This is a genomic window from Rufibacter radiotolerans, assembly GCF_001078055.1.
Taxonomy (GTDB): Bacteria; Bacteroidota; Bacteroidia; order Cytophagales; family Hymenobacteraceae; genus Nibribacter; species Nibribacter radiotolerans.
Window position 1 is genome coordinate 1,670,178 of record NZ_CP010777.1, and the last position, 115,343, is coordinate 1,785,520.

General features: G+C 50.1%; 98 protein-coding genes (2 of these 98 cut by a window edge). 58 read left to right on the plus strand and 40 right to left on the minus strand.

Annotated elements, in window-relative coordinates; all coding sequences use genetic code 11:
• Positions 1–38, plus strand: partial view of a lmo0937 family membrane protein gene (locus TH63_RS20275; protein WP_156180455.1) — the final stretch only. The gene continues 115 nt to the left of window position 1, outside the view; 38 of the gene's 153 nt are visible here — the last part of the coding sequence; its start codon lies off the left edge, out of view; it ends in the stop codon at positions 36–38.
• Between the two features lie 51 nt (positions 39–89).
• Positions 90–239, plus strand: coding sequence for a lmo0937 family membrane protein (locus TH63_RS20280; RefSeq protein WP_156180457.1), 150 nt, complete (start codon positions 90–92; stop codon positions 237–239).
• A gap of 95 nt (positions 240–334) precedes the next feature.
• Here the strand turns inward: TH63_RS20280 and TH63_RS06960 are convergent, their stop codons facing one another.
• A complete protein-coding gene (locus tag TH63_RS06960) occupies positions 335–1,963 on the minus strand; it encodes an ABC-F family ATP-binding cassette domain-containing protein (RefSeq protein WP_048920315.1) in 1,629 nt (542 codons plus the stop codon).
• Between the two features lie 318 nt (positions 1,964–2,281).
• Here TH63_RS06960 and TH63_RS06965 point away from each other — a divergent pair, with 318 nt between their 5' ends.
• The 3 genes from TH63_RS06965 to TH63_RS06970 all read left to right on the plus strand — a co-directional run bounded on the left by TH63_RS06965 (position 2,282) and on the right by TH63_RS06970 (position 3,929).
• Positions 2,282–2,746 carry a DUF4199 domain-containing protein gene (locus tag TH63_RS06965; RefSeq protein ID WP_082161583.1) on the plus strand — a complete coding sequence of 155 codons (465 nt, stop codon included), beginning with the start codon at positions 2,282–2,284 and terminating at the stop codon, positions 2,744–2,746.
• Positions 2,747–2,881: 135 nt separating this feature from the next.
• On the plus strand, positions 2,882–3,055 hold the full coding sequence (locus tag TH63_RS20285) for a hypothetical protein (RefSeq protein ID WP_156180459.1): 174 nt from the start codon (positions 2,882–2,884) through the stop codon (positions 3,053–3,055).
• A 181-nt stretch (positions 3,056–3,236) separates the two neighbouring features.
• Positions 3,237–3,929, plus strand: coding sequence for a hypothetical protein (locus TH63_RS06970; RefSeq protein ID WP_048920317.1), 693 nt, complete (start codon positions 3,237–3,239; stop codon positions 3,927–3,929).
• A gap of 62 nt (positions 3,930–3,991) precedes the next feature.
• Here TH63_RS06970 and TH63_RS06975 read toward each other — a convergent pair whose 3' ends face one another.
• Positions 3,992–4,330, minus strand: coding sequence for a hypothetical protein (locus tag TH63_RS06975; RefSeq protein WP_048920318.1), 339 nt, complete (start codon positions 4,328–4,330; stop codon positions 3,992–3,994).
• A 217-nt stretch (positions 4,331–4,547) separates the two neighbouring features.
• Between TH63_RS06975 and TH63_RS06980 the strand changes: the two genes are divergently transcribed.
• Positions 4,548–5,345 carry a murein L,D-transpeptidase catalytic domain family protein gene (locus TH63_RS06980; protein WP_076606425.1) on the plus strand — a complete coding sequence of 266 codons (798 nt, stop codon included), beginning with the start codon at positions 4,548–4,550 and terminating at the stop codon, positions 5,343–5,345.
• An 84-nt stretch (positions 5,346–5,429) separates the two neighbouring features.
• Here TH63_RS06980 and TH63_RS06985 read toward each other — a convergent pair whose 3' ends face one another.
• On the minus strand, positions 5,430–5,636 hold the full coding sequence (locus TH63_RS06985) for a hypothetical protein (protein ID WP_048920319.1): 207 nt from the start codon (positions 5,634–5,636) through the stop codon (positions 5,430–5,432).
• Positions 5,637–5,863: 227 nt separating this feature from the next.
• On the opposite strand from TH63_RS06985, the gene TH63_RS06990 reads away from it, so the two are divergent.
• Positions 5,864–6,673 carry a M48 family metalloprotease gene (locus TH63_RS06990; RefSeq protein ID WP_048920320.1) on the plus strand — a complete coding sequence of 270 codons (810 nt, stop codon included), beginning with the start codon at positions 5,864–5,866 and terminating at the stop codon, positions 6,671–6,673.
• Positions 6,674–6,744: 71 nt separating this feature from the next.
• Positions 6,745–7,632, plus strand: coding sequence for a diacylglycerol/lipid kinase family protein (locus tag TH63_RS06995; RefSeq protein ID WP_048920321.1), 888 nt, complete (start codon positions 6,745–6,747; stop codon positions 7,630–7,632).
• On the opposite strand, the gene TH63_RS07000 is transcribed toward TH63_RS06995, so the two are convergent.
• Together TH63_RS07000 and TH63_RS07005 are read right to left on the minus strand one after the other, a co-directional pair.
• Positions 7,616–8,833, minus strand: a complete 1,218-nt coding sequence (locus TH63_RS07000; RefSeq protein ID WP_048922645.1) for a metallophosphoesterase — start codon at positions 8,831–8,833, stop codon at positions 7,616–7,618. The two genes, TH63_RS06995 and TH63_RS07000, sit on opposite strands and share 17 nt — an antisense overlap.
• A 49-nt stretch (positions 8,834–8,882) precedes the next feature.
• Complete coding sequence (locus TH63_RS07005; protein ID WP_048920322.1) at positions 8,883–9,518, minus strand: LON peptidase substrate-binding domain-containing protein; 636 nt, start codon at positions 9,516–9,518, stop codon at positions 8,883–8,885.
• Between the two features lie 120 nt (positions 9,519–9,638).
• On the opposite strand from TH63_RS07005, the gene mtgA reads away from it, so the two are divergent.
• Together mtgA and TH63_RS07015 are read left to right on the plus strand one after the other, a co-directional pair.
• Entirely contained in the window at positions 9,639–10,370 is a 732-nt protein-coding gene (gene mtgA / locus TH63_RS07010; protein WP_076606612.1) for a monofunctional biosynthetic peptidoglycan transglycosylase, read from the plus strand.
• A 9-nt stretch (positions 10,371–10,379) separates the two neighbouring features.
• The gene (locus TH63_RS07015) at positions 10,380–10,832 is read left to right on the plus strand and encodes a YybH family protein (protein WP_053093751.1); all 453 of its coding nucleotides are present in this window, start codon (positions 10,380–10,382) and stop codon (positions 10,830–10,832) included.
• Positions 10,833–10,867: 35 nt separating this feature from the next.
• On the opposite strand, the gene TH63_RS07020 is transcribed toward TH63_RS07015, so the two are convergent.
• The 3 genes from TH63_RS07020 to TH63_RS07030 form a co-directional block, all read right to left on the minus strand.
• The gene (locus TH63_RS07020) at positions 10,868–11,986 is read right to left on the minus strand and encodes a sensor histidine kinase (protein WP_048920324.1); all 1,119 of its coding nucleotides are present in this window, start codon (positions 11,984–11,986) and stop codon (positions 10,868–10,870) included.
• Positions 11,987–12,283: 297 nt separating this feature from the next.
• Positions 12,284–13,480 carry an App1 family protein gene (locus TH63_RS07025; RefSeq protein ID WP_076606426.1) on the minus strand — a complete coding sequence of 399 codons (1,197 nt, stop codon included), beginning with the start codon at positions 13,478–13,480 and terminating at the stop codon, positions 12,284–12,286.
• Between the two features lie 57 nt (positions 13,481–13,537).
• Complete coding sequence (locus tag TH63_RS07030; protein ID WP_076606427.1) at positions 13,538–14,404, minus strand: M48 family metalloprotease; 867 nt, start codon at positions 14,402–14,404, stop codon at positions 13,538–13,540.
• A 205-nt stretch (positions 14,405–14,609) separates the two neighbouring features.
• Between TH63_RS07030 and TH63_RS07035 the strand changes: the two genes are divergently transcribed.
• Together TH63_RS07035 and TH63_RS07040 are read left to right on the plus strand one after the other, a co-directional pair.
• On the plus strand, positions 14,610–15,677 hold the full coding sequence (locus tag TH63_RS07035; RefSeq protein WP_048920325.1) for a DNA topoisomerase IB: 1,068 nt from the start codon (positions 14,610–14,612) through the stop codon (positions 15,675–15,677).
• A gap of 57 nt (positions 15,678–15,734) precedes the next feature.
• Positions 15,735–16,250 carry a GNAT family N-acetyltransferase gene (locus tag TH63_RS07040; protein WP_048920326.1) on the plus strand — a complete coding sequence of 172 codons (516 nt, stop codon included), beginning with the start codon at positions 15,735–15,737 and terminating at the stop codon, positions 16,248–16,250.
• Positions 16,251–16,337: 87 nt separating this feature from the next.
• Here TH63_RS07040 and TH63_RS07045 read toward each other — a convergent pair whose 3' ends face one another.
• Positions 16,338–17,954, minus strand: a complete 1,617-nt coding sequence (locus tag TH63_RS07045; RefSeq protein ID WP_048920327.1) for a hypothetical protein — start codon at positions 17,952–17,954, stop codon at positions 16,338–16,340.
• Between the two features lie 251 nt (positions 17,955–18,205).
• On the opposite strand from TH63_RS07045, the gene TH63_RS07050 reads away from it, so the two are divergent.
• A complete protein-coding gene (locus tag TH63_RS07050; RefSeq protein ID WP_197088652.1) occupies positions 18,206–19,672 on the plus strand; it encodes a hypothetical protein in 1,467 nt (488 codons plus the stop codon).
• A 46-nt stretch (positions 19,673–19,718) separates the two neighbouring features.
• On the opposite strand, the gene TH63_RS07055 is transcribed toward TH63_RS07050, so the two are convergent.
• From TH63_RS07055 to TH63_RS07065, 3 genes are all read right to left on the minus strand, one after another.
• A complete protein-coding gene (locus TH63_RS07055) occupies positions 19,719–21,125 on the minus strand; it encodes an exonuclease domain-containing protein (protein WP_048920329.1) in 1,407 nt (468 codons plus the stop codon).
• 351 nt (positions 21,126–21,476) lie between these two features.
• Positions 21,477–21,944, minus strand: coding sequence for a ferritin-like domain-containing protein (locus TH63_RS07060; protein WP_048920330.1), 468 nt, complete (start codon positions 21,942–21,944; stop codon positions 21,477–21,479).
• Between the two features lie 163 nt (positions 21,945–22,107).
• Positions 22,108–23,208, minus strand: coding sequence for an AI-2E family transporter (locus tag TH63_RS07065; RefSeq protein ID WP_048920331.1), 1,101 nt, complete (start codon positions 23,206–23,208; stop codon positions 22,108–22,110).
• A gap of 323 nt (positions 23,209–23,531) precedes the next feature.
• Between TH63_RS07065 and TH63_RS07070 the strand changes: the two genes are divergently transcribed.
• From TH63_RS07070 to TH63_RS07155, 17 genes are all read left to right on the plus strand, one after another.
• Complete coding sequence (locus TH63_RS07070) at positions 23,532–25,403, plus strand: DNA topoisomerase IV subunit B (protein WP_048920332.1); 1,872 nt, start codon at positions 23,532–23,534, stop codon at positions 25,401–25,403.
• A complete protein-coding gene (locus TH63_RS07075; RefSeq protein ID WP_082161584.1) occupies positions 25,396–28,143 on the plus strand; it encodes a DNA gyrase/topoisomerase IV subunit A in 2,748 nt (915 codons plus the stop codon). The genes TH63_RS07070 and TH63_RS07075 overlap by 8 nt, the downstream gene beginning before the upstream one ends.
• A gap of 122 nt (positions 28,144–28,265) precedes the next feature.
• Positions 28,266–28,997 carry a tetratricopeptide repeat protein gene (locus TH63_RS07080; protein ID WP_048920333.1) on the plus strand — a complete coding sequence of 244 codons (732 nt, stop codon included), beginning with the start codon at positions 28,266–28,268 and terminating at the stop codon, positions 28,995–28,997.
• A 437-nt stretch (positions 28,998–29,434) separates the two neighbouring features.
• Positions 29,435–31,903 carry a DUF5686 family protein gene (locus TH63_RS07085; protein ID WP_156180461.1) on the plus strand — a complete coding sequence of 823 codons (2,469 nt, stop codon included), beginning with the start codon at positions 29,435–29,437 and terminating at the stop codon, positions 31,901–31,903.
• Positions 31,904–32,005: 102 nt separating this feature from the next.
• The gene (locus tag TH63_RS07090; RefSeq protein ID WP_048920335.1) at positions 32,006–33,076 is read left to right on the plus strand and encodes a tetratricopeptide repeat protein; all 1,071 of its coding nucleotides are present in this window, start codon (positions 32,006–32,008) and stop codon (positions 33,074–33,076) included.
• 49 nt (positions 33,077–33,125) lie between these two features.
• Positions 33,126–35,063 (plus strand): threonine--tRNA ligase, encoded by a 1,938-nt coding sequence (gene thrS, locus TH63_RS07095; RefSeq protein WP_048920336.1) that lies wholly within the window; start codon positions 33,126–33,128, stop codon positions 35,061–35,063.
• Between the two features lie 112 nt (positions 35,064–35,175).
• Positions 35,176–35,706, plus strand: coding sequence for a translation initiation factor IF-3 (infC, locus tag TH63_RS07100; protein WP_225840869.1), 531 nt, complete (start codon positions 35,176–35,178; stop codon positions 35,704–35,706).
• Between the two features lie 23 nt (positions 35,707–35,729).
• Entirely contained in the window at positions 35,730–35,924 is a 195-nt protein-coding gene (gene rpmI, locus TH63_RS07105; RefSeq protein WP_048920338.1) for a 50S ribosomal protein L35, read from the plus strand.
• Between the two features lie 82 nt (positions 35,925–36,006).
• The gene (gene rplT / locus TH63_RS07110; RefSeq protein ID WP_048920339.1) at positions 36,007–36,351 is read left to right on the plus strand and encodes a 50S ribosomal protein L20; all 345 of its coding nucleotides are present in this window, start codon (positions 36,007–36,009) and stop codon (positions 36,349–36,351) included.
• 242 nt (positions 36,352–36,593) lie between these two features.
• Positions 36,594–37,421, plus strand: a complete 828-nt coding sequence (locus tag TH63_RS07115) for a DUF5602 domain-containing protein (protein ID WP_048920340.1) — start codon at positions 36,594–36,596, stop codon at positions 37,419–37,421.
• Between the two features lie 304 nt (positions 37,422–37,725).
• A complete protein-coding gene (locus tag TH63_RS07120) occupies positions 37,726–38,109 on the plus strand; it encodes a rhodanese-like domain-containing protein (RefSeq protein WP_048920341.1) in 384 nt (127 codons plus the stop codon).
• Positions 38,110–38,340: 231 nt separating this feature from the next.
• A complete protein-coding gene (locus tag TH63_RS07125; protein ID WP_197088653.1) occupies positions 38,341–38,856 on the plus strand; it encodes a PH domain-containing protein in 516 nt (171 codons plus the stop codon).
• A 273-nt stretch (positions 38,857–39,129) separates the two neighbouring features.
• Complete coding sequence (locus tag TH63_RS19785; protein WP_053093752.1) at positions 39,130–39,897, plus strand: SOS response-associated peptidase; 768 nt, start codon at positions 39,130–39,132, stop codon at positions 39,895–39,897.
• 334 nt (positions 39,898–40,231) lie between these two features.
• Positions 40,232–41,383 (plus strand): DNA polymerase IV, encoded by a 1,152-nt coding sequence (dinB, locus tag TH63_RS07135; protein ID WP_048920343.1) that lies wholly within the window; start codon positions 40,232–40,234, stop codon positions 41,381–41,383.
• A 764-nt stretch (positions 41,384–42,147) separates the two neighbouring features.
• On the plus strand, positions 42,148–45,102 hold the full coding sequence (locus TH63_RS07140; protein WP_048920344.1) for a DNA polymerase III subunit alpha: 2,955 nt from the start codon (positions 42,148–42,150) through the stop codon (positions 45,100–45,102).
• Positions 45,103–45,746: 644 nt separating this feature from the next.
• The gene (locus TH63_RS07150) at positions 45,747–47,153 is read left to right on the plus strand and encodes a S8 family peptidase (protein WP_048920346.1); all 1,407 of its coding nucleotides are present in this window, start codon (positions 45,747–45,749) and stop codon (positions 47,151–47,153) included.
• Positions 47,154–47,385: 232 nt separating this feature from the next.
• On the plus strand, positions 47,386–48,486 hold the full coding sequence (locus TH63_RS07155) for a PAS domain-containing sensor histidine kinase (RefSeq protein WP_048920347.1): 1,101 nt from the start codon (positions 47,386–47,388) through the stop codon (positions 48,484–48,486).
• 15 nt (positions 48,487–48,501) lie between these two features.
• Here the strand turns inward: TH63_RS07155 and TH63_RS07160 are convergent, their stop codons facing one another.
• Positions 48,502–48,792, minus strand: a complete 291-nt coding sequence (locus TH63_RS07160; RefSeq protein ID WP_048920348.1) for a hypothetical protein — start codon at positions 48,790–48,792, stop codon at positions 48,502–48,504.
• Between the two features lie 280 nt (positions 48,793–49,072).
• Here TH63_RS07160 and TH63_RS07165 point away from each other — a divergent pair, with 280 nt between their 5' ends.
• The 4 genes from TH63_RS07165 (at position 49,073) to TH63_RS20290 (ending at position 55,090) form a co-directional block, all read left to right on the plus strand.
• Positions 49,073–50,029: a UTP--glucose-1-phosphate uridylyltransferase gene (locus tag TH63_RS07165; protein WP_048920349.1), complete on the plus strand. Its 957-nt coding sequence runs from the start codon at positions 49,073–49,075 to the stop codon at positions 50,027–50,029.
• Positions 50,030–50,148: 119 nt separating this feature from the next.
• The gene (locus TH63_RS07170; RefSeq protein ID WP_231583562.1) at positions 50,149–53,415 is read left to right on the plus strand and encodes a UTP--glucose-1-phosphate uridylyltransferase; all 3,267 of its coding nucleotides are present in this window, start codon (positions 50,149–50,151) and stop codon (positions 53,413–53,415) included.
• Between the two features lie 362 nt (positions 53,416–53,777).
• Positions 53,778–54,800 (plus strand): alcohol dehydrogenase catalytic domain-containing protein, encoded by a 1,023-nt coding sequence (locus tag TH63_RS07175; RefSeq protein ID WP_048920351.1) that lies wholly within the window; start codon positions 53,778–53,780, stop codon positions 54,798–54,800.
• Between the two features lie 125 nt (positions 54,801–54,925).
• Positions 54,926–55,090, plus strand: coding sequence for a hypothetical protein (locus TH63_RS20290; RefSeq protein WP_156180465.1), 165 nt, complete (start codon positions 54,926–54,928; stop codon positions 55,088–55,090).
• 385 nt (positions 55,091–55,475) lie between these two features.
• Here TH63_RS20290 and TH63_RS07180 read toward each other — a convergent pair whose 3' ends face one another.
• Positions 55,476–56,114: a porin family protein gene (locus TH63_RS07180; RefSeq protein ID WP_048920352.1), complete on the minus strand. Its 639-nt coding sequence runs from the start codon at positions 56,112–56,114 to the stop codon at positions 55,476–55,478.
• Between the two features lie 1,434 nt (positions 56,115–57,548).
• On the opposite strand from TH63_RS07180, the gene TH63_RS07185 reads away from it, so the two are divergent.
• Complete coding sequence (locus tag TH63_RS07185) at positions 57,549–57,773, plus strand: hypothetical protein (RefSeq protein WP_048920353.1); 225 nt, start codon at positions 57,549–57,551, stop codon at positions 57,771–57,773.
• 1,061 nt (positions 57,774–58,834) lie between these two features.
• Complete coding sequence (locus TH63_RS07190; RefSeq protein ID WP_048920354.1) at positions 58,835–59,233, plus strand: hypothetical protein; 399 nt, start codon at positions 58,835–58,837, stop codon at positions 59,231–59,233.
• A gap of 117 nt (positions 59,234–59,350) precedes the next feature.
• Here the strand turns inward: TH63_RS07190 and mnmE are convergent, their stop codons facing one another.
• From mnmE to TH63_RS07235, 9 genes are all read right to left on the minus strand, one after another.
• Positions 59,351–60,730 (minus strand): tRNA uridine-5-carboxymethylaminomethyl(34) synthesis GTPase MnmE, encoded by a 1,380-nt coding sequence (gene mnmE / locus TH63_RS07195; RefSeq protein WP_048920355.1) that lies wholly within the window; start codon positions 60,728–60,730, stop codon positions 59,351–59,353.
• Between the two features lie 38 nt (positions 60,731–60,768).
• Positions 60,769–61,266 (minus strand): thioredoxin family protein, encoded by a 498-nt coding sequence (locus tag TH63_RS07200; RefSeq protein ID WP_076606430.1) that lies wholly within the window; start codon positions 61,264–61,266, stop codon positions 60,769–60,771.
• A 698-nt stretch (positions 61,267–61,964) separates the two neighbouring features.
• Positions 61,965–62,852, minus strand: a complete 888-nt coding sequence (locus TH63_RS07205; RefSeq protein ID WP_076606431.1) for a metal ABC transporter permease — start codon at positions 62,850–62,852, stop codon at positions 61,965–61,967.
• A complete protein-coding gene (locus tag TH63_RS07210) occupies positions 62,849–64,141 on the minus strand; it encodes a metal ABC transporter permease (RefSeq protein WP_048920356.1) in 1,293 nt (430 codons plus the stop codon). The genes TH63_RS07205 and TH63_RS07210 overlap by 4 nt, the downstream gene beginning before the upstream one ends.
• On the minus strand, positions 64,138–64,941 hold the full coding sequence (locus TH63_RS07215; RefSeq protein WP_048920357.1) for a metal ABC transporter ATP-binding protein: 804 nt from the start codon (positions 64,939–64,941) through the stop codon (positions 64,138–64,140). The genes TH63_RS07210 and TH63_RS07215 overlap by 4 nt, the downstream gene beginning before the upstream one ends.
• A 182-nt stretch (positions 64,942–65,123) precedes the next feature.
• Positions 65,124–66,068 carry a metal ABC transporter solute-binding protein, Zn/Mn family gene (locus TH63_RS07220; RefSeq protein ID WP_048920358.1) on the minus strand — a complete coding sequence of 315 codons (945 nt, stop codon included), beginning with the start codon at positions 66,066–66,068 and terminating at the stop codon, positions 65,124–65,126.
• Between the two features lie 22 nt (positions 66,069–66,090).
• Positions 66,091–66,750, minus strand: a complete 660-nt coding sequence (locus tag TH63_RS07225; protein WP_048920359.1) for a metal-dependent transcriptional regulator — start codon at positions 66,748–66,750, stop codon at positions 66,091–66,093.
• A 4-nt stretch (positions 66,751–66,754) separates the two neighbouring features.
• Positions 66,755–67,765 (minus strand): 3-oxoacyl-ACP synthase III family protein, encoded by a 1,011-nt coding sequence (locus tag TH63_RS07230; protein WP_048920360.1) that lies wholly within the window; start codon positions 67,763–67,765, stop codon positions 66,755–66,757.
• Positions 67,766–67,830: 65 nt separating this feature from the next.
• The gene (locus tag TH63_RS07235) at positions 67,831–68,973 is read right to left on the minus strand and encodes a glycosyltransferase family protein (protein WP_076606432.1); all 1,143 of its coding nucleotides are present in this window, start codon (positions 68,971–68,973) and stop codon (positions 67,831–67,833) included.
• 47 nt (positions 68,974–69,020) lie between these two features.
• On the opposite strand from TH63_RS07235, the gene TH63_RS07240 reads away from it, so the two are divergent.
• A complete protein-coding gene (locus TH63_RS07240; RefSeq protein ID WP_048920362.1) occupies positions 69,021–69,839 on the plus strand; it encodes a 2,3,4,5-tetrahydropyridine-2,6-dicarboxylate N-succinyltransferase in 819 nt (272 codons plus the stop codon).
• A gap of 87 nt (positions 69,840–69,926) precedes the next feature.
• Here the strand turns inward: TH63_RS07240 and TH63_RS07245 are convergent, their stop codons facing one another.
• Positions 69,927–71,717, minus strand: coding sequence for a DUF885 domain-containing protein (locus TH63_RS07245; protein WP_048920363.1), 1,791 nt, complete (start codon positions 71,715–71,717; stop codon positions 69,927–69,929).
• 1,155 nt (positions 71,718–72,872) lie between these two features.
• Here TH63_RS07245 and TH63_RS07250 point away from each other — a divergent pair.
• The 8 genes from TH63_RS07250 to pncA all read left to right on the plus strand — a co-directional run bounded on the left by TH63_RS07250 (position 72,873) and on the right by pncA (position 81,191).
• Positions 72,873–73,667 (plus strand): thymidylate synthase, encoded by a 795-nt coding sequence (locus TH63_RS07250; protein WP_048920364.1) that lies wholly within the window; start codon positions 72,873–72,875, stop codon positions 73,665–73,667.
• 77 nt (positions 73,668–73,744) lie between these two features.
• On the plus strand, positions 73,745–74,737 hold the full coding sequence (locus TH63_RS07255) for a hypothetical protein (protein ID WP_048920365.1): 993 nt from the start codon (positions 73,745–73,747) through the stop codon (positions 74,735–74,737).
• Between the two features lie 312 nt (positions 74,738–75,049).
• The gene (locus tag TH63_RS07260) at positions 75,050–75,832 is read left to right on the plus strand and encodes a Type 1 glutamine amidotransferase-like domain-containing protein (protein WP_048922653.1); all 783 of its coding nucleotides are present in this window, start codon (positions 75,050–75,052) and stop codon (positions 75,830–75,832) included.
• A 67-nt stretch (positions 75,833–75,899) separates the two neighbouring features.
• Positions 75,900–77,063 (plus strand): MFS transporter, encoded by a 1,164-nt coding sequence (locus TH63_RS07265; protein WP_197088678.1) that lies wholly within the window; start codon positions 75,900–75,902, stop codon positions 77,061–77,063.
• A gap of 312 nt (positions 77,064–77,375) precedes the next feature.
• Entirely contained in the window at positions 77,376–78,467 is a 1,092-nt protein-coding gene (proB, locus tag TH63_RS07270) for a glutamate 5-kinase (protein ID WP_048920367.1), read from the plus strand.
• 93 nt (positions 78,468–78,560) lie between these two features.
• On the plus strand, positions 78,561–79,808 hold the full coding sequence (locus tag TH63_RS07275) for a glutamate-5-semialdehyde dehydrogenase (protein WP_048920368.1): 1,248 nt from the start codon (positions 78,561–78,563) through the stop codon (positions 79,806–79,808).
• A 204-nt stretch (positions 79,809–80,012) separates the two neighbouring features.
• The gene (locus TH63_RS07280) at positions 80,013–80,534 is read left to right on the plus strand and encodes a peptidoglycan recognition protein family protein (protein WP_231583563.1); all 522 of its coding nucleotides are present in this window, start codon (positions 80,013–80,015) and stop codon (positions 80,532–80,534) included.
• 48 nt (positions 80,535–80,582) lie between these two features.
• A complete protein-coding gene (gene pncA / locus TH63_RS07285; protein WP_048920370.1) occupies positions 80,583–81,191 on the plus strand; it encodes a bifunctional nicotinamidase/pyrazinamidase in 609 nt (202 codons plus the stop codon).
• A 134-nt stretch (positions 81,192–81,325) separates the two neighbouring features.
• Here the strand turns inward: pncA and TH63_RS07290 are convergent, their stop codons facing one another.
• Positions 81,326–82,807, minus strand: coding sequence for a nicotinate phosphoribosyltransferase (locus TH63_RS07290; protein ID WP_048920371.1), 1,482 nt, complete (start codon positions 82,805–82,807; stop codon positions 81,326–81,328).
• Between the two features lie 429 nt (positions 82,808–83,236).
• On the opposite strand from TH63_RS07290, the gene TH63_RS07295 reads away from it, so the two are divergent.
• The 5 genes from TH63_RS07295 (at position 83,237) to TH63_RS07315 (ending at position 87,785) form a co-directional block, all read left to right on the plus strand.
• Positions 83,237–83,572, plus strand: coding sequence for a hypothetical protein (locus TH63_RS07295; RefSeq protein WP_048920372.1), 336 nt, complete (start codon positions 83,237–83,239; stop codon positions 83,570–83,572).
• 204 nt (positions 83,573–83,776) lie between these two features.
• Complete coding sequence (locus TH63_RS07300; protein ID WP_048920373.1) at positions 83,777–84,139, plus strand: cupin domain-containing protein; 363 nt, start codon at positions 83,777–83,779, stop codon at positions 84,137–84,139.
• Positions 84,140–84,169: 30 nt separating this feature from the next.
• Positions 84,170–85,069, plus strand: a complete 900-nt coding sequence (locus TH63_RS07305) for a LysR substrate-binding domain-containing protein (protein WP_048920374.1) — start codon at positions 84,170–84,172, stop codon at positions 85,067–85,069.
• 68 nt (positions 85,070–85,137) lie between these two features.
• Positions 85,138–86,346: a threonine synthase gene (locus TH63_RS07310; RefSeq protein WP_231583564.1), complete on the plus strand. Its 1,209-nt coding sequence runs from the start codon at positions 85,138–85,140 to the stop codon at positions 86,344–86,346.
• Between the two features lie 227 nt (positions 86,347–86,573).
• Positions 86,574–87,785: a dipeptidase gene (locus tag TH63_RS07315; protein ID WP_053093753.1), complete on the plus strand. Its 1,212-nt coding sequence runs from the start codon at positions 86,574–86,576 to the stop codon at positions 87,783–87,785.
• Positions 87,786–88,027: 242 nt separating this feature from the next.
• Here TH63_RS07315 and TH63_RS07320 read toward each other — a convergent pair whose 3' ends face one another.
• From TH63_RS07320 to TH63_RS07330, 3 genes are all read right to left on the minus strand, one after another.
• The gene (locus tag TH63_RS07320; protein WP_048920376.1) at positions 88,028–88,849 is read right to left on the minus strand and encodes an aminotransferase class IV; all 822 of its coding nucleotides are present in this window, start codon (positions 88,847–88,849) and stop codon (positions 88,028–88,030) included.
• Between the two features lie 61 nt (positions 88,850–88,910).
• Complete coding sequence (gene dprA, locus TH63_RS07325) at positions 88,911–90,062, minus strand: DNA-processing protein DprA (protein WP_048920377.1); 1,152 nt, start codon at positions 90,060–90,062, stop codon at positions 88,911–88,913.
• Between the two features lie 149 nt (positions 90,063–90,211).
• Entirely contained in the window at positions 90,212–90,550 is a 339-nt protein-coding gene (locus TH63_RS07330) for a MerR family transcriptional regulator (protein WP_048920378.1), read from the minus strand.
• Positions 90,551–90,775: 225 nt separating this feature from the next.
• Between TH63_RS07330 and alaS the strand changes: the two genes are divergently transcribed.
• From alaS to TH63_RS07345, 3 genes are all read left to right on the plus strand, one after another.
• The gene (gene alaS, locus TH63_RS07335; protein ID WP_048920379.1) at positions 90,776–93,397 is read left to right on the plus strand and encodes an alanine--tRNA ligase; all 2,622 of its coding nucleotides are present in this window, start codon (positions 90,776–90,778) and stop codon (positions 93,395–93,397) included.
• A gap of 196 nt (positions 93,398–93,593) precedes the next feature.
• Positions 93,594–95,051 (plus strand): Asp-tRNA(Asn)/Glu-tRNA(Gln) amidotransferase subunit GatB, encoded by a 1,458-nt coding sequence (gatB, locus tag TH63_RS07340; protein WP_048920380.1) that lies wholly within the window; start codon positions 93,594–93,596, stop codon positions 95,049–95,051.
• Positions 95,052–95,069: 18 nt separating this feature from the next.
• Positions 95,070–96,194, plus strand: a complete 1,125-nt coding sequence (locus tag TH63_RS07345) for a TlpA disulfide reductase family protein (protein WP_048920381.1) — start codon at positions 95,070–95,072, stop codon at positions 96,192–96,194.
• A 487-nt stretch (positions 96,195–96,681) separates the two neighbouring features.
• Here TH63_RS07345 and TH63_RS07350 read toward each other — a convergent pair whose 3' ends face one another.
• The 3 genes from TH63_RS07350 to TH63_RS07360 all read right to left on the minus strand — a co-directional run bounded on the left by TH63_RS07350 (position 96,682) and on the right by TH63_RS07360 (position 98,632).
• Complete coding sequence (locus TH63_RS07350; RefSeq protein ID WP_048920382.1) at positions 96,682–97,308, minus strand: hypothetical protein; 627 nt, start codon at positions 97,306–97,308, stop codon at positions 96,682–96,684.
• A 37-nt stretch (positions 97,309–97,345) separates the two neighbouring features.
• On the minus strand, positions 97,346–97,867 hold the full coding sequence (locus tag TH63_RS07355) for an acyl-CoA thioesterase (protein ID WP_048920383.1): 522 nt from the start codon (positions 97,865–97,867) through the stop codon (positions 97,346–97,348).
• Positions 97,868–97,981: 114 nt separating this feature from the next.
• A complete protein-coding gene (locus TH63_RS07360; protein ID WP_048920384.1) occupies positions 97,982–98,632 on the minus strand; it encodes a protein-L-isoaspartate(D-aspartate) O-methyltransferase in 651 nt (216 codons plus the stop codon).
• Between the two features lie 175 nt (positions 98,633–98,807).
• Between TH63_RS07360 and TH63_RS07365 the strand changes: the two genes are divergently transcribed.
• Both TH63_RS07365 and TH63_RS07370 read left to right on the plus strand, forming a co-directional pair.
• Positions 98,808–100,214, plus strand: a complete 1,407-nt coding sequence (locus TH63_RS07365) for a sugar transferase (protein WP_048922655.1) — start codon at positions 98,808–98,810, stop codon at positions 100,212–100,214.
• Positions 100,215–100,369: 155 nt separating this feature from the next.
• A complete protein-coding gene (locus tag TH63_RS07370; protein ID WP_048920385.1) occupies positions 100,370–100,957 on the plus strand; it encodes a riboflavin synthase in 588 nt (195 codons plus the stop codon).
• A 61-nt stretch (positions 100,958–101,018) separates the two neighbouring features.
• On the opposite strand, the gene TH63_RS07375 is transcribed toward TH63_RS07370, so the two are convergent.
• Together TH63_RS07375 and hemF are read right to left on the minus strand one after the other, a co-directional pair.
• On the minus strand, positions 101,019–101,591 hold the full coding sequence (locus TH63_RS07375) for a phosphatase PAP2 family protein (protein WP_048920386.1): 573 nt from the start codon (positions 101,589–101,591) through the stop codon (positions 101,019–101,021).
• A 6-nt stretch (positions 101,592–101,597) separates the two neighbouring features.
• Positions 101,598–102,491, minus strand: a complete 894-nt coding sequence (hemF, locus tag TH63_RS07380) for an oxygen-dependent coproporphyrinogen oxidase (RefSeq protein WP_048920387.1) — start codon at positions 102,489–102,491, stop codon at positions 101,598–101,600.
• 140 nt (positions 102,492–102,631) lie between these two features.
• On the opposite strand from hemF, the gene TH63_RS07385 reads away from it, so the two are divergent.
• On the plus strand, positions 102,632–104,701 hold the full coding sequence (locus TH63_RS07385; RefSeq protein ID WP_048920388.1) for an alpha-ketoacid dehydrogenase subunit alpha/beta: 2,070 nt from the start codon (positions 102,632–102,634) through the stop codon (positions 104,699–104,701).
• Positions 104,702–105,115: 414 nt separating this feature from the next.
• Here the strand turns inward: TH63_RS07385 and tamL are convergent, their stop codons facing one another.
• Entirely contained in the window at positions 105,116–107,569 is a 2,454-nt protein-coding gene (tamL, locus tag TH63_RS07390) for a translocation and assembly module lipoprotein TamL (RefSeq protein WP_076606614.1), read from the minus strand.
• A 13-nt stretch (positions 107,570–107,582) separates the two neighbouring features.
• Here tamL and TH63_RS07395 point away from each other — a divergent pair, with 13 nt between their 5' ends.
• Positions 107,583–108,329 (plus strand): TrmH family RNA methyltransferase, encoded by a 747-nt coding sequence (locus TH63_RS07395; protein WP_048920390.1) that lies wholly within the window; start codon positions 107,583–107,585, stop codon positions 108,327–108,329.
• Positions 108,330–108,524: 195 nt separating this feature from the next.
• On the opposite strand, the gene TH63_RS07400 is transcribed toward TH63_RS07395, so the two are convergent.
• From TH63_RS07400 to TH63_RS07410, 3 genes are read right to left on the minus strand one after another with little or no spacing between them, the layout of a single operon-like run.
• Positions 108,525–109,664, minus strand: coding sequence for an outer membrane beta-barrel protein (locus TH63_RS07400; protein ID WP_082161589.1), 1,140 nt, complete (start codon positions 109,662–109,664; stop codon positions 108,525–108,527).
• A gap of 13 nt (positions 109,665–109,677) precedes the next feature.
• Positions 109,678–110,553, minus strand: a complete 876-nt coding sequence (locus tag TH63_RS07405; RefSeq protein ID WP_048920392.1) for a hypothetical protein — start codon at positions 110,551–110,553, stop codon at positions 109,678–109,680.
• Positions 110,554–110,565: 12 nt separating this feature from the next.
• Positions 110,566–111,105 carry an RNA polymerase sigma factor gene (locus TH63_RS07410; RefSeq protein ID WP_048920393.1) on the minus strand — a complete coding sequence of 180 codons (540 nt, stop codon included), beginning with the start codon at positions 111,103–111,105 and terminating at the stop codon, positions 110,566–110,568.
• Between the two features lie 357 nt (positions 111,106–111,462).
• Between TH63_RS07410 and TH63_RS07415 the strand changes: the two genes are divergently transcribed.
• Complete coding sequence (locus tag TH63_RS07415) at positions 111,463–111,849, plus strand: rhodanese-like domain-containing protein (RefSeq protein WP_076606435.1); 387 nt, start codon at positions 111,463–111,465, stop codon at positions 111,847–111,849.
• 116 nt (positions 111,850–111,965) lie between these two features.
• Here the strand turns inward: TH63_RS07415 and TH63_RS07420 are convergent, their stop codons facing one another.
• From TH63_RS07420 to TH63_RS07430, 3 genes are all read right to left on the minus strand, one after another.
• Positions 111,966–112,325, minus strand: coding sequence for a CoA-binding protein (locus tag TH63_RS07420; protein ID WP_048922657.1), 360 nt, complete (start codon positions 112,323–112,325; stop codon positions 111,966–111,968).
• Positions 112,326–112,396: 71 nt separating this feature from the next.
• Positions 112,397–113,977 (minus strand): NAD(P)/FAD-dependent oxidoreductase, encoded by a 1,581-nt coding sequence (locus tag TH63_RS07425; protein WP_048920394.1) that lies wholly within the window; start codon positions 113,975–113,977, stop codon positions 112,397–112,399.
• A gap of 422 nt (positions 113,978–114,399) precedes the next feature.
• On the minus strand, positions 114,400–115,343 hold the 3' portion of the coding sequence (locus tag TH63_RS07430) for a tryptophan 2,3-dioxygenase family protein (protein WP_048920395.1). The gene runs 25 nt beyond the window's last position; the window shows 944 of its 969 coding nt (coding positions 26–969); its start codon lies beyond the right edge, outside the window; the stop codon is at positions 114,400–114,402.

Below are 115,343 nucleotides of genomic sequence, written 5' to 3' on the forward strand. Positions count from 1 at the left end.
TAATCGCCGTGATCTTACGTTTGATACGCAGGGCATAAGCCTGTTAAACTAGAATTTACATCTCTGTTAACGCAGGTAAAAATAATATTATGGGAAATTTACTGTACATCATCGCAGTAGTACTTGTTATTATTTGGCTCATCGGGTTCTTAGGATTTGGAGATCAGGTGGGTGGCATCATCCACGTACTATTGGTAATTGCCATAGTAATGGTCCTGCTAAGATTGATAAGAGGGTAAAACTGTGATTTTACTGAAAACAGAAAGGGCGCCACTTGTGGCGCCCTTTCTGTTTTGATCCTGTTCTGCGAAAAACAGGCTGGAATCAGCAAATGCTAAACCAGGCTGTTCACCCCATACATCTGGGCTCTCAAAGCCTTGATATCCTCATTGGTCAGGTACTCGTCATAAGACATGCGCTTGTCAATGATTCCTTTGGGCGTCAACTCAATAATGCGGTTGGCAATGGTGTCTACAAACTGTAAGTCATGGGAGCTGAACAACAGAGACCCCGGAAATTCTTTAAGCCCGTTGTTCAGGGCCGTGATAGACTCTAGATCCAAGTGGTTGGTAGGTTCATCCAGCACCAGCATGTTACCGCTCTGCAGCATCATGCGCGAAAGCATACACCGTACTTTTTCACCCCCGGAAAGTACACTCGCCTTTTTCAGAGATTCTTCCCCGGAGAAAAGCATACGGCCCAGGAAGCCCCGGATAAAGCTCTCGTCTTTCTCCACCGAGAATTGACGCAGCCAGTCCACCAGACTCAGATCGGTCTGGAAAAACTCATTGTTGTCTTTAGGGAAGTAGGCGGCGCTGATGGTGGTACCCCACTTGAATTCGCCTTTGTCTGGCGCCATCTCTCCCATAATGATCTTGAAGAAAGAAGTGGCGGCCAGGTCATTGCGGCTGATCACCGCTATCTTGTCTTTCTTGTCAACGGTGAACGTAACGTTCTTGAAGAGCACGCCATCCTCGCCATTCTTGGAAAGATCATCTACCTGCAGCAACTGGTTGCCGGCCTCACGCTCCTGCTTGAACTGGATGTAAGGGTACCGGCGGCTGGAAGGCTTAATATCTTCCAGGGTAAGTTTGGCTAACAGTTTAGAACGCGAAGTAGCCTGCTTTGATTTGGAGGCGTTTGCGCTAAAACGGGCAATAAACGCTTCCAGCTCCTTGCGCTTGTCTTCAGTTTTGCGGTTAGCGTCTGTGCGCTGCTTGGAGGCTAGTTGGCTAGACTCATACCAGAAGGTATAGTTACCGGCGTACAACTGAATTTTACCATAATCAATGTCTGCCACGTGCGTACACACAGCATCCAGGAAGTGACGGTCGTGGCTTACCACAATCACCGTGTTCTGGAAGTTGTCCAGGAAGTTCTCCAGCCACATGATAGACTCAGCGTCCAGGTGGTTGGTAGGCTCATCCAGGAGCAGAATGTCTGGGTTACCGAACAAGGCCTGTGCCAAGAGGACGCGAATCTTCTCGTTACCGCCCAGGTCTTTCATTAGGGTGTAATGCAGGTCCGGGGAAATGCCTAGGCCACTCAATAATTCACCAGCTTCATATTCAGCGTTCCAGCCTTCCATATCGGCAAATTCGGCTTCCAGTTCAGAGGCGCGCATGCCGTCTTCCTCAGAGAAATCCTCTTTGGCATAGATGGCATCTTTCTCGTTCATGATGTCATACAGGCGCTTGTGGCCCATGATCACCGTCTGGAGCACAGGATACTCATCATACTCATAGTGGTCCTGTTTTAGAACCGCAAGGCGCATTTTAGCTGGTATGTCTACCGTGCCGGTGTTGGGGTCTATTTCCCCAGATAAGATTTTAAGGAAAGTTGACTTACCCGCTCCGTTTGCGCCTATAAGGCCATAACAGTTTCCGGGTGAGAACTTGATGGTGACGTCTTCAAAAAGGGTGCGTTTGCCGTAGCCAAGACTTACGTTACTGGTACTGATCATGCTATGCTCTGTGGTGATTTTATAGGATTTCTGCCGGCGAAGTTACCAAAAGAACTTCAAAAAGACTTTGCCAAAGGTTCTTTTCCTTGATTTAGCTGCCGGTGTCTTATTGACAGACAATCAAAACCTTAAATCAGTTCAGCCAGGGCGGTAATGCAAGGAGCGGGAAATACTTTGCCAGGGAGTAAGTAAAAAATCAGGGTTAACCACAACAACACCCCTGTGAATCAAGTATATGGTTTATCATATCTACAGTGAGAACCGGGAGCTATCATCTGGCCACCGGGAAAATAGACCTTTACAAAATAAAACTAACACATGGAACAACGAAGGACAACGGTACAAAAAACCGGTACCTATTATGGAGTAATGACAGGAGTAGCGGCAATCATCTACATTGTGCTCGTAAAGCTCCTTGGCCTCATAGAAAATGTTTCTTTACACTTTCTGGTGGGCATAATTCTAGTGATTGGAGTAATTCTGGCTATTAAAAGTCATAAAAGCAGCAGGCACGGCAAGATTGATTATCTAGAAGGCATTGGGGTAGGCTTTTTTGTGGGTTTGGTCTCCGCGGTTCTCTACACCATCTTCCAGGTAGTGATGGACTCTGTGTTCCATCTGGCCTTTTCTTACCCGTACCGGGCAGATGAATCTTATGGTGACCAACAGGCCATCTGGATATTGGGCATTACCTGGATCCTGATGGGTATTATCTTAGGGGCATTCATTGGTTACATCGCCATGCAGTTCTTTAAAAGACCAGACCATAAATTATCATCTTAATTTCCTCTGACTTACCATATCAAAAGCCTGGCTATTTCTAGTCAGGCTTTTTTTATTTTAATGATTTCTATCATCTGAAATAAAGGCAATTTGTAATATCCTAGTATTGTGTGCCCCGTATAAATAAATATCAATTTGCAGATAGTTGCCAGAATGTTTACGGCTGGAGTTGAAAATCTTGATCTTTATGGGCTGGAAAAATTATTGATTCTGGCAGACGTTTCTTTTGGAAAAGCCTATGGGCAAAGGGTTTTACCAAAAATAAATGGAAAATGGGGAAGCAGGAGGGAGCTTAAGAAGGTAAACTAAATATAGTATTTTGCTATATAATACAGGAGACAGGAATTTAATTAGAAATAGAAAAATAATGCAATTACTAAATATTAAAATTCCTATAACATTGAAAATGGTAAGCCGTTAAAGGAGATATAAAACATTTAACAATCTGAATATACCTGTACTTAAGCGTCAAACTTTAAGCGTCAAAAAAATGAAAAAATTTATCCTTTCCGCATTATTCCTGGGCGCCATCTTCACGGCCCAAGCTCAGACAAATTTAACTGGAACTGCAGCCACAGTACGTACGGTCCTCTCTATGAGCGCTACCGAAATGAGCCGCCAAATGTACAATGACCTTCAATTGAACGAAGGCCAGTACGTGAAGATCAAAGCCCTGAACCAGGCCCGTCTGGACAAGTTCAGTGAAATTGAGAAAATGTACGCCAATGACGCGCAAATGCGCGATGCCAAGATCAAAGAGGTAAACGCCCAACTAGATCAGGAATTCGCTGCTATCCTTACTCCTAAGCAATTCACTGCTTACTTAGAGTTTGATGGCCGTCCCGTACAAACCAGCACTACCACTGATAGCTCTTCCACCTCTGGCGTAATGAATATGAATTCTTCTACCGCTACTGAGGCAGAGATGAAAATCAAAGACGACAAGATAAAGATGGAAAGCGCGGACAGCAAGGTGAAGATTGAGGATAACAAAATCAAAGCTGAGTCTGCCCACGGAGAAATGAAAATGAAGAATGATTCAGAAAAACTGAAAACCAAATCAGTAAAATATAAATCTTCTCCATCTGAGACTAAAATCATCACTCCTGAGGGTAAAACCAAAGTGGAGCATGATAAGATGAAAGCTAAAACTGATACCAGTAAAAAGAAAGTTAAAAACTAGGTTTGACGCTTGCTTAGAGAGCCGTTCCCCATTGTTGAGGAACGGCTTTCTTTTTTATAGGCCTATTCCTCCAGCAGGTTGGCTTCCCGCACTGTGCCTAGGGCATCCATCCGCACGGTGAAGGCTACTTTCTTAGCGGCGGCTCCAGTTTGGCATTTTGGGCCAGGGGCAATGAAATAGATGTAGATTTTCTGGCTGCGTTCCAAAAGCTCCTCCAGGTCTGGTTTGCCCAACAGCTGCCTGATCTTGTATTCTTTCAGGCCTACCAGATCTAGTCTAATCTCTTCTATTTTGCCCTGTTGCTTCTGCCTAAGGCCCTGGCAACCGTTCAGGTCCTTCTTCCAGGTGTCTGAATCAAAGTTGAAATCTGAACTGGCCGAGGAGCACGCGTTTAACAGCAAACAAAACAGACAACTTAGCAGCAAAGACTTCGTTTTTTGTATTTTAGAGGCAGCTTGACAGATCATTCGGCAGGTTGGTTTTTGAGTGAAAATAAATAGTTGGCTAAGCACTTGAGCCTCAAGGCACCCAACGCAAGATGGGGTTGTTTTGCGCCTTTTGGGAACAAAAGTAGACACAAATGGGGTTATTACTGCGGCACTTGTAAAGAAATAAGATATGAATAGAATAATTTCCGTTTTCTCCGTCATCGCAGTCTTGTCTTTCGTTCTTCCTGCAAATAGCGCTTCTTCCACAGAGTCTTTTTCTTCTTCTTCCAAGACAGAGGTGAAAGTTGTGGCCGGTAAAACCTCTTTCGCAGATTTTCTGGAAAACCTGTATGATGAGGCAGATCTTAAGAAAGCGGGAATGAACTTTGAAGTGTTCAAAAGAGCCGCCACCGGGTATTATAACCTCAAGGAGCAGAACAAACTGAACAAGTCTAAAGACATCTTAACCGTGGTTGATTTCTCTAAGCATAGCCGTGAGAAACGCCTTTGGATTGTAGACCTGGCCAAAAAGAAATTATTATATAACAGCTTAGTGGCCCACGGCCGCGGTTCTGGAAATGAAAAAGCGGTGAACTTCTCTAACATAGAGAACTCGCACATGAGCAGCCTGGGCTTTTACATCACAGAGAACACCTATTTTGGCAAGCATGGCCTTTCCCTTAAATTACAGGGCGTAGACAAAGGATTCAATACCAACGCCAAAGACCGCGCAGTAGTAGTACATGGCGCTGACTATGTAAGTGAAGCCTTTGTAAAGCAGCATGGCAGATTAGGCCGAAGCCACGGTTGCCCCGCCTTGCCAAAGGAGATTACTGAAGAAGTGGTGCAATTGATCAAAGGAGGCACTGTTTTGTACATTGATGCCCCGGTTGCTAATTATTCTTCTGCGTACCTGAATGCTGATACCGCCATCAAACGTTTTGAGAATGAGATCCTGGCCAAGCAGGCCCAGTTGCTGAGCAAATAGGTAATAATCTACTATAACACAGAAGAGGCCACCCAATTGGGTGGCCTCTTCTGTGTTATTTCGTTTTAGGTGTGGGAGTGATTATCAAGCGGTGTCTTTGGTAGCCTTTACCAGGCTAATACCCGTGAAAAGGAAAATCAGACCTACTACAAACGGCACCGCCGCTGAGAATTGATTCACAGATACCCCTCCAACAGAATCTCCACCAGCTAAGAAGGCATACGCTCCCCAAATGACGCCTACAATCCCTAGAATTGTAAGAATAGCGCCGAATGTTCTTTTAAGGTTCATTTCAGTTTACGTTAGGTTGCGCGCAAAATTGCGCTATAGCCCTCTTACGTATGTACAATCAAAAATGATATAGAGATTTATCTATGTGCCTGCTGTTTTCCAGAGGCATTGTTCACCGGCAAGCGCAACCAACTGTATTTAACGCCGTTCTTCTAAACGTATTTCTACTTGGTAGGCAGATAATGTTCTTGCAATGAAATATGGTTAGAACTTAAAAAAAGACAAAAATGAGAGGTTCCATGCGCTTTGTGATTGGGTTGCTGATTGCCGCATTTTCATTAGTGACCTATTGGTGCAATAGAGAATACAACCCGGTTACCGGCGAAACCCAGCATATTAACATGAGTGCTGAGCAGGAGATAGCCCTAGGGCTACAGGCCGCCCCGGAAATGGCCCAGCAGTACGGCGGGCTCCACGCAGACCAGCAAGCCACCGCCAAGGTAAAAGAGATTGGCCAACGGATTGTCCAAAGCACCAAAGCCCGTGAAACACCCTACCAGTTTGATTTTCACCTGCTGGCAGATGAAAACACCATCAATGCCTTTGCCTTACCGGGCGGGCAGATTTTTATTACAGCGGGTCTATTGCGCAGGCTTCAGACGGAAGGGCAGGTAGCCGGCGTGCTGGGCCATGAGGTGGGTCACGTGGTGGCCCGCCACTCCGCGGAGCAGATTGCCAAAGCCAAACTGACCCAGGGCTTGTCCGGGGCCGCGGCGGTGGCCACGTATGACCCACAGAACCCTTCCTCTGCCAGTGCCGCCGCGGCGGCCGCCATGATTGGGAAACTGATGAACCTGAAGTATGGCCGCGATGATGAGTTGGAGTCTGACCGGTTAGCCGTATCTTTTACCGCAGAGGCCGGCTATGATCCCCGGGCCATGCTGGGCGTGATGGAAGTTCTTTCTGAAGGAGGCAGTGGGGGCAGCGGTCCTGATTTTTTCCAGACGCACCCAAACCCCACCAACCGAAAAGCAAAAATAGAGCAAGCCATTAGTGAGGTGTTCCCTAACGGCATACCCAGCGGCCTTATACAATAACGTTTTGTTTTAGGGCTGTTTTACCAAAAACGGCCCCAAAACGGAAATCACCCTTTAGACCTTACCTGCTTATGAGCAAGATGTTGTTTGTCATTAACCCTATATCCGGAGACCTTGACAAAGAAGAACTGGCGGAAGATGTTCGGGCGTTTTGTTTGAGAAACCAGATTGAGACGGACTTTTACAAAACCACCGGTGAAGAAGATGAGCGGCACCTCAAGCAAAAGATAAACGCCTTTCAACCAGATATCGTCACTGCCATTGGCGGAGATGGAACCGTAAGCTTAGTGGCAAAAGCCATCATTCAATCACCCATTGCGCTGGGCATCATTCCCCAGGGCTCCGGGAACGGCTTGTCTAAAGACCTGGGCATTCCCCAAGACTTTGATGAGGCCTTACATGTGCTGGTAGACCACCATATCATGGCTATTGATACCCTGGACGTGAACGGGCAACTTTCTATCCACCTTTGTGACATGGGATTCAATGCGCTGGTAGTGGAGCGCTTTTGCGAAGGGGAAACCAGAGGCCCCGGTGCCTACGCCTGGATTGCCATGCAGGAATTCATGGGATACACCCCCAAGAGGTACACCATCATGACCGACGGTAAAACGGTTTTTGACGGTGAGGCCTTTATGATAGCGGTAACCAACGCCAAGGCCTTCGGGAGTAATGCCACCATTAACCCCTCTGGCATCATCAATGACGGTGAATTTGAGATCTTTATCCTGGAGCCATTCCCTAAAGCCTCCAGCCTGGGCATTTTGTACCAACTATACACAGACACTATTGATAACTCCATCTATACCCACCGGTTTAGCTGCCGGTCAGCGGAGATTGTGAACCATGCCAAGGAACATACCCAGATAGACGGTGAACCGGTTGACTTGCCTGAGAAAATAGAGTTTAAGGTGATGCCCAAAAGTCTGCGCGTGATCTTACCTAACGTGCAGGAATAGATTTCGCCTCTGGTGAATAGATGCACTTCTGGAACATAAGGTAGGGAGGCTCTGAGGCGTTGACGGGAGGCTCCAGGACCCGCAGCCAAACCGTGCCGTCTTTGTATTGGTCCAGCACCATGAACCCCTTGCTCTCATGGGAGAAGGAGGCCTTTCCGCCTTTGGCTACAAAATTGGTTTTACTGCCCGAGCCGCTTACGGCAAAGTGGTTGCCCTTCACTTTAAAATACTGCAGGTTGTGGTCATGGCCCGCCACGTAGAAGATGGCCTGGTGCTTGTTAAAAACCTTAAGCAGGCGCTTCCTGAACTTCTTGAACGGTGGGAACGACATGTCTTCATGGGCGCCAATGTACTTGCGGTAAATCCGGAAGAGGCTGCCCATGATAGGAAGAGGCACATAGGCTTTCTTATGGATAAATGTAAGAGGGAATAACTGCTGCTTAACGGTGAACTTGCCTCCGTGCAGGGCATTGCTGTACATGGGGTGGTGCGCCGCCAGCAAGATAAACCGGTTTTCATTGGCCTCCAGCACCGCTTCCAGGGCCGGGAAGAACTCTTTTGGGTTAGAATACTTGCTCCCGTTACCAGAGTCAAGTGGCTTAAAACCCGCCTGTACCCACCACTGTGTGTTGATCACCACAATCAGGAACTGGTCATTCACCTCTACCGTGACGGGGCCCAGGCTACCGGCCGGCGGAAGATATGCCGTAGGGTCACCCAATTGTTCGGTGATGATTTTCTCCTGCCGGAGCACATAGTCATATCCGTCTTTGCGGCCTTTGTTCCAATCATGATTCCCGCTGAGGTAAATGGCTTTGCCTGGATAGGTTTTGAGCAGGTCTAACTGGTGCTGAAGTTTCTGGAGGGCGGCGGTACGCTTAAAGGAACCTTCGGGCGGAACGCCGTTGGGGTAGATGTTGTCTCCCAGGAAAATAATAGTACTGTCTTGGCCTGCTTCCTGCATCCAGAAGGCAATGGTGTCCATGACCCCGTCTTCGCCCAAAGGGCCCGCTTTGCCAAGGTCACCCACCAGGGCTATGGAATGGACTCTGTCTTCTCTGGGCGGCGGGGAGATGGTGCGCCAGCCTACATCTGCCAAGGCGTAGAAGGGCTTTTTGCGGTACTTTCGTTCTTTCAGGTAAGAATAAAGCAGCCAGAGGGCAAGGGCCAGAAAGAGGAAGAGGACTATTTGGTAAAACATTGGGTGCAGGGGTACCTGTTGGGTCACTCTTCTAATACTACGTTACGGCCTAAAAGTTGGGCGGGGGCAAGTGCTTAAAGTGTCCGTTCTGCTTTACCCGTTCCTTTAGTTTCTCCGTTTCCAGCACCACCGGTAAAATCCTGGTCAAATGGTCCAGGATCAGTTCCTGGCGCTCACTTTCTTTAAAGCATTGCAGCAAGGTGTATTCCTGCTCGGTGGTAAAACCCAGGTGGTGGGCCACGTCATAAGACTGAAAGTTAGGGGGCAGGTTAAGCATGAGGGTCTGTACCCCTAAAGCGCCGTACAGTTGTTTAAGTAGTTCTATGATTTTCTGCCGCTGCACCGGGTCATCATCCTGCACGGTGTCCACGTCTTCTACCAGGCCCCCGGAGTAGAGCTTGCCTGGCACGTGCCGCTGGAACTCTTTTATCTTGAAAATCCTGAGCCCTTTGGTTTTAATATCCATCTCGCCGCCCAAATACTTTTTCTCCACGCTCAGGATCTTGATCTCGGTGCCGTAGTCACCAATGCCCTTGTCCAGGTACACGGGTATCCCGAAGGTAGTATCATTTTCCTGACATTCCTTGATCAGCTCGCGGTAGCGGGGCTCAAAAATGTGGAGGTTGAGTTTCTCCCCAGGAAAAACCACTATGTTCAACGGGAAAAGGGGTAGAAATCTGCTCATGACGTTTGGTATAAAACGAATGCCCGATACTAATTTAAGAAGGCTTTCCAGAAGCTACCACTATTTCTTTATTTTTGTGATTGCAGGAGATTGGACGTGAAGACTGCAGTAGGTGAAATTATGGCAAAACAGCAACTATCCATGCCCTTTACCTGGGCCGCCGCCCGTTGGCTTTTTCTAAAGCTGGCTATTGTGCTATTCCTGGTTTCGGTGCTGTGGGTGCTAACCTACCGGTGGGTAGACCCGCCCGTGACCTTGCACATGCTGTCTAAACGGTCTGAGCCTTCTCCTAAAACGGAGAAAGTAAGTGAGATTGACTACCAGTTTGTAGAGCTGGAGGATATGTCCATTCAGTTGCCCCTGGCGGTGATCGCTGCGGAGGACCAGTTGTTTCTGACCCATGACGGTTTTGATTTTAAGGCCATTAAGAAAGCCTTTGAGCGAAACCTGTCCAGCAAGAAAACAGTGGGAGGGAGCACCATCAGTCAGCAGGTGGCTAAGAACGTGTTTCTGTGGCACGGCCGGAGCTACCTGAGAAAAGCGGTGGAAATGTACTTCACCTTCATGATTGAGGTACTTTGGGGTAAGGAACGGATCATGGAGGTGTACCTGAACATAGCCGAGATGGGCGACCATGTGTTTGGGGTGCATGCGGCCAGCAAAAAATACTTCGGGACCAGCCCGGAAAAAGTGGGACGGCAGCAGGCGGCTTTGTTAGCGGCAGTGTTGCCAAACCCCATTAAGTATTCCGTAGCCAAACCTACCGGCTACGTCCTGCGCCGCCGCCGCAATATTGTCCGGAACATGGTGCGCCTGGGCGGAAGTGAACTCATTAAAAACTGGTATAACTAACCGAAAACTATGTGCAAGCATCCCTTTTTCCGCTCTGTTTTCTGTCTGCTACTGGTGTGCCTTTTTAACAGCTGCGCTCCCTCTAAAATTGCTTTACCAGAAGTAAAAGGAGAGATAGCCCAAATCATGGATGCGCAGAGCCAGGCCTGGAACAGGGGAGACCTGGAGGCCTTTATGGAGCCGTACTGGCATTCAGACTCCTTGGTGTTTGTGGGCCATAGCGGACCCACCTTTGGCTGGGACAAGACCCTGCAGAACTACAAGAGAAGCTATCCTACCCAGGAGGCCATGGGCAAGCTCGCCTTCACGCTGCTTCATACCTCCGCTATCAGCAAGGACGCCTTGTTGGTTGTGGGGAAATGGCACCTTAGCCGCCGCATAGGTGATCTGCAGGGCCACTTTTCGCTTGTTTTCAGAAAAATAGGCGGTAAATGGCAGATAGTGGCAGACCATTCCAGTTAGGAATAATTGGACGTTTTGAGGCCTAGGTAAATAACTTAGGCAGGTTTCTGTTGCGCCGGTAGATAGACCTTAAAGGTAGAACCTTTATTCACTTTGGAGTCTAAGTTGGTTTTGCCGCCAGCGTTTTCTACAATCCGTTTTAAGAGGTACAAGCCAATACCGGTGCCCTCTTCCTCTTTGCTTAGGCGCGTGTACTGGTTAAAGACCACCTCTATTTTTTCCGGCGAAATCCCTTTGCCATTATCTTCAAAAGAGATCACCACAAACTCCTTTTCTTTGGCAGTGCTTATATGAATGGTAGGTATGCGCTCTGGGTGCTGGTATTTGATGGCGTTGCTAAGCAGGTTATAGGCTATGCTCCGCAGGTTTTTCCGGGAGAAAGCAATGGTAGGCACCTTAATGTCATAGGTGATAATGGCTTCCGTTTTATTGATCTTATCCTTTAGGGTAAGTTCTACTTCCTTCAGAATCTCCTCAAAATTGGCCGGCTTGGTTTTTTTCCCTAAGGTGTCTTCCAGGCGGGAGACTTCCGTCAGGTCCTTAATGATACCCCGCATGGTTTCCACGGAAGTCGCCAACATGCCCCCAATCTTTTTCTGGTCTTCCAGATCGGGCTTTTCCGCTTCCAGCGACTCTTCAGACAGCTCAATGAAATACTTTACCAAGCCTTCAATATTATGCAAGGGGGCCAGCAGGTCATGGGTCACCGAGAAGATAAAGGTTTCATGCGAGGCATTGAGCTTTTCCAGTTCCCGCAGGTTCTTCATGCGGCCTGTAATATCCACAAACGTGATGATGACCCCGTTGGCCTTTTTTTCCTTAGGAATCAGGTAAGGGATTATGTTCATCTGAAACCAGTTTCCGTCTGTGGTCTGAATTTCTTTTTCTAAAATATCATCTGTATCAATGACCTCTTTAATGTTCTCAATGATGGTGGAATACCGAATATTGTCTACCAGGTCTTCCATGGGCGTGCCAATGTGGTCTGGGGTGAAACAGAACTGTTTCATGGCGGGCGGTGTGAACTTCCTTAGAATCAGATTAGCGTCCACAAACAACTGCGGAATAAGGGTATTCCGGAAATAGTTCTCCAACTCATCATTGAGTTTGATCAGTTCTTTGACAGTGTTGGGTTTATTCTTGGGAGCAGCCATAAGGGAGAAGCGACAAAAGCGTTATAAAGGGCGAAGGTGAATAGAGGGATGGTCCTTTTAAGGCAACCTGTTTTTGGCCGTTTTCTGAAAAACAGGCCAAAAACAGAAATTAAGCCCGTTTTTAAACCGGCTTTTCATTGCCATAGGCCTGCGCCTACTCTATCTTAGTTTTCAGCTTTCCATGGAGGACCTCTAAATTGCTTTTACAAGTTAGCCACTGCCAAGAAAGACCCTTTTTCTACAAAAGTGTAATTTACGTCTAATTGTACGCAATAGCTATTAATGGCTGTCTGGCCCTTACCCCAAATGCTTTGTGTCTTTACTGATAGGAGCCGGGGCCTGCCCGGTGGACGTCCCGGGGGCGTCGCTTTGGTCAATGGCTTTTTGGTCTTCCACTTTCTCCACCTCGGCCTGGAAGATGAGTCCGGCGGCGGCGGCGTGTTTGGCGGCTGCGGCCGTGTCTTTCACCAGTAGCATTTCCACGGTGCCTTTCAGTTCTTCGGTAATAGAGGTGACCATGGTGGCGCGGTCTTCCAGATTCACATCCCGTATGTACACGCAGATAATGCGGCCCGGGAACTGCTTGATCACCTCGCGGTAAATGGGGGCGTCTTCCTGGCCACTATCGCCAATGAGAATAAAATTCAGGTTGGGGTAGGTGAGCAGGATGTTCTGAATCTCCTTGAACTTGTGGCTCATGTGGTCGGCCCCGAAGAATTTGTTCTGCAATAACCCAAAGTCACGCAACAACAGTGGCCCCGCCGGAATGTCATTGATGTCCAGAAAGTCATGCAGGAGGTCATACATGTTCCAGGGGCTGCTGCTCACGTAAAAGAACGGGTTGTTGCGCTTGCCGTTGCGGCCCAGCTGAAGGGACCGGTAAAACGCCGACACCCCGGCAAAAGGCAGCCGCGTGCGGGCATTGTTCATGAACGTGTGCTGCGACATCTGAATGATATCTGTCGCTGACGTAAGCACGATGGTATCATCAATGTCTGAGATGATGCCATATTCCGCGTCTGGGGGCGGTACCAGCACGTGGGCCTCGGTCTTGATGCCAGGCTCAAAAGAGGAAATATCTGCGTGCTTCAACTCTATTTCCACCTCATGCCAGATATTATCCAGCACCAGTGGGGTAGAGGGCTCCAAGTTCAGGGTGAAGTAGCCTTCGCTGTCGGTGAGCACTTCATGTTCTACGTTCTGAAAGCAAACCGTCAATTGCGCGTTGCGCACCTCATCACTTTCAAAGCGGCGGTACATGTTGAGCAGATTCTTGGCCAGATTGTCATTATCAGCGGCGCTGGTAATGCCTTTGTTGGCCAGCACGCGGCCTTTCACATACAAACGATTCACGGTGCCGTAGCTGCGGTAAGGAACAATGTACAGGGGTTTGTACAAGCCCAGGCGGTTCCTGAACCGCTGCATGAGCAGATCAAAGGAGTCATCATGCTTGTCTATGAAATCTCCAAGGCTTTTTTTCCAGTCTATTGCCATGCCAAGTGTTCTTTTTGGTTTTGCTTACGCGAAAACAGGTTCAAAAGGGATATGCGATTACAGCCCCAGGTTTTGCTTGAAGGCCTGGTACTGGGTATTATTTGCCGAGGAGGTTTTGCAGCCCTGCTTCTGGGCCTCGGCTTTTATATCCTGGATACGGTTGCCCGGCGAAGGGTGCGTGCTGATGAACTCCGGGGGGGTGCCTTGGTTCTCCAAGGTCTGCATTTTCTGGAAGAAGCCGGCCGCGCCGTCACAGGCGTAATAATTGGTGGCACCCAGGTACACCACTGAAAAATCATCTGATTCGCGCTCATAGTCGCGGCTGAATTTGAGGCCTGCCAGTTGACCGGCAATTTGGCCAGCTATGCGTTCCACCTCACCGGCGTTGTCACCCAGCACCAGTTTGGAGATGAAGGCAATGCCGTACTGTTTCTGCAGCTGCTTCATGGTGTGGCGCTGGTCTGCGTGAGCAATCTCATGGCCCAGCACGCCCGCCAGTTCATCTTCGGTGTCCAGGTTTTTGATGAGGCCGGTAAACACGTAGATGTGCCCGCCCGGCGTGGCGAAGGCGTTCAGGTTATTGGGGTCATTGACAATTTTCACGTCCCAGGCAAACTCATCTCGGTAGCTTACCTTACCGGTGGCAATAATGCGGTTCACAATTTTGTCTAAGTGCGCATAGGCGGCCTTCACCCTTGGGTCTGAAGAAGAACGTTCCAGTAACTGCCCTTTGGCGCGGTAAGTGGAGTCTACTTCACTGGAAACCTGCTGGCCCAGTTTAATGTCTTCGTCCACGGAGAAAAGGATCTGGTTCCCGTTTTTATCTCCGGAGCAACTGGCCAGAAAGCCTGTTAGCAACAGTAAAAACGTGAAGGAGGATAGGGCCCTGAAAAGGGGTAAAGTATTGATGCGCTGATGTTTCATTTGGTTGTGTCTAAATCAATTGCCCCTTATACGCAAAACCTGCCCAAATGTACAGGCAGACCCGCGCAAACAGCCTAAAGGAGTTGGTGTTGGGCAGGCTTCCGGCTTTTTGGGCCTGTTTTCCTGAAAACGGCTTTAAAACGCTAAAAACTTTTCTTTCTAGGATAGGTTAAAGGAGAAATCCCTTACCTGGCCCTTTCCACTCATGGCACAAGAATTGACTCCCCACGCGGTTTATGCAGACGTTGCGGCTTCGGCGCAACAGGCAGGGCTGCGGTATTTTCCAGACACCAAGCCGGGTATTACCCGCCAGCAAAAAGGGAAAAAGGTAACCTACCTCACCGCCAAGGGAGAGCCCGTCACCGATGATAAAATCCTGGACCGCATCCAGAAACTGGTGATTCCGCCGGCCTGGACCGATGTCTGGATTTCGCCTTCGGCCAACGGCCACCTGCAGGCCACGGGGCGTGATGAAAAAGGGCGCAAGCAGTATCTGTACCATCCGCAGTGGCAGGCCACCCGAAGCCTGAATAAGTTTGGGCGCATGCTCACCTTTGGGTACGCCTTGCCTGATATCAGGAAGCAGGTGGAGAAAGACCTTCGGCTTAAAAAGCTGGAGAAGCGCAAGATTCTGGCCATTGTGGTGGAGCTGCTGGACCATTCCTTTATCAGGATCGGCAATAAGACCTATGCCAAAGCGAACAACTCCTACGGGCTTACCACCCTGCGCGACCGGCACGTGAAAATAGAAGGCGATAACCTGCGCCTGGAGTTTGTGGGCAAGAAAGGGGTAAACCAACAGATCAGTATCAAAGACCGCCGCCTGGCCCGGCTGGTAAAGCAGTGCCAGGATATTCCGGGGTATGACCTGTTCCAGTACTATGATGAAGAGGGCCAGCGCCAGCCCATTGAGTCTGGCGACGTGAACGAGTACCTGCGCAGCCTGAGCACCGAGGAGTTTACCGCCAAGGATTTCAGGACCTGGGGCGGCACCGTTTTGATGGTGGAGTGCCTGGAGCAGATCCTGGACGAAAACCCTGATATTGAGAAAGAAAAATCTGTAAAAGAGGCGGCCAAAATGGTGGCCCAGGAACTAGGCAACACGCCCACTGTCTGCAGCAAATACTACATTCACCCAGAGGTGGTGAACCTGTTCAAGCAAGACAAACTGATAGATTACCTCCGCAAGCACGACGCCAAAAAACGCAAAGAGAATCCATTCCTCTCCAGAACCGAGGAGTTTGTGATAAAAATGCTCAAGGCCATTAAATAAGGGGATTGGGTACAGAAAAGGAAACGTTTATCTTAGGGACTCTTATCTTCTTCAGGAATGATTCAGTTAAAAACCCCGCGGCTCTTTATCCAACCTCTTACCAAAACACAGCAGGAACTGTATCTGGCCAACAACGGCTCCCTGGAAAAAGAACTAGGCCTGAATTATACACCCAAAAAAATAAATGAAGACCTGGAAGATTCTTTAAAGAACTTCTTTCTGCCGCTCATCACCAAGCACCCGCAACACCACCTGTTTTATACCCTCTGGGCGATGGTACTGAAGGAGGAGCAAACCCTGGTGGGCGATCTGTGTTTCAAAGGTCCGCCTGACGATGACGGCAAGGTAGAGATTGGATACGGCACCTATGACGGGTTTCAAAAACAGGGACTGATGACCGAGGCGGTAGCCGGCCTGGTGCACTGGTGCCAACAGCAATCCCGTATCAAAACCCTCACCGCCGAAACGGAAGCCAGCAACGAAGCCTCTGAAAAAGTCCTGATCAGAAACCACTTCACCCTGGACTGCCAAACCCGCGACAACTCTTGGTGGATAAGGAAAGTGAGTGAGTGAGTGAGTGAGTGAGTGAGTGAGTGAGTTGCGTTTTGGAGCCGTTTTCAGGAAAACAGGCCTAAAACAATAAGTGCTGAATCACTAATTCTATAGCCCTTCTCGGTCAAAGGCATGTACTTTTACGCTGCGTTTTTTCCTGAGGCGGGTCTCCTTGCTTTTCTCTACTTCAATGCCCTGTTTGGTGTCATAAACACGGGTTTTTCTGGCCCAGCCCTGCACAGAGGAGTTGTCTTTCACGTCATCCTCGCCCATTCCGCCATAAACGTTTACTTTGATGCCTTTCTGGCCTTTGCCTGAGATCAGGAACTCATCCTCGTCTGCCAGACCGTACAAAGAAACAGACTTGGTTTCTGCTTTCTTGAATAGCCTATCATACACCAGCAATGGTTTCTCCTTGTCTTTGGTGGCAACCTGCAGCACCATCACGCGGGTGTCGCCGTTGGGCTGCCGTTCCACTACAAACTTTTCCTTTTCATCTGTACCGGCTACCAGTACATTCTTGGCCAGGATCAGATACATCTCCTGGGCAATGGCCGGCAATTGGTTTCTTCTGGCTGCAAGCTTGGTTTTTATTTCTTCACCGGTCAATTGATATGCCGGTACCGGCAGTTGTGCCACAGAGGCTGTGAGCAGGCTATCAGTGAGCTGGTGCTGCAATTGCCGGGCCAGTTGTTGCCACTGTTCCTGGGTTACTTCATTCAGGCAGCGGGCGTCAATAAAACGGGCGTTCTTGAGGTAGCCTCTGGGCGAGGAGACCTTGGCATGGAAGGTTTTCATCTTGCTCACTGGCGCCCACCGCCGGCTGAAGAGCCAAGGCATGAGACCGTCGTCAAATTTAAAAAACGCCTGGTCGCGGTCTTTGGGTACGGGGGTGTAGGTAGTCACAGCGCTGGTGTCATACACCGCCCACTGCCACTGGCCTTCATGACGGTCCCAATCGCCAATAAAAACGTCAAACAACCGCGCTTTGGCAAAAGAGAGTTGGTCTGGGAGGTGAGAGTGCTGGGAGAAGCGGTTCTTGAGGAACTCCTCCGAGTCAATCAGGTTTTTGGCCTTCCCGAAGTTGCGGGTCAGGGCTTCCTTACCTTCAAATTTCTCTTCCAGCAAAAAGACCTTGTCCTCAAATTCGGGGGTGTTCTCTTTGAGGCCTTTCACGTCTTTAGGCACATACACAAAGCGGGGGTGGCTATGCGGAATCTTGGCGCCCGCCGCCAGGCTAGACACCACTACGGCCCCATAGGGGTGAGCAGCAGAAGTCTGGTCCCGAAGAAGGTTAGATAGAAACGTTTTGCGCAGGCCTTTGGGCAAGATGTCCTGGGGATCTTTGTCTACCGAGCGCAAAGCATAGAGTTTTCCTTCGTCGCTTTCCAGCGTAAGGCTGGTGGTCTGGAAGCCGCCGCCCAGTTTCTCGGGGCTTAAGCCGCCGTGCATTTTCTTCATGTCCAGCACAGGCAAAGAGACCGGTGTGGCCCATACCTGGCGGTAATGCTTGCCCCAGAAAAGTTTGTGCAGAAAGCCCCGCTGGTAATGCCTGCCCGCCACCACGGTGGCCGAATCCCAGACGGCGTCCCGGTTTTGCTCAATGGGTCCCGCCAGGGCAGTCTTCTGGAAATAATCCTTGCGCGCGCAACCAGTGGAGAGGAGCAGGCACAGGGTAGAAAAGGTTAGTATTTTATACATGCTGAATAACTCACTTACTGCCATACCTCAAGCGCTAAAGAAAGGTTGTGTTCCCCTGCTTTTCGCGGTTGGTCTCAGGTTAAAAGCGAAACAAAAAGCCTGGGGCAAGGTTTTAGAACTTCATTACCGCTATATAGGTATAAGTACTCTGTATGCCATATTCCATTCCTCTCCTGAAAAGAAAATCATGCCCGTTGCGCAGTCTTCTGGCCCTGACCTTTCTTTTGCTTTTTTGCCCTCTGCTGTCTTTTTCTCAGGCCACAGATTCTACCATCATGGTGGCCGCCGGCCCCCATTATCTGAAAAGCCCTTTCCATAGATTCTGGTTCGGGTCGCATTACCGCAAGGTTTGGGCACAGCCCGTGCAGGCGCCTATTTTCAGGTTAGGTCAGTTTAAAGGTGGCGTGACGCCTATCCAGCAGGGGGGCAGTTTCCAAACCAGGAACCTTAGGCTGGTAGACGCGCAGAAACGGGAATACGTACTGCGCTCCATTGACAAAGACCCGTCCGTGGCCTTGCCTAAGTTTTTCCAGAAAACGTTTGTGGCTAAGATGATGCGCGACCAGACCAGCGTGATTCATCCATACGGCGCGTTTATCGTGCCTACCCTGGCTGATGCCGCCGGCGTGTACCATACCAATCCGCAGTTGGTTTACCTGACCCAGGACAAAGCCCTGGGCGAGTATGAAGGCGAGTTTGCCAATATGTTGATGCTGCTGGAAGAAAGGCCAGACGGTAACTGGGAGAACCTGGAAAGCTTTGGGAAACCCAAAGACGTGGTGAGCTCCCGCAAAGCGTTTGAGAAGTTTATCGCGGACCCCAGCCACCAGGTAGACAGCAAAAGGTACCTTACCTCCCGGCTCTTTGACATGTGGCTCAGTGACTGGAGCCGGCGCGAGGACCAGTGGCGCTGGGGCGTGGCCAAAAAGGGCGGAACCACCGTTTATTCCCCCATCCCGCGGGACCGGGACCATGCCTTTTTTAAGTTTGATGATGGCGTGCTTACCTTCATCATGAGCCTTTTCAAACCCAATTACCAAACCTTTGACAGAAGTATTTCTGCGAAAAATGTAAGGGGCCTGATCAAAAGCTCCAAGGAAATGGACGCCTATTTGCTGGCTTACCTTTCAGAAGAAGATTTCCAGATGGCGGCCATAGAGCTCCAGCAAAACCTGAATGACGCCGTGATTGAGAAGGCGCTGCAGCAGTGGCCTCAATCCATCCGGGATTTGTCTGCCAAGGAGTTTACCAAATTACTGAAGGCTCGTAGAGAAGATCTTCCTCGGGCTGCCACTGCGTTTTACCGACTGCTGAACCAGAAAGTGCATTTGGCCGGCACCAACGAGAAAGACTGGTTTGAGCTTAAGTTTCAGCCCGACGGAAAGCTGCTGGTAAAGCACTGGGCCGAAGAAAAAGATGAGGAAAGAAAGCTGCTGAATCAGAAAATGTTTTCGCCCGCAGAAACCAACAGCATTGCCGTTTATGGCCTGGGCAAATCCGATGACCTGGTGCTTTCCGGCAACGGACCCAACAAGATAGAAATCCAGTGGTACGGCGGCGAAGACACGGATGCCCTGAAAGTGGAAAAGGACTGGAAGATAACCGGTAAGAAGCTGAAACTCCTGGACGAGGGCGACGGCAATGACTACACCAAAGGCAAGTACATTAATGTAAACGAATACCAGCCGCGCGCTAAGGAATTTGACGCCGAAGGCTGGCTGCTCCGGTATCGCCTGCATTAACACGTTTCGGGGCTGTTTTACAGAAAACAGCCCCGAAACAGAAAAGCTATGCTTGTGAAAAGTCTATGATCTTGTCGCCGTGCTTGGTGCGCATGTACCCCCTAATGATCTGCTGGGTGTCTTTGTTGTCATTGTAGTGCTTGATCACCTCCTTGAAGTCTTCCAGGGAACTGGCGCTGAACGTCTCATCAATGTACCCGAAGCCCAGGTAATGCCCGTTCTCCACGCAAACCACAGATTTCTCATCCGCGGAGCGGCCCTTGCCCACAATCACGAAACTGTCATAGTCATACTTAAACGCGTCAATAGACTCTATCACGCGCTTGTTATATTCCTCTGGAGATTCCTTGCCTATACAGGCCCCTTTGCATTGGTGCACCTGGTAATCAAAACACGCCCCCGGCGATTTATACAGGTCGCATAGCTTCTGGCACAGGTTGTACTTAGCCACGCGGTTAAACAGAAAATTCTTGGCCTGGAACTGGTTGGACATGGTCAGCAATGGCGGCACCTCAGTCTTCGCTTTCTGGAACGTCAGGCGCAGGTAGCCGTCCTGGTCATAATAGGAAAAGATTCCCGAGTGGTACACGCTCCGGCGCTGGGCACGGTTATAGAACGGTTTTCGTTTCTTGATCTCATCAGACTCAAACAGCAGGGCCACCAGCTCGCTGCCGGTGCGCACATAGGTGATGCTGGCAATGCGGTTCTTGAACTCAATGGACTTGCGGCTCTTGAAATCAATGCTGAAGTGCTGGATAATCCGCTTGCGGATACTCTTGCTCTTGCCCACGTAAATAATCTCGCCGTGCTCGTCATGGAAGTAATACACGCCCGCCTCTAAGGGCAATTCATCCACCATTTCCCTTGAAATATTGGGCGGAAGGAGCGAGGTCTTAATGTCTTTGGTGAAGGAGGGCTTCTCCAGCAGTTTGTCGTCCTGGTCGGCGTCTACCTTGTTCTGATCTATTTTGAGCAGGCGGTCAAACAGCACGGCAGTGGCTTCGGCGTCACCGATGGCCCGGTGGCGCATCTGCAACGGGATATCTATGCTCTTGCAAAGTTTGCCCAGGCTGTAAGACGGAAGGCCGGGGATGAGTTTTCGGCTAAGGCGCACGGTGCAAAGCGTTTTGCGCTGGAAGGTAAACCCCAGGTCGGCGAATTCCTTTTTGATGAAGGAGTAGTCAAACCGCACGTTATGGGCCACAAACACGTTGCCCTCGGTGATCTGCACAATCTGCTTGGCCACCTCATGGAACTTGGGGGCGTCGCGCACCATCTCATCGGTAATGCCGGTGAGCTGCGAAATGAAAAAAGGGATGGGGCGGCCAGGGTTCACCAGGCTATGGAACTGGTCCACTACCTGGTTGCCATCATGAATGAAAATGGCGATCTCCGTGATTCGGTCTTCAGACGGCTGCCCGCCGGTGGTTTCTATATCTACAATAGCGTACACGCGCTTCTCTTAAGGTTTGGTAGCGGCACAACCGCTTTGTTCATAACCCATTTACAGGGCATATCGTTTCATTTTGCCTCCCCGCCAAACGCGCCTGTTAGAACGCGGTAAATATTAGCTGCTACTTTCTATAAACTGCTTAGGTACTGTTTCTGTTTTGAGCCTGTTTTCCTGAAAACAGGCCTAAAACGCAAGGGTAGGGTGCATTATCTTTAACCTTCTTAAACTCAGAACCGAAAGATAGAGGGTGTGGGCATTAAAAAAGCAGCCTTTCGGGCTGCTTTTTTAAATGTATACATGTTCAAGGGAAAGTACTCCTGCCGTTAAAGCAGAGATCCTTTGCCCCAGAAATTAAAGCGCTTGTTTCAAAGAAGTAATGGTCTGCTTGGCGGCCTGAATCTCCATCTGCTGTTTCTGCACAATGTTTTTCACGTCCAGGGGCAGGGGCTCATTCAGGGCATTGTTGTAGGCTTTAAGCGCAGCCTCGTCGCCGGTTTCGCACTCTCCCAGAATGGCTTTGCTGTCATTGGCGCCAACGGCAGCTTTCAAGTTGATCCAGCCACGGTGCACGGCTCCGGCTGCTTCCATGGCCACGCCTTCCACGGTAGTGGTATGGGAGGTAGAGCCGCCTAATTGCTGGGCTTTGCTTTCCAGTTCGCTGGCGAATACCGCGCGTTGCTGGGCCAGCCTATGAAGTTCAGATTTTACCCGTGGGTCAGCTACGGCGCCGGCGGCGGTCTCATAGCCTTTTTGTCCGTCGCGGGCGGTTTCTACTAAGTCGTTTAAGGTGTCAAGTACTTTGCTGTTCATGTTATCCATAGTGGTAGGAATATAGGTGGTTAGGTGTTGGGTACTGCCTTTTGGTTGGGCAGAAGAAATTGATTTTCAATCTCTCAGGTACCTCCACATATACTACCGCCTACCCTTATTTGTTGCGGCGTATAACGCTCGTTTTCTGGAAAACAGGCCTAAACCAGACAAGCTATATTTCTTTGTTGCGCCGCTTCAGTTTCTTGAGCAGCTGGTTTTCCTTGGGCCCTTGGTTAATGTCATTCAAGAGAAAACCAAACGGCTGCAGCGGGCCATAGGCATCAAAGATCACCTTGAGAATGGCAATTACCGGGATTGACAGAATCATGCCCGGTGCCCCCCAGATCTCGCCACCTATAATTAAAGCCAGAATGGCGGCGAAGGGGTTGATGCTCACCTTAGAGCCCACCACATACGGCGTAATGAAATTCCCTTCCAGAAACTGGACAAACGCGAAAATGAGAATAACGATCAGCATCTTGCCCGGCGAGCCGGTGTCTACCAGCACAAACAGCGCCGGGAGCAGGGCCCCCAGCATAATGCCAATGTATGGGATAATGGTCAGGATGGCGGCAAACACCCCAAAGAAAATGGCATAGTCCACGCCCATGATCAGAAGTCCCATGGAATTCAGCAGAGACACCACCAGAATCACAATGAACAAGCCCGATAGGTACCCCTGCACCACGCGCTGGATATTGTCTACGGTGTCCATGAGCGGTCCCCGGCGGTCTTTAGTGATGAACTGAAACATGAACTGCCGCAGGTGGTCGCGGTAAAATAGCATACAGAAAACGTAGATAGGGATAAGCGAGATAACCGTGAGTGCCCCGGTGGTGAGGGAGATGGTGCTCCCCAGGAAGGCGGTGCCCGTCTGGGTCACGTTCCCCAGCGCCTTCTGCAGAAACTCTCCTTTGTTGGTGGGCTTAATGCCAAAACGCTCATACAGGAAAATCTGGAATTTATTGACCAGGGCACTGAGTTTAGTGTTGATGTCTGAAAGCTCGGATGAGAAGCTGCCAATCTGCGCCGATAGGAACCAGATGACCAGGGTGAGCACCGCTATCACCAGTACAAGGGACAACACAATGGCCAGGGAACGGGGCATTCTCCTTTCCAGGGATTTATTAATGGGCAGCAGGAGCAGGGCAAACAAGGCCGCAAAACACAGAGGAATCAATACCGCACTGAAGAGCTGCAGAAAGTGAAGCAGCAGGAACAGGCAAAGCAGGATAACAGTATATTTTAGGTAGGTGGGTAATTTAATATCCATAGAAAGATTTAATCAAGAACAGCGGGAAATTTATATTAAAATGCTAAAAACAATAGCATTTAAGGCTTGTTAATGGGCGATTTTCTTCTTAAATTAGCTAAAATTTTAAGCAAAATAGCATGTAATGAATGAACTGCCAGGGGTTGGATTTGGTTACAAGTTTAATCAAACTAACCCATTGCAAACCCAGGCTCCTTTCTCTTATTTTGCGCTTCTGCCATAAAGGGTTAGGCATAAAAAAAGGCCTTTCCTCTTATCTAATGGCAAAGTACACGCAAATTTTCTTTTATTTTACCTAATTCTACTAAACCCTAAAGTTCCCTATGGCTGAACTGACTAATGTAACTTACAACGAGGATAGCATCCGCTCCCTTGACTGGCGCGAACACATCCGGCTGCGCCCGGGTATGTACATCGGCAAGTTAGGTGACGGCTCCTCTCCCGATGATGGGATTTACATTCTGGTGAAAGAGGTGATTGACAACTCCATTGATGAGCACATGATGGGGTTTGGTCGCACCATTGAAATCAAAATATCTGACCACAAGGTAATTGTGCGTGACTACGGCCGCGGTATTCCGTTGGGCAAGGTGATTGACTGCGTGAGCAAGATCAACACCGGCGGTAAGTATGATAGCCGCGCCTTCCAGAAATCGGTGGGTCTGAACGGGGTGGGTACCAAGGCGGTGAACGCCTTGTCTTCGCACTTCAGAATCCAGTCAGTGCGCGAAGGCCAGACCAAGGTGGCTGAGTTTGAGCGCGGCGAGTTGGTGAAGGACGAGGCCCTCCAGGAAACCACCCAGCGCAACGGCACCACCACCGTGTTTGTGCCGGATGACACTATTTTCAAGAATTACCACTTTATTCCGGAGTTCCTGGAGAACCAGATCTGGAATTATGTGTACCTCAACGCAGGTCTTACCATCCATTTCAACGGGCAGAAATACCTCTCTGAGAATGGGTTGAAAGATCTGTTAGGCCGCAAGATTGCCGAGGAGTCCATGCGTTATCCTATTATCCACCTGAAAGGGGAGGACATTGAGTTCGCGATCACGCACGGCAACGACTACGGCGAGGAGTATTATTCCTTCGTGAACGGGCAGTACACAACCCAGGGCGGTACCCACCTGGCAGCTTTTAGAGAAGCAGTAGTAAAGACCGTGCGCGAATTCTACAAGAAAGACTATGATGCCACTGATATCAGGGGCTCCATTGTAGGCGCTATTGCCATACGCGTGCAGGAACCGGTGTTTGAAAGCCAGACCAAGACCAAGCTGGGTTCCATTAACGTGGCCCATGAGGGACCAACGGTGCGTAACTTCGTGAATGATTACGTGAAGGAACACCTGGACAATTACCTGCACAAGAACCCGACCGTGGCAGATGCCCTGCGTCGGCGGATTGAGCAGAGTGAGCGCGAGCGCAAGGACATGGCCGGTATTAAAAAACTGGCCAACCAGCGCGCCAAGAAAGCCAACCTGCACAATAAGAAACTACGCGACTGCCGGTTCCACTTCGCAGAAAGCAAAGACCTGGAGAAAGAGGCGTTGACTACCCTGTTTATCACAGAAGGGGACTCGGCTTCAGGATCCATCACCAAATCCCGCAACGTGGAGCTGGAGGCGGTTTTTTCTTTGCGAGGAAAGCCGTTGAACTGCTTCGGGTTGAAGAAAAAGGTGGTGTACGAGAACGAGGAGTTCAACCTGCTGCAGCACGCCCTCAACATTGAGGAAGGGCTGGAAGGTTTGCGCTACAACCGCGTAGTAGTGGCCACCGATGCCGACGTGGACGGAATGCACATCCGATTGCTTTTGATGACCTTTTTCCTGCAGTTCTTCCCGGACCTGGTGAAGAACGGGCACCTGTACATTCTGGAGACGCCGCTCTTCAGGGTGCGCAACAAGAAGGAGACCATCTACTGCTACAATGAGCAGGAGAAGCAGAACGCCATCCGCAAGATAGGCAAGGCCGCTGAGATTACCCGCTTTAAAGGGTTGGGAGAGATCTCGCCGGAGGAGTTCGGTAAATTTATTGGAGAGAACATCCGTCTGGAGCCGGTGATCATGGGCAAGACGGAGCAGAACATCCAGAAGATGCTGTCTTACTTTATGGGCAAGAATACCCCGGAGCGGCAGCAGTTTATTATTGAGAATCTCAAGATAGAGAAAGATATAGTGGAGGAGGTATATGCTTAACGAAGAATTGGAAAACGAAAACAATTTAGAGCTGGACAGCGAACTGGCCGGCGAGGAGGTCATCCATGACATTACCTCGGTCTCTGGCTTGTATGAAAACTGGTTTCTGGATTATGCCTCTTACGTGATTCTGGAGCGGGCCGTGCCTGCCCTGGAAGACGGTTTTAAGCCGGTGCAGCGCCGTATCATGCACGCCATGAAGGAAATGGACGATGGCCGTTTCAACAAGGTGGCCAACGTGATAGGGCAGACCATGCAGTACCACCCGCATGGTGACGCCTCTATTGGCGATGCCATTGTGAACCTGGGTCAGAAGGACCTGCTCATTGAGACCCAGGGAAACTGGGGCGACGTACGCACTGGTGACAGCGCGGCGGCACCGCGTTATATTGAAGCCCGCCTCACCAAGTTTGCCTTAGACGTAGTCTTCAATGGCCAGACCACGGAGTGGCAATTAAGTTATGACGGCCGTAAGAACGAACCGGTGACCTTGCCGGTGAAATTCCCGTTGCTGCTCGCGCAGGGCGTGGAAGGGATTGCCGTAGGCCTGTCCACCAAGATCATGCCCCACAACTTCCGGGAACTGATCAGGGGATCTATTGATGTGCTGAAAGGCCGTAAAACCACGCTGTTGCCAGACTTCCCTACAGGTGGTATGGCTGACTTTACTAACTACAACGGTGGGGGCAGAGGGGGGAAAATACGCCTGCGCGCTACCATTGAGAAAGTAGATAAGTCGTTGCTTGTGATCCGGGACGTGCCATATGGTACTACCACCACCGCCTTGATGGACTCTATTGTCAAGGCCAGCGAGAACAACAAGATCAAGATCAAGAAGGTAGTGGACAATACCGCCGCCGAGGTGGAGGTACAGGTGCACATTCCGCCCGGAATCTCGCCTGACCTGACCATTGACGCGCTGTACGCCTTCACCGACTGTGAGATCTCCATCTCGCCTAACACCTGCGTGATCATTGAAGACAAGCCCCGTTTCCTGAACGTGGACGATTTGCTGCGCATGTCAACTGTGAAAACCGTAAGGTTACTGGAGCGTGAGCTGGAGATCAGGATGGGCGAGCTGGAGGACAAGTGGCACCAGAGCTCCCTGGAGAAGATTTTCATTGAGAACCGCATCTACCGTGACATTGAGGAGTGTGAGACCTGGGAAGCCGTATTGGAGGCCATTGACCTGGGCTTGAACCCTTACAAACCTTTGCTGCGCCGCGAGGTGACACAGGAGGATATCATCCGCTTGACAGAAATCAAGATCAAGCGGATTTCTAAGTTTGACGCCTTCAAGGCAGACGAGTTCATCAAGAAGCTGGAAGCCGAAATGGCTGAGGTAGCCGATAACCTGGCTAACCTGACCCGTTACGCCATCAGTTATTTTGAGGGCTTGCTGGCCAAATATGGAAAAGGCAAAGAGCGCCGTACCCAGATCAGAACCTTTGATGTGGTGTCGGCCCAGAAAGTGGCGGTGGCCAACCAGAAACTGTACGTGAACCGCAAAGACGGCTTTGTAGGCTATGGCCTCAAGAAAGACGAGTTTGTGTGCGACTGCTCAGACATGGATGACATCATTGCCATCCGGAAGGACGGTAAGTTCATGGTGACCAAGATCAGTGACAAGACCTTTATGGGCAAAGACATTCTGTATGTAGGCGTCTACAACAAGAATGACGAGCACATGGTCTACAACATGATCTACACCGATGGCAAGACCGGAATCGCGTTTGCCAAACGCTTTGCCGTGACCTCCATTACCCGTGACAAGGAGTATGACCTGACCAAAGGCGAGAAGAACTCTAAAGTGGTTTACCTCACGGCCAACCCTAACTCTGAGTCTGAGTTGGTGAGCATTACGTTGCAACCGGCCGCTGCCGCCCGAGTGAAGCAGTTTGACTTTGACTTTGCTGAACTGCTCATTAAAGGCAAAGGCTCACAGGGTAACATAGTGACCAAACATCCTATCAAGAAGGTAGTACAGAAGGCGCTGGGTGAATCTACCCGGGGCGGACGTGAGATCTACTATGATGAGGTGATTGGCCGCCTGAACACCGAGAGCCGGGGCCGCTACCTGGGTTCCTTCAACACCGATGATACCATCCTGGTGCTCCACAAAGACGGTTCGTATGAGCTGACCGGGTTTGACCTGACTAACCATTATGACGTGGCCAATATTGAGGCCATCCACAAATTCAGCCCAGACCTGGTAGTGTCTGCGGTGTACACAGAAGGGGAGACCAAGGTGACTTACGTGAAGCGCTTCCAGGTGGAGACCACCACAGTCGGCAAACGGTTTACCTTTATCAGTGAGACAAAAGGCTCTAAACTATTGGCAGCATCGGTGGCAAAAGAGCCCAAAGCGGAGATTAAATTCCAGCGCGATAAGAAGTCTGACAAAGAGACGGAGATTTTGTTGCTGAGCGAGTTTATTGATGTGAAAGGCTGGCGCGCGATGGGTAACAAGCTGAACTATTTCAAAATCTTTGCCGTGAACCTGCTGGAGGAAGAAAGAGCAGAGGCTGTAAAGGTAAAAAATAGTACAAAACCAATTAAAACTGTAAAGATAGAGCCTAAAATAACTAAAATTGTAAGTCCTTCATATTCAACAGGTGATGAAGTTTTGCTTGATTTGGAAAGCGTAAAACCTGATTTGGAAGTAGCCGTAGAAACAGAACAAATCGGGGATCTACCGGTACCACCCAAAAAGGAGAAAAGGCAACTCAACCTGTTCTAGGAATTTTGGATTAGTTTCCGTAGATTACCCTTGCGTTGTACTAAAGTTACATCATTGAAGGGTATATGCGGAGCAAATTTAGACTCGTACTTTTATTATTTACCATACTAAGCTTTCCAGGCTTGGCCTCTGCAAACGGAGGACTAGGCCTGGAAAAGCTGTTATGGGAAGCCAATCAATTATTCCTGGAGCACAAAGACGCGGAGGCGTTAGAGAAATATGAGCTTCTGCTGGCTGCCAACCCAGAGCAGCAGGAAGCCTTGACCAAGGCCAGCATTGTCTGTGGCCGCATTGGCAACCGTTTTCCAGATGACACCCACAAGGGCCTTTATTTCCAGAAAGCCTATTCTTTTGCCAGCACTGCCTGGGGCAAGGACAGCCTGGAGGCCGAAAACAATTTCGTGATGGCCCTGGCGCTCAGCAACCTCAGCCAGACCGCTTCTTTAAAAGAGCGCATGCTTCATATTTGCCAGACCAAACGGTACCTGGACAAGGCTCTTTCCGCAGATTCTTTACATGCCGGCGCCTGGCATTTACTGGGGCGCTGGGCCTATAAAGCCGCCAATCTTTCCTTCGCTGAAAAATCTGTCATCAAACTTATCTCACAGGAAGCACCTTCAGAGGTAACCAATGAGTTGGCTATTGACGCCATCTCAAAGGCTATTGCCATTGATCCCAACAACCTGGTGTATTACTATGACCTGGCCCGGGTGCAACGGGAAGCTAACCTGAAAAGCGAATGCGTGAACACTCTGCAACGGGCCATTGACCAGAAACTGGTAACCACCGAAGATCTGGAACTAAGCAGAAGGTGCAAAGTGCTCCTGAAAGAGGTACTCCGGATTAGAACCTAATCAAAAGCATTACCCCATCAATAAGAAAGGCGCCCTGGAAAGGCGCCTTTCTTATTGATGGTAAAAACCTAATCGTGAGAATAAAAGGCATAGACATTCTTGATCCTAGAAAACAGTAAGATCTTGGTGATGGGAATGGCAATACGCTTCTGAATCTATTACTTCGGCAAAAACTTGCTTAATTTTTTGACCCTAAATCCATATTTGTTTTGGGGTCGTTTTCGGGAAAACAGGCCCAAAACGCGTGCCTAAAAAGGCTTGAAATAGGAAAGATTTGGCAAAACCTGAACGCGTCTATTGAGAGTGAACCCAAATCTATATAAACCGGAGTTAAATCTTTAAGGAATTCTGGATGGGCAGGTTATTGAAATTAATAGTGTAGGTTGAATATTAAAACTTAACATATTTTTTATATTAGTGATCCAAAAAACCAGCGGGTGAGAAAACTACCAATCTATTTCCTTTTCCTATTGAGCGGTATGCTGGCCAAAGCACAGACCGCTCCGTTAATAGGGAAAGTGGTGGACACCGACAGCCAGAAGCCGCTGGATTACGTGACCGTTCATCTTCACAAAGCCAAGGCCCCGGTGTTCACAGATGAGGCCGGTACTTTTACTCTCAGAAAATATTCTCTCTCAGATACCGTCACTTTTGCCTTAATGGGGTACAAGCCCTTGAAAAAAGCGGTCTCTGCCTTGCTTAAAAACAGTACGGTGCTGCTAGTCCGCCAGAGCTATGCCCTCCAGGAAATTGTGGTGAGGCCCAAGGAGAACCCGGCTTACCGGATTATTAGGGCCGCGGCTAAAAATAAACACCTCTATTTACCAGAGAACCAGGCGGCCATTCAATTCAGGACCTATACCTTAATGAAGGGCAGTATTCTGGAAAGTGACGCAAAAGACAAAAAGAAGCATTTTTCAAAACGGTACGCCCCTTACCTGGATAGCCTCAAGCTTCTCCCGTCTACAGGCCGTACCGCCTCTCTGCCTCTTTTCCAGTCAGAGTCTGTTAAGGAGATTTTTTACAACCGGCAGCCCCGTAATTCCAAGGAAATATTGATAGCCAGTAAGGCCATTGGGGTGGGTATTGAAAAAGAAAGCCAGATCTCCCAGTTGTTAAATGCCCAGGCAGAGCATTTCTCCTTAAACCAGAACTGGGTGCGCATGTTTGACAAGGACTTTGTAAGCCCTATTGCCAACCAGTGGGCTAGTTACTATGACTATGATCTGCAGGACAGCGTAGAGACGGCGAGCGGTAAAATCTATCAGATCAATGTATCGCCCAAACGGCACCAGGACCTGGCCTTTGAAGGTACTATCTGGATAGCGGAAGGGACGTATTCTTTGCGCCGGGTGGATCTGCGCCTACACAAAAGGGTGGCCCTTAATTATGTGACGGGGCTTCATATTGTGCAGGCCTGGGATGAAAAGAATCCCTCGCTGCTGCCCATCTCCAGTAAGCGAAGGTTTCAGCTTGCCGGCTTCCCGGGATCAGATGTGCGGTTGTTCGTGGAATCTGAGACCGCGTATTCAGACGTGTTATTGGGGCAGCCCAAGCCTGAGGCTTTTTTCGATGCGACCCACCAGGTAAGTGATTCGGCCCTGAAGTATAAAGAGGAGTTCTGGCAAAGCGTGCGGCCCGAGGAGTTTACGCCCGCGGAGTTGAAGCGCGTGGAGGCCATTGCCAGCATCAAGAAATTACCAGAGATCAGGAGCGCCGTGAAACTGATCAGGGTAGTGGTAGAAGGCCATATGCCCCTGAATGAGAAATTTGAGTGGGGACCGGTCTTTGGCGCCTATGTGTTTAACAAGCTAGAGGGTCACCGGTTTCAGTTTGGCGGCCGCACCACCCCTGAGTTCCACCCAAACTGGATCATGAACGGGTACCTTGCATATGGCACCCGCGATAAAGCCGTAAAAAGCCTGTTCAACCTTAGGTACGTAGCAGACCGGGAGCAATGGACGGAATGGGGGGCAAGTTACCTCAACGATGTGGGTCCCGCCGGCATGGACCTGAACAACAGCCAGGTGAGCAGCCTTTTCTTCTCCACATTCCGGTGGGGGCAAATGAACTTCCCTTACCAACAGGAGCAGATGCAGCTATGGGGCGAGCGGGAGTGGTTTCAGGCGTTCAGGCAACGGGTCACTTTCAGGAACACCCGCTACAATCCCGTTTTTGACGCGGCCACGCTGGGCTCTGAAAGTCAGGACCCCAAATATGGTGGCTTTACCACCACAGACGTGACCCTGAACCTGCGCTATTCCCCAGACCGAAAAATGCTGATCCGGCATCATGAGAAAGTGGCCATCTCCAATTCCAACGCACCCGTGATAGGGCTGGAGGTATCGGCGGGTTTGAGTGGGGTTATGAACTCAGATCTGTCTTACCAGAATATTTCGCTTTCAGTGGAGCAGCGGGTGCGGGCCGGCATTTTTGGCTACGGCCGGTATTACCTGAAAGGGGGCAAGACCTTTACCAAGGTGCCGCTGCCCTTGCTGCAGGTGCCCCTAGGCAATGAGACGCCTTTCTTTATTCTGCAAGGGTATAACCTCATGCCCTACTTCTCTTTCGCCACCGATGAGTTTGTGTCGCTACGGTATGACCACCATTTTGAGGGTGCCTTTTCACTCACTAACCGGTTGCCGCTGCTCAGGAAATCAAAACTGATTCTGGTGGCCGGTGGGGCCGCACTGTATGGGAGACTGACGGACAAGAACAAACCCGCTGAGACGAAAGGCAACCAAAGTAACTTCAGGGGGCTGGGCCGCGATCCCTACGCCGAGGTGAACGTGGGCTTCAAGAATATTTACCAGCTGTTTAGGGTAGACCTGGTACATAGGCTTACGTACCGCGAGCTGGACGCGCCCTTATGGGGACTGCGCCTGTCGGTTTCAGTGAACCCCTAACGTTTTTCATCTGTTTTGAGAAAAACAGCCCTAAAACAGCCCGTAACTAAACCGGAAATGGTACCTTCGCCTCATCAATTTCTATTGGACCCTTTCCTGCGCATGCGTCATTCTTTCTGGCTTTTAGTCCTTGGAGCTTTTCTGGCCTCGGCCTGTTCCCAGAAATCTAAGGAGGAGCATATGTTTTCTCCCGGCAAGGTAGACAGCAGCGTTCCAACCCAGATAAAGGAGATTACCCGGGCCCTGGAGCAAAGGAACGCGCCCCCCGAGTGGTTTGTGAAACGGGCCAAACTGTACCTGGCCATTGACAAACCCCAGCAGGCGTTCAAAGACCTTTCCTCTGCCACCACCCTTGACCCGGGCATCGGCGAAGCCTATTTCTGGAAAGCCAAGATTCTGGCCGAACGGCAAGAATACCAACAGGCCATGAAAATGATGCTGCAGTCTCAGGAGTTTAATTTCTATTCCCCAGAGTCTGAGGCTATCTTAACAGAAACCTACGTGGGCCTGAAATTGTATGACCGCGCGCTCAGCCATGGAAACAAATCTATACGGTTAAGCCCCGGTGAGGCCAAGTACTACGTGCTGCTGGCCAAGGCGCAGGCGGGAACCGGAGACACGGCGCGGGCGTTGTTTAACCTGAACCGGGCCCTGGTCCGGGACTCTATGTCGCTGCCGGCCTTTAGGGAGTTTAGTGCTATTTATACCGCCAGAGGGTTGTATGAGAATGCTATCCCTATGGTGCAGGTTGGGGTAAAGAAGCAACCTCAGGATGGCTTTTGGTGGCAGCAGCTGGGTAAGTATTATTTGAACCGCAACCTTACAGATACCGCGGTGGCCTGTTTTAGCCGGGCGGTGACTTTGCAACCTGAACAGCCGGAAGGCTATGCGGGGCTGGGGGAGGCCTGGTACAAGAAGAGACAATACAGCACCGCGCTTCCGGAGTTACTGAGGGCCCAGGAATTGGGCTTGCCCATGACCGAACATAACCTCTGGATTCTGGCTTCGTGCCTGGAATGGACCGGGCAGAAAGAGGCCGCCCGGCAGCATTATGTTTTTTTAACCAGAAAATATCCGCAGAACCCGCGCTATAGTGTAGCTTTGCAGCGCATCACGCGGCCCGTGGAGCGGCGCATTATCATAGATACCTTGAGCGCCAAATCTGTTTTTTAGCTATTTTGCGAAAAACAGGCCCAAAACGAAGAAGTTTACTACGTGCAATATGATTAACATCACCTTACCAGACGGTTCGGTCCGTGAGTACCAGGATGGCGTAACCGGCATTGAGATTGCAGCCTCCATTAGTGAAGGCCTGGCGCGTAACGTGCTGGCCGTGAAAGTGAATGGCCAGGTGTGGGACCTTACCCGTCCTATCACTGAGAACGCCACCATCCAGCTACTCACCTGGAATGATGACGAAGGCAAGGCTACGTACTGGCACTCTTCGGCCCACTTAATGGCCGAGGCGCTGGAGGCTTTGTACCCCGGCGTGAAGTTGGGCATTGGTCCCGCCATTGAGAACGGCTTCTATTATGACATTGACTTAGCCGACGATAAAACGCTTTCCAGCGAGGACTTCCCGGCTATTGAGCAGAAGATGCTGGAACTAGCGCGCCAGAAAAGCGAGTTTACCCGCCGCGCGGTGAGCAAGGAAGAGGCTATTGCGTATTTCACTGAGAAAAACGATCCTTACAAGCTGGACCTGCTCAAAGACCTGCAGGACGGAACTATTACATTCTATACCCAGGGTAATTTCACAGACCTTTGCCGTGGGCCGCATATCCCTAACACCGGGTTTATTAAAGCCGCCAAGCTCATGAACGTGGCCGGTGCCTACTGGCGCGGCGATGAGAAGAGCAAGCAGCTGACCCGCGTGTATGCCATCACTTTCCCTAAGCAAAAGGACCTCACCGAGTACCTGGAGCGCCTGGAAGAAGCCAAACGTCGTGACCACCGCAAGCTGGGCAAGGAAATGGAACTGTTTGCTTTCTCTGAGAAAGTGGGCATGGGCTTGCCGTTGTGGTTGCCCAAAGGCACTATGCTGCGCGAGCGCCTGGAGCAGTTCATGCGCAAGGCCCAGATGAAAGCCGGCTACCAGCCGGTGGTAACCCCACACATTGGTTCTAAGGAATTATATGTGACCTCAGGCCATTATGAGAAATACGGCGCGGATTCTTTCCAGCCGATCAGGACGCCAAATGAAGGGGAGGAGTTCTTCCTGAAACCCATGAACTGCCCGCACCACTGCGAGATCTACAAGACCCGCCCAAGGTCTTACAAAGAGCTTCCGGTGCGGCTAGCCGAGTTTGGCACCGTGTACCGCTACGAGCAAAGCGGCGAGTTGCACGGCCTCACCCGCGTACGTGGCTTTACCCAGGATGACGCCCACATCTTCTGCCGTCCAGACCAGGTGAAGGAAGAGTTCACCAAAGTAATTGACCTGGTGTTGTATGTGTTCAAGGCCCTGGGCTTTGAGGATTACACTGCCCAAATCTCCTTGCGTGACCCAGAAAACAAGGCCAAATACATTGGCTCAGATGACCTATGGGAAAAAGCCGAGCGCTCTATTATAGAGGCCGCCCAAGAGAAAGGACTGCCAACGGTAACCGAACTAGGCGAAGCTGCGTTCTATGGACCTAAGCTGGACTTCATGGTGCGTGATGCCCTGGGCCGTAAATGGCAGCTGGGAACCATTCAGGTAGACTATAACCTGCCGGAGCGGTTTGAGCTGGAATACATTGGTTCAGACAATGAGAAGCACCGTCCGGTAATGATCCATCGGGCACCATTTGGTTCTCTGGAGCGCTTTGTGGCTGTCTTGATTGAGCACTGTGGCGGTAATTTTCCGTTGTGGTTAAGTCCAGACCAGGTAGCCATTCTGCCTATTTCTGAGAAATTCCATGACTATGCCCACAAGGTAAATGAGTTATTGGCCGAGCAGGACATCAGGGGGTACATTGATTCCCGTGATGAAAAGATTGGCCGTAAGATCAGAGACGCTGAAGTGAGCAAAGTGCCTTACATGATTATTGTAGGGGAAAAAGAGCAGGAAAATGGCATTGTGTCCGTGCGCAAACACGGCTTAGGCGATATGGGCAGCATGCCGATTGATGCCTTTGTGAGTAACTTCAAAGCCGTGTTGGCCGAGATGCTTAGTTAAAAAATATAGAAGATTTCTTTTATATAAAAGGGAAAAACGCGATATTCGCACCCTGATTGTGAAATATTAAATTTTAGGAGGTACAACTATTTCTACTAACAACAGACGCTACGTGCCACGTGGCAAGGTCGAAGAACCTTATCGTATCAATCAGCGCATCACCGGCGTCCGCGACGTGCGGGTAGTGGGGGAGAACGTGGAGCCAGGTGTATACAGCATAGACCAAGCCCGCCGTCTTGCAACGGAACAGAATCTTGATTTGGTGGAGATTTCACCAAAGGCAGATCCGCCGGTTTGCCGTATCATTGACTATTCAAAGTTCAAGTACGAGCAAAAGAAGAAGCAGCGGGAAATGAAGGCCAAAACCACTAAGGTGGTGATGAAAGAAATCAGGTTCGGTCCGAACACCGATGACCACGATTTCGAGTTCAAGCTGAAGCACGCCCGTCAGTTTCTGGCAGAAGGCGCAAAAGTGAAGGCCTATGTGCACTTTGTGGGACGTACCATTGTCTTTAAAGAGCGCGGCGAGTTACTTTTGCTTAAATTTGCCCAGGCCCTGGAAGACGTAGCCAAAGTAGAGCAGTTGCCTAAGCTGGAAGGGAAACGAATGTTCCTCTTCCTGGGACCAAAAGTGAAAAAATAACAGTACACTTTATATACACCCAAATGCCAAAGATGAAAAGCAAGTCAGGGGCTAAGAAGCGATTCACCCTGACAGGTACTGGCAAAGTAAAGCGTAAACACGCTTACAAAAGCCACATCCTGACCAAGAAGACCACCAAGCAGAAGAGAAATCTGACTCACATTGGTTTAGTTAGCGAAGCTGACCAGGCGAACGTGAAAAGAATGCTTGCGTCTTAACCCAATCAATTTAATTATTGTTTCAACGAGAACTGGTAACTAAGAATTAAACCGAAATCACCAGCCTCAAAAAATTTCAGAAATGCCTAGATCGGTAAACGTTGTGGCGGCCCGTCACAAAAGAAAAAGAATAATGAAAATGGCCAAAGGTTACTTTGGTCGTAGAAAGAACGTTTGGACAGTAGCCAAAAACGCGGTTGAAAAAGGTTTGCTTTATGCATACCGCGATAGAAAAGCGAAAAAGAGAGATTTCAGAGCTCTTTGGATCCAGCGTATTAACGCCGCAGCCCGTATTAACGGTCTGTCTTACTCCCAGTTTATGGGCGGTTTGAAAAAAGCCAACATCAACCTGAACCGTAAAGTTTTGGCTGACTTAGCTTTGAACCATCCAGAAGCTTTCACCGGAATTGTTGAGAAAGTGAAATAAGCTTTCCTGCTTATACTATAGAAAAGCCCGACTCATTGTCGGGCTTTTTTTTATGCCCGAAATTCTGTGGCACTAAGGCGCTTCTGCACCTGCAAAGGTTATCCTTGCTACATCAGAAGCAATGAAGCAGATGAAGTAAGTGTTAAAGGTCAAATTAATATTGGAAATGTTATTTAAATAGGTAAATTTTAATCCTTCCAATTCACCTTTCCCATTTACTCATTCTTAAATCTGTTTCACTTATGGAAAAAATTGCACGCTATCCAGGGTTTATAGCCAAAATACTGTTGGCAGGAGTTCTTCTTTTCTCGGCCGCATGTAGTGAGCAGGAGGTAGTGGAGCCAACCAGCACCGTTGCTTCCCAAGGCCTGTCTAACAAGATGAAGGAAAAGACTTTCTATGGGCCGGCTACCCCTATGGGCAAGGGCGTGGCCCGCGCCTGGGTGTCTGTTAATGATGAGGGAGAGCCTACGGCTGTTGGGGTTAACATTTCTGCCAAGGTAGTAGACAATCTGGGCATGGAGCCAAAGGTGTTTACCCTCAGGTTACCCAAGCAGGCAGAGGCCACCTTGTATGAGTTTGTGAGCCTGGACTGGAACCCGGGAGGGCATCCGCCTTTTGGCATTTACAACGTAGACCACTTTGATCTGCATTTTTATATGATTCCGGAGGAGGAAGTGATGGCGATCCCGGGCATGGACCCAGGCATGCCGGGCAGCTTTAATTTTGACACGCCCGTTCCGGCGCAGTTTGTCCCCTGGAGATATGTAATGGACCCGGGTATTGTTCCTGCTATGGGCGTGCATTGGGGAGATTGGAATGAGCCGCAGTATAACGGGCAACCCTTTACCAGAACCATGATCCTGGGTTCTTACCAAGGGGAATTCATCTTCCATGAGCCCATGTTTACCCTGGATTACCTCCATACCAAGCCCAACATAGAAATCCCTATCCCGCAGGCCTCCGCTTATCAGAAGCCCGGCTACTATCCACTTAGCTATTCTTTTATGTATAGTGACACGCCCAAAGAATATACCATTGCGCTGACAGACCTGACCTGGAAGGAGTAAAACACAATCTGAGATACAAAGTCGGCCGGGAGCGTTCCCCGGCCGACTTTGTTTTTAGGGACTGGGTATTTTTTGGAATGGAATGGGTAATGCTGGTAAAGGCGATTTCTTAATGAGTAAATACTTGGCGTATAATTGGTATTGAAGGCCAATTGTGAAACTGTATTCCTTCATTAATCAGGAAGACTTTGGCCTGCTGTCAGGTTCTAGGTTTTTCTTCTTTCAAAAGCAAACCTTAACCATTCCCTTTCGCTATACTATAACTATATAAATAATAAATTAAACTATAAATAGCTATGTAGTTATGGAACAAAAATCTGCCACTGATTTGGTGAAAGAAGCCAAGCAGGAAATAGAGAACCTCTCACCGGAGCAGGTGAGCGAAGAATTATCAAAAGGCGATGTCACTTTGATTGACCTCCGGGAAAGCGAGGAACTGTCGCAAAACGGAAAGATAGCCGGGTCTGTGCATGCGCCCCGCGGTATGCTGGAATTCCATGCTGATCCTTCACAGCCTTACTATAAACCAGTGTTCGACAAAAACAAAAGGCTGATCTTGCACTGCGCCTCCGGTGGCCGCTCCGCGTTGGCTACCGCCACCTTAAAGAAGATGGGCTTCCAGAACGTTGCCCATCTGGATGGCGGCTTCAAGGCTTGGAAAGATGCGGGCAAACCAGTGGTGCATTAAATAAGGTAAGAGTTACTGGCTAAAACTTTAGGCTAAAAGTATTTTCAACTCTACACCAGGTGCTACCCTTGGGAGGAAGAGGAATGTTTCATGCATTCTGGTGGTGACTCTTGCCTGGTAGCCGGGGCCTGTCTGGGAATTGCTCTAAAATGGGTAAGTTTACCGGATACCTCTGCCCCGCAGGCAAAACGCCAGATGCAATCTGCTAATTACCCTACCGTCTATCCACCCATGGAATACAAAGCCTCCCTGGATTCCTTTGCCAAGGTAATCACCGCCGGCACCGTGCTGTTGTTTTTAGCGCTAGGTTACAAAAGCGTGAAAGCCCTGGCGGCTGCGCCGAATGATATGACCACTTTGTTGATACACGGCGGGCTGCTGTTGTTCATGGCAGCTATTCTGCTGGGTTGTTACCTTTACGCCCCGCAATCCTATCGGGTAGGGGCCAATTACCTGGAAATAGTAAGGCCCGCCCAAAACAAACGAATAAACTTTACGGACATACGGGAGATCAGGGCGTTGGCCGGTCCTGAAATGAACGGGGTCATCAGAACCTTCGGGGTAGGCGGGCTTTTCGGTTACTTCGGCAAATACTACAGCCCCGGCCTGGGCAGCATGACGTTCTACGCCACCCAACGGAACAACCGACTAATCATAGAGACGCGCCAAGGGAAGAAAATGATCCTTACCCCAGATAACCCTCAACTGCTGGAGCACCTGGAAGCCCAATTGGCTACCAAACGGTAAGCTTCAAAAGCGTATTTGGGCAAGGGTTTCGCTAAGGCTCCTTCATCTCTGCCCTTGCCAGGAATTCATGAAATAGAAATAAAGGAGAGATAGCCTTTGATATTACGTCTTTGATACAAGGTGTGAATCTTACCATAAATGGAAAGGGTAGGAACTAAAGCACTTTTAAGAGAGCGGCTGTTTTAGGGCTGTTTTCCTGAAAACGGCCCTAAAACGCATTGGGCCGGGTATCTTTTTCGTATATCTTTAACCATAACCTTAAAGTGAACGCATATGTGTGGCCGCTATTCCTTCAGTAAAAAGAAAGTACCCCTTGAGCACCGGTTTGCCGACAAACTGGAGGGGCTAGCCTTTGAGCCCAACTTTGACGCGCGGCCCTCACAGAAATTGCCGGTCATTATCCCCAATGCCCCCAAAGCCATTATGGCTACCTGGGCTTCGCCCGAAAAGGAACCCGACGGCAAGCCTACGCTGCCCTTCAACGTGCGGCAGGAAAACCTGCTGTACATTCCGCGGTTCAAGGCGCTATTGCCAGACCACCGCTGCATTATTCCCGTGGACGGCTTCTTTGAGTGGAAAGAACTGGAGGAAGAAATCGAGGAACCCTCAGCAAATGCACCGGCTCCGGTAGATCTGGGGCTGGACTTGTTCGGGAACCCCATCCGGAGCAAAGAGGAGAAAAGCCGAGCCAGGAAAGCGAAACCCCACAAACAGAAATACCGCTTCACGCTCAAAAATGAGGAACCCTTCGGCCTGGCCGGCCTGTGGCGCGAAAGCCTGCTGCCCGATACCGGGGAGTTGGTGCCGTATTTCTCCATTATCACCACTGGGGCCAATGAAGCAGTGGAGCCCTACCATGACCGCATGCCCGTGATCCTGACCCCACAGGCCGAGGAAATCTGGCTGAACAACCGCCTGGAAGAAAAACAATGGTATAACGTGCTCAAACCCTATGACTCCCGGCAAATGTCGGTGATGGCCATTGATGAATATGAAAGCACGCTGGGCAATTACGTAACCCCGGCCCTCAACTCCAAATAGCGTTTTAGGCACATTTTCGGGAAAACGGGCCTAAAATAGCTTTCCTTTCTTCTCAGTACAAGCAAGTAACCAAGACGTTAAAAAGGCTTTCGCCTGATGGCTAACTAGTGCATGGTGCTCATAGGTTAGAGGGACACTTCCTGCTGCCTAGACTCCCTGCGCCCAGTCAATGTTTGCTCGCTACCTAAATTCTATAAATCTATATTGCTAAATATGTTAGTAAGTTTGTGAATAAATAACTCTCATATATTTAGCTTTTCTATATCTAACTTCCGTATTTGCTAACATAATTAGCTTTTAAGAGGCTCTTGGTTTTAGCTTTTCCCGGAAGAATATGTTGGTAACAGACAATCGCACCATTGCTCATTTGGATTTGGACACGTTTTTCGTGTCAGTAGAGCGTTTACGCAACACCCAGCTCCAGCAAAAACCCATTATCATTGGCGGCCTCTCAGACAGAGGCGTAGTGGCCAGTTGCAGTTATGAGACCCGTTTCTTTGGCGTGCACGCCGGCATGCCTATGAAGATGGCCCGTCAGCTTTGCTCAGAGGCCATTGTGCTGCGCGGTGACATGGAGGCCTACAGCGACTACTCCAACAAGGTCACCCAGGTCATCGCCGACAAGGCCCCGCTCTATGAAAAAGCTTCTATTGACGAGCATTACCTGGACGTGAGCGGCATGGACAAGTTTGTGGGCACCTGGAAATGGACGAACGAGCTCCGCAGCACTATCATGAAAGAGACAGGCCTGCCCATTTCCTTCGGCTTATCAGTGAACAAGACGGTGTCTAAGATTGCCACCGGGCAGGCCAAGCCCAACGGAGCGCTGCAGGTGTGCCAGGCAGAGGTGAAGCCGTTTCTGGCGCCGCTCTCCATCCGGAAGATTCCTGGGGTGGGGCAGAAGAACTACCACCTGTTGCGCAACATGGGCATTCCTACCATTGAGGTGCTCACCATGATTCCGGTGGAGATGATGCAGAAGGTGCTGGGCAAGGAGGGCGTCCATATCTGGGAGAAGGCCAACGGCATTGACCGCGCGCCAGTGGTGCCCTACAGTGAGCAGAAATCCATCAGCACAGAGCAGACCTTCGCCACCGATACCACTGACCTGGCTTTGCTCAACAGCCTGCTGGTGTCCATGACCGAAGGCCTGGCCTATGACCTGCGCCAGCAAGGCAAGCTGGCCGGCTGCATCACGGTCAAGATCAGGTACGCCAATTTTGACACCCACACCCAGCAGATCTCCATTCCCTATAACGCCTCAGACCATATCCTTATCAGAAAAGCCAAAGAGCTGTTCCAGAAACTCTACAACCGCCGCTTGCTCATTCGGCTGCTGGGCGTGCGCCTGAGTAACCTGGTGCAGGGCTTCCAGCAGATAGACCTCTTTGAAGACACCACTCAATTGGCCAGCCTCTACCAAGCCATGGACAAAATCAGGCATCGGTACGGCGGGGAGGCGGTAAAGCGGGCGGTAGGGGTTTGAGGATTTGAAAATGTGGGGATAGGCGTTTTGAGGTCGTTTTCTTCAAAACAACCCCAAAACGCAATAAGCGGTATTCCCTCTCCCCGGGGGAGAGGGGTAGGGTGAGGGGCAGCGGTAATTCATGGGCAAAGGCTTATTCAACTGTTATCGAATGCTTCTTCACCCTTTGCTTTTCGGGAGTTCCACTCCCGAAAGAACCTGCTGAGGAGTTCTACTCCATCGGGAGCCACGGTTATAAGAAGGGGGTGAAATCCAAAGCAGCTTACTTCCAGAGTGGAAGCACGAAAGAGCAAAGGAGCGCGAGGCAACAGCTTCCCATATCCCCTGGCCTATCAGGGGACAGGCCAAGGAAAAGAAACGGCTCTGTTAGTCGGAATAGCGGGGGCAAGGGGATTCCAAATCCCTCTTTCAACTGCTTCCGGATTGCAAATCCGGAAGAGCGGAGGAAGCAGTAATTTCCATGTGGTAGCACCCATTTTATAACTGAGGCTTTTTTATCAGAAGCTTCTTTCCCCGCATCCTAATCTTCTCCCTCAGGGAGAAGGAACTGCGCTACTGCGTTTCGAGGCTGTTTTTCCAAAAACGGGCCTAAACCAGCGGCTCAGAGTATCTACCTGCTCATTTTTCCAACAAGATCTTCCAGGGGTCTGAGTTGAAGTTAGATCGGAGCAATCCGAGAGCCCACAAGCATGCTTGTTCTAATTTGCAAAATTATGTTAAACATAAGTCGTGCTACTTGATACGCGCTACTTGCTACTAATTGAATGTTAGCCTTCGTCCACTCATATTATAGTCTGCGCTACGGAACCCTGTCTGTGGAGGAACTGGCCGCCGAGGCGAAGGCGCGGGGATACTCGGCGCTGGCTTTAACGGATATTAATGCCACTTCCGGGGTGTTCCCGTTTATTAAGGCGTGTGAGGCGCAGGGGCTGCAGCCGTTGGTGGGCATTGAGTTTAGGCGGGAGCAGCAGGTGCTGTACACAGGCATAGCGCAGAACCATGAAGGGTTGCGGGAATTGAACACGTTTCTGAGCAGCTACCTGTTAAAGCACCAGCCTTTGCCCGAGGTGCCGCCCGCGTTTTCGCAGGCGGTGATCATTTACCCGTTCGCGCGGGCCAAGGCACTTCTCCAGAAACAACCGCTGCGGGAGAATGAGTACGTGGGTGTATGCCCCGAAGAGGTGAACCAGTTGCTGTACTCAGGCCTGAGGCGGAATGGGGTGAGGCTGCTCCTTTACCCGCTCTTTACCTGCAAAGACACTGAAGGCGTGCACCTGCACCGCCACCTGCGCGCCATTGACAACAATATTCTCCTGAGCCAGTTGGAGGCGCAGCATGGCCTGGCCCCGGAAGGCTCCTGCTTTGCGCCCTGTCAGGCAATCCTGCAGCAATGCGCGCAGTTCCCGGAGCTCCTCCTGCACGCCGAGCAACTGGTGAAAGAAGCCGCGTTCACCTTTGACTTTAAGGTGCGCCGCAACAAACTCACCTTCACCGGCACCGACTATGATGATAAGCAACTGCTGGAGAAGCTGGCCTGGGACGGCCTCCGGAACCGCTACGGCGCGCAGCACAAAATAGCCAAGGAACGGGTGGCGCATGAGTTGGCCATCATAGACAAGCTGGGCTTCTGTTCGTACTTTCTCATCACCTGGGATGTGATTCGGTATTCCATGAGCCGGGGCTTTTACCATGTGGGGCGCGGGAGCGGAGCCAATAGCGTGGTAGCTTACTGCCTGCATATCACAGACGTTGACCCCATTGAGCTGGACCTTTACTTTGAGCGTTTCCTCAACCCTAAGCGTACAAGTCCACCCGACTTTGACATTGACTACAGTTGGGACGAACGGAACGAGGTGCTGGACTATATCTTCAAGCGCTACGGCCGTGACCACACCGCCCTGCTAGGAGCCATGGTCACGTTTCAGCAGAGCTCTATTCTGCGCGAGCTGGGGAAAGTGTACGGCCTGCCGAAGACCGAGCTGGATGCGCTGGTCGCCCAGCCGCAGGCCCCGGCCAACGCTAACCATCTCACCAAAGAGATTTTCCGGTACGGGCAAATGCTCACTGATTTCCCGAACGTGCGCTCTATCCATGCGGGGGGTGTGCTCATCTCAGAGGAACCCATTTACAACTACACCGCCCTGGACCTTCCGCCCAAAGGCCTTCCTACCGCCCAGTGGGACATGTACGTAGCCGAGAGCATAGGTTTTGAGAAGCTGGATATTCTGAGCCAGCGCGGCATTGGCCATATTAAAGAATGCGTGCAGCTGGTGCAGCAGAACCAGGGCATAAAGGTTGACGCCCATGACGTGGCCCGGTTCAAGACCGACGAGAAAGTAAAAGAGCAACTCAGGTCCGGCGACACCATTGGCTGCTTTTATATAGAGAGTCCGGCCATGCGGGGTTTGCTCACCAAGCTGCGCTGCGACAACTATCTGTCCCTGGTGGCGGCCAGCTCTATCATCAGGCCTGGCGTGGCCAAGAGTGGCATGATGAAAACCTACATCCAGCGGTTCCATCACCCAGAGCAGATCCAGCACCTACACCCGGTCATGGGTGAGCAGCTAGCCGAGACCTACGGCGTGATGGTGTACCAGGAGGACGTGCTCAAGGTCTGTCACCATTTCGCGGGGCTGGACTTGGCAGACGCCGATGTGCTGCGCCGGGGCATGAGCGGCAAGTACCGGTCCAAGGCCGAGTTCCAAAAGCTGGTAGACAAGTTCTTTGACAACTGCCGGGCCAAGGGCTATCCAGAACACATCACCAAAGAGGTCTGGCGGCAGGTGGAGTCGTTTGCGGGGTACTCGTTCTCCAAGGCGCACTCAGCCTCCTTTGCCGTGGAGAGTTACCAGAGCCTGTTCCTGAAAACCTATTATCCGCTGGAGTTCATGGTGGCCGTGATCAACAACTTCGGGGGCTTTTACCGCACGTGGGTGTATGTGCAGCAGACCCAGAAAGCGGGCGCAACCCTACATCTGCCCTGCGTGAACCACAGCAACTACTATACGTCTATCAAGGGAACCGATGTTTACCTGGGGCTGGTGCACGTGCAGAACCTGGAGCAGAAAATGGCCTTTAAGCTGGTAACCGAGCGGGAAGAGAGTGGCCTTTTCACTACCCTGGAGGAATTTGTAAGGCGCAGCCAGATCACGCTGGAACAACTCCTGATTCTGGTACGGGTGCAGGGCCTGCGGTTCACGGGCCTGGACAAGAAGACCTTGCTCTGGGAAGCACACCTGCTGCTGGGCCACAAGGTTCCGGCCCAGGGGGTAGCCTTGCTGTTCCAGGCTCCGGCCAAAACCTTCACGCTACCTGTGCTCACCCACACCTTTATAGAAGACGCCTATGATGAGATGGAGTTGCTGGGTTTCCCGGTAACCTGCTCATACTTTGATCTGTTGCAGACCCAGGAGCGGGGCGATGTGCCGGCCAAGGACCTGCTGGCGTTTCTGGGGCAGACGGTGCGCATGATGGGGGTACTGGTAGCTACTAAATATGTGCGCACCGTGCGGGGCGAGATCATGCAGTTCGGTACGTTTCTGGACCACGCCGGAGATTTCTTTGACACCGTGCATTTCCCGCCCAGCCTCAAAGCCTGGCCTTTTAAGGGAAATGGCGTGTACCTGTTATATGGAAAGGTGGTGGAGGAGTTCGGGTTCCCCAGTCTGGAGGTGGAGAAGATGGCCAAGCTCCCGTTCCAGAAAGACCCGCGGTATTAGCAGATTCCTACGCAAGGCAGAGACACGACAGAAGTAGATAAAGGCTAGGCCTCACCTTATATAATAGAGAGAGCTTTATTGATCTTGGCTAGAACGAAACAGGCGCCATACAATAATAATAGTGGCAGAAAATTTCTACATGCTTAATATGCCGGTCTAGCAGAGCCTGAAAGGCAGTTTTCATAAATTCCGTTTTAAGCCTGTTTTTAGAAAAACGGCCATAAAACGCTATATTATAAGTTATTATGAAGATATGTGTGAAATTGGTTTTAACTACCAAGTGAAAAACCTGCTTCAAGTAAACCTTTAAAGTCGCCACAGTGGGTTGCATCTAGCTTCAAACGCAAAGCAAAAAGTAGTAAAGAGCAAGAACTTTTCTTTAAAAAGAGGAGTTGGTTCATCAAATACCAATTTATAGGTATATATAGATAAAAAACTATTGTTACTTTTTGGCTATTTTTGACTTTGAAATTTGTTAAACAGAGTGGTGAATTAAGTTATTCAGACAGTTTTTATTTAAATAATATAGTTTTTTGATTGTTTTTCAGATGTTACTTTTTTAGATACTCTTTCCTTTAAATTCATCTTTATATTTCGTCAATTAGATTAACATTTATAACTAACCTTAACCACACCAAACTAACATGAAGAAAAAGTACCTTACAGTTGGTAAGTCTGCCATGGCAGCTGCTGCGTTATCCGTTGCCTTTTTAACAGGCTGTCAGACCGATCAATTAATGGAGACTGAAGGAGTATCTGCTGCCCAACAGGCGCAGGATGCCAAGTCGGCCGGTCAGGAGATAGTGCCTAACGAAGTGCTCGTTAAGTTCAAGGCTGGTGTATCTGATGATGTGAGATCAGCAGTTTTGGCCCGCATTGGCGGAAGCGTGAAAGAAAGAATCCTTACCAGAACCATGGAACGGTTCGGTGACAAAGAAGGTATTACGCTGGTGCATACCCCCATGGCCGCGTTAGAAGCAATTGGCAAAATCAAAGGTGAGACTAACATAGAGTATGCAGAACCAAACTATGTATACCATCACCAAGCTGCCTCTACAGACACCTACTTCACCAACGGTAACCTTTGGGGAATGTACGGTGACGCTTCTTCGCCAGCTAACCAGTATGGTAGCCAGGCTGCCGAGGCTTGGGCTGCTGGTAACACCGGTTCTGCCTCTGTGGTAGTAGGTATCATTGACGAAGGTGTGCAAACCACTCACCCTGAATTACAAGGACAGATTTGGGTGAACCCATATGACCCAATTGATGGTGTTGACAATGATGGCAACGGTTACATTGATGATGTAAACGGATGGGATTTTGACGGAAACAACAGCCAGGTATATGACGGTGGCTCTAGCGGTGGAACCGATGACCACGGTACGCACGTGGCTGGTACCATTGGTGCTAAAAACAATGGCACTGGCGTAGTTGGCGTGAACTGGAATGTGACCATGATCTCTTGTAAGTTCCTGGGCCGCAGAGGTGGTAACACTGCCAACGCAGTAAAAGCCGTTGATTACCTGACTGACCTGAAAACCCGTCATGGTATGAACATTGTAGCCTCTAACAACTCTTGGGGTGGCGGTGGCTATTCTCAGGCATTGTATGATGCGGTTGAGCGCGCCAACGCTAAAAACATTCTGTTCATAGCAGCCGCTGGTAACGGTGGTTCTGATGGAGTAGGTGATAACAATGATGCCGTAGCCAGCTACCCATCTAACATGACCAATGCCAACATCATTGCCGTAGCCGCTATTACCAACACTGGTGCCAAGTCTTCTTTCTCTAACTACGGTGCTACTACTGTTGATATTGGAGCTCCTGGTTCTGCTATCTGGTCTTCTACTGCCTACAACACGTTGTCTTCTTACAACGGTACGTCTATGGCAACCCCGCACGTAACTGGTGGTGTAGCTTTGTATGCAGCCTCTCACCCAGGTTCTACAGCCGCAGCTATCAAGAACGCGATCCTGAGCAGCGCAGTACCTACTGCTTCCCTGTCTGGTAAATGCGTAACTGGCGGTCGTTTGAACGTAAGCGGTTTCTAAGCTTCCATCAGTGAAAAGGTGAAAGGCCGCCCTGAGCAATCGGGGCGGCCTTTTTTTATGTCTTCGATCTTTCCCGATAGGGTTCTAAGGAAATAGAAATGCAAACAGAACCCCCGGAGAAAGGCGCAGATTACAAACGGACCAGCCTGAGGCGGCTAAACTTTTCCGTATAAAAACCGGTACAATTGAGCGATACCTCTGCACGAGTACATCACCTTTATTCAAAATACCCATGAACACTGATTCTGGTTTTTACCAAAGTTTGATTGAGCAAACCGGACAGGCCTTTTTTGCCTATGACATAAGCAGCCACCGGTTCACTTACCAGAACCCTGCCTTTAGAAAGGCTTTTGCACTGCATCAGATAAAAACCCACCCAGAGGTATTGCTGCATACGGTGCACCCAGAGGACCAGGGATATGTGCAGGAAATGTTGAAAGAACTCTTGCAGCGGGGCCACTGCAACGCTTTAGAATTCAGGGTTCAGTTTCCAGACCAGGAAGAACAGTGGGTATGTGTGCACCCGTCAGTGCTAAACGAGGCGCTAGGCAAAAAACTCATCATCGGCCACGCCGAAGACATTACTGCCCAGCGGCTGTACAATGATCACCTCAAAAAATTCTCCAACAAGAAAAACTCCATCCTCAACATCCTGGCTCATGACCTGGCCGGGCCCCTGGCCATGATCCATACCCTTTCCGCGCAACTGGCCGAAGACCTGAATACCAGTGTGCATGAAGACTCCCTGCACATGATCAACATTATTGAGCGAAGCAGTAAACAAAGCGGTCACCTGCTGCTGGAGTTTATGAACCAGGAATTTTTGGAGTCTTCCAAAATAGAGGTAGTGACCAGAAGGGTAAACATGGTAGAAAAACTCAAAGAAGCCATGGAGGAATATGAGGGGGCCAAAGGCGACCTTATTGGAAAGAAGATTGATTTCTTTTCCTCTAGCGAAAAGATCTTTATTGAGTTAGATGACCTCAAGTTTATGCAGGTTCTCACCAACCTGATCTCCAACTCGCTCAAGTTCACCCCAGACGGAGGCAAAATATCTGTTAGCGTAGAGGAGGAAGAGCAAAGCGTATTGGTAAAGGTAGCAGACACGGGTATTGGAATTCCTGAGAAGTATAAAGCCACCCTATTTGATAAGTTTACAGATGCCCGCAGACCAGGATTAAAAGGGGAGCAGTCTGTTGGCCTGGGCATGTCTATTGTAAAAACCATTGTGGAATGGCACAAAGGAGTAGTTTGGTTTGACAGCGAGGAAAACAAAGGCACCACCTTTTACATAAGGCTGCCTAAGAATGTGGTGATCTCTGCCAAGGATTAATGGCATTTGTAAAGTTCAGGCAGGAAATACCTCATAGACTCCAAAGCAGAGAGTATACAGTGCCAGCGCTAACCTGCGGGCCCGGGAAAGCCCGGCATAGGTAAGGTATAGAAGGGGCGGATTGTAGAGTAGGCTGATTTTTACTAACCCTTCCTCCGCCAGATTCTGTGATAAATCTAGTACATCTACTAAGGGAAGGTCCAGGTCTGCCGCTATGTCCTTAGAAAGGGTAGGATGGTCCTCAGGCTCCCGGTAGCTTCCCACCTTGGCTAGTAACGCCGACAGAATAAAATCACATTTCTCCATTGCCTTCTAAAGGTTAGGTCAATACCAATAAAACGAATATACGCGTCTGTTTTTTTTTCTTTTTCCAAAATGCGTCAGATTACGGAGTTACCCCGTGTTTTCTGTGATAAACCGAACCAACTGTGATTAATACGGAAGCCAAAACCTTAGCCCACGGGGTAGAGAATGTGATTTACCTTTGCCGCCAAAAGGTTCTGGTGGGGCCCGGTACAGGAAACCCTGAAATCAGTATCTTTGGAAGCACGTTGATTGTTCTCTTTACTCTACCTATCCTCATTTCATGAAAATAAGAAAAGCTGTTATCACCGCGGCAGCACGTGGCGAGCGGTTGTACCCTGTGGCTGATACCGTGCAGAAGGCAATGCTCCCGGTAGTGGACCTGGACGGTTTTGCCAAACCGGTCATTCAGATCATTGCTGAAGAAGCTTTCTCCAGTGGCATTGAAGAAATAGGGGTGGTCTGCGCCCCCGGCGATGGCCCCCGCTACCTGGAAGCCTTCGCTTCTTTGCGCAATAACCTGTTAAGCTCTTTCAAGAACACAGACTGGGCCCAGCGGGAGGCAGAAAAGGTAGACCAACTGCGCCAACGTCTCCATTTCATAGAGCAAAGCGAACCACTGGGGTATGGGCACGCGGTGTATTGTGCCCGCGGGTTTGTAGGGGAGGAACCTTTCCTGCTTATGTTGGGCGACCACCTGTACGTCTCTGAGGTGCGTGACCAGTCTTGCGCGGCGCAACTCATTGCGCTGGCTGTTCAGGAAGGTTGCGCTGTATCTGCGGTCAACCCCACGGTAGAGCACCAAATCCACCGGTACGGTACCCTCACCGGAAAGCATATGCCCAACCAACGGGGCGTTTTCCAGATAGACAAAATCATTGAGAAGCCCTCTTTAAGCACAGCTGAGCTGGAGTTGCAGACCCCGGGCTTACGGAGTGGCTATTACCTCTGCTTCTTCGGGATGCACGTGCTCACGCCGGCGGTTTTCCAAATTTTGCAAAACCAGTTGGAGGCTGGTAGCCAGAACACCCAGCTCACCCCGGCACTACAGGAGCTGGCCACCACAGAGAAGTACCTGGCGCTGGAGGTAAAAGGCAACCGGTATGACCTTAGCAAAAAGCTGGGTCTGCTGCAGGCCCAGATAGCGTTAGGCCTGGCAGGCCAGGCCCATGACGAAACCCTTACCTCCATGGTAGACCTTCTGGCCGAAGCGAACCAGCGGAAACAATCAAGGGCCTAACCACTACCAACGAGCAAACCGCTGACGCATTTAATTGCTTAGAAAAGAAGTAGATGAATATTTTTATACAAACCATTACTTCCAAAGATCCCGCAGAAAGGAACCGCTCTTTTTTTAGCATGAGCCGCAGTCTTTCAGCTAAAGACTTGTTCAAGGCTTTGCGGGAACTGGATGATTTCAGGAAAGCAACGCCCAGTTTATATGACAAGGTGCGCGCTATCCTTTTCCTGTTCGCCGGCTACCGTTTCTTCCTGATGGAAGCCTCCACCACGCCCGCCACCGGAAAAATACCTTATGCCGGTTTTGAGGATTTGCTGGCCCGGCGCTTTGAGCACGCCATTGCCACGTTTCTGAAGGAAATTGATACCCATGGCGCCAACGCCACTTTGTTCAGTGGCTTAGCTGAAAGCTACAATCATCTTTCTTTCCAGATCCTGGCAGACCAGGTCCGGAAAAGTGTGCGCTCCAGCAAAGGGAACCAGTGGATGTTCAGGGTAGGACACCAGGAGGAGCACCCTATCAAAATAAGCCCGAGGCTGCTCCAGCGCCCAGAAAACTCGCTTTTCTACCCGGTCCTAGAAGAGCAGACGGCCGTGCGCATGGACCTTACCCATAGCGGGTGGTCAGATATTTTCTTTCTGGGCATGGATTACCCCGAAGGGGCGCGGGTCCTGAATGTTTCCATTGACTTGGGCGTATTCGGTCGTGACCAGGAGATAAAGCCACCTTTGCAATCATACGTGAGGGTAATTCCGGAGCCGGTCTTGCGGGTGACCAGTATAGACCTGAATACCTCCAAAGACATAAAGGACCTGGATGATCTGTTCAATTTCGGGAATGATTACTTAAGCCTTATCAAAGCCGGTGTCATTGCCTCGGGCCTGATCCCGCCGTCCTTTGAAGGCACCAACCAGTCTCTGCCCGACATCCTGGCCCGTATTGTGGCCCCCGGCATGGGGTTGGAACTGGTAACCAAGGTGAACAACATACCCAAGGGGTCCAGGTTTGCCGTTTCCACTAACCTGCTGGGTTCTATCATCAGTTTGCTCATGCGGGCCACGGGGCAGACAAAGAATCTGGTGGGCGGCTTGGAGGAAAGCGAACGCCGACTGGTAGCCTCCAGGGCCATTTTGGGTGAATGGATTGGGGGCTCCGGTGGGGGCTGGCAAGACTCCGGCGGGGTATGGCCCGGCATTAAAGCCATCCAGGCCACGTTCGCTCTGGAGGGCGACCCTGAATTCGGCATCAGCCGTGGCACTTTGCTGCCCCGGCACCGGGTATTGCAGGGCCAAGACATCCACCCAGAGATGGGCCACAAGCTCATGAATTCCCTGGTGCTCATGCACGGGGGAATGGCCTCTAACGTGGGCCCTGTGCTGGAAATGGTTACCGAGAAGTACCTGCTACGGGGTGAAAAGGAATGGGAGGCTCGCCAGCAAACCAACCAGGTATTTGATAATATCCTGGAGGCCCTAAAAGAAGGCGACATCCGGAAACTAGCCGCCAATACCGCTTTCAATTTTGAATCACCCATCAAGACCATTATTCCCTGGGCTTCCACCCATTTTACCGAGGAGATAATAAGACGGGCAAAGAAAGAATTTGGGGAAAATTACCTTGGCTTTTTAATGCTGGGCGGTATGTCTGGCGGCGGCATGGGCATGTTTGTGAACCCAGACCATTATGAAGAACACAAACACAAAGTGCTGGAGATCTTAAGAACCACCAAAGCCGAGCTGTCTGATTCTTTACCCTTTGCCATGGAACCAGTGGTCTATAATTGGCGCATCAATGAAAAGGGCTCCTGGTCTTACCTGCGCGAAGGCGCAGAAGCCCTTATGCCTGAGCAATACTATGGCATACACGTGTCTGAGCTGGTGCGCAAAGACCCGCAATCCATTTCTTATGTGCGCCGCGCCGAAATAGATTTCTTTACTACCCATTGTGAGCAGAACAACCTGGCGTACCCGCTGTTGCGCACTATCATCAGTAATCTGTTCAAAGTCTCTGACCCCGCCAGCCAAACCAACCGGGCCCAGGAAAACGACAAAGCAGACCGCATCAAAAAAGAAAATGGGTTTGACTACATCCAGCACGAAGAAATAAGGGAACAATTGCAGAAAGGGTACATTGGGCTTTCCAGAAACCGGTTACCTAATGAAACCACCATTCAAGACGTGCTGCCTGGTGATTTTGTAGCCCTGGAAACTCTGACCAGTACCACCAGTACCGGTCAGGATGCTTTGAAAGCAGGACAGGTGGCCGTATTAAGCCTGGCTGCCGGGGTTGGCAGTCGCTGGACCAAAGGGGCCGGGGTGATAAAGGCCCTCAATCCTTTCATAGAGGTGGAAGGGGTGCACCGCAGTTTTCTTGAGATTCACCTTGCCAAGACCAAAGCAGTTGCAGCCAGATACGGCGCGTTGGTTCCTCATATAGTGGCTACCAGTTACCTTACCCATGAGCCTATTCGAAAGCACCTGGACCTGACCCGCAAATATGGTTACCAGGGTCAGGTGTATTTGTCGCCGGGCAGGTCCATTGGTCAACGCTACGTGCCCATGGAACGTGACCTTCGGTTCTTATGGGAAGAGACCCCGCAGGAAACCCTGGATGAGAACAAGCAGAAAGTGCGCGAGGCAGGCAGAGCCGCTATGATCACCTGGGCGAAGGGCAAAGGCGAAGGCGCTGACTATACAGACAACATTGCCTCGCAACGCTTCTCACCATTGGGCCACTGGTATGAAGTGTCTAATTTGCTACGCAACGGGGTACTGGCACAGGTATTGGAAGAAAATCCTCAGTTGGAGACTATCATGCTTCACAACATAGATACCCTGGGAGCGGATTTGGATCCGGCCGCGTTGGGTTACCATCTGGAATCGGGTAATGCCCTTACCTTTGAAGTGGTGCCCCGCCGCATAGAAGACCGGGGCGGCGGACTGGCCCGGGTAAACGGGAAGGTGCGACTGCTGGAGGGCCTGGCGCAGCCGCGCGAGGAAGATGAACTCAACCTGAGCTACTACAATACCATGACCACCTGGATCCAGATTGACCCGCTGCTTGCGCTGTTCGGGCTTACGCGCGCCGACCTGAAAGGGGAGGAGGTGGTTCTTGCCAAGGCAGTGAGAAATGTGGCCCACCGCATGCCTACCTATGTTACCATCAAAGATGTGAAATACCGTTGGGGACACGGGCAGGAGGATATTTACCCCGTGGCGCAGATAGAAAAGCTCTGGAGTGACATGTCTGCCCTGCCTGATCTCAAATGCGGTTACCTGGCCGTTCCGCGCCTAAGAGGGCAGCAAATGAAAGACCCTGCCCAATTAGACAGTTGGGTCACTGACGGAAGCAAAGACTATGTGGTTTTCCTGGGTGATTTTCGGTAACAGGCAGGTGCCCACTGTGACTTTAATTAAGATGAAAGGCGGGCGTGTTTATTTATGATAGGGGCAGGAGTTATGGCCGTTCTGCGTTTTGAGGGTGTTTTTGTGAAAACGCCCTCAAAACGCGGAACTAGTTGCTCACCCTAAGACTACAATGCTCTTTTGAACTTAGTCGGTTTTCCAGAATTATCCCTTCCCGACCTAGCTAATTTTGGCAAACACCAACTAGTATAGCGAATTCCGAATAGTAAAAGATGGTTGTGTTTTGGGCCTGTTTTCGCCAAAATGCCCCTAAAACGCTCGGAGTGGAAGCCATTCCTTGTAACACCCATTTATAGGTTATTTACCAAAAATCATTTAACAGTATGCTTCAACGCCAGGTGTACCGCATGCCCATGGCAGGTTCTATCAAGAACTTAATGCTGCAAACGGAAGCGCTAGGTCCGCCCGCGGCCCATGAGGTATGTGTGCAGGTGGAAGCCATAGGCCTTAATTTTGCCGATGTCTTCGCCATGCAAGGACTCTACAGTGCCACCCCGGAAGGCTCCTTTATTCCAGGACTGGAGTTCTCAGGCGTTATTCTTAATGTGGGTGAAGCCGTGGATAACTGGAAAGCAGGCGACCGGGTAATGGGCGTAACCCGATTTGGCGGCTACGTTTCGCACCTCAACCTTGACCAGCGGTATGTAGTGGCACTGCCCCCTGAGAGGAGCTTTGAGGAAGGGGCGGGCTTTTTGGTACAAGGTCTCACAGCATATTATGCCTTAACCCAGCTGGGCAACCTGAAAAAAGACATGGCGGTACTCATCCATAGTGCCGCCGGGGGCGTGGGCCTTTTAGCTAACCGTATTTGCCAGAAATACGGGGCCTACACCATCGGGACAGTGGGCCGGCCTTCTAAGATAGATTTTCTGCAGCGGCATGAGGAGTATGATCAGGTGATCCTTCGGGACGGGCATTTTCCTCAGAAACTAAAGGATGCACTGGGAGCCCGGCCGTTGCTTCTGATTATGGAATGTATTGGCGGGGAGATTCTGGCGCAGGGTTGGGAAGCCTTAGCGCCCATGGGCCGCATGGTAGTCTACGGCAATGCCAGTTTCGCTAGCCACGGCTCCCGGCCCAATTATCCCCGACTTTTCTGGAAATTCCTGAAGCGCCCAAAGATAGACCCACTTAAATTGCCCACCCTCAACAAGTCCCTCATGGGTTTCAACCTCATTTACCTCTATGAACAGGTAGACATGATGCACCAGTTGCTGCATGAACTAGAGGCTCTGCAGTTACCCCCGCAGCATATTGGTCATGTATTTGCATTTGAGGAAATGCCCGCCGCTATAAAGCTTTTCCAGCAGGGGAAGACGATAGGTAAGGTGGTGGTAAGGGTTTAATAGGAACTCTTTTCGTTCTTAAAGGAGGGAACAATATTGGATAAATTTTTCTACAAAGAAGCCTTAAATTAAAGCCAGGAAAAGTATATTAACTATCTATTAAATAATAAAGTAGGCATAACTATATGGGCACCAGATCTGAAGACCAGCAAAAGAAGCAGCGCCAGAAGGAATTCAAGGAAAGAAAGGAAAATGAAAAGCGCCTTAAAGCTGCAACAAAAAAAGCGAAAGGCGATACATCCATGAAGAATGAAGAGTTGGGTAGAAAAAAACTTAGAAAAAAGTATTAATTATTTCCATTAATTAGATTGAAACTAAATCGAGATAATATCAAGTTTTAGTTTGTTAGCGAGATAGGTATTTTCTTAATTCTAATTTGCCCTCCAGGTTAAGAAAACTCTGATATATTTGCCAGAACAGAATTTATAAAAAAATGGTTACTACCTAATTGTATTGCACCTATAGTATAATTACCGAAATAAATAAATAAATCTAAAACGAGTAAGAAAGAATGCTCAAGAAGATTTATTGGAAATAAAAAAGGGAATTAATAATATGAAATGCGAGGGAGGGTTTAGATAAAGAATTTGGCGCCTATTTGCTAATTATAAGTTATGATAAAAAAAATGGGACTCCAATTTATGGAGTCCCATGCACTAAAAACAAAAAAAATTATTATTTAAATTGGTAGAAAACCCCAAATTGCCAAGTGCGCATATAAGCGCCTTGTCCTGGGTAAGTGCCTGATGGATAAATATTTGTTAGTCCCCAATTGAAGCGACCATCTAAACCAAATCCAGAATTATGAAGATATCCTAGTCCAAAGGCCCATGCTATATCAACTCTTTGGATATCTAGTTTTCTAACTTCATCATTATTTTTGTCTTCGAAGTTAGCGTTTACAATTAAACCAACTTGTGGCCCCGTTTGTATCCTAAAACTTGGGCCAAACATGTATTGTGCTAATATTGGAAACTTTAAAAGATTTAAATCAGTTTTGCCTTGATAACGTCCAATACTAGAATTACCCGGCCAGTCATATTCAGCTCCCTCTTTAGAATAAATTAATTCTGGTTGGAGAGCCCACTTATCACTTAAATGATAATGTGCTAATACTCCAACGTGGAATCCCATTCGGGAGGAAATATATTCAGATGGTACTCTATCATCGTCATTAATGTATGCCACATTCAGACCTGCTTTAATTCCAAGTTTTAATTTATCATCAGAGTCAGAACTTTGAGCCGATGCTACATGTGTGAAAAAACTACCTAATGTAACAGCAGTTAATAATAGTAAACTTCCTTTTTTCATTTTATGAGTTATTATAGATTTTTAAAACCAAAAGTTAAATACAGGAAAACAATACAAAAACAATATTACGTAATACTTGATATCTAACTCAAATACTTTTTACACATTAATTGTAGATAGTATGCATTGCCTAATGATAAATAGATTTTAAACCCAATTAAAGAAATGGGCAAGCTATTAAAATTGTAAATAATATTTACAGTTGCTTAAAATCTTTTGCTAAAATATGAGCATATTCTTAAGTGTTTTTTACCATCTACATGATATAGTACTTTGCCTTAAAATACCTTAAATGGAGTTCTTGCCTTATATTACCTTAACCATATACAGTTGTGGGCAAAAAAAGTTTTAAAAAAATAATTTCACTCGCAGGCCATCAGGTTTGCAAATGCTATTTTATAAATCTTGGTGTGTTTGATCTACTGGTTTTGTAAGCTTTCACGGAAGTTTTGCCATTGTAATGTTGTATACCGAAGCTAAAATCTATTCAAATTTTAAATTTATTGCCTGGTTGGGGTTATCATGGTTGAAAACCTCCAGGCTCTCTTTAGATTTCTGTCCTACTCCGTCAAGCGTTCTGAGTAAATATCGCCTTTTGCTTCCTTTTTAGCACACGATGTGGGCGTTCTTAATTTGATTAAAGTTGACTGAATACCGGCATTCCATTGGTCTACCTGATAAGCCATTGAGATAATGGGGGTTAAACTTCATTCTGGTGTCAATACGAATCCTCTCAGGCAGCCACCTTACCTTCTTTTGGGACCCTAGCACTTAAAAAAAGCCGTCTAGCTGGTATAAAAAGGTTAGCCTCCAAGGTATGAACTTTCTTACTAAAACCATCCACAATATTTAAGAGCTTGAACTTTCTACCGGCCTATAGGTTGTCCCTCCTATATTCTGCCAATAAAAAATCTTAATAGCCTCAATCCGGGAAAAGACCTGCTTGGCGCGTAGACAATCTCGTTCTAAATCTTCTTCTGATGTTTATTTTTAATTGGCTACAGGCCCATTGAATGCGTTTGAGATTTCATTCATGGCCCATTCTCCGGATTCTTTGGAAACACTGCCAGAAACCGTCCGCCTGAAGTTTAGCCTACATTAACTAAAATTGCTCTTCTATTTTAAAATCAACCAACGCTTTTCTTTTGTCAGGTCCAATTTTCTATTGAATCCTTTAAAGCGGGGTGCACAAGCGAGAACTCAGTAAACCTGGATTTGGGGGGGCTATTCTTCCAGGTCCTTCATACGCTTGAGCTATTTAATTTCCAGTCCTCAGTTGCGCTTGGGCTGTTTGTAGAAAGTGGTTGTGGTGATTTCCAGTTACCGGCAAATTTTTAGGTTTTGTAGTCATCCCTATAATCCTTGTTAATATGTGTCTACGCGAATATTTTCACTCTCATTGCATTAAAATGTTACATGTTTTGTAACTTTTTAATGACCACATTTAAAGGTGGTCTACGCCTCCAAACTAGCCGGGGCTTATCTGAAATTTCTGCAAAGGCCAAGATAGATCGGTTAAAGCTGCCCATTCTCAATAAATTTCCTATGGGCTTTTGCCTCATTTACCTCTATGAGCAGGTGGAGATGGTGCACCAATTGTTGCATGAACTTCAAGCCTTGCAGTTTGTCCCCAAGATATTGGGCTTGCGTTTGGATTAGAGGAGAAGCATGTAGCTATTAAACTATTTCAACTGGAAAGACAGTAAGTAAGGTTTTGCTGGCGGGTAAAGCTTAGTGGATAATCCTAAATTGCCAAATTAATTGTGTCGTTCTATGCTTAGGAGTTTTTGTAACAACTTTCCTATCCCTTTTGGTAAGCTTGCATTCTTAACCTATCCATTTTCAGTACTTTATTGGTAAGCGGACCCTTCCATTGTTGTTCTATACTGGAAACACCAGTGGTGCTTCTAGAATAGAATACAAGTAGTTTCTTCTTATTAAGAGTAGGATTTTATTGACAAGTTTAACTTAGAATAGAAAAAGGTTTATTGAGAAAATTCATTGCAGGTATAGCCTTGGCTTTTCAAATTATCACGTTTGTCTTTGGCGTCTTTGCGAGGTAAGCAAAATTTAGATTGGTTAGAAGCCTTATAACAATCATAGCATAATTCATTTTTGCAGGAGGTAAGAGAGAGGATTGCTCCTGTGAGGAAGAGGGTAAAAGTTTTTTTCATAAAGAGATAAAATTAAATTGACTATAACTATTTAGTATTGTCAAAGATATTTAAAATTTGGATTTTTAAGAGAATAATGAATTATAAATTAATAATCTTATTTTAGTCTAAATACTAGAGTATAGAATGAGTGTTGCAATTTCTTTGAACCTACGGGATATTTCCAGCAGTACTTGTTCCAGAAAAGAGGATAATGGTTTTAACAAAGAGAAGGATGGATAAGTAAACGAAGTCAGTTTCACAATCCTTGTCATTTCAGCAGCATCTAATGATAGGAATAAGAACAAAACTAGAATATGATTCAAATAGTTTTTGATCAATGATATTGTACCCCTTACCGCCTAGAAATGGGAGTGGTTTTCCTTTGGGATTGGATGCGATGATTTGAAAACAGGCAAAAAAAAATAGTGATTGTAGCCCTTTCCAATAAGTGTAACCAATCCCTTCAGGTGAAATTTGGTCCTTACCCTAGGAAAACCGTAAGTAAAGATGCTTATGATTTAGCACTTACTTGAAAATATTTTCTACTCAAAATGATATGGTAACATGGTAATTTATGATAACGGGTTTTTAAAGCTGGATTACGAAACGAATACAGATATCCTCTCGGTAATGATGCCGCCCGTAGATACTATATTGCTTCCAGAAGTTGCCAGATCATTTGGTGTTATTGTGGAGCACGTGCGGAATTATGATATAAAGAAACTTTTGATTGATGCCCGTGAAACGAGGGTGGACGTAGAGGAGGAGGTATTCAAACCCATAATTTCTGACTTTGTCAAAGGACTGGCTTCCACCCGCATAAAAAGAGTTGCCCGGCTCGTGTCCCCAAGTTTCGCGAGGGAGCTGGTGGTCACAAAAGTTTTTCAGGATAGAGAAATACCCATAGAATTTGAAAGTTTTACGGAAGCCACCCCTGCGTATGCCTGGCTTGAAAATGATTAATTCTGGAAAGCATTTAAAGGCAAGTCGCGATTTGTATACATAAGAAAGCCCCTATGACTAATGGTCATAGGGGCTTTCTTATGTATAAAGTATATTCCTGAAGGTTGTATAAGAAAATTACTTCCCGATGCAAAACTTGGTAAAAATATTATCCAACAAATCATCCGTAGTGATCTCACCCGTAATTTCCCCTAAATAAAACAGCGCCCTTCTGATATCGGCGGCCAGCCAGTCGCCTGTTAACCCGCTGTCCAAGCCTTGAAGTACTTCCTGCAGGGCATCAGCGGTTTTCTGGAGGCCCTGGAAATGCCGGAGGTTGGTCACGATGGTGCGGTCGCCGGTAATGGCCTCGTTGGCATGTACCTGGTCAAGCAGTGTTTGCTTTAGTTCCTCTAAACCGACTTTGGTGCTAGCTGATAGTAGCACTAGGTTTTCAAGGGAAGTAAACCGGGCCAGTTGTTCCGGCGTAGCCAGGTCCTTTTTGTTACCTAAGAACAAGACCGGAATGTTTCCGACATGAAGAGCGGCAATTTCCGCCTCCAACTCTTCAGGAGTAGAGGTAGTAACGTCAAAGAGATACAGTACCAAGGCAGCTTTCTTCAGTTGTTCTTTGGTGCGGGCAACGCCGATGGCCTCCACGGTATCTTGGGTGTCACGCAAGCCGGCGGTGTCTATAAACCGGAACCTCAGGCCGCCCATCATGGCCTCGTCTTCAATCACGTCTCGGGTTGTGCCGGGAATGTCTGAGACAATGGCTTTTTCCTCGTTCAGAAGGGCGTTGAGCAGGGTAGATTTTCCGGCATTGGGTTTACCTGCAATCACAGTGGGTACACCATTCTTGAGCACGTTTCCCATCTCAAAGGACTGCAATAGGTCAGAGATAAGCTTTTGTAATTGTGCTATCAACCTCCGTAAGGCACTACGGTCGGCGAACTCCACGTCTTCCTCACTGAAATCCAGCTCCAATTCAATCATGGATGCAAAGTGGATCAATTGGGCCCGCAGCGCCTTGATCTCGGCGGAGAAACCGCCCCGCATCTGCTTCATGGCCACCTGGTGGGTAAGCGCCGAGTCAGAGGCAATGAGGTCAGCCACGGCCTCGGCCTGGGCCAAATCAAACTGGCCGTTCAAGAAGGCGCGCTTGGTGAATTCACCGGGTTCCGCTAGCCGGGCGCCTTTGCGCAGAAAAAGTTTCAGGAGCTGCTCGGTGATATAGGGGGAGCCGTGGCACGAAACCTCTACCACGTCTTCTTTAGTGTAAGACGCGGGCGCCTTGAACAAAGACACCACCACCTCGTCTAATATCTTATCCTCATCCCTTATAGTGCCAAAATGTAGGGTATGCGAGGGTTGTTTCTGCAGGTTCTTTCCTTTGAACACCTCCTGCACAATAGAAATGGCCTCGGGGCCCGACAAGCGGATGATGGCAATGGCGCCGTGCCCGGCAGCGGTGGCTAGGGCAACAATAGTATCTTTAGCGAGTAGTGAAGGTATCAAGACAGTAATATTCCTGGTATGCAAAAGCCGTTTAGGGGCTATTTTTCCGAAAGATACGCCAAAGCGCGCAGAAAGTCTTTGGGAGGTATAAAGCCGGGTACCCGTTCCATGATCTGCTGCTTCTCATTTAGGAACACCGTGGAAGGGTAGCTCATCTCGCCGTTCAGCAGGGAAAGCGCCAGTTCGTGGGCCCGGTATTTCTGCAGATATTTATAGGTCTTGCCATCAATAGTAACAGGGTCCCGAAGCTCAGCATTGAGTTTCACCACGTAATAGTCTTTGTTCAATTTGGCCACTATCTCTGGGTGCTGGTACACTTGCTTGTCCATGCGTTTGCAGTAGCCACACCAATCGGTATAGATATCAATCAGGATCTTCTTGGGGTGGGCCTTTGTTTTTTCAAGGGCTTGGGGAAGGGTAAGCCATTGTAACTTTTCAGCGGTTGGCGCTGTGGAAGTTTTGGCCTTAATGACTTCTCCTGGAGCAGCAGAGCCAGAGAAAAAGAAGAGGAAGTTAAAAAGAAGTAGGAGGTGCATTCTTGGATAAACGAAATAACTTGTTTTGCAAAGATACTGATAATCAATGAATAAGGTTAAGCCTTGTAATAAGGAGGTTGGGTCTTGATTTGTCTTAAGATTCTGTTTTAAGGCCATTTTTCGGAAAACAGGCTTAAAACGGCAGGCCTGTAGGAAGTATTATTTTTCAGGATTTAAAAGGGGCGTAGAACTATTAGTTTTTGGCTTCGGCAGAATACAGCGCGGTATTGGTAGTGGAGTAGGCCCAAGACTGTTTCTCCAAAGATCTCGTAGTGTGCGTAGCTCCTGCGAGTGTTTATACCAATGCCTTCTCCAAGATCCTTCTCCTGTGTAAACACCCCTCTGCAGAACTATGCTCTTTGCCTCCAACTCTCGTTTGCGCGATCCACCAGCGAAGAGTCAGAGTTTAGTGAGCGGTATTGCGTTTTGAAGCTATTTTTTAGAAAAGGGCCTCAAAACAGAAACCAGTTGTGCTGCTTGGGATTAGTAATCAATAACGAGGGTAAAGCGAATTTTTAATTTGCCAAGAACCAAGAAAAGAATCTCCACCACCGGGGATTACAAATCCCCCTTTCCTAACTTCCGGATTGCAAATCAGGAAGAGCATTAAGCTTTAGAGAAGGGCTGATAAGACCTACAGTTAAGCTATTTAAGTTGCTATTCCATTAGAAAGCCAACAACAGCACTGGCAGAGTAAATCACACTTCTACCAACTCAGAAACCTTTCTCCTCCTGGAAACCAACCCATGGCTGGGCGAAAACACAAACGCCAATAAAAATTCCAAGCCAATAATCACGGAAATAGCCCCTGCCACCGACCCATTCAGATACAAGGCCAGGTAAAACCCTACCGCGGAAGCCACCACGCCTAAGCCCGCCGAAATAAACAGCATGCGCTTTAAGTCATCGGTTAAGAGATAGGCCGTTGCGGGTGGGCCCACCAAAAAGGCGACTACCAGAATGGCGCCCACCGATTCAAAGGCTGCCACCGTGGTTAAGGATACGGCACTCATGAGCAGGTAATACCACACCGAGGTGGAAATGCCAATGGCCACCGCGAACGCCGGGTCAAAGGAGGTGAGGTACAACTGCCGAAAAAAGACCGTGACAAAGGCCAGAATCACCAACATCACACCACCCATCATCCAGACGGTTCTGGGGCCTAGGTTCTGTCCGGTTTCAGTGAGCCAGATGTCCAGGGGAACATAAGCGATCTCACCGTAGAGCACGCAGTCCTGGTCCAGGTCTACTTTGCCGGCGTACACCGAGATCAATATAATGCCCAGGGCGAAGAGCCAGGTAAAGGTAACGCCAATGGAGGCATCGGCCTGGACGCGGGCTTTTTTATGGAGGAACTCAATGAGAAAGGTACAGGCCACGCCCAAGGCGGCAGCGCCCAGGAGCATGGTCCAGACTTCGCGGGTACCGCTGAACAGGAAGGCCAGCACAATACCCGGCAACACTGCATGAGATATGGCGTCACCCACCATGGCCATTCGCCTAAGGATCAGGAAACAGCCCAAAAGGCTGCAGCAGATAGCGACCAGGGAGCCGGTCAGGATAATCCAGAATGCGTCCAGGTTCATGTGCTTTTAGGGATAGTAGTTTGATGAGGATCGGCGGTAGGGTAGTCCAGTAATTCTTCCAGACGTTTTTCCAGTTCAGGGGTGAGCACGTGTTCAATGGATTCGGCGTCTTCGTGCACATGGTCTGAGGCCACCTGCAGGTACTCGGTGAGATAAAGCTCCCACAAGCGATGCAGGCGCACTACCCGTTGGGCCTCTTTTTTCCCGGACTCCGTCAAGGCCCAGCCAGCGGGGCTCTTTAAGACCAAGCCTTGGTTGGTAAGGGTCCTGAGGCCGTCCTGCATCTTGAGAAGCGGCAACTTGCGCCGGTCCATGATCTGCTGCCGGGAATAGCTGTGCTGGTAATCGCCGGTGTTTTCGCTCAACAAAAACAAGGTCTTGAGAATGTTCTCGCGCATCATCTGCCGCCGTATGCGGCGCTGTAATAAGTATCTGGCCAACAGGCCTTTTTTAGGTGCCATGATAAAGGAAAAGATCGCCAGGAATGACAAGATCATCACAATCCAGGGACCCGTGGGCATGGCCGGGGCGGTGAAGGAAACAAAGGCGCCTGCGGCACCGCAGAACGCGCTCATGGTGGCGGCAATGACTATCATGATGCCCAGACGGTCGGTCCAGAAGCGGGCAGCGGCGGCGGGGGTGATTAGCATCGCAGACATCAAGACCACGCCCACTGATTGAATGCCCACCACCACCGCCAACACGGTAAGAGTGGTAAGCAAAAGTTCCAGACGGCGGACCGGCAGCCCAATGGTGCGGGCATAGGCCAGATCAAAAGAAATCAGCTTGAATTCCTTGTAGAGCAGAATCACGCTCAACAGCAGCATCACGGCCACGGCCCCGAAGGTGTACAGATCCTGGCCCACCAGGGCGGCGGCGCTGCCGAACAGGAATTTATCCAGCCCGCTTTGGTTCTCGTTGCCTGAATGCTGGATGGAGGTAAGAAACAACACCCCAATCCCGAAGAATACGGACAATACCAGACCAATGGCGGTGTCCTCCTTGATGCGGCTTTTGGTGGTAATTACGTCAATAGCCACCAAGGATAGCCAACCCGTAATAAAGGAACCGATCAACAAAACGATCGGGTTCTTCTCACCGGTGAGCATGAAGGCCAGGCACACACCGGGCAACACGGCATGGGCCACGGCATCGCCCACCAAGGCCCGCTTTCTAAGCACGGTAAAGCAACCTACCACTGCCGAACTGGCCGCCAGCAGGATGGACCCAAACGTGACAAACCGCACGTTGGCATCTTGCATGCTCAGGAATTCCCAGAGGGTGTTCATTTGCGGACCGGTTTGGTTTCTCTGATGGGAAAGTTCTTCTTATGGAGCAGTTCGCTCACGCGGCTTAGCTCGGTTAACCGGCCTCCGTAGGTTTTCTCCAGTAGTTCCTGGGTAAGCGTTACGTTAGTCGGGCCCGAGGCCACCAGGCGCATGTTGAGGAGGATCACCCAATCAAAGTAATCCTGGGCACTTTGCAGGTCATGGTGCACCACCACCACGGTTTTGCCGTCTTCGCGCATCTGGCGGAGCAGTTCAATAATGGCGGTTTCGGTGGCGATGTCTACCCCGGCGAAGGGTTCATCCATGAGGTATAGGTCGGCATCCTGGGCCAGGGCCCGTGATAGAAAAACCCGCTGCTGCTGCCCCCCAGACAGTTGGGAAATCTGCCGGTTGGCGAAATCTTGCATACCCACTTTCTCAAGCGCCTCCATAGCCTGTTGTCGCTGTTTGGCGCCGGGCCTTTTAAAAAGCCCTAACTGTCCGTAGGTACCCATCATGGCCACGTCCAGGGCCGATGCCGGAAAGTCCCAGTCCACCGATTCGCGCTGCGGTACATAGCTTACCCGCTTGCGCACCTCGTCCAATGATTTTCCATACAACTGCACGTACCCGCTGTTGAGTGGGAGCAGGCCCATGATGGCCTTAATGAGCGTAGACTTCCCGGCCCCGTTGGGTCCGATAATGCCTACCAACGCCTGGGCGGGAAGGGTCAGGTCAATATCCCAAAGCACCGGCTTCCGCTGGTAACTTACCGTGAGGTCATGCACCTCCAGCACCGGATCATTTACGTGTTGTATCATTGGTTACTAGTATCAGGTAGCAAGTATCAGGTAGCAAGTATCAGGTAGCACGACATTTGATAGGATGATGTATCATTGTCTGAAACCTTCCTTCTTAAGATTTTGCGTTTTAAGCCTATTTTCTGGAATAGGACCCTAAAACGAAATTCAATCACTCATTCATCAATCATTCAATCCCTCAATTACTTGAGTGCTTTGGCAATCTTCTGCACGTTGGCCTGCACCATTCCCACGTAGGTTCCGGCTGAGCCTTCTTGGGCGCCCAGCGCATCTGAATACAGCGTACCGCCCAGTTTTACGTCATGCCCTTTCTGTCGACAACCTTCCAATACGGCCTGAATGGCTTTCTGGGAAACGGAGCTCTCCACGAAAATGGCCTTTACTTGGCGGTCTACTATAAAATTCACCAGGGAGCTAACATCCTGCAGACCAAATTCAGAGACCGTTGAAATGCCCTGCAAGCCTTTCACTTCAATGCCGTAAGCCCTCCCAAAATACCCGAAGGCGTCATGAGCCGTGATCAAGATGCGTTGCTGGGCGGGGATAGAAGCCATCTCGCTTTTGGTCCATTGGTGCAGGCTGTCCAGTTGGGCCAGGTACCTTTGGGTGTTCTGCTGGTAGACTGGGGCATTGGCGGGGTCTAGTTTTTGCAGTTTCTGGGAGAGGTGCTCGGTGACCTGGCGCCAGAGTTGCACGTCAAACCAGATGTGCGGGTCGTGGCTGTCCTGGAACTCAGGGGTACGGCGGAGGCGGTCCTCGGGGAGGCCCTCGGCGGCCGACCAGACGGTTTTCTGCCGGGCCAGTTTTTCCAACACTTCGCCCATCTTGCCTTCTAGGTGCAGCCCGTTGTAGATGATCACATCGGCCTCGCGCAGGGTCTGCAGATCGCCTAGGGCAGCCTTGTATAAGTGGGGGTCTACGCCGGCACCCATGAGGGCATCTACTACGGCAGCTTTTCCCACAATGTTGGCCACGGCATCACGCAGAATACTGGTGGTGGTGACAATGTATTTCTTGCCTTGCTGGTGCGCTTTAAAGCCGTTGGTCTCTTTGGAAGTACAACCGGCCAAAAGTAACACCAGTGCTAGGACAATCAGATGGGGAACGCGTTTTAAGGCTAGTTTCATAGAATCAGCGCGAAAACGCAACTCAGGGGTTAATGACGAAAATCTTCTCCAGCACTTCTAAAGAAAGAATGACAGACTTGGTCTTATCTATGCTTATCTCCAGGGAGTTATCATAGGCTATCTTGTCTGTTACTTGCAGGTGCGTACCAATCTGGATGCCCACCCGGTTGAGGTACTGCAGGAAGGCCGGCTGGGCGTCTTTCACCCGGGAGACTATGCCTTTCTGGTCTATCTGCAAGGCAGACAAGGGCCGTTGTTCCACCTCACGCAACTTGCCGTCTTCAGAGGGAATAGGATCGCCGTGCGGGTCAATGCGCGGGTGGCCCAGGAATTCGTCCAGGCGCTGAATCAGGAGCTCAGATTTCACGTGTTCCATCTGCTCGGCCACGTCATGCACTTCGTCCCAAGTGAAATGGAGCTTCTGAACCAGAAACACCTCCCAAAGGCGGTGTTTCCGGATGATCTTCAGAGCTACTTCCTGGCCCTCGGGGGTGAGCTGCACTCCGTGGTATTTCACGTAATGCACCAGATCCTTGGTGCTCAGTTTGCGCAACATATCGCTTACAGAGGCCGGCTTGGTAGCCAAAGCCTCAGAAAGCCCCGTGGTGCTCACCGCGTCGGTTCCGCCACCAGACAGTTTGTAGATGGCCTTGATGTAGTTTTCTTCCGCGGTGCTATGCATACTTCTACCAGCGTATTAAAGCCGATGCCCAGGTAAATCCGCTCCCGAAGGCGGCCAGACAAACCAGATCCCCGTCACGCACGCGTCCCTCCTCAAAGGCCTCAGACAAGGCAATAGGAACGGAGGCGGCGGTGGTGTTCCCGTATTTCTGGATGTTGCTGAATACTTTGCTATCCGGCAACTTCATTTTCTGCTGGATAAACTGCGTGATGCGCAGGTTGGCTTGGTGCGGTACCACCAGGTCTAAGTCCTCAGCGGTAAGGTTGTTAGCGTACAGCGCCTCATTGATCACTTCCGGGAAACGGGTCACGGCGTGCTTGAACACGGTGCTGCCGTTCATATAAGGGTAAATGCTGCCGTCATCAATCATTTCATGCGTGAGGCGCTCTTTCAAATTGCTGGACGGGTTAATAGCGGCCAACTCCTCGGCAAACTCACCCTGCGCGTGCAGGTGCGTAGACAAAATGCCGCGGTCCAGGCTATCAGAAGGGGTCATCACCACCGCCCCGGCACCGTCCCCAAAGATCACCGACACGGAACGCCCGCGGTCATTGAACTCCAGACCCGAGGAATGGATCTCAGAGCCCACCACCAGCACATTATTGTACATGCCGGTTTTAATAAATTGGTCGGCCAAGGAAAGGGCGTAGATAAAGCCCGAGCACTGGTTACGCACGTCAAAGGCAGGGATATCAGAAATTCCCAACTCGCGCTGCAACAACACGCCTGAACCCGGGAAGAAATAGTCTGGGCTAAGGGTGGCAAACACGATCATGTCAAGTTCCTTAGCTTCCAAGCCTGCTTTTTCTAAAGCTTTGCGGGCGGCATTGGCGGCCATGTTGGCGGTTGTGTCTTTGCCCGGCTCAAAGTAGCGGCGCTCATGTATACCGGTGCGTTCTACAATCCAGGCATCTGACGTGTCCATCAGTTTCTCCAGATCTGAATTCTTTACCACTCTCTCAGGGACATAGTGGCCCGTGCCAGCTATACGCGAGTTTCTTAGTTCTTTTGCCATAGTTGCTCAAATATACGTGTGTTGTTAGAAAAGTTTAGGTTAGTCTAAATTAATTTTGTGGGAAGCTAAATCTTTAAAAGATGTTTTACCACTTCCTGTACGTTGGTTTCCTCTTCCTGCCAATAAACCGTGGCCGGGATACCTTTAGAGTAGTACGGGCGGTTGAGAAGTTCTTCTACCATAGCGGCAGATAATTCCTGAGAAAAATCAACAGAGATTCCGGCCTGGGCCTTATCCAGTATTTCCTGCCACAGCGGGTTAGGGGGGATGATGACCACCAAACCATTGCCCATGTATTCATAAAGCTTGGTAGGAATACATCTTGCGGTACTAGGGTGCGGATGATACGGCAACAGGCCTATTTGGTGCTGCTGCTCCTGGGCCAGAATCTCTTCATGCGGCACTAGGGAAGCGCCGCCAGTCAAGGACACGAAAGGCAATGGGGCGATGATTGCCTGTAATTCCTTCAGAAACTGCTGGTCGGCGCAGTAGCCAATGATGGAGAGTTGCGCGTCTGGGACCCAGGTTCTGAGTTGCCGCGTAAAATCTACCGCCTCCAGCACACCATATAACTTTGAGATGGTACCCGAGTAAAGCAAACGCAACGGGCTGGCATCTGATAAGTGAACAGGCAGGGGTCGGGGAGAAGTAGGAGCGCCGGCGGAAGGCAGGAATTTATTCTGTACCACGGTGTAGCGCTGGCCCAGGAAAGGAAGCTCTCTGGCATAAGAGGACTCGGCTAAAAAGAAATGGTCCACCCCCTGGGCGAAAAGTTTTTCATAGCCCTGCACTACCTGGCCCGCCAGTTTGCCTACGCTTTTGGAATATACGCCTTGCGTGGTGAGGTTCAGAAAATAGTTTTCCTGCACGTCATAGATTAAGCGGCAGGAGTGGAGCTTGCAATACACCCAGGCCAGGGGCAGCAACTCATGCGTGCCAATGATTAAAAGTTCAGGTTTTACTTTCTGCAGCAGTTTCCAGAAGCGGGCCTGGGCCGTGACGCGGCCTACTGAGAGCCGTTTGAAATCAAATACCGGGTGGAAGGTAACGGCCCCGGACGTGCCTTTGCCCGGGAGCGGGGCCGCATAGCCCGCCACATGTATCTCCAGTTCAGGTAGTTTGGCCAGGCTCAGGCCAATCTTTTTATACAAGCGCGCATCAGTAACTGGCTTCAGAAAAGAGGCCAGCAGAATTCGTTTTCGAATCATCGTGACAATTTAATAATTTTGGCCTCTTATTCTTTCTCTTAGATAAAATGAACGAACTACAATCAACCATAGAACGCGCCTGGGAAGACCGGTCGTTGCTAAGCCAAACGGCTACGCAGGATGCCATCAGACAGGTGGTTCAACTTTTAGACCTGGGACAAATTAGGGTAGCGGAGCCTACCGGCGGTGAGAAATGGAAAGTGAACGAGTGGGTGAAGAAAGCGGTGCTTATGTACTTCCCTATTCAGCAGATGGAGACCATTGAGTTTGGTCCTTTTGAGTTCCATGACAAGATTCCGTTGAAGACTGGTTTTGCGGCGCTGGGCGTACGCGTAGTGCCTCATGCCTTGGCCCGTTACGGATCTTTCATCGCCAAGGGTGCTATCTTAATGCCTTCTTATACCAACATTGGCGCTTACGTAGACGAGGGGACCATGGTAGACACCTGGGCCACCGTAGGGTCTTGCGCGCAGGTGGGCAAAAACGTACACCTGAGCGGTGGCGTGGGCCTTGGTGGTGTGCTGGAACCGGTACAGGCGGCCCCCGTGATTGTGGAAGACGGTGCCTTTATTGGCTCGCGCAGTATTCTGGTAGAGGGTTGCCACATTGGCAAAGAGGCCGTGATTGGCGCCAACGTGTGCATTACCGGTTCTTCTAAAATCATTGACGTGACCGGACCAGAGCCCGTGGAATACAAAGGCTACGTACCGACGCGTTCCGTGGTGATCCCTGGTTCGTACACCAAGAAATTTCCGGCCGGCGATTTCCAGGTGCCTTGCGCCCTGATCATTGGTAAACGCAAAGAATCAACTGATCTAAAAACCTCTCTGAACGATGCCCTGCGCGAAAACGCGGTAGCCGTATAAGGGCCATTTTTCTGAAAACAGGCTCAAAACAGAAAAGCCCGGCCAAAGGACCGGGCTTTTCTGTTTTAATGTAAAGTATCTTCTGGGTTACTTTTTCTGACTTGCGGCCCAGCTATCCATTTTCTTCTCTACAATGCTAAGCGGCATGCAGCCGTCCAGCAGGAACTCATCATGGAAAGAAGCCAGCTTGAATTGGTCGCCCAGCTCTTTCTCATACTTCTGGCGAAGCTCGCGTATTTTCAGTTGCCCTACTTTATAGGAGAGCGCCTGACCCGGGATGGCCATGTACCGCTCAATCTCAGCCACGGCTCCTTCTTCGGTGATGGCTTCGTTGTCCATCATGTACTTGATGGCTTCCTCGCGGGTCATGCCTTTGGTGTGCATGCCCACGTCTACCACCAGCCTGATGGCCCTATGGATCTCATCACCCAGCGCGCCCATGTATTGGTACGGATCGGTGTACAGGCCTAGCTCTTTGCCCAGACTTTCGGTGTACAGGGCCCAGCCTTCGCCGTAGGCACCGTACCAGCTGAACCGGCGGAACTTAGGCAGCTTTTCGTTTTCCTGCTGCAAAGAGATCTGGTAATGGTGACCCGGAATGGCTTCGTGCAAAAACAGAGACTCCATGCCCGAGGTGGTGTTGAATTTGGTGGCGTCTAAGATAGGCACGTAGAAAATGCCTGGCCGCGAGCCGTCCGGAGAACCCTGGTTGTACTCGGCAGAGGCCGATGCGGCCCGGAAAGCCTCGGTCTGTCTGATCTCAAACGGCGTTTTAGGCGTGCGCCCGAACATCTTCTGCAGGTTAGGCTCAATCTTGCTTTGGATAGCCCTGAACGCACCCAACACGTCCTCGGGAGTTTTGTAAGGCATGAATTTCTTGTCGGTGCGCAGGTAATTGAAGAATTCGTCCAGGGTGCCTTTGAAGCCCACCTGTTCTTTCACGCGCATCATTTCCTCGCGTATGCGCTTTACTTCCTGCTGCCCGGTCTGGTAGATTTCCTCCGGAGTTTTATCCGTGGTGGTCCAGAATTTTACATAGTAGGCGTAGAGGTCTTTTCCGCCGGGAATGTCCTGGATACCGGTGGTGGTGCGGGCTTTGGGCAGGTACTCGTTCTTCAGGAAATTGGCCAGCTTCTGGTAGGTGGGCACCAGGTCTTTGAGGATAGCTTCCTGATAAGCCTTCCTCAGGCGGTCGCGGTCTGCAGCAGGAACGGCATCCGGGAAGTTTTTAACGGGTCCGTAGAACAGGCTTTTGGAGGCATCTGAGACCACCATGCTTTCCATCTGCGGAATCATTTTCTCTACCAGCGGTTTGGGTAGCACCACTCCAGCGGCCATTCCTTTCCGGAAGTTGGCCATGGCGCTGTCTCCCCATAGGGTGAAGCCTTTCACGCGGCCCAGCCAGTTTTCATAGTCTTTGGTGGTTTTGAACGGCTGGTTACCGGTACCGGCACCTAATTGGCCCATGGTGAGCGGCAAGCCCCAGAACTGCTGGAACGGGATCATCCAGGTCTTCTGCTTGAGGCCTTCCAGGCGGGTGTTCATCTCATATTCAAAGATGTCATAGCTGGTCTGGTCGTTAGCGTTCAGCTCGGCGCGGTCAAATTCATGCAGCTTGGTCAGATACTGACTATACACCTGCTTGAGGCTGTCTCTAAAGGCCTGGGTGTTGTCATTGGGCAACAGGTGGTTGTAGCGGTTGTCGCCCTGGGCTGTGGCTTCCAGCGGAAACAGCTTGGAATTCTGTTCCCAGTACTGCTCAAAAAGCGTATTCAGCGATTTGTTTTCAGAGGCATTGGTGGCCATGGTAGAATCGGTTTTTTTCTGGCAGGCCCAAAGGCTACAGACCAGCAGCGCCGAAAGCGCAAGTTTTTTCATATGGTTTGTCAGGTTGGTGTTTGGAGGTTCAATATAAGGATTCAGTTGTACTTTTTTGGAGGGAATGTTTGAGGGGAGGGGAGGAAGTTTTTTTTTTGAATGTAATGATGGGTGGAAGTTGAAGTTGGTTTTTATTGGTGTTGCTAGGGACCGATAACTGTATTTGATTTTTGGCAACTAGGTATGATAAAGAATTTGCTTAAGCCTAGGATTGGCGGCTTGTCTATGGCTTCATAAGCTTTTTTTGTTCCATGGTTTCTCTACGAGCGCTCACGGCCGCGAGGCCCCGCCTTCCGCCCTCGCGCTGTACCCTCTCGCCTGGCGCCTTAGCGCTTGCCGCATCCGCGGCACCGGGTCGAGTGCTAGGCGCTCAGACGAAAGGCTGGAAAAGGGGAAGAGGAGTAAGTGTAATTAAAGGTAGGAATTGGGGTAGAGGAGCAAGTGTAATTAAAGGTAGGAAGTGTCTTGAACGAGTTTTCCGGAAAACAGGCCCGGAACGAATTTACCGGGCTCCTTGGGATTTGCAACGAGCTCTTCCGGATTTGCAATCCGGAAGTACTGAAAGGGGGATTTGTAATCCCCTTCCTACGCATTGCCAAAACGGGCCCAGATGCAAGACCGGCAGCCGGATTGCAAATCCGCTTTTCCCTAGTTCGGGATTGCAAATCCCGAACAGCTACTAACTGCTACTATAGATTTGTTTCAGGCACGTTTTCCGTAAAACTGCCTCAAAACGCTTAACCACTTACCAAACGCAGACTCCCCTCTTGAGGGGGGCGAAGGGGGGTGTTTACTCCAGCAGATCTTTCTCCTCCACGCCAATCGGGAAATTGGCTGTCCGGTAAGTGCGTAGAGCGCTTCCGCTAACTCTACGCACAACACATACATTTTAAGCACTGCCCTCTTCCTCGTTCCCCTTTGAAGGGGGTAGGGGGATGACGCACTTCTGCTGATCGAATCACTTTCAAGCCCATTTTCCCCAAAACAACCCCAAAACAACCCCAAACCAAACCTCTGCCCTCACCACGCACACCCACCTACCCAAACAAAAACTATCCACACCCTATAACCCTACCTGTACTTTTCCCTATCTTCAAGCCTCCATTATGGAACCACCCATTCCTAATTCTTACTAGTTAATTCTTAATTAAAAATATGCAAGCTTACCTGGACCTCATGCGCCACATTATGGACAATGGCGTGAAGAAAGAAGACCGTACCGGCACCGGTACCTTAAGTGTGTTTGGCTACCAGATGCGGTTCAATTTGAAGGAAGGCTTCCCGTTGGTGACCACCAAGAAAGTGCATTTGAAGTCTATCATCTATGAACTGCTGTGGTTCCTGCGCGGCGAGACCAATGTTAAGTGGCTGCAGGAGCGGGGCGTGACCATTTGGAACGAGTGGGCCGATGAAAACGGCGATCTAGGTCCGGTGTACGGCTCGCAGTGGCGGTCCTGGCCTACGCCCGATGGCGGCCACATAGACCAGATTGCGCAGGTCATTGACCAGATCAAACGCAACCCAGATTCGCGGCGATTGATTGTGAGCGCCTGGAACGTGGCCGAGGTCAATAACATGAGGTTGCCGCCCTGCCATGCCTTCTTCCAGTTCTATGTCGCCAATGGTAAACTTAGTTGCCAGCTCTACCAGCGCAGTGCGGATGTCTTTTTAGGCGTGCCTTTCAACATTGCCTCCTATGCCTTGCTCACCATGATGGTGGCCCAGGTATGCGACCTGGAACCCGGTGAATTCATCTGGACCGGCGGCGACACGCACCTCTACACTAACCATCTGGAGCAAACCAACATCCAGCTTTCCCGCCAGCCCCGTCCATTGCCTAAAATGAAACTGAACCCCGCCGTGAAAGATATCTTCGGGTTTAGTTTTGAGGATTTCACGCTGGAGGAATATGAGCCGTGGCCGGGGATTAAGGCGCCTGTGGCGGTGTAGATTTTATTTTAAATTAAAACTATAAATTAAAATTTTTCAAGAAGCAAATACTTAAAGGGTTTATTAATAATTAAATAATGAATAGAGTTGTTATTCTTGTCCCTAGAAGTTTGATTTTTGAGGAGTCTATTAAGTTTATATCATATATATTTAACTTACCTATAGCAAAGCAATATGTATTTGATTTTGCTGAAACAAAAAGGATAGATTCATTTTCATTAATTTTCCTTAGTAGCGAGATACATAGATTTAGACATGAAAGAATAATTTCAAAATTCATTGGAAAGAATTTTGAGCATTTTACATATGGGGCGCATATGGGATTTTTTCAAGCTTTTGGCATGGATTATGGAAATAAACCTGGCTCATTTAAAGGGAATAATAACTACATTCCAATTAGTTTATTTAATGCAGATAAAATAAAAGAAAGAGCTAAAGAGTTATTAATAAACCCAGCAGAAATTCTTGAAATAAAGGCTAAGGAGATTTCAAAATTGCTTACCAGAAAAGAGGAAGGAGATCTGTTTAATGTACTCTCTTATTCAATTAGAGAAATATTAAGAAATATAATCGAACACAGTCAATCTCATGAATTTGGTTTCTGTGCTCAATATCTTCCTTCTAAAAATTTAGTGTCTTTTGCTATTCTAGACAGGGGTATTGGAATAAAAAAAGGCCTTTCTGGAAATCCCACACTCCAATTAGAAAGTCATTTAGAAGCAATTGAAAAGTCTTTAGAACCTGGTGTTTCAGGAAAAGTCTTTAAAGGGCAAAAAAGAAAACCAAAAGGAGACTGGGCCAACTCAGGATATGGCTTATTTATGACTAGTAGTTTATGTAAATTAGGCGGAAGCTTTTTTATTGCAAGTGGTGATAAAGGTATTTACCTTTCTGAAAAGCAAAAAAGAATTTTAGATACACCTCTACAAGGGACAGCATTAAATCTTACTTTTGACATTACAAGGCTAAAAAATTTAGATGTTATGCTAGCTGAAATAAGAAAGAATGTAAGTAAAAGTAGTATTAAAGCTTCTCCATCCTCAATGGGTTTAATTACGAATTTAAATTAGTAATACCAGTGTATATAAATAATTAGAATTTAATAAGCATTCCCTCCTCATTATCGTCTTGGCACAATTAGCCTCCACTTTACATTGGCTGCACATTTGGGGTTTGTTCTTTGCACGTTGGTGCAAGTGGTGTTTACCATTTCAGATAGAACATCGCCATTAAGTTTTTTCTAAGCACCAGCACAAAACTTTGATCATTAAATTAGATCATTAAACAAACTGTTGTTTCCAGGCTTAGCGCCTTCGTACCGTGTGAAATAAAGTAAAATGTTAATGTTGGCTAATGTTAAGCCACCCCTCGTTCCACCCACTATGAAAAGAAGAGAATTCCTCCTTAACACCACCTTAGCCACCGTGGGCGTGGTTGCTATAGGACCAGTAAACCTGTTGGCTCAAAAGCCAACCCTCACCAAAAAGATTTTTCTTACCGGTGGGGGTTATGACCCCACTACCATAAAGTACCTCATATCACTCACTGGTAAAGAAAACCCGAAAGTGTGTTTCTTGCCCACACCAGTGGGAGATAGTGAGGCCTATATTCAAAAGTGGTTTGCCGTAGCCAAAACATTACCACTTCAGCCATATGCCCAAAAAGTGTTCATCAGCTCTGAGGAACAGAAAGTGTCTTTTGAAGAAACGCTTTTGAGCATGGATGCCATTCTGGTGACAGGCGGAAATACCTTAAATGCCATGACTTTATGGAAAGCGCATGGCCTTGACGTGATTTTGAAAAAAGCCTGGGAGAAAGGTATCCTGCTAACCGGACCAAGCGCTGGTGCTATCTGTTGGTTTGAGGAAGGTTTATCTGATTCCAGACCTGTTGACCTGTCTGTCGTAAAGGGGCTGGGCTTTTTGAAAGGAAGTAACTGTCCGCACTATCATACAGAAAAAAACAGGAGGCCTTTGTATCTCAAAATGATGGAGGAAGGCAAGATACGTCCTGGGTACGCTTGTGATGAAACGGCAGGGCTGTATTTTGAAAATAATACCCTTAAAAGGGTGGTGTCTCAAAACGCAAATGATAAAGCGTATTTCGTAAGCCTTAAAAACGGAAAGGCTGTGGAGACACCTTTGGAAACTGCTTTAATAAGCTGACCATAGAATACTAAGTAAGGGCCTAACTTTAAATAAGAATTTCAATGAATTTCAAGTCAGTAAGATTATAAAACGCATTCTCCCCACCATCGTACTGGCCCAATTTGCCTGCACCTCTCTTTGGTTTGCAGGCAATGCGGTGCTGCCTGGCTTAATCTCCCAATTTCACCTGGAAGCCAGTGCCCTCAGCCACCTTACCTCAGCGGTTCAGTTGGGCTTTATCCTGGGCACGCTGGTGTTTGCCATCTTCACCATTTCAGACCGTTTCTCGCCTTCCAAGGTTTTTCTAGTGTGCGCCTTGCTGGGGGCGGGGTTTAACGTGAGCCTTTTGTGGGCCAATGGCTTTCCTACGCTGTTGCTGTCACGGTTTCTCACAGGCTTATGTTTGGCGGGCATTTACCCGGTGGGCATGAAGATAGCCGCAGATTACCACCAGAAAGGCCTGGGCAAGGCGTTGGGGTTTTTGGTGGGGGCGCTGGTGCTGGGCACGGCATTTCCGCATTTACTCAAGGCCCTCACGCAGGGGTTGGAATGGCGCTTCGTAATTGTGGCAACTTCAGTCTTGGCCGTGTTGGGTGGGGTGGGTTTGTTTGCGCTGGTGCCCGACGGGCCTTTCAGAACCCGAAGCCAGCAGCCAGATTTCAAGGCCTTCTTCCAGATTTTCAGGCAGCCAGATTTCAGGTCGGCGGCCTTTGGGTACTTTGGGCACATGTGGGAGCTGTATACCTTCTGGGCCTTTGTGCCGGTTATCCTAACCTTGTATGGCAATGCCCACCCGCAGGAGACGCTGAACAACCCTTTGCTGTCTTTTCTCATTATAGGTATTGGAGCGGTTGCCTGCGTAATAGGCGGCTACCTTTCGGGTAGGATTGGGAGCGCGAAAACGGCGTTCGGGGCCTTGGCGGTTTCCTTGGGCTGTTGCCTGCTGTCGCCGTGGGTGGGGCAATTGCCGTTTGCCCTTTTTCTGGGGGTACTATTGGTATGGGGCTTTTCCGTGGTCATGGATTCCCCGCAGTTTTCTACCCTGGTGGCCCAGAACGCCCCGGCCCAGGCGAAGGGCACCGCCCTCACCATTGTCAATAGTTTGGGTTTTGCGCTCACCATTATCAGCATTCAGGTCTTGAGAAGCCTGCAGGCCATCCTGGAGCCAAGGTACTGGTTTCTGTTTCTGGCCATTGGTCCGTTGGTGGGCTTGCTGGCCATGCACCGCTTGCTAAAACCGAAGGCGTAACAAAACATTCCTCCCTAAAATAGAAAAACCGTTTTGGGGCTGTTTTTCATAAAAAAGGCTTGAAACGGCCTACTACCATTTGGCCCGAATTCATAAGATGGGTAAGACTTGATCCCAGCAATTGCCTTTCAAACTAGCCTCCATTTCCCTTCTAAAAGCAAATCCACAAGCCAATCAATCCCCTGGAATCAACTCAACCGGCAAAGCTTGTCTTTGCTTAGTTGTTATCAAAAACATTTAAAAAATAGAAAAGTGTAGGTAAAATAAGGAATATAATGTAAAATTATCTTTCATTGTATTCTTGTGTTGCCAATGTCGCTTAGCTATAATAGAATCATTGTAAAGATTGGCTCCAATGTGCTGGCCCAGGAAAACGGCATGCCAGACGTGGCCCGCATGCGCCAATTAGTGGACCAGGTGGCTACCCTTAAAAAGCAGGGCAAAGAAGTGATCGTGGTATCCTCGGGGGCCGTAGCCTCGGGCCGAAGCCTGATTTCCATACCTGAGAAAACCGATGCCGTGAGTAGCCGGCAATTGCTGGCCGCCATTGGGCAGGTGAAACTGATCAATACCTACGCCGAATTATTCCAGCAACACGCCTTGCTCTGCGCGCAGGTACTGGTGACCAAAGGAGACTTCCGGGACCGTGGCCATTACCTTAACATGCAGAACTGCTTCAGGGTGCTGCTGCAGAACAATGTTATTCCGATTGTGAACGAGAATGATGTCATCTCCGTGACCGAGCTTATGTTCACGGACAATGACGAACTGGCCGGCCTCATTGCCTCCATGCTGGACGCCGATGCCCTTATCATTCTCAGCAACGTGAACGGCATCTACAACGGCGACCCCAAAAATCCCAAATCAGTGATCATCCCGGAGATTGACGCCACCTTCTCGGGCTTCAGTTCCTTTGTCTCGGCCCAGCGGTCACATTTTGGGCGGGGCGGCATGATCACTAAATGCCATATGGCCCAGAAAGTGGCGCAACTGGGTATAGTGGTGCACATCGCCAACGGAAAAACCCCCAACGTGCTCCTCAAACTGGTGGATGAGAAAGTCGTCAATACCCGCTTTAACCCCACCAAAGCCACCTCCGGCAAAAAGAAATGGGTGGCGCATTCGGGTATGTATGCCAAAGGCGTGGTGCAGGTAAACAACGGGGCCAAGGCCGCGCTGGTCGCTACGTCCAAAGCCATCAGCTTGCTGCCGGTAGGCGTCATCCATATCTCCGGCGACTTCAAGAAAGGCGACATTGTAAAATTGGTGGATGAGCAGGAAAAGCCCTTTGGGGTGGGTATTGCCCAGTATGGGGCAGACAAGGCGCAGGAACGCCTGGGCCAGAAAAACCAGAAACCGCTGGTGCACTATGACTACCTGTTCCTCAACCCAGACCTAAACTAACCTCGGCTGTTTTGCGCCTGTTTCCCCAAAAACGGCCTTAAAACAGGTCATTGCTTTCCTCCTAAACCAGGAGACCTTTAACCGAATACCCCTATGGAGTACCAAATCCTTTTTGCCAACACCAAAACCGCCAGCCGCTCTTTGGGCCAACTACCCCCAGACAAGGTCAACCGCATTTTACGGTCCGTGGCCAGTGAGCTTCTGTCCCAGGCTTCTTTTCTTTTAGCTGAAAACCAGAAAGACCTGGCTCGCATGGACCCGGCAAACCCCAGTTATGACCGCCTCCAACTCACGCCCGACCGCCTGAAAGGAATTGCGCAAGACCTGGAAAACGTGGCCAGCCTTACCTCACCGCTGGGCGAAGTGTTGCTGGACAAGACGCAGGCCAATGGCTTGAAGATCTCTAAGGTACGGGTGCCCCTGGGTGTGGTAGGCGTTATCTATGAGGCCCGGCCCAATGTTACCTTTGATGTGTTTGCCCTGTGCTTTAAAACCGGAAACGCTTGCCTGCTGAAGGGCGGGAGCGATGCCGAGTTCTCTAACCTGGCCATTGTTTCCCTGCTGCACCAGGTCCTGGAGCTGCACGGCGTCCCCTCAGAAGTTGTCCAGCTGTTACCCGTAGACCGCACCGCCACCGAGGCTCTGCTACAGGCCGTGGACTACGTAGACGTTTTGATCCCGAGGGGCAGTCAGTCGCTGATCCATTATGTGCGCGAGAACGCGCGGGTGCTGGTCATTGAAACCGGGGCGGGCATTGTGCACACGTACTTTGACGAGACCGCTGATCTGGTGAAGGGCCAGGCTATTATCCAGAACGCCAAGACCCGCCGGGTCAGTGTCTGCAATGCCTTGGACTGCCTCATCCTGCACCATTCCCGCCTGCCCCATTTGCCGGTGCTGGTTTCTCCGCTGGCCCAGGCCCAGGTAGAGCTGTTCGCCGATGCGCCCGCCTTTGAAGCCTTGCAGGGCTTCTACCCACCAGAACTGCTGCAGCCTGCCACCGAAGAACATTTCGGGACGGAATTTCTTTCTTTGAAGCTGGCCCTGAAAACCGTGGAAAACTTGCCGGAGGCCCTGGCCCATATTGCCCAATACAGTTCCCGCCATAGCGAAGCCATTCTCAGCGAAGACCCCGACCACATAGAAACGTTCCTAAATACTGTAGACGCCGCGGCCGTGTTTGCCAATGCCTCCACCGCTTTCACAGATGGGGCCCAGTTCGGGCTTGGTGCCGAGATTGGCATCAGTACCCAAAAACTGCACGCCCGCGGCCCAATGGGCCTGGAAGAACTGACCAGTTACAAGTGGGTGGTACGCGGAGAAGGGCAGGTGCGAGCGTAAAAGTCTGCGGGGCATTGTAGAGGTGTTTTGGACAAAACAGGCTTAAAACAGAAAGGCATTTGTCAAAACTATTTCCTTTCTTCGTGGCGTTCACCTGTCGCTTAATTTCCTATGTCCTTTTCCAGATTGCTTTTATTCGCGTGCGCCTTTGGGTTATTCCTTTTGGGTTGCCAATCTACTAAAACGGTTTCCTTGCCCAAGAACGTGCCTGTTGTCACACGGGCCCAGTGGGGTTCGGCTGCACCGGTGCTGGAGATGAAACCCCACGTGCCGCGCCTAATCACCATTCACCACACCGCCACCGCCCAGAACCCGCAGCGCACCCTGGAGCAGAAGCTCAAAGCCCTGCAGAAGTTCTCCATGGAGCGCAGCCCTTTGTCAGATGGCCGCATGAAAGAACCCTGGGCCGATATCCCGTACCACTTCTACATTTCCGTGGATGGCCGTATTGGCGAGGGCCGGGAATTGAAGTATGTAGGTGATTCCAACACACCCTATGACCCCAGCGGCCATGCGCTTATTGTGCTGGAGGGCAACTTCAACAAAGACCAGGTTTCGCCGGCCCAATACCAGAGCCTGCTGTTGCTTACCAGGGCCATCGCCAAAAAGTGGAACATCCCCGCAGACCGTATCTCGGGCCACAAAGACAATGCCTCCACCGCCTGCCCCGGCGATGCCCTGTATGCGCTTTTGCCGCAACTAAGAACCGAAGTAGCAGGTAAATAGGCATTACCTTAGTCCCCAGACACGGCATTTCTCCCTGAAAACCAGCCTATGAAAGCACTCATTTTAATAGATATCCAGAACGATTTTATTCCCGGGGGCGCCCTTGCCGTACCCGGCGGAGAAACAATTATCCCCCTGGTAAACCAGTTGCAGGGGCAGTTTGACCTGGTGGTGGCTACCCAGGACTGGCACCCCGCCCACCATAAAAGCTTCGCGTCACAACACCCCGGCAAAAACGTTTTTGAGACCGTTGATCTGCACGGGATGGACCAGGTGCTCTGGCCCGACCATTGCGTGCAGGGAACCGAAGGCGCTGACTTTTCACCCCTGTTGGAAATGAATAGGGTAGAGGCCATCTTCCGGAAAGGCACCGACCCGGAGATTGATTCCTACAGCGGCTTTTTTGACAACGGCTACCGCAAGTCTACGGCCATGGGCGTGTACCTGCGCGGCAAAGGCGTGAAGGAAGTGTACTTGGTCGGCCTGGCCGCCGATTACTGCGTCTATTTCACGGCCCTGGATGCATTGAAAGAAGGCTTTGCCACGCACTTTATAGAAGAGGCGACCAGACCCATTTCTCCCGAAGGATTTGAGAAAGCCAAAGCAGACCTGGCCAGCAAAGGCGGGAATATCCTTCCGGTCAATACGTTGCTTTAAGTTATTTTCTGGAGGATAGGAAAAGGTTAATAGATAAGATTGGCCTTAAACTGTGTCTCCCGTTTTGGGGCTGGTTTCTGTAAAACAGCCCCAAAACGGGAGACACAGTTTTGTTAAAGAGGAAGGTAGAATGGCTATTCCTGGCCTTGCTTTTCGCCTTGGCGCAGTTGTAAAATCAAAGCCATTTTCTTTGCGTGCAACTGCTCTTCCAGACCAACCTTGTAGGTGTGCGGATTAAGCAGGCGGCGGTTGGTTTCATGGAGCAGGTGCAGTTGTTTTTTTGTGCGCTCCTGAATCTCTGGTAAGGCAGGGGAGGAATACACGCATTTGCCGGCCCTGAAAATAGGCACCAGCAGATCTTCATGGTCGCAATCCTGGGGGAAGTTCTTTTGCTGGGTAGGGTCGTTGGGGTGTACCATGGTGGGGGAATCAGCCGGGACCATAGTCTCCGAATAGATCATGTCCCCTACCATGGTGTTGTTCTTGTAAAAGCGCCGCACCTGCAGAATACCGGGGGTAGAGATCTTCACCAGTTGCTCAGAGAGCTTCAGCTTATACTCCCATTCGCCGCCGGGTGCTCTGAGCGCCGCCAGCTTATAGACGCCGCCCAGAGCGGGTTGGTCAAAGGCGGTGACCAATTTGGTGCCAATGCCCCAGGTATCTATGCGGGCGCCCTGTATCTTCAAACTCTGGATCAGGTGTTCGTCCAGGTCGTTGCTGGCTACAATGGAGACGTTGGGAAAACCTGCCTCGTCCAGCAGTTTTCTGCCTTCAATACTCAGGTAGGCCAAGTCCCCGGAGTCTAGCCTGATTCCCTTCAATTCGGCCCCTTGCTCGCGCATCTTCCGGCCTACCGCAATGGCTTTCTTGATCCCTTCCAGGGTATTGTAGGTATCTACCAGAAACACTGAGTCATGGGGGAAAACATCGGCGTACGCCGAGAAAGCCTCTTCTTCACTTTTATAAGACATGACCCAACTATGGGCGTGGGTCCCTTTCACGGGCATCTGGAAAAGCTGGCCGGCCAGCAGGTTAGACGTGGCGCCCACCCCACCAATAAAGGCCGCCCGGGCCGCTGATAGTCCGCCGTCTGGCCCCTGGGCCCGGCGCATGCCAAACTCAATGACCTGGTCGCCCTGGGCGGCATCTACAATACGCGCGGCCTTGGTAGCCACCAGCGTCTGGAAATTAAGGATGGTAAGCAGGGGCGTCTCTAACAGTTGGCATTGCAGAATAGGGCCCTTAATGCGCAGGAGCGGTTGGTTAGGGAACACCACAGTCCCCTCGGGAATGGCGTCTACCTCACAGGTGAATTTTAGGTCTTTCAAGTAGGCCAGGAAGGATTCTTCAAAGAGGTTTTGTCCCTGACTTCCTTTTAAGCTGCCTAAATAACTTAAATCATTATTAGAAAAATGAAAATTGGCTAATAAATCAACAGCATCTTCCAGGCCGGCACACACAGAATATCCCCCTTTGAACGGATTGTTCCGGAAGTACATATGAAAAACCGCTTCCTGCTCCGCCAGACCCTTTTTCCAGTAGCCCTGGGCCATGGTGAGTTGGTACATATCGGTGAGCAGGGCCAGTGAAAATTGGTAGCGTTGGGTTATGTTCATGGGTGAAATGGGTATGCCAAAACGTACGGAAATTTTTTTAGAACCGCTGCCTTCCAGGGCAAATTTAGAATGGATTTTGAAAAGCGACCCTTAAAACTTAGTTAAAGTAAATGCAAAATCAGGAGTCACCAGAAAGGTAAGGCAAGCGGCGGATGGGTAATAAAAATCATCTTTTCAGGCCTGAAACAGGGGTAAAAGATCAATTAGAAACATGTATTATATCATTTTATTAACATAGGTTTTCGCTATGTAAAATTAAAAATATCCTAAAAAACATGCCTGATGATTATATAAATTTTTAAATTCTTGAAAATTATACAGAAATATATGTAACTTTAGGAACCTTCACTCGTAAATCATAAAAGATAATGAATTACATTAGGTATGTAAGATAGTGAATTGCAATAGGGAATTTAAACTTTAGAAATCATGAAAAAAGACCATTTATCCACCCTGATTGCCATTGGTTTTTTCGTTGGCACTTTTGTGATAGCGTTCACCACCAATGACAGTGATGTAGCCGCTATGCGGGTTCTAGTTTATCTGGGCATTGGCTGTATTGCCGCTATGCTAACTATCTTCTGGGATAAACTTGTTGGCACTGAAAAAGCCAACCTGGAATCTGACCACAAAATCAACACTATCTTATATGACGCAGAGAAATTCTCTGAAGAGTATGGTGACGTTTACGTACTCACCGACAAGCTTAAAAAACAACGCAGAGCCAAACACAGCAACTTGGTAGCCCATAAGCACAACCTGTAGTTTGCCTTTCCCATATCATTGGTTGCCACTGCTTGCCTATCTGGCAGGGTAGAAGCAACTGAGCCCTTCTAAAAAGCCTTCCTTTCAAAAGGGAGGCTTTTTATGTTTGGAGGTTTTCCGGCGCTCCTCATTAAAAAGAAAGGCCTATACAAAGGATTTGCCTTGCTGGCTGCTATCTTCACTCTGTAATTACAACCAAGCCTCATGCAGAAAGTAAACCTCTCTCAGAAACTGTCTCTTTTCACCGACCACTGGAACCCCAGAATTGTGGGTGAGTTGAACGGGCAGCACGTAAAACTGGCCAAACTGAAAGGCGAATTTGTCTGGCATCATCATGAGCTGGAAGACGAGTTGTTTCTGGTGTTGGAGGGAACCCTTAAAATGGAATTCAGAGATAAGACGGTAGTGCTGCAAGAGGGTGAGTTTCTGGTGGTACCCAGAGGCGTAGAACATCGGCCCGTGGCCGAAGAGGAGGTAAGCATCTTGTTGTTTGAGCCCGCCAGCACCCTAAACACCGGCAACCAAACAGACAGCAACCGCACCCGTACCACGCTGGAGCATTTGTAATTCTACTTCGCAGTTTTTAATACCGCTTTTGTGATATCACACAAACATATTGTCTTCTATGAGGTGGCCCGGCAGCTCAGTTTTACCAAGGCCAGCCAGATTCTGTATATCAGCCAGTCAGCCATAAGCAAACAGGTGAAGGCGCTGGAGGAGCATTACAAAATTGGGCTGTTTGAGCGGCACGGCAACACGGTCAGCCTTACACCGGCGGGCCAGCTGCTGTTTGAGAAACTGGAAGAGGTGCACCAGATCCAGAACGACCTGCACCAGGAACTTCCCATGCTCAGCCAGGGCTTTCAGCCCCAGATCTCGCTGGTGCTGGGCGCCAGTACCACCATCTCGCTGTATATTCTTCCGCCGGTGTTGTCTGCTTACCTGGACCAACACCCCCAGGTGCAGCTGAGCCTAAAAAACCGCAACAGCCAGAACATTTTGAAGGCCCTGCTGGACCATGACATTGACCTGGGCATTATTGAGGGCATTAACAAGGTAAGCCAGGTGACCTATACCCCATTTCTAACCGATGAGGTAATAGCCGTCTGCTCTCCCCGCAACCCTTTGAAAAAGCATGAGCTAGAGATAAAAGACCTGTACCAGATTCCTTTGGCCATTCGGGAGGCCGGTTCCGGTACCCTGGCAGTTTTGGAAGAGGCGCTGGGGCATAAGGGCGTTAAACTGTCACAGTTGCCCGTAAGGGTACGGTTAGGCGGCACCGAGGCCCTCAAGAACTTTGTGCGGGTAGACACCTGCCTGGCGTTTCTGCCCCGGCAGGCGGTGGTAAAGGAGTTGGCCTCCGGGGAACTGGTGGAGGTGACCGTGAAAGATTTGCAGGTGTACCGCACCTTCAATTTTATTCAGCGCAAGGGCACGGAGAACAACGCCCCCTACAAAAACTTCATTCAGTTCATGAAACGTCAGTATTCCCTTTAGGAATAGACTATACCAAAACGCTATTTGATTTGGGCATAGCCTTTTTTCTACTTGCCGTAGAATAAGCCATGCATATGACCACCACCTTCGCCACCAGCCTTAGCACCCTTAGCCGCCTAACTTGCTCTAAATGCGGCCAGCCTTACCCATATTCTATTCTGCAGCGCGTCTCTGATTGCTGCGGTATGCCATTGTTGGCCCAGTATGACATCCCCAGCAGTTTTTCCAAGGAGTCTTTGAAAGGAAGAGAAGGCACCATGTGGCGCTACCAGGAGTTATTGCCCGTGCTGGATGAACGCTTCAAAGTGTCATTAGGCGAAGGGTTTACGCCCATACTGGAATTAAAAAACCTGGCTGAAATGTATGGGTTTGAGCATTTGGTCCTGAAGGACGAAGGCCAGAACCCTACAGGGTCTTTCAAAGCCCGCGGCCTGAGCATGGCCATATCTAAGGCGCTGGAGCTGGGGGTAGAGGGCTGTATTATTCCTACGGCCGGAAACGCAGGGGTAGCCATGGCCGCTTATTGTGCCAAAGCCAACATGTCGGCGGTGGTAGTGATGCCGCGGCACACGCCCAAAGCTTTTAAAGAGGAATGCTACTGGTACGGCGCCGAGGTCCATTTGCTGGATGGCCTGATCAATGACTGCGCCGCCCAGGCCCGCACTTTAAACAAAGACGGGCACTTGCTGGATGTTTCTACGCTCAAAGAGCCTTACCGCCTGGAAGGAAAGAAAACCATGGGCTATGAGATTGCCGAACAAGGGCAATGGCAGCTCCCTGACGTAATTCTGTATCCGGCGGGTGGTGGCACCGGGCTCATTGGCATCTGGAAGGCCTTTAAAGAAATGATTGCCCTGGGCTGGCTAGACAAAGACGTGCGCCTGCCGCGCATGGTGGCGGTACAGGCCCAGAATTGCAAACCCTTGGTAGATACCTTTGAAGGCGTCCAGGAAAACTCCCAGCACTATAACGGCTTACCCACCATTGCCAACGGCTTGGCCGTGCCCAGACCTTTGGGTGAGCCTCTCATGCTGCAGGTCTTACAGGAATCTGGCGGGACCGCCATTGCCATTACCGAAGACGAGATGCTGGAAGGCCTCAGGGAGCTAGGGCAGAAGGAAGGTCTATTTGTGGCCCCTGAAGGAGCCGCTGTCTGGATGGCCGCCCGTAAATTATTGGCCAGCGGCTGGCTTCACGCCGAGGAAAAGGTCTTGTTGCTCAACACTGGTTCGGCACAGAAATATTTAGAGAATATTGAGGGGAGATACCTGGGCTAGACCTGGGTGTCATCATTTGGATCCTGCTTCCTGGGCCACTTTGGCTTTTGGAGGCAGGATTCTCTTTTTAGCCTGTTTTCTGAAAAACGGCTCAAAAACAGAATGCTAAGGGCAAGCCTTAAGGGAAGTAAATCCTTTTAATATAAAGGCCCCTTGCCCCTCAGGGCCCTCTTTTGCAAAGCGCAGGTTTTTTGTGTAAACTAGGATTCGCATTAGATTCAATTCCCATGGGCGCAGCCAAAAAAGCAGCTTCTTTCACTTTTTCCCTTCTGGCAGGTGGTTTTCTTTTCTCCTGTTCCAGCTCTTACCAGACCTTGCACCAGAATGCCATCTTGGTAGATACCCACAATGATGTCTTGTCGCAGGTGATTTTTGAAGGGCATTCCGTGGAGACGGACCTGACGGGTAAAGCCCACACCGACCTAGCCCGCCTGAAAAAAGGAGGAATGGATGTGCAGATCTTTGCCGTTTTCTGTGACGAGACCTACGGCAGCGGCCGTGCCTTCGCGTTTGCCAACCAGCAGATAGACAGCCTGGAGGCCCTGGTACGCCGCAACCCCGACAAACTTCAACTGGTAGCCACGCCCGCCCAGATGCGCGCGGCCGTAAAGTCAGGCAAGATTGCCTCCCTGACCGGGGTAGAGGGCGGCCACATGATAGAAGACAATCTGGACAACCTTAATCACCTCTATCGCCGCGGGGCGCGCTACCTGACCCTTACCTGGAACAACAGCACCTCCTGGGCTTCTTCGGCCGCCGATGAAACCAAAGGCACGGGCTTTAACGGGAAAAAAGGGCTGAATGACTTCGGGAAACAGGTGGTACACCGCATGAACGACCTGGGCATGCTGGTGGACCTGTCGCACGTGGGGGAGCAAACGTTCTGGGATGTGATAGAGACCACCACCAAACCGGTTCTGGTCTCCCATAGCTGCGCCGCCGCCTTATGCGCGCATTCCCGTAACCTTAAGGATAACCAACTGAAAGCCCTGGCTAAAAACGGCGGGGTGATCCATCTTAACTTCTTCTCTGAGTTTCTGGACAGCTCCTATAACCAGCGCGTGAAAGATTTCACCAACCGTCACCAGGCGGAAATTAAAGCCCTGGAGGCGAAAGGCCTTACTGGCCTGCAACTAAGGGCAGCGCTTTACCGGCAGTTCCCGGAAGAAACCAGGACCCTGAACCCGCCTTTGTCGGTGCTACTGGACCACATAGACCACGTGGTGAAGGTGGCCGGGATTGACCACGTAGGCTTGGGCTCTGACTATGACGGCATCTCCTCGGCGCCCACCGGGCTGGAGGACGTGAGCACGTACCCCATGATTACCAAGGCACTGCTGGAGCGAGGCTACAAAAAGAAGGACATAGAGAAAATCTTAGGCGGCAACTTTATTCGGGTATGGGAAGCCAACACGCCTGCCCAGGTGGCGGCTAAATAAGCATGATCTTGTTTTGAGCCTGTTTTTCAGAAAACACCCCCAAAACGAGAAGACATTACTTTTTTTGCTCCTAAGCCCATGTCCTCCACCTCCTCGGTCTGTCCCCTGACAGACCGAACCTACTTCAGGTGGTGTCCTGTCAGGGGGAAAGGTCAAGGGAGGGAGTAAAGCCAAAGAAATAAAGCCAGTGGAATAATTCCCTTTTGAGCCTGTTTTTCTGAAAATAAGCTTAAACTAGAAAATTAACGGGACAAGAACTCTTGCTCCAGTTGCTCCAGCAGTTCTACGTCCATAGATAGTTCTTCCCCTTCCAGGGAACTGAGGGCCCGCAGACCGGTTACATTTCCGCTGAAGACAAGGTCAGCGTCTGTTAAAACTGGGAACTGGAAAAATCCTTCCTTGACCGGCCAGTTCTTCTTCAGTGCCCACCTGATTACGTTTCTGCGCATGATCCCATTCAAACAGCCGGTGGCCAAGGCCGGGGTGAACAGGGTTTGTTCCTTGACCCAGAAAATATTGGAATAGGTGAGTTCGGCTACATTTCCCAGTGGGTCTAGCAAAAGCATGTCATCCAGAGCTCGTTCCTGCTTTTCTATGCTTGCCTGTACGTATACCGGCGCGTTAATCCCTTTGAACGCCGAAAAAGGAGAGGGGATGGTGGTAATAGATGTACAAATGCCTACTTCCAAAGGCGTGGTGGCGGGCGCTGAAAAAGGCTGGGCTGTCACCAGCCAATCTGCTTGGTGGGTTTGGGGCGTGTACAAGCCTTCGCCGGAGCGCCAGACTTTCAACTTAAACCTGACTTGGGAGGTGCATTCGTTTTGCTTGCCCAAGTTTAATAGCTGGTCTGGGAAATCAGCTGATAGAAACACCTCGGGAAGCTCTAACCTCAAGGTCTCGCAGGCTTCCTTCATACGCGCCAAATGGTCTGCCCAGAACCTTACCTTTCCGTAAGACCCAAGCAAGGTCTCAAAGAAGCCATCACCGTATTGGAACGCCCGGTTAGAGACCGTCAAACAGAGGTCTTCTTCTGGAATAATCTCACCGTTGTAGAGCAGGAACACCTTTTATAATTAAGAATTAGTAATTAAGAATTAAGAATTACCTCAGGTAATCATCCTTGCGTTAGACCAGGCCATATAGTTTTCCGGGCATGCCTTTGACCAGGCCGCTCATCTCCAGGGTGAAAAGCACAGAGGAAAGCTGTCCCATGGTAAACTGGGTATGTCTGCTTAAAACATCTATATGGGTGGGTCCGGCCTGCTGCAAAACCCGCAACACCTGCTGCTGTTCAGCTGGGAACCCCGAAAGGTCAAGGGCAGGTACAGGTTTTGGCAGGGAGGCGGGAGCCAGGGCTTTGTCCCAGTTCAGGAGCTCTTCCAGGTCTTTGGCTCTGGTATAGGGAACGGCCTTGAGGCTTTTGATCAGTTGGTTACAGCCCTGTGAGGTCTCTGAGGTGATAGGTCCGGGCACTGCCATCACTTCGCGGTCATAACTATGGGCGATGTCTGCGGAGATAAGGGAGCCGCCTTTGCTGGTAGACTCCACCACAATGGTGCAATCGGCCATGCCGGCAATAATGCGGTTACGCGAGGGAAAACGCGGGGCATCGGGCTTGGTCCCGAACGGAAACTCTGAAAGCAAGCCGCCCTGCTGCAGCATTCGTTCGGCATCACGGGTATGCACGGTAGGGTAGATGGTTTCCAGGCTGTTGGCCATCACGCCAATGGTGGACAGTCCTTCCTTTAGGGCGGCCCTGTGGGAGATGATGTCAATCCCGTAGGCCAGTCCGCTTACCACCAGCGCGTTATGCTTCACCAAGTCCTGCACCAATTGCTCCGTCACTACCCGGCCATACTCCGTGCTTTTGCGGGTGCCCACAATACTGATGACCTTGGGGGCATTGAGGTTGGCCGTGCCTTTGTAATACAGCAGGAGCGGGGCGTCTGGCAGATCGCGGAGCCGGTCGGGGTAGGCCGTGTTGGTGTAATACAGTAGCTGCACCTCCTCCTTTTCTGCCCTTAGAATCACTTCTTCTGCTTGCCTTAGCGCTGCCTCTTTGTTGGCCAGAATACTGCGGACCAATACCTCGCCAATGCGCGGTATTTTGGCCAAACGGTCTTTTGGCGCAGAAAAAACGGCCTCAGGGGTACCCAGATAATTCACCAGGGTCCGCGCCGTACCACCCCCTACCTGGGGAATAAGCGGCAAGGCCACCTGGTAGAGCAAATCCTGGGGATTTGAGTCCTGAGTTCTGAATCGGGAGTACTGAGTCATGCGTTTTTCCTGTTACGAAGGGCAACAAGAGGTGTTAACGAAAACCGTTTTGGGTCTGTTTTCTAAAAAACAGGCCCAAAACGGTTTTATAGGTGAATGGTAAATATGAAAGCTCGAACTTTCTAAGGCTCCTGTCAATTCAGAACTCCTTACGGCAACTGCGATTTGATACTGATCAAAAACTCCTTCACTTTCTCCAGGCTTTGTACCATCTCAAATTTCTCGCGGGCCTGCACGCCGCGGGTTTTGAGCATTTCGCGGGCGCCTTGTATGGTATAGCCACGCTCCTTTACCAGGTGGTACACAAAGCGCAGGTTCTCAATGTCTTTAGGCGAGAAAAGGCGGTTGCCTTTCTTGTTCTTCTTAGGCTTAAGAATATCAAATTCGGTCTCCCAGAACCTGATCAGGGACGGGGCTACTTCAAACATGGCGGCTACCTCGCCAATGCTGTAATACTGCTTCTCTATGTCTCGTTCTTTGTAAGGCACTTTGTGGAAGTTAAAAGTTAAAAGTTAAAAGTGATGAGTTAAGAGTGGTGAAGGGATAGAGCTAACTTCTACCTCTAAACTTTTAACTCTTAACTAAAACGCCCTTTTGCTAAAAAAGCTTACTTTTGCAAAGGAGGCGATGCGTGCTTAAAAGGCAAAAATTCGTTTTTTCTTTCGCATTTACAACACTTTGCGCCTCCTATTACAAAGCTATTATTTAAATACATGACCTCGGCTCAGATACGTCAGCAGTTCCTAGATTTCTTCGCCTCCAAAGGCCACCAGATTGTTCCGTCGGCGCCCATTGTGGTAAAAGACGATCCTACGCTCATGTTCATCAACTCGGGCATGGCCCCGTTCAAGGATTATTTCCTGGGCAACAAGCCGGCGCCGTACGCGCGGGTAGCCGATACCCAGAAGTGTCTGCGGGTGTCTGGGAAGCACAATGATCTGGAAGAAGTGGGCTATGACACCTACCACCACACCATGTTTGAGATGCTGGGGAACTGGAGCTTTGGAGATTATTTCAAACAGGATGCTCTGAAATGGTCCTGGGAATTATTGACAGAGGTGTACAAGCTGCCCAAAGACAGGCTGTACGTGTCGGTTTTCCAGGGAGATGCTTCTGAGAACCTACCCATGGACCAGGAAGCCTTTGACATCTGGAAGACCATGATTGCCGAAGACCGCATCTTAATGGGCAACAAGAAGGATAACTTCTGGGAGATGGGCGATACCGGTCCCTGCGGTCCCTGTTCTGAGATCCACGTGGATTTGCGATCTGACGAAGAGCGGGCACAGGTAGATGGAAAGTCGTTGGTGAACAATGACCACCCGCAGGTGGTGGAAATCTGGAACAACGTGTTCATGGAGTTCAACCGTTTAGCCGATGCTTCTTTGGTGAAACTCCCTGCGCAGCACGTAGATACGGGCATGGGCTTCGAGCGTTTGTGCATGGCCATTCAGGGCAAGCAGTCCAACTATGACACCGACGTTTTCCAGCCGATGATTCAGTTCATTGCCAAGGAAGCCGGTGTGACTTATGGCGAGAATGAAAAAGTTGACATTGCCATCCGGGTTATCGCCGACCACATAAGGGCCATTTCCTTTACCATCGCTGACGGGCAGTTACCGTCCAATAATAAGGCGGGCTACGTAATCCGCCGGATTCTTCGCCGCGCGGTGCGGTATTCATTTACCTATCTGAACTTCAAGAAGCCTTTCCTGAACACCATTGTGCCGGTACTGGCCGACCAGATGGCGAATGTTTTCCCGGAACTGAAAGCGCAGCAGGCCTTTGTGCAGCGCGTGATTGAGGAAGAAGAAAACGCTTTCCTGCGTACGCTGGAGAACGGCCTGAAAAGAATAGAAGCATTACAGGATACCTTTAAAGCCAATGGCAATATCATTGACGGCAAGACCGCCTTTGAACTGTATGATACCTTCGGGTTTCCGCTGGATTTAACGGCCCTTATTGCCAAAGAGCACGGTTTCTCCATTGACGAATCTGGGTTTACCACCGAGATGGAACAGCAGAAAAACCGCTCCCGCAACGCCGCCCAAACCGAGCAGGGCGACTGGGTAGTACTACAGCCAGACGTGGAAACAGAGTGGGTAGCCTATGACGCCGACCAGGTGGAAGCCAGAATTGTCCGGTACCGCCAAGTGACCGCCAAAAACAAAAAAGAATTCCACGTAGTATTGGACCGCACGCCTTTCTATGCCGAAAGCGGCGGACAGGTTGGCGACACCGGTGTGCTGGAATCTACCTCTGGCTCTGTAAAAGTGCTGGACACCAAGAAGGAGAATGACCTGATTGTGCACATCACGGCAGATCTACCCAAAGACCTTTCGGCACCGGTAATAGCCAAAGTAGACAGCAAGCGCCGGGAACTCATCAAGAAAAATCACTCGGCCACACACTTACTGCATGCAGCCTTAAAGCAGGTTTTGGGTGACCACGTGAACCAGAAGGGCTCTTTGGTCAGTGATAAGCTTCTTCGTTTTGACTTCTCGCATTTCACCAAGGTAACCGAGGAGCAATTACGTGAGGTAGAGCATATTGTGAACCAGCGAATCAGAGAATCCATTGAAAAGGACGAGCGCCGGAACGTGCCAATTGAGGATGCCAAGAAACTGGGCGCCACCGCTTTGTTTGGTGAGAAATACGGCGACTTCGTGCGGGTGATTACCTTTAACCGTGATTACTCCATTGAATTGTGCGGCGGTATTCACGTGCAAAACACCGGTAACATAGGGTTCTTCAAGATTGTAAGTGAAAGCTCGGTGGCTGCCGGGGTACGCCGTATAGAAGCCGTCACCGCCGATGTGGCCGAGCAGTTTGTAGACGAGCAGATCACGCAGTTTGAGGAAGTAAAGCAGGTATTGGGCGTACAGAAAGAGTTCGGCAAGGCCATTGAGAAATTGCAGGACGAGAACGCGGCCTTGCGCAAGCAACTGGAAGCCTTTGAACTAAAGCAGGTGACGGCCCAGAAAGAAAAGCTGGCCTCTGAAGTGCGCTCCGTAAACGGCGTTAATTTCCTGGCCGCCCGCGTAGACGTAAGCAACGCCGATTACCTCAAGAAACTGGCCTTTGACCTGCGCAGCGTGGTTAACAACCTGGTGCTGGTATTGGGCGCCAACGTAGACGGCAAGCCTCAACTAGCCGTTATGTTGTCAGATGAAGTGGTTTCCGGCAAAGGCCTGAACGCCGTGCAGATGATCAAGGAACTAGCCAAAGAGATTAAAGGCGGCGGCGGCGGGCAACCGTTCTACGCCACGGCCGGGGGCAAGGAAGTAGCAGGCTTAGACGCTGCCTTAGCTAAAGCGGAGGCGCTGGTGCAATAAGGAAATTCTGTTTTGAGCCTGTTTTTTAGAAAACAGGCTCAAAACAGATATTAGCAACCAACTGGCGCGAGTCTCCAGACTCGCGCCAAAGAAAAGAATAGGAAGAAAACAAAGCCGTTTTAAGGTTGTTTTCCGGAAAATAGACCCAAAACAAAAATCGTGTTACGTGCTACGTGATACGTGCTACTAGAAAAACATGAACGAAGACATCCGTTCCCAGTACCAGGCAATTATTGGTCTGGAGGTACACGCGCAGTTATTGACTGAGAGCAAGGCATATTCCTCAGACTCCACGGAGTACGGCATGCTGCCCAACACCAACCTGAGCGTGATCACGCTGGGCCACCCGGGTACTTTGCCGCGTGTGAACAAGAAGGTGGTGGAGATGGCCATGAAAATGGGCGTGGCTACTAACTGTGAAATCAGACGCCATAACCTGTACGCCCGAAAGAACTACTTCTACCCAGATCTTCCTAAAGGCTATCAGATCACGCAGGACAAGACGCCTATCTGCACTTTGGGCTACATGGATATCAAAACCAAGGATGGCGGCGAAAAACGCATTGGCATTACCCGCATCCACATGGAAGAGGATGCCGGAAAATCCATGCACTTGGCCGGAGAGACCGAGACCCTGGTAGACTTGAACCGCGCCGGTACGCCTTTGATTGAGATTGTGTCTGAGCCGGACATCAGGGATTCTGAGGAAGCCTACGCCTACCTGACTCAGATCAAGAAGTTGGTGCAGTACCTGGAGATCTGCGACGGCAACATGGAGGAAGGCTCTCTGCGCTGTGACGCCAACATCTCTGTGATGAAGAAAGGCGCCAGCAAGTGGGGCACCAAGGTGGAGGTGAAGAACATGAACTCCTTCCGGAATGTGCAGCGCGCCATTGAACATGAGATCGACCGTCAGATTGAGATTTTGGAGAACGGGGGAGTTATTGACTCGGAGACCCGGAACTTTGACGCCAACACCGGCACCACCACCGGCATGCGCTCCAAAGAAACCATGAATGATTACCGGTACTTCCCGGAGCCGGACCTTCCGCCGGTGATCATCTCTGAGGAATGGCTGCACTCGGTGAAGGAAAGCATGCCCGCGCTTCCGCAGGAATTGCATAACCGCTTTACACAGGAATACGGCCTGTCTGACTATGACGCCAACGTGTTAGTAGACAGCAAAGACATTGCCCTGTACTTTGACCAGCTGTGCCAGCACACTCAGAACTACAAGGCAGCCGCCAACTGGATGAGCGGTCCGGTAAAAAGTTACCTGAACGAGTTGACGTTGCACATGGGGGCGTTCCCTTTGAAACCGGAGCAAATTGCCGGGGTCATCGCCCTGGTAGACAGCAACAAAGTAAGCCACACCGTGGCGGCCAAACAGATTTTTCCGTATCTGCTAGAAAACCCCGGCAAAACCGCGCAGCTGGTAGCCACCGAGCAGAACCTGGTGCAGGAGTCTGACGAAGGTGCCCTGCAGGCCATCATTGACAGCGTGCTGGCAGCCAACCCCGGGAAAGTGGCGGAATACAAAGCCGGCAAAGCGTCGTTGCTGGGCATGTTCATGGGTGATCTCATGAAGCAGACCAAAGGCAAAGCCGATCCTAAGATCGCGAATAAGTTATTGAAAGAGAGCCTTGATAAATAGGTTCACCTCTATAAAACTATGAAGAAACAAATCATCTTAGCAGCAGCCGCGTTAGCGTTGTTGGGGGCCTGCCAGAAGAAAGGTGTCACCACCACTGATACGGATAAGACCTACCGCATCTCAGGTAAGATAAACAACATGACCACCGGCAAGGTCTATCTGGATGAGCTGGGCGAGCAGGCCTTTGTACCCAAAGACACCGCCAGCATCAACAAAGACGGGACCTTTGTGATGGAGGGCACCGTAACTGAGCCGGCCATCTATAAGCTTGCCTTTGATAACCAGGAAGGCATCATGCTGGTGGTAGACAACCAGAGCATTGAGATCACCGCTGATTCTGGGAAAGTGGCCCAAACCTACTCTGTGAAAGGCTCCAAGGATTCTGAGCTGATCAAGGAACTCAACGGCATTATGCAAGCCATTCAGACCAGTTCCATGGCCCTCAACGACCGGTTCCAGAAAGCATCGGCATCTGGCAACCAGGAGGAGATGAAAAAGCTGCAGGATGAGTTTCTGGCTATTCAGCGGGATAACCAGAACAAGCTTAAGGCTTTTATCAAGGCGAACCCCAAATCTGTGGTGTCTGTGTATACCGCCGGCAACATCCTGAACCTGGATGAGCAGTTCCCCTTTGTAGACAGCATGGCCACGGCTTTTAAAACCACGCTCCCGGCCTCAAAATACACCAAGGCTTTGGAGGCCCGTCTAAGCCAGATGCGCGCCACCGCCCTGGGCAGCGTCGCCCCAGATATTAAGCTTCCTTCTCCTGAAGGGCAAGAAGTTGCTTTGTCCAGCCTGAAAGGAAAATATGTCCTGATTGATTTCTGGGCCAGTTGGTGCGGACCGTGCCGACAGGAAAACCCGAACGTGGTGCGCATGTACAACAAGTACAAAGACAAAGGCTTTGAGATCTTCGGGGTGAGCCTGGACCAGGACCGCGGTAAATGGCTGAAAGCGATTGCCACCGATAAACTGACCTGGCCGCATGTTTCTGACCTGAAAGGCTGGGAAAGCAGCGCCGCCGGCCTGTATGGCATTACCGCTATCCCGCAGACTGTGTTGCTAGACAAAGAAGGCAAGATCATCGCCAAGAATTTGCGTGGCGCAGCCCTGGAAGAAAAACTGGCTTCTTTGTTGAAATAGGTAACTACTAGTAAATCAATCTATTTTAAGCCTGTTTTTCTGAAAACAGGCTTAAAACGCAAAAGGAAAGGCCCGGATGAATTTTCATCCGGGCCTTTCCTTTTGTCCAGTGGTTCCTAAAGCGAGCCTTTTACAGTTTTTCAAACAAGCCCTTTTTGGCGCAAACACCCGCAGGGGTTCGAAGACAAACTCGATTTCTCTATTTCTCTATTTCTCTCTCTCTACTTCTTACCTCTCTACCTCTCTCTGTCATCCTGAAAGGATCTTGGTAGCGAACCGTAATGACATTAATTACACGCTACTGCCGTACGCCTAAAAGGTCCTATCAGGATGGCAAAAATATAAATAACAGGGGGGCAGGCAGGGCAAAAAGCGGCCTGGGTTAAAACAAAAGCGAATCCTTGCACCAGAAATAGGAAGTGAATTGGCAACGTGGCCTTCCTGGCTTAAAACTTTTTCCTGCTTTTCCTTCCAATCAGCTTAAAGCCTACTGCAGGAAAATCTTCTGCAACACGTCCCAAAGTTTTTTCTTCAGGTCCACGCTTTTCTCAATATCCGCCAGGGAATCCACCAATACAAACCGAGAGTCCCCGGAGCGGTACATGCGGTAGAATTCCATCTTGGCCAGGTTGGCCACCGGAAGCCCTTGGCCGAACAAGATAATATGTTGCGCCTGCTGCTTGGCGGCAATCTGCTTCACATCATGTTCCAGAGCCGTAGACAATTTCCCGAACTGGATCTGCCTGGTAGTAAGCCCAACGGCCGCCATTACTTTCTGCAGGAACAGGTGCTGTGGCAATTGCTGGAAAACATCCTCGGGAACATCAAATAACAGATAAGTGCCTTTCACCGCCTCGCCCAGCCATTTGATGGGTTCTTTGGTTGGTGTCGTTGAAACAGGGGTAGAATTTTCAACCACCGACGCTTCTGGCTGAATTGGTGGTACAGACGGCATCTCTGGCGTGGCTGCTTTTGGGTTTGCCGGGATGGACGGTACCACCGCGGCACCCGTTAAGGGAACAGCCTCCTGGCTAATAGGCTCCGGGATAAAGTAAAGGGTATCCTGCCCGTAAAGCTCCTGCAGGAAAGGGATATCTGGGTGTGAAGCGTCCATTCAGTTTTGGGCCTGTTTTTAAGAAAACGAAGGGAAATCAGTCCTTTATATCAAACAGAGATTTCAGTTCGGTAGCGTCATTGGGTTTCATACGGCCGGCCAGGATGAGTCTAAGCTGACGACGGCGTAAGGCCCCTGCGTATTTCTCTTTTTCTTCCTCTGTTTCGGGCATGGCTTCTGGTACGGGCAGGGGTTTGCCGGCATCATCCAGCGCCACAAAGGTGAAATACGCCTCGTTAGACTTTACCTTGGTGCCAGACGGGATATCCTCGGCCCAAACGGTAATATGCACTTCCATAGAGGTACTGAAGGCGCGGGTTACTTGCGCTTCCAGGGTGATCACGTTGCCTAGTTTAATGCTTTCCCGGAAGGATACATTGTCAACGGAGGCGGTCACCACAATGCGGTTGGAATGTTTTTGGGCGGCAATGGCAGACACAATGTCCATCCAGTGCATCATGCGGCCTCCCATTAGGTTGTGCAGGGTGTTGGTATCGTTGGGCAGGACCAGTTCGGTCATGCGGACATAAGAGTCTCTGACGTTTTTCTGCTTGCGCATAAAGAGAAGGGTAGTTTCTAGGCACAAAGATACAGTCCAAATACCAAAGCCTTCAGTTTTTATTGCAGAGAAAGATTGGGAAGAAGTTGGTTCTTTCCCTTACTATTAAAGAGGTTATTTCCAGCCTTGGCTGCCCAACAGCGGCACGAACTTAAAGTTATCAAATTCTTCCTTTGTGAATTCCTCCTGGCCCAGGCGCGTTACCCGCAGCATTTTCTGAACCGCAGTATCACCTACCGGAATCACCAGCATGCCCCCAATGGTGAGTTGCTTTAAAAGGGTTTTAGGGATGATAGGCGCCCCGGCTGTGACCAGAATTTTGTCAAACGGGGCGTGATCGGGAAGTCCTTCAGAGCCATCGCCCAGAAATGCCTGCGGGTGCAGGTCCATTAATTGGAATTGCCGCTGAGCTTTAAGGTAAAGGGGCTTGTTATATTCTATAGTATAGACGTTGGGCGTGAGCTGGAGCAGGATGCTGCATTGGTACCCAGAGCCGGTGCCAATCTCCAGCACTTTGTCGGTGGGCTTCACATCCAGGAGCTCGGTCTGGTAGGCCACAGTATAAGGTTGCGAAATGGTTTGGCCTTCGCCAATAGGAAATGCTTTGTCCTGGTAGGCCTGCTCCACAAAAGCTTTTTCAAAGAAAAAGTGGCGGGGCACTTGCTCAAGCGCCTTTAATACTTTCATGGACCTGATTCCCTTTTCATGGACAATGCGCACCAGGCTTTTGCGCATGCCTTTATGTTTGTAACTGTCTATGAGCATAGATAAGTGGTTCTACTATCTGGTACGAATTTCGCAGCCAAGAGGCGAATTAACACACTAATTCGGGAATAAGCCATATAACCTTTCTCCTAATAAATTTTAAGGAAGGTTTGGATTTAGAATGTAGCTTTGTAGCAGAATGGCTGCCTCTGATGGGTCATTTACAAGAAACACCATGCGTTTAAACCATACCCTACATACTTATAAGCTTGTATTAGGAGATTTTGTAGCAGCTTTTCTGGCGTGGTCTGTCTTTTACCTCTGCATCAATTCCCCGTTTGCAGGGTCCGGAGAGGGTATAGGAGTCCAGTTCCTGGGCAAGTCTTTTCTGGTGGCCTCTTTCTGGGTAATCCTGTATGCGCTGTTAGGCCGTTACCGGAATATCTATCGCCTGTCCAGGTTCAAGGAAATTTTATTGTTGGCGGGCATCTCCTTAAGCGGAGGGGTAGTCATCTTCCTGGCTTTCCTGCTGGAAGACCCTGTCATTCCAGATTATTCGGTGTACTATGAGCCGGTAGGCCTCTATTTCCTGCTGCATTTCCTGTTCTCCGTCATTTTCAAGATGATTACCTTGCACCACTTAAAGGAACTGGTGCTGGACGGGAAGATCTTTTTCAATACCCTGGTGGTGGGCTCAAGCAGCAACGCCCGCGAAGTATATGATGAACTCATCAACCATAACCGCCACCTGGGCCTTAAGATAGTGGGCTTTATGCAGAGTGTGCCTTCCCAGCCGCATTCCTTCCAGGAACAGATCCCGTCCCTGGGGTCCTTCCATAAACTGCCGGCCGTCATCAAGAGTCACCAGGTAGAGGAAGTGGTGATCGCTATTGAACCTTCTGAGCATAAACTTATTGAGTTAATCCTGAGTTACCTGGAAGGGGAATCCGTGAGGATAAGTATTTTGCCTGATGTGTACCAGATCTTGCTAGGCTCTGTGAAAGTGGCCCACCTTTTTGGAACGCCCTTAATTGAGGTGAAGCGTGATCTCTTACCGGTGTGGCAGCAAATCCTGAAACGGGTCATAGACCTAAGTGCCGCGGTGGTCGTGCTTGTCTTTTTCTCCCCCTTGTATATCTCCCTGGCGTTTCTGGTAAAGCTGTCATCCCCAGGGCCCATATTCTTTTCTCAGGAAAGGGTAGGCTGGCAGGGGAAACCCTTTCGGATCTACAAATTCAGAAGTATGTGCGTAAACGCCGAACAAGATGGACCTTCTCTTTCTTCTGATGAAGACCCCCGGGTAACCAAACTGGGCCGTTTTATGCGAAAAGTGAGGTTAGACGAGCTCCCGCAATTCTACAACGTCTTGATTGGCGATATGAGCTTGGTGGGACCCCGGCCCGAACGGCAACATTTTATTGACCTTATCACCCAAAGGGCACCCCATTACAAACACCTGCACCGGGTCCGTCCGGGTATCACCTCGCTGGGCCAGGTAAAATTCGGGTATGCCCAAAACGTGGAGGAAATGGTGAAACGCCTCAAATACGACATCCTATACATAGAAAACATGTCCCTGGCCATGGATTTCAGGGTGATGCTCTACACCATTAAAATCATTGTTCAGGGGAGAGGGAAGTAATTAAATGAGTGGTTGAATGAATGAGAGAATGAGTGATTAGAAGAATGTTAGTTAGTCTTCTTTATTGAAATCGCTTATTTTAATTCATTATTCATGTACATCATCAACTTTACATCCTTCTCTCATTCATTCAACCACTCAATCACTCATTTAAAATGTTCACCGGAATAATAGAAGCACAAGCTGAGGTATTGGAGGTTAGGGAAGACCAGTCGAACCGTCATTTCACGTTGCGCTGCCCCTTTACCCATGAGTTGAAGATTGACCAGAGCGTGGCCCATAACGGGGTGTGCCTGACGGTGGTGGCCCTGGAAGGGGATACCTATACCGTGACCGCCATCGCGGAAACGCTTTCCCGGACTAACCTGGGGCAGCTTACGCCCGGTGATACGGTGAACCTGGAGCGTTGCCTATTGGCTAACAGCCGCTATGACGGGCACATTGTGCAGGGGCACGTAGACCAGGTGGGTATTTGTGAATCAGTCACAGACCAGAATGGAAGCTGGCTTTTTAGGTTTTCGTACCAGCCGCAATCCGCGGGGCACATGACCGTGGAGAAAGGCTCTATCTGCGTGAACGGCATTAGCCTGACGGTGGTAGAATCTGGCGAAGACTTTTTCAGCGTGGCCATTATTCCCTACACCTATGAGTTCACTAACCTACACGCGGTGAAACCCGGCGACCAGGTGAACCTGGAGTTTGATATCATTGGGAAGTACGTAGCCAGGTTGCTTCAAAAGTAAAATCCGTTTTTGGCCTGTATTCAGAAAAACAGGCCCAAAACGGATTTGAGAATAGACAAGCTTACTTCTGCCAGAACGGAAACCGCTTATGGATTTGCCGGTCGGCGACCAGGGCCAGGTGGGCGGCGCCAATGCCAAGCAGCGCCCCGGCCAGAACATCCCCGGGGTAGTGCACGCCCAGGTATACCCGGCTATAGGAGATGGCCACGGCCCAAACCAACAACACGCCTTTCAGGTGCCATTGCCGGTGCGGCAGAAGCATGTACACAAAAATGGCTACGGCAAAAGCATTGGCGGCATGCGAAGAGACAAACCCAAACCGACCTCCGCAGCCGTCTATGGCATCCACGACACCATTCAGTAATTGGTCATGGCAAGGTCTGAGCCGGGCAAAATAAGGCTTTAAAATGCCGGAGGAAATGTAATCTGCCAGGCCTACCGCCGCTCCCAGGCAAAGCACCATCAGCCAGCCCCGCCGCTTGTAAAAATATACCAGCAACACAATCAAGACTACATAAAAAGGCAGCCAGACAAATTTGTTGGAGATGGTGACCATGACCACGTCCCAGAACGAAGACCGGTAACTATGGAATTCCAGAAATAAGGCCTGGTCAAAGGCTTTTAGTCTTTCCATGGCGGGTTATAGGTTGACCCAGTCAATTCCTTTCCGGAAGAATTCAGAAGCCTGGGCCTCCGGGGAGCCGGGCTCCGGGGAATGGCTGTACTGCCAGCTAGCCAGAGGCGGCAAACTCATAAGGATGGACTCGGTGCGGCCCTTGGTTTCCAGCCCGAACTTTGTGCCCCGGTCATTCACCAGGTTAAACTCCACATACCGGCCGCGTCTGATCAGTTGCCAGTCTTTTTCGGCTTGAGAATAAGGCAGTTGTTTGTTCTGGTTGGCAATGGCAGTATAGGTAGGGGCAAAGGTGTCGGCTACGGCTTTCACAAATTCAAACCGTTCTTCCAGGGAGATCTCAGGAGTAGCCGTTAACCGGTCAAAGAAAATGCCGCCTACGCCCCGGGTTTCCTCACGGTGCGGAATATAGAAATAGTCATCGGCCCAGTTCTTGAACTCTGGATAATAAGAAGGCTGAAAGCGGTCACAGGTGGCTTTGAGTTGCTGGTGAAAGAACCGTACTTGGTCCTGGTTTACGTAAATGGGCGTAAGGTCTATGCCGCCGCCAAACCAGGCCTCGCCGTTGCCCGCCTCAAAGTAGCGCACGTTCATGTGTGTGATGGGCACATGCGGGTTTTCTGGGTGCATGACCACCGACACGCCCGTGGCAAAGAAATGCGGGTCGGGCAGGTGTAGGGCTTGCGCGGCAAGCTTAGGTAAAATACCCTCTACCGCCGAGAAGTTCACGCCACCTTTTTCAAACACGGCCCCGTTCTGGATCACGCGGGCCGCGCCTCCGCCGCCTCCGGGCCTTTCCCAATGGTCTTCCTGAAATTTAGCAATCCCATCGCAGGCTTCTAAATCCTGGCAAAGGCGTTCCTGAAATGACTTAAACCAGCGTTGTATCGTATCTTTCATAGGTGCAAAGAGGGTTGTTTTAGAGCCGTTTTGGCAAAAATAGCCTATAAATGGGAGAGAGCCGCAAATTCCTTATTTTGCTTTCTTCAGGATTACCCGTAATTTAGAAAACAAACAAATGTTAGCTTATGAACCAGACAATGGTGGAATCCTCTCCCAAAGTTGATCTAGATATACAGGTAAAAGCTTACCGCCTGATGCTCACAGCAAAAGCGATGGCCGATACCTACGAAGAAAACAAAGCTATTTGCAGTAAATACGTACACAGCACCTCGCGCGGCCATGAGGCCATCCAGCTGGCCACGGCGTTTCACCTCACGGAAAAAGATTATCTGTCTGTCTATTACCGAGATGAGTCTATTCTCTTAGGCTTGGGTTTGTCGCCGTATGAATTAATGCTGCAGCTCATGGCCAAGCGCGACGACCCCTTCAGCGGCGGCCGCACCTACTACGGCCACCCGTCATTACGGCGCGAAGGTTTCCCTATTATACCTCACCAAAGCTCGGCCACGGGCATGCAAGCAATTCCGGCTACGGGCATGGCGCACGCGCTTTCGTATCTAGAGTCCCAGGAAATCATGGCTGCCAATGAGGGCCGCGTAGTGGTTTGTTCTTTGGGCGATGGCTCGGTGACCGAAGGAGAGGTAGCTGAAGCGTTCCAGATGGCGGTGCTCAAAAAATTGCCTATCATTTATCTGGTGCAGGACAACGACTGGGGTATCTCAGCCAAAGGCTCTGAGATGCGGGCTATGGACGCCTATGAATACGCGGCTGGTTTTAAAGGCATGGAGCGCCTGCGCGTAGACGGTTCTGATTTTTCTGACTCTTACCTGGGCATGCAGGAAGCCTTTAGGGTAGCAAGGGAAGAACGCAGACCGGTGCTGGTGCACGCCAAATGTCCCCTTTTGGGCCACCACACGTCTGGCGTACGCCGGGAATGGTACCGCGGCGACAACCTGACCCAACACGCCCTGGAGGACCCGCTACCTAAGTTAGATGCCCAATTGGTGGAGCAAGGGCTTACCGCTGAAGAGTTATCGGCTATGGCCGAAGAAGTAAAACTGGAAGTGCAGGCCCATTATGAACAAGCGCTGGCCGCGGCCAACCCAGACCCGGCCACCTTTGATCTGCATGAGTTTGCGCCTACTCCCATCACTGCGGAAACCGGAACCCGCAGCCCGCAGAATGCCGAGAAAACCACTATGGTAGACGCGGCCCTACATGCGGTTGATGATATTTTAAAAGAGTACCCCGAGGCGCTTTTCTACGGCCAGGATGTGGGCGGGGAACTGGGCGGCGTGTTCCGGGAGGCAGCTTTGCTGGCCAAAAAATACGGCGATAACCGGGTCTTCAATACGCCCATTCAGGAAGCCTATATTGTGGGGTCTACCGCGGGCATGTCGGCGGTGGGGGCCAAGCCAATTGTGGAGATCCAGTTCGCGGATTATATCTGGCCGGGCATAAACCAGCTGGTGGAAGAACTTTCTAAAAGCTGTTACCTGAGCATGGGAAAATTCCCTATCCAGGCTTTGATCAGGGTGCCCATTGGCGCCTATGGCGGGGGCGGACCGTACCACTCAGGCAGCATTGAGTCTACCTTGCTTAACATTCGGGGCATAAAAGTAGTGTACCCCAGCAACGCCGCCGACATGAAAGGCCTGATGAAAGCGGCCTTCCTGGACCCTAACCCGGTGGTGATGCTGGAGCACAAAGGCCTTTACTGGTCCAAAGTGCCGGGCACCGAAGAAGCCAAAACCACTGAGCCTGCTTCTGATTATATCTTGCCACTGGGCAAGGCTAACATAGTGCAGGAAGCCAGCGCCGAGCAAATACGGTTGGGCAATAGCCTCACGGTCATTACCTACGGCATGGGCGTGTACTGGGCCAAAGCGGCCAGCAAATTGGTGCCGGGTTCGGTAGAGATTGTTGACCTGCGTACGCTTAACCCCCTTGACTATGAAACCGTTGAAGCTTCTGTGAAACGTCATGGCAAAGTGCTGGTGCTCACCGAAGAGCCGCTCATGAACTCCTTCGCGGAGTCTCTGGCGGGCCGCATAGGCAAGACCTGTTTCACCCATTTAGACGCCCCTGTCTTTACCTTGGGTGCTGAGAACCTACCGGCTGTTCCTCTGAATGTGGAGCTGGAAAAAATGATGCTGCCTAACGCAGATAAAGTGTTCACGGCAATTAAGGAATTGCTGGAATATTAAAGATTGCTCCTTAAAATGAGAATCCCGTTTTAGGGGTGTTTTTAGAAAAACACCCCTAAAACGGGATTCTCATTTATTTTATAGTGAACAATGGAATTAGCCACCCTGCCAGCCAGTAGTTAAAAGCCGTTCAAGATGCAGACTCTCCCCATGAGGGGAGGCAGAGGGGTGCTTACACACGAGAACAGAATTGCAGGTAACCATAATCAAAATTTTCGCTCCCATTAGCGAGTAAGAATTTGCCAAGAATGCGCGCATCAGAAGATGTAAACACCCCTCTGCGCTCCCCTCAAGGGGAGAGTATGCGTTGATGAGCGAGTCTGCTTTATGAGGCTGTTCCCACTGTAAACAGGCCCAAAAAGAAGGGATTGTCCTTTTTAGATTCAAGGACAATTAACAACCAACAACTAACCGCTAGAACGGATACCCAATCCCTAAGTTAAAGGTAGTAAGGGTATTGGTTCCGAAGATTCTATTGGTCCTGAATTTATTGAGGACGAACCGGTTGCCTTCTGGAAGGGCGGGATCATAGACCTTGGTGGCAATGTCAAAGCGAAGGATGGCGAACGTAAAGTCAAAGCGGACCCCAAAGCCGGTGCCTACGGCAAGTTCTTTGTAAAAGCGGTTGAACTCAAACTGCGCGCCGGGCTGGGTAATAAAGGTGGTTCCTTCGGTGATGGCGGTACGCTCTTTAAAAAGCCAGATGTTACCCGCGTCCAGGAACAGGGCCCCGTTCACGTTGGTATTCCCGAACCGGAACATCCGGAAGCGCATCTCTGAGTTTAGCTCAATAAGGATTTCGCCGGGCTGCTCAAACTGGCTGGACACCTCTTTGGTGATGGGGTCAATAAAGGCGCTGGACCCGGGGCCTAGGCGTCTGGGGAGCCAGGCCCGCACGCTGGAAGAACCGCCCGCAAAAAAGTACTTGTCATAGGGCAGGGCGCGGGAGCTTCCCAGCGGTTTGGCAACTCCGCCGTTGGCACGGTACACAAAAATCAAATTGTTGGCCAGGGGCTTGTATCTTCTATAGTCCAGGTTGATCTTCCCGAAGGTGTAGTTGCTCAGGCTGGGGAAGAGCTCTGCCACGTATTGGCCTATAAAGCCGCCGGTCTCCACAAAAATGCGCATGAGCTTGGCATCATTGGTCTGGTTGTAATTGGCGGTATTGAAGAGGCTGGTGAAATTAATGCTGGAGACAAAGGCGTTGTTAAAGCTTTGCCGCAAAGGGTTGCCTTGCTGCTCATACAGGGTTAACAGGTCATTGAATTCCTTGGAGATGCGGGGGGTACTGATGATATTGATATCCATGGGCGACAAACTGAACTGATGGATGTTCAGGCGCTGCCAGATGTAATCAAAGGAGAAATCAAGGTTGGTGCGAGTGTACTCGTTGCGGTCTACGTAGGCATAACCCGTACTGAATCTGGTACGCGGATTGAACCTTACCAGCAGGTCGTTGGTCCGGAACGGCACCAGAATCTGCGGGAAGGTCACGCCCATGTCGGCGCCAATCTCGGTTCTTCGGCCTACCGTAGCCACATTGCGTTGCAGCTGCCCTTCAATACCGGCCCGCACCCCAACGTCAAAAATCTCGGCCCCGCCGAAGATATTCCTGACCCTGAACCTGATACTGGCGTAAGGGCCCGGGACCTGCTCCGTGAAAGTACCGCCCACCTCAGTGGTTTCCTGGAAACGGGGAAGCAGGGCGGTATTGATTTGCGCGTTCAGCAAACCCTTGTGCGGGTCTCTGGCCAGGGAATCTTCTACTTTGGTAAAGCCGATGGTGGTGTATTTGAACACGTCCAGGTTACTGATGATGCGCTGGTTGTTGAGGGCGCGGGCAGCAGAATAGGTCTGACCCGACCGGATGATCACTTTCCTGAGGAGGATGCGCGGCTTAATCTGGTGTTCATAGGCCAGGAAGTTGACTTTATTGAGGGTAACGGTATCCCTGTCACGCCCAAACCTGTTTATGCCCGCATCTGAGGTGAAGAAGACCTTATTGATGGTGTAGATCTTGTGATAAGTGGTGTCTGTAGGGTTAGAGACCAGGGTACTCAACCTAACGGTATACGCTTCGTAGCTGGTGTCTGCCTCAAACGTGACGTACTGCTGCCGGAAGTCATAGAAGCCGTTGTTCTTGAGAAGTTGCTCAATACGGGTCCGTTCCTGGCTCAAAAGGGCCTCATCATAGTTTTTCCCCTGGTGAATGTGGCTTTCGGCCTGAGATTCTGTGAGCAGTCCCAGAATGGTAGTGTCTGGCACCTGGTAGACGTGGTTGGTTAAAATGTAGGGCTTGTCTTCCTGCACCACCAAGGTGGCAAAAACTTTTTTGTCTTTTACCTCGGTTTGGGAGGTCACCTGGCTTTTGAAAAAGCCTTTAGACGCCAGATAGATCTTGATTTGGTCTTCGGTCTCCACCAGTTTAAGCGAATCAAAGATGGCGGGCGGTTCGCCCACGGTGCGCATAAGCCAGTTGCCGTTCTCTTTTTTGTTCTGCAGCTTGCTCAGCTTTTTCTCCTTTTTCTCTATCAGATCATCCACCTTCACAGAGTCTCCGCCTGCCTTCTGTATCTTGCGGGCGTAGTCTTTGTTGGTTTTGTCAATGTTGCCCTGTATGCGCTCTGGGTTATAGAGGTTTTTACCTAAGTAGTAGAGGTTCAGGTACAACGGAAAGCCCAAAACCCGGCGGTTGGGTTTTTGTTGGTACAGCGGGGTAATGGCCGAGGCATTATTCTGTTTCACGCCCTCCAGCTTTATACGCCAGAGCAGCCGTTCATTGGGGGCCAGATGTCGGGTAGGGGAACAGCCTACCAGCAGGCTCAGCATTGTGAATACCGCGCCGAATACGTAACATCGTAGCTTCAAACGTAGGAAAGGTATGATCTCAAAAGGTCTTTTGAAGTACATTAGGTCACTGCAAATAAAGAAATATCGGGTGCTTCACCAAGCTTTCACGGTGGAAGGTGAAAAGAGTGTGGCAGAATTGCTGCAGGCAGACGTTGAACTGGAGACGCTCCTGGCCACCGATAAATTTCTACAGAAGCATACCCATCTTGTCAAGAAAGGTTTTCAGGTGCAGACCGTCACCGAAAACGACTTGTCTAAAGCGGGTTCCATGGAAAGCAATAACGCCGCCCTGGCCATTGCCAAAATGCGCCCGGTCCCAGATTTCAACTGGCAGGACAACCCCTTTGTGTTGGCCCTGGACGAAGTGCGCGACCCTGGCAATCTGGGCACCATCATCCGGATTGCCGATTGGTACGGCCTTTCCTCCATTGTGCTCTCCAAATCCAGCGCCGACTTCTACAACCAGAAAGTGATTGCCGCCACTATGGGCTCTTTTCTCAGGATTACGCCGCATTACGTTGATTTGGGCCCGTTTTTGGGAAAACGGCCTCAAAACGTACCGGTGTACGGAGCTGCCCTGGAAGGAGATAATATTCATAAACTTTCCCTTCAGCCCCAGGGCGTTTTAGTAATGGGCAGCGAGTCACATGGCATTGGGCCAGAGGTGATGCAACTGGTGACCCAGCCCTTGCACATCCCGGGCCGCGGGAAAGCTGAGTCTTTGAACGTGGGCACCGCTACCGCTATTCTGCTGGATAACTTTTTCCGGAACGCTTAAAGAATCCTAGGATTTAAGACACCAGATGTAAGACGGAAAGCGCCGAAAGTAAAGATACAGAATAAGCTGTTTTACGCCTGTTTTTCATAAAACGGCCCTAAAACAATGAACAGCCTGAATAGAAGCATCAACAAAAAAGGGAGCTGAAATTGCTCCCTTTTTTGTTGATGAAAATTTTACCTCTTTTATCTGTACTTAGAATTTCATTACTCGGAACCCAACCGCAATAGCATTGGCTTTGGGTCCTTGGTTTTCCTCAAACAGCTCATTCAGGTTATACTTCACAAACATCTCCAGGCTTCTGATGCCAATGAAACCGGTGAGGCCGTATTGTACATCTTCCAGGTTGAAGTCATCTTTCTCTTTGTCCTTCTTGGTGTCCCCGTCCAGAGAGTATTTTATTTTGGTGTGACTACCTAATCTGTACCCGGCAAACCCACCTGCGCCAATCTTGAAGTTGGTTTTGCCTTTGTCATTTTTAAAGTGAAGCCCAAATTCAAGGGGAATGTTAAAGGTAGTGGTGGCCAGTTTGCTTTTGTCTAAGGAGAGCGGGTCTGCTTTTACAAACGCGGCGCGGTTTCCCTGGTTCACCAGCATTAGGTTGTCCTCAAACATGTAGTTGTGGAAGTCAAGGGTAAAGCCAGTGATCAGGCGTAGCGGGCTGGCTTCGCCGCCCAGGCGGTAGTGCCATTTGCTGTTCAGGCTCACGTATCTTGAACCCAGGGGCTTCAACTCCACATCCTGTATTTCTGAGCCCGCCGGCATGCTTTTGTTGGCCCAATTTGAGACGCCCAGGTCTAGCTGCATGTCATGCTCCACCCGTGGGTTACGTTTCTTCTTGTCGTCATCGTCGTCATCGGTTTTGGTGGTGTCAGACTGGCCCACGTTTACCTTCACAGAGGTCTTGTCTGCTTCATCGTCATTTTCTACGTCAATGCTGATGTCGCTCAGGATCCTGATCTTTTTGTTTCCTTCTTTGATCACTTCCTCTTTCCCGTTCTGGGTTACGGTGATTCTTACATCATTGGCATTGTCGGTGCGGCTGCGGTCAATGGTCACTACCATGGGCTTGTCTCCGGCTTGCTTGCCGGCCTGCTCAATTTTGCTGGCATGCTTTTCCAGCACGGTGATCAGGGAGTCAATGCTTTGTGATTTTAGCTCTTTCAGCTGGGTAAGGTCCTTCACTACCACCAATACCTTGGCATTGTTTTTCATTTTTACAATAAGGGTATCCTGGGCAGGAGGGGCGGTGAAACCAGTGGTTTCGGCGCGGGAAGGCAAGGCGATTGCGGCAGCCATCATGATGGCCGAAAGCAGGGCGTACATACGTTTCATGAGATTAGGATTTTTACAGTTCTATAGTCTTTGAGATTCTTTTGTTCCCTATGCGGGTTTCTAAGGCAAAAGTGTGTTTTGGAATCCCTAATTCTTCGCGGCTTATTTTCTCGCCGTCTCTTAGGTGCTTCACTTGTTTAAAGATTGATTTTACCACGCGGCCAGCGGATCGCTTCTCTTCCTCGTCAGGAGTGTCAGCTATTGTAGTAGATGCCAGGGCGGTGGAAGTGGTTGCCTGGGAGTTGTCTAATTTTACAATTATTTCAAGCGATTCATCTTCAGGGGCCGGCGTAACGCCTTCGGTTCTTTTTACCGACGTGTTGCTGGCCATCATAGAAGATTCTGCTGCCTGGGTATTCTGCAAAGGCTGGGTCTTAGGAGCCTTTTTCTGAAGTTTTACCGGGCTTTTACTTTCTTCTTTGGCTTCCTGCGGGTAGGCATTCATCGTGGCAGAGGCCATTCTTTCGGGTTGGGTCACCGCAGGGTTTTGAGCCTCAGTTTCCTGTTGGATATTCTCTTCAACCTGAGCCGGCTTTTGGGTTAGGTCCTCCAGAGGGGTTATCACCTCTTTAGGCTTGGTGGTAGGAACCTGAACGGTGGCCACAGGTCCCGATGCCTGCCCCAGATCCAGGTTGTCACGGTTTACCCAAAGGCCCACACTCAGGAGCAGGGTTACTGCCGCGGCGGCCGCCGAATAATACCACATCATGACCGGCTTGCGTTCTTCTTTTTCCTGGGGTTGGGCCGGAACCATAAACGGATTAGGAGTGGCATCTGCCCCCGTCTGCTGCATGCGGGCCTGTAGTCTTTCCCAGGCTTCGGAGCTGGGGGCCACCGGGTTGTTTTTGAGTTTGTCCCGGAATAATTTATCTAAGTCTTCTGCGCTCATGTCTTTGTCTGGTTAGATGGCAATCATTACTCCCTGTTTGGCCAGCATGCGTTGCAGCATAGCCCGCGCTTTACTTAACTGCGATTTTGAGGTGCCTTCGCTAATGTCCAGCAGGTCGGCAATTTCTTTGTGCGAGTAGCCTTCAATGGCGTACAAGTTGAACACTGCTCTGTAACCGGCCGGAAGTTCCTGGAGCAGGGCCATCATCTCCTCGGCGGTCATCTCGCTGTCAGCAGAGGCATCTTCAGAGGCCAGGTGAATGTGCTCTTTCTCAATGGCCAGATGCAGCGGTTCCTTTTTGCGGAGGTACTGCAGCGCCTCGTTTACCATAATCCGGCGGACCCAACCCTCAAAGCTGCCTTTCTGCTCAAAACGGCTCACGTGCTGGAACACCTTCATGAACCCGTTGATCAGGACTTCCTCGGCATCCATTTCGCTCTTGAGGTAGCGCAGGCAGACCCCCATCATGGGGCCCGCGAAGCGCTCATATAGGAGTCGCTGGGCTTTGGCATCGCCTTTCTGCAGTGCTGTTACCAGTTCAATCTCATCCACGGGTTGTAAAAGTTTAAGCTATAAGTAATGCTGTTTGTAAGGATAGATGCGCAAACCCAGAATCGGGTTGCCCGAGGTCTGAAAAAAATTTAAGTAAAGATAGAAAGTTGTAGAAGTATTTACGGAAATACCTTACAGAAGAGCAAAGAATGCCCTTTTTGGAGTAGAGGAGAGACCGGATAATAGAAAAATTTGGTTTGATTTTTTATTGGAAGGGATAGGAGGGAGCAAACAACAAAAGGGCTGTCGAGCATTCGCTTGTTTTCAATTTGCAGAAACCAGCAGAAAAGCAGAAATAGCAGCGCAGAACCTGAGCACTTGGTTTGTTGTTACAACTGTATGAAATCTTTTAAACCTATGAAATACCTTATCCTTCTGCTGGCCCTTATTATAGCCAGCCCCTTGCTAGCCCAGGAAAAGCCAGCGAACACAATCACCGCGGCCACCTACAAAGCCTTGCCTAAAAAAGAAAAAGGCGTGCTGGTAGACGTACGCACCCCGGAAGAATACCAGGCCGGATACGTTAAAAAAGCCATGAACTCAGATTTGCGTGGCGGCCAGTTTGCCAGGGAATTCAGTACCTGGGACAAAAACAAAACCTATTATCTGTACTGCGCCTCTGGCAACCGAAGCGGGCAAGCCCAAAAACTGATGCAGGAGGCGGGCTTTCCCCACGTTTATAACCTGGGCGCCTACAAAGACCTGAAGGCAGGTGGCTTGAAGACCAAAGAACCCAAAAAGTAATTTCACAGATTAAAAAAAGAAGAGGTCGTTTTGGGGCTGTTTTTGATAAAACAGCCCCAAAACGACCTCTTTAAATTTATAGCCAACGGGGTAAAACCTTCTTTGGATATTTACCTTTAGTAATTCCCTATAGATAGCATGACCAGGGTGCAGGCATGCAATGTTTCAATATTGTTTTCCTGTGCTTTCTTTTCCAGCTCAAAGTTTTCGGTGCCGGGGTTAAAAATAATGCGTTTGGGGTGCAGCGAAATGATGTAGTCATACCAGCTCGGTTGGTTCTGGGGCCCTACATACAAGGTCACCGTGTCCACGCCCTCCAAGGCAGGTTTCTCGGTTTCAATGGGCAGTCCGGCCACTTCGCCGCGTTTAATGCCTACGGGCACCACCTCATGGCCAGAACGCTTCAATTGGTGAACGGCTTTATAACTATATCTGCTTGGGTTATCTGACGCCCCTAATACAACGGTCTTTTTCATCGTTTTGGCTTGGTTTTCTGAAAAGAGGCTGAAAACGCCTTTTGTCATTATACTCTTAAATGCGCCTGGGGTTAACGTTGCACCAGCACTGCTACCTGTTCTGCGCAGCGTTCCCCGTCCATGGCCGCAGACACAATTCCTCCGGCGTACCCGGCGCCTTCGGCACATGGGAAGAGGTTGGAGATCTGTGGGTGGCGTAGGGTTTCTTTGTCTCTGGGAATGCGCACCGGCGAAGAAGTCCGGCTTTCCACGCCCACTATCTGGGCCTCATTGGTAAGGTACCCGCGCATTTTGTAACCAAATTCCTGGAAACCGCCTCGCAACCGTTCGCCAATCATGGGGGGCAGCACCTCGCGCATGTCCACGCTGGCCAGACCCGGTTGATACGAGGTCTCCAATAAGGAAGAGGATGTTACGCCTTTCACGAAGTCATGCAGCCGTTGGGCGGGGGCCACCTGGGTACCGCCGGCGGCCGAGCAGGCTTTCTGCTCTAGGGCCTGCTGCATTCTAAGTCCCGCCAGGGCACCATGCTGTTTCAGGTCCATGTCCTCCAGGTTAATAGCCACCACAATGCCTGAGTTGGCAAAGCGGGAATCTCGCCGGCTGGGCGACATGCCGTTCACCACCACTTCGCCGGGGGCCGTAGCCGCAGGCACGATAAAGCCGCCCGGGCACATACAGAACGAGAAGACGCCGCGTTCCTGCCCTTTATAGGCTACCTGCTGCACCAGCGCATACGAGGCGGCCGGTAGATGGAGGCCGCGGTCGCCGTTGGGCACGTGGTACTGAATGCCGTCAATCAGGCTCTGCTGGTGCTCTACCCTCACTCCCATGGCAAAAGGCTTGGCCTCAATGAAGATGTTCTTGGCGTGCAGCAGCTCGTAAATATCGCGGGCGGAGTGGCCAGTGGCTAGAATAAGAGCTTCACCGGAGAAAGTTTCGCCCGCGGCCGTGGTCACGCCCCGCACTTCCTGCTTTTCAATTATGAAATCGGTAACGCGGGTATTGAAATGGATCTCGCCACCGGCATCCAAGATGGTTTCCCTTATTTTGGCAATGAGCACCGGCAGTTTATTGGTGCCAATGTGGGGGTGGGCGTCAAACAAAATATCTGGGGTGGCACCGTGCTGCACCATTAACTGCAGAATGCGCTGTACATCGCCGCGTTTCTTGGAACGGGTGTAAAGCTTGCCGTCTGAGTAGGTACCAGCCCCACCTTCCCCAAAACAGTAGTTTGAGTCTGGGTGCACCACATGGTCTTTGTTGATGGCCGCCAGGTCTCGCCGGCGGGCACGTACGTCTTTTCCGCGCTCCAGCACCACGGGTTTCAGGCCGAGTTCAAGACAGCGCAGGGCCGCAAACAACCCGGCCGGACCGGCGCCCACAATAAGCACCCGTTTTGCGTCTGCACTCACGGTTGGGTAATGGAAAGAAGGAAAGAGATGGGAGAGGTCGGGCGCCTGAGCATACACATTAGCGCGGATTTTCACTTTTACCTCGCGGCCGCGGGCGTCAATGGAGCGCTTTATTTTATGGATGAAGACGTTGTCTATGGCGTTCTGTAAGCCAGCCTGTTGCAATAGCTCACGTTCCAGAAGGGTAGGGTCATACGCCACCTCAGGGGCCAGGACCAGGTCAAGTTCTTTTTTCATAAAAGGCAGTAAGGTAGTTAACCTTAAAAGTTGTTTTAAAAAGCGCCAAGGGCTTAAAGCCTTGACCTTGGCAATGCAAAGATAGCTATGATTGGTAAACCCCGGGTAAGAAAGGAAAATTCGTTTTAAGCCTGTTTTCTGAAAAACAGGCTTAAAACGAAGAGTAGATTAAACAGAGTGAAAAACGAAGCCCAAACTTTATCAAACTGGAAACCAGGATAGAATTGCTAAATATATTTTACTGGAGCCAATCAGAGGGAGGCGCCTTTCTGCTTGCTGGTGAGAACACGCAGCAAGGGCGAGAGTTTTAAAGGAGGTTGTAAGGGTACATTATTGAACAGGGTTCTTCCATTAATTAGCAAATCCTCCCATTAGCACATTAATATTTAGCACATCAGCACAGGAAACCATTAGAACATTAATCAATCTACTTCGCCTATAATGTCATTGACCCAGCCCTTTCCCCAGTTGTCTTTTTCTTCCTTGGTCCAGATCTCTGGGTAGAAAATGCGCTTCTGGAATTTGGGAGGCAGATACTTCTGCCAGTTGGTGCCGCCGGTAGCGGTGATCACGTCTGGGTTGCGCTGCAGGTACCGCACCGCCGATTTGTAGTGCATAAGGGGCCAATTCACGTTCACGTTGCTGTCCAGTTCCTTTAAATGCTTGAGCAGCTTTTGGTTTTGCTGTTCCTGTTCAGGCAGTTGTTTAAACTTAGCCCAGACGTTTTTGTGCTGATAATCTCTGGCCAATTGAATCAACTCCTCAGAGTATTTCTCTTCAAACTGCAACAGGGTGAGGGTCTTGGCACCGGTGGCTTCTTCGGTGGCGCCTTCTTTCCAGTAAATGCAGCCGTACATTTCTTCCTGGGTGCTCTGCTGGCCCAGGGCCTCGCGCTTGGCTTTGTCAGTGAGGTTGCGTAGGTCCGTGGAGCAGATCTCTATCTTGCGGTACTGCACGCTCTGGAATCCGCTGGCCGGCATGAGCGCCATCCTGAACTTCAGGAATTCCTTCTGGTCCATACCGTCTACCATCACCTCAAAGGAATTGATCAGGTTTTCAAAGTAGCGGTTAATACGACCTACGCGCAGAATCAGGTTGTCTACTGTTGTCACTTCCTCTTCGGCTATCTGCCGGAACTCATGCAGGCAGAGTTTGAAGTACAGCTCCGTGATCTGGTGGTACATAATGAAAATCTCCTCATCCGGTATCTTGGTGCGGGGCGTCTGCAGGCTCAGGAGCGTGTCTAAGTGAATGTAATCCCAGTAGTTAAGGAAATCTGAGTAAAGAAGCCCTTCCAGGTAGGCGGCCAGGTCCTGCCCAAGGGGGCGGTACTTTTGCTGCAGGCGCTCCAGAAGTTCCAGCACCT

Coding starts and splice junctions, on each gene's coding strand:
- TH63_RS07140 (WP_048920344.1), top strand. CDS start 42,148: ATGTTAGCCTTCGTCCACTCATATTATAGTCTGCGCTACGGAACCCTG.
- hemF (WP_048920387.1), bottom strand. CDS start 102,491: ATGAAAGATACGATACAACGCTGGTTTAAGTCATTTCAGGAACGCCTT.
- TH63_RS06960 (WP_048920315.1), bottom strand. CDS start 1,963: ATGATCAGTACCAGTAACGTAAGTCTTGGCTACGGCAAACGCACCCTT.
- TH63_RS07045 (WP_048920327.1), bottom strand. CDS start 17,954: ATGGCAGTAAGTGAGTTATTCAGCATGTATAAAATACTAACCTTTTCT.
- TH63_RS07260 (WP_048922653.1), top strand. CDS start 75,050: ATGAAAAGAAGAGAATTCCTCCTTAACACCACCTTAGCCACCGTGGGC.
- TH63_RS07160 (WP_048920348.1), bottom strand. CDS start 48,792: ATGGAGAAATGTGATTTTATTCTGTCGGCGTTACTAGCCAAGGTGGGA.
- TH63_RS07020 (WP_048920324.1), bottom strand. CDS start 11,986: ATGGCTGCTCCCAAGAATAAACCCAACACTGTCAAAGAACTGATCAAA.
- TH63_RS07200 (WP_076606430.1), bottom strand. CDS start 61,266: ATGCACCTCCTACTTCTTTTTAACTTCCTCTTCTTTTTCTCTGGCTCT.
- TH63_RS07180 (WP_048920352.1), bottom strand. CDS start 56,114: ATGAAAAAAGGAAGTTTACTATTATTAACTGCTGTTACATTAGGTAGT.
- TH63_RS07345 (WP_048920381.1), top strand. CDS start 95,070: ATGAAGAAACAAATCATCTTAGCAGCAGCCGCGTTAGCGTTGTTGGGG.
- TH63_RS07315 (WP_053093753.1), top strand. CDS start 86,574: ATGGGCGCAGCCAAAAAAGCAGCTTCTTTCACTTTTTCCCTTCTGGCA.
- TH63_RS07360 (WP_048920384.1), bottom strand. CDS start 98,632: ATGCTCATAGACAGTTACAAACATAAAGGCATGCGCAAAAGCCTGGTG.
- TH63_RS07400 (WP_082161589.1), bottom strand. CDS start 109,664: ATGAAACGTATGTACGCCCTGCTTTCGGCCATCATGATGGCTGCCGCA.
- TH63_RS07005 (WP_048920322.1), bottom strand. CDS start 9,518: ATGAGCAGATTTCTACCCCTTTTCCCGTTGAACATAGTGGTTTTTCCT.
- TH63_RS06995 (WP_048920321.1), top strand. CDS start 6,745: ATGAGCAAGATGTTGTTTGTCATTAACCCTATATCCGGAGACCTTGAC.
- TH63_RS07395 (WP_048920390.1), top strand. CDS start 107,583: ATGATCTCAAAAGGTCTTTTGAAGTACATTAGGTCACTGCAAATAAAG.
- TH63_RS06985 (WP_048920319.1), bottom strand. CDS start 5,636: ATGAACCTTAAAAGAACATTCGGCGCTATTCTTACAATTCTAGGGATT.
- TH63_RS07090 (WP_048920335.1), top strand. CDS start 32,006: ATGCGTCATTCTTTCTGGCTTTTAGTCCTTGGAGCTTTTCTGGCCTCG.
- TH63_RS07070 (WP_048920332.1), top strand. CDS start 23,532: ATGGCTGAACTGACTAATGTAACTTACAACGAGGATAGCATCCGCTCC.
- TH63_RS07415 (WP_076606435.1), top strand. CDS start 111,463: ATGAAATACCTTATCCTTCTGCTGGCCCTTATTATAGCCAGCCCCTTG.
- TH63_RS06970 (WP_048920317.1), top strand. CDS start 3,237: ATGAAAAAATTTATCCTTTCCGCATTATTCCTGGGCGCCATCTTCACG.
- proB (WP_048920367.1), top strand. CDS start 77,376: ATGTCGCTTAGCTATAATAGAATCATTGTAAAGATTGGCTCCAATGTG.
- TH63_RS07240 (WP_048920362.1), top strand. CDS start 69,021: ATGAACGAACTACAATCAACCATAGAACGCGCCTGGGAAGACCGGTCG.
- TH63_RS07350 (WP_048920382.1), bottom strand. CDS start 97,308: ATGGACGCTTCACACCCAGATATCCCTTTCCTGCAGGAGCTTTACGGG.
- TH63_RS07155 (WP_048920347.1), top strand. CDS start 47,386: ATGAACACTGATTCTGGTTTTTACCAAAGTTTGATTGAGCAAACCGGA.
- TH63_RS07120 (WP_048920341.1), top strand. CDS start 37,726: ATGGAACAAAAATCTGCCACTGATTTGGTGAAAGAAGCCAAGCAGGAA.
- TH63_RS07035 (WP_048920325.1), top strand. CDS start 14,610: ATGGCACAAGAATTGACTCCCCACGCGGTTTATGCAGACGTTGCGGCT.
- dinB (WP_048920343.1), top strand. CDS start 40,232: ATGTTGGTAACAGACAATCGCACCATTGCTCATTTGGATTTGGACACG.
- TH63_RS07190 (WP_048920354.1), top strand. CDS start 58,835: ATGGTAATTTATGATAACGGGTTTTTAAAGCTGGATTACGAAACGAAT.
- TH63_RS07225 (WP_048920359.1), bottom strand. CDS start 66,750: ATGCATAGCACCGCGGAAGAAAACTACATCAAGGCCATCTACAAACTG.
- TH63_RS07060 (WP_048920330.1), bottom strand. CDS start 21,944: ATGGATAACATGAACAGCAAAGTACTTGACACCTTAAACGACTTAGTA.
- TH63_RS07050 (WP_197088652.1), top strand. CDS start 18,206: ATGGTGGCCGCCGGCCCCCATTATCTGAAAAGCCCTTTCCATAGATTC.
- TH63_RS06965 (WP_082161583.1), top strand. CDS start 2,282: ATGGAACAACGAAGGACAACGGTACAAAAAACCGGTACCTATTATGGA.
- TH63_RS07175 (WP_048920351.1), top strand. CDS start 53,778: ATGCTTCAACGCCAGGTGTACCGCATGCCCATGGCAGGTTCTATCAAG.
- rpmI (WP_048920338.1), top strand. CDS start 35,730: ATGCCAAAGATGAAAAGCAAGTCAGGGGCTAAGAAGCGATTCACCCTG.
- TH63_RS07245 (WP_048920363.1), bottom strand. CDS start 71,717: ATGAAAAAACTTGCGCTTTCGGCGCTGCTGGTCTGTAGCCTTTGGGCC.
- thrS (WP_048920336.1), top strand. CDS start 33,126: ATGATTAACATCACCTTACCAGACGGTTCGGTCCGTGAGTACCAGGAT.
- dprA (WP_048920377.1), bottom strand. CDS start 90,062: ATGACTCAGTACTCCCGATTCAGAACTCAGGACTCAAATCCCCAGGAT.
- TH63_RS07150 (WP_048920346.1), top strand. CDS start 45,747: ATGAAGAAAAAGTACCTTACAGTTGGTAAGTCTGCCATGGCAGCTGCT.
- TH63_RS07165 (WP_048920349.1), top strand. CDS start 49,073: ATGAAAATAAGAAAAGCTGTTATCACCGCGGCAGCACGTGGCGAGCGG.
- TH63_RS19785 (WP_053093752.1), top strand. CDS start 39,130: ATGTGTGGCCGCTATTCCTTCAGTAAAAAGAAAGTACCCCTTGAGCAC.
- TH63_RS07210 (WP_048920356.1), bottom strand. CDS start 64,141: ATGAACACCCTCTGGGAATTCCTGAGCATGCAAGATGCCAACGTGCGG.
- TH63_RS07405 (WP_048920392.1), bottom strand. CDS start 110,553: ATGAGCGCAGAAGACTTAGATAAATTATTCCGGGACAAACTCAAAAAC.
- TH63_RS07365 (WP_048922655.1), top strand. CDS start 98,808: ATGCGTTTAAACCATACCCTACATACTTATAAGCTTGTATTAGGAGAT.
- gatB (WP_048920380.1), top strand. CDS start 93,594: ATGAACGAAGACATCCGTTCCCAGTACCAGGCAATTATTGGTCTGGAG.
- TH63_RS07420 (WP_048922657.1), bottom strand. CDS start 112,325: ATGAAAAAGACCGTTGTATTAGGGGCGTCAGATAACCCAAGCAGATAT.
- TH63_RS20290 (WP_156180465.1), top strand. CDS start 54,926: ATGGGCACCAGATCTGAAGACCAGCAAAAGAAGCAGCGCCAGAAGGAA.
- TH63_RS07255 (WP_048920365.1), top strand. CDS start 73,745: ATGAATAGAGTTGTTATTCTTGTCCCTAGAAGTTTGATTTTTGAGGAG.
- rplT (WP_048920339.1), top strand. CDS start 36,007: ATGCCTAGATCGGTAAACGTTGTGGCGGCCCGTCACAAAAGAAAAAGA.
- TH63_RS07170 (WP_231583562.1), top strand. CDS start 50,149: ATGAGCCGCAGTCTTTCAGCTAAAGACTTGTTCAAGGCTTTGCGGGAA.
- TH63_RS07235 (WP_076606432.1), bottom strand. CDS start 68,973: ATGATTCGAAAACGAATTCTGCTGGCCTCTTTTCTGAAGCCAGTTACT.
- TH63_RS07030 (WP_076606427.1), bottom strand. CDS start 14,404: ATGAAACATCAGCGCATCAATACTTTACCCCTTTTCAGGGCCCTATCC.
- pncA (WP_048920370.1), top strand. CDS start 80,583: ATGAAAGCACTCATTTTAATAGATATCCAGAACGATTTTATTCCCGGG.
- TH63_RS07115 (WP_048920340.1), top strand. CDS start 36,594: ATGGAAAAAATTGCACGCTATCCAGGGTTTATAGCCAAAATACTGTTG.
- TH63_RS07385 (WP_048920388.1), top strand. CDS start 102,632: ATGGTGGAATCCTCTCCCAAAGTTGATCTAGATATACAGGTAAAAGCT.
- TH63_RS07425 (WP_048920394.1), bottom strand. CDS start 113,977: ATGAAAAAAGAACTTGACCTGGTCCTGGCCCCTGAGGTGGCGTATGAC.
- TH63_RS07185 (WP_048920353.1), top strand. CDS start 57,549: ATGACCACATTTAAAGGTGGTCTACGCCTCCAAACTAGCCGGGGCTTA.
- alaS (WP_048920379.1), top strand. CDS start 90,776: ATGACCTCGGCTCAGATACGTCAGCAGTTCCTAGATTTCTTCGCCTCC.
- TH63_RS07015 (WP_053093751.1), top strand. CDS start 10,380: ATGTGCAAGCATCCCTTTTTCCGCTCTGTTTTCTGTCTGCTACTGGTG.
- TH63_RS07215 (WP_048920357.1), bottom strand. CDS start 64,941: ATGATACAACACGTAAATGATCCGGTGCTGGAGGTGCATGACCTCACG.
- TH63_RS07375 (WP_048920386.1), bottom strand. CDS start 101,591: ATGGAAAGACTAAAAGCCTTTGACCAGGCCTTATTTCTGGAATTCCAT.
- mtgA (WP_076606612.1), top strand. CDS start 9,639: ATGGCAAAACAGCAACTATCCATGCCCTTTACCTGGGCCGCCGCCCGT.
- TH63_RS07000 (WP_048922645.1), bottom strand. CDS start 8,833: ATGTTTTACCAAATAGTCCTCTTCCTCTTTCTGGCCCTTGCCCTCTGG.
- TH63_RS20280 (WP_156180457.1), top strand. CDS start 90: ATGGGAAATTTACTGTACATCATCGCAGTAGTACTTGTTATTATTTGG.
- TH63_RS07275 (WP_048920368.1), top strand. CDS start 78,561: ATGGAGTACCAAATCCTTTTTGCCAACACCAAAACCGCCAGCCGCTCT.
- TH63_RS07220 (WP_048920358.1), bottom strand. CDS start 66,068: ATGAAACTAGCCTTAAAACGCGTTCCCCATCTGATTGTCCTAGCACTG.
- TH63_RS07205 (WP_076606431.1), bottom strand. CDS start 62,852: ATGAACCTGGACGCATTCTGGATTATCCTGACCGGCTCCCTGGTCGCT.
- TH63_RS07230 (WP_048920360.1), bottom strand. CDS start 67,765: ATGGCAAAAGAACTAAGAAACTCGCGTATAGCTGGCACGGGCCACTAT.
- TH63_RS07310 (WP_231583564.1), top strand. CDS start 85,138: ATGCATATGACCACCACCTTCGCCACCAGCCTTAGCACCCTTAGCCGC.
- TH63_RS06990 (WP_048920320.1), top strand. CDS start 5,864: ATGAGAGGTTCCATGCGCTTTGTGATTGGGTTGCTGATTGCCGCATTT.
- TH63_RS07065 (WP_048920331.1), bottom strand. CDS start 23,208: ATGGATATTAAATTACCCACCTACCTAAAATATACTGTTATCCTGCTT.
- TH63_RS07355 (WP_048920383.1), bottom strand. CDS start 97,867: ATGCGCAAGCAGAAAAACGTCAGAGACTCTTATGTCCGCATGACCGAA.
- TH63_RS07125 (WP_197088653.1), top strand. CDS start 38,341: ATGGAATACAAAGCCTCCCTGGATTCCTTTGCCAAGGTAATCACCGCC.
- TH63_RS07040 (WP_048920326.1), top strand. CDS start 15,735: ATGATTCAGTTAAAAACCCCGCGGCTCTTTATCCAACCTCTTACCAAA.
- TH63_RS07300 (WP_048920373.1), top strand. CDS start 83,777: ATGCAGAAAGTAAACCTCTCTCAGAAACTGTCTCTTTTCACCGACCAC.
- TH63_RS07075 (WP_082161584.1), top strand. CDS start 25,396: ATGCTTAACGAAGAATTGGAAAACGAAAACAATTTAGAGCTGGACAGC.
- TH63_RS07290 (WP_048920371.1), bottom strand. CDS start 82,807: ATGAACATAACCCAACGCTACCAATTTTCACTGGCCCTGCTCACCGAT.
- TH63_RS07370 (WP_048920385.1), top strand. CDS start 100,370: ATGTTCACCGGAATAATAGAAGCACAAGCTGAGGTATTGGAGGTTAGG.
- TH63_RS06980 (WP_076606425.1), top strand. CDS start 4,548: ATGAATAGAATAATTTCCGTTTTCTCCGTCATCGCAGTCTTGTCTTTC.
- TH63_RS07025 (WP_076606426.1), bottom strand. CDS start 13,480: ATGGCAATAGACTGGAAAAAAAGCCTTGGAGATTTCATAGACAAGCAT.
- TH63_RS07295 (WP_048920372.1), top strand. CDS start 83,237: ATGAAAAAAGACCATTTATCCACCCTGATTGCCATTGGTTTTTTCGTT.
- TH63_RS07250 (WP_048920364.1), top strand. CDS start 72,873: ATGCAAGCTTACCTGGACCTCATGCGCCACATTATGGACAATGGCGTG.